This window comes from Pandoraea cepalis (assembly GCF_902459665.1).
GTDB classification, from domain to species: domain Bacteria; phylum Pseudomonadota; class Gammaproteobacteria; order Burkholderiales; family Burkholderiaceae; genus Pandoraea; species Pandoraea cepalis.
Map to the genome: position 1 here is coordinate 56,043 of NZ_CABPSL010000008.1, position 113,486 is coordinate 169,528.

Here is a 113,486-nt window from a genome sequence, read left to right on the forward strand (position 1 = left end):
CTGTGTGAGATCCATCGCCTGATAGAACGTGGGGAAGTTCACCACGCCCAGCGTCTTGTGCACCGGCAGCGGCACGAGCTTGAGCGTGATCTGGCGGCTGTACGCCAGCGTGCCTTCCGAGCCGACCAGCAGATGCGACAGGTTGGCGACGCCGTCGTCCGTATAGGCGCGCGGGTTAAGGCAGTCGAACAGATCGAGGTTGTAGCCCGCGACACGCCGCAGCACGCGCGGCACACGCTCGCGCAATTCCTCACGCTCGCGCATGGCAATGGCGTGCACGCTCGCGAGAATCGCCTGCGTGCGGGCGTCGGTGGGCGGCGAATGGAGCGCACCGAAATGCAGTTGCGCGCCGTCGGCCAGCACCGCATCGATGCTCAGCACGTTGTGCACCATGTTGCCGTACTCGAGGGAGCGCGAGCCGCACGAGTTGTTGCCCGTCATGCCGCCGACGGTGCATTGCGCGGCCGTCGACACGTCCACCGGGAACCACAGGCCGTGCGGCTTGAGCCACGCGTTCAGGTGATCGAGCACGATGCCCGGCTCGACGGTGACCGTGCGCGCCACGGCGTCGAACGCCACCACGCGGCCCAGCCACTTGCTGTTGTCGATGACGAGCGCCTCGCCGATAGTCTGGCCGCACTGGCTCGTGCCCGCGCCGCGCGCAAGCACCGGCACGCGCAGGTCACGCGCGATATCGAGGGCGACGATCAGATCGTCCTGATCGCGCGGCACCACCACGCCGATCGGAAAAATTTGATAGATCGACGCGTCGGTCGCGTAGCGGCCACGGCTCGCGCGATCGAAGCACACATCGCCGCGCAGCTCGCGACGCAGACGGTCCTGCAAAGGCGTAAGCGCAACGCCGCCGCGCCGCATCGGCATGAGCGGCACCGGCTGGCCGACGAGATTCGCATGCGCATTCGCGCGAGAGTTCGATTGGGAATTCATGACGTTGCGGGTGTTGGACGGGACGGACCCAGGGCAAATCGGGGCGAGACGATCCTGCCGGGCAGGCGTGACGCCGGCCCGGCAGGGGTTATGCGCAAGTCAGACGGCCTGACGGGTGTTGCTCGCTGCGGCGGCGTCGCCATCGAGGGAGAATTTGCTCTCGGGCTGCATGCGGAAGGCCAGCACGACACCGAGGGCCATGAGCATCATGCTGCCGACGAACGGCAATTCCCAGTTGCCCGTGCGATCGATGAGATACCCCGAGATCACCGGCGAGAGAATCGCAGCCAGTGCCGACCCGGTGTTCATCATGCCGCTGGCCGTGCCCGAGTGTTCCGGCGCGATATCCATCGGAATCGACCACATCGGCCCGATCGTCATCTCGGCGAAGAAGAAGCCGAACGCCAGGCATGCCACCGACACATACAGTTGGTGCGTGAACAGCATCGGCACGAGCGAGAGCAACGTGAGCAGCATGCAGATCGACACCATCCAGCTACGTGCGCGCTTCAGGCTGCCGGTGCGCTCGTACAGTTTGTCGGTCACGATACCGCCCAACGTATCGCCGAGCACACCGGCGAAGAACACACTCGAGGCGAACAGCGCCGACTTCTTCAGATTGAGGTCGTAGCTGTGCAGGAAGTATTGGGGAATCCACGACAGGAAGAGCCAAAGCGTCCAGCCGTAGCAGAAGTACACGATGGTGACCGGCATCATGCGCTTGAAGAGCGGTCCCCACGGCAACGACGCGCGCTTGGCTTTCACCGGCGGCAACAGGGCGAGTTCTTCGGTCGTGATGCGCGGATGATCCTGCGGGCGCTCGGTAAACGTGAGCCCCCACACCGCGACCCAGACCAGGCTCACGATCCCGCACAGATAGAACGATTCACGCCAGCCATGCGTGGCCATGATGAACACGACGACGGCGGGCGCCACGGCGTTACCGATGCGCGAGGCCGCGTGCGTGATGCCCTGCGCAAAGCCGCGCTTCTCCTTGGCGACCCAGCGCGACATGGCCGACGTGGCGGCCGGGAACGTGGCGCCCTCGCCAAGGCCGAGCAGCAGGCGCGCGAGTAACAGCGTGACGAGACCACCCGCCATGCCGGTGAGGATCGTCGCGACCGCCCACAACGCACCGCACACGAGCAGCGTACGCTTCGCTCCGAAGCGATCGCTCACCCAGCCACCAATGATTTGAAAGACCAGGTAGGGGTAGGCAAATGCCGAGAAGACGAGACCGATTTCCGTCTTGTTGAGATTGAATTCCTTGCCGAAGCCGGCCGCGGCCGTGCTGACGTTGACGCGATCGAGATAGGTGATGAAATACATGACGCATAGCATCACCAGCACGACCCGGGTCGCTCTGAAAAGCTTCATTGCATGTCTCCTGAAACAGCCTGTGAAGCGCGCCGGCAACATGCCGGCGGCGCAAAAGGTGTTGCGGCGGCCGGGGCCCTTCTATGGTGTGGCCCCGTGCCGTCTGAAGGACAGATCAAGCGTTCACTGCAGGGGCGCCCCAGACGGTGGCGGCCCCCCCATCTCCCAGTCCCTGCGACGACGACGCCTCAGGCGGCCACCTTGAGCGACGGCGTGTCCCGCGCTTGCGCCAGGTAGTCCATTGCGGCAACCACGCCTGACCCGGCGAGTTTCACGCCGGACATCCGCAGCCCCATTTCGCACCCCGAAAGCGTTGCCATCAGCGTGAGGTCGTTGCAGTCGCCCAGATGCCCGATGCGGAACATCGTGCCGCGAATCTTGCCCAGCGCCTGCCCCAGCGACATGTCGAAACGTTCGTAGATGCGCTTGCGCACGTCGTCGGCGTCCACGCCTTGCGGCATGACCACGCCGGTGAGCACCGGGCTGTAGACCGACGGGTCCTGACACTGAATCTCCAGCCCCCACGCGCGCACCGCGCGGCGCGTGGCTTCGGCCAGGCGTTGGTGGCGCGCGAACACGTTGTCCAGCCCTTCCTCGAAGATCATGTCGAGCGCTTCGGACAGGCCATACAGCAGGTTCGTGTTCGGCGTGTACGGCCAGTAGCCGTTCTTGTTCGCTTCGATGATGTCTTGCCAGCCCCAGAACGCGCGCGGCAGTTTTGCGTGGCGACCGGCGTCGAGCGCCTTGGTCGAGACCGCGTTGAAGCTGATACCCGGCGGCAGCATCAGTCCCTTTTGCGAGCCCGAGACGGTGACGTCCACGCCCCATTCGTCATGACGGTAATCGGCCGAGCCCAGGCCCGAAATCGTGTCGACGAGCAACAGCGCGGGATGTCCGGCCGCGTCGATGGCACGGCGCACGGCCGCGATGTCAGACGTGACGCCCGTCGAGGTTTCGTTATGCACCACGCACACGGCCTTGAGCGCGTGCCCGGTGTCGGCGCGCAGACGCGCTTCGATCATGTCGGGCTGCACCCCGCGGCGCCAGCCGTCGGTCCCCGGCAGGCCGATGAACTCGGGCTTCAGGCCGAGACTCTCGGCCATCTTCTTCCACAACGTGGAGAAATGCCCCGTCTCGAACATCAGCACAGAATCCCCCGGCGAGAGCGTGTTCGACAGCGCCGCCTCCCACGCACCGGTGCCCGATGCCGGGTAGATCACCACCGGCTGCTCGGTCTTGAAAATCTTCTTGATGTCGGCGAGCACCTTGCGGCCGAGCGCGCCGAATTCCGGGCCGCGATGATCGATCGTCGGGTAACTCATGGCGCGCAGAATGCGATCGGGCACCGGGCTGGGGCCTGGAATTTGCAGGAAATGGCGGCCCGAGGGATGAAAATCAAGCTTCAGCATGAACGTCTTTCTCCTCTTGAAAATTCTCTTTTGAATTTTGCATGCAAAATACTTTAGCAGAGCACGCCACTTTCGCAAGAGGCAGGAAGCCGTTTTAATACAGTCGTTTACCCTAGAGACACGAGCGCGTCGCGCCATACGTTACAATCACGACCATAGAGATTTACGGATTTTGAATGCAAAGCATGGAAAACACGTCGACGATTGCCGCCCCAGACATTCCCCGAGTGGAGCGCCTGCGCTTGCACGACACGGTCGTCGAGCACCTGCGCAAGCTCATCATCGAGGGCGTGCTATCGCCGGGCGTGAAACTCAATGAACGGGAGTTGTGCGAGACGCTGGGCATCTCGCGCACGCCGCTGCGCGAGGCCTTCAAAGTGCTGGCCGCCGAGGGACTGATCGAGATTGCGCCGAATCGCGGGGCAAGTGTTGCCCGCATGACGGAGAAGGAAATCCGGGAGATGTTCGAGCTGATGAGCGCGCTCGAAGCGTTTTCAGGCGAGTTGGCCGCCGAACGGATGACGCCGGTCGAGCTGGCCGAAATCAAGGCGCTGCACTATGCGATGCTCGCGTGTCGCGCGCAGCAGGATTTGCCGGGCTATTACGCACGCAATCAGGCGATTCACGATCGCATCAATGAAGCCGCGCGCAACGGGGCGTTGCGCCAGACCTATGTCGCGATCAACCGCCGGTTGATGGCGCTGCGTTTTCGCTCGAACTTCCACGCGGACAAATGGGATCGCGCCATTGCCGAGCACGAGCAGATGATCGACGCGCTGGAAAAGCACGACGGCAAACGCCTCGGCGACATCCTGCGCAAGCATTTGCTCGCCAAACGCGACGCCGTATTGCAAATCCATGCCGAACCGGCGCAAGGCGCGCCGAGCAACTGAATTCGAGCGGCCGTCTGACACGCATTGACAGCGCTCAGACGCTGCCGATCACGATCACAGTCGGCGCTCGGCCGCTTCGCGTGCGCGACGTGCCAGCACGGCCGGTGACTCGAGCACCTCGCCAGCCAGACGCGCGACGAGCGCCGCGACATGACGACCGTATTGCTTGCCGGCGATCACGTCCACCGGGTCGAGCGCGTAGGCGGCATCGACATCCCCTCCGGGTGCCGTGACGGCCGGAAAACTGGCGAGCGGTTGCAGGGATGCGCTCGCGCGCGGCGCAATCTCGCCGTCGTCGGCATCGGCCCACAACATGCCCTGCTGCGCGGCGAGCGCCGCGAAGTAGTCCAGCGTGCCGCGTTTGTCGTCGCCGGGACGATAGCTGAACGAAAACCCGCCAGCCACTTTATTGCGCCAGCCGAGCAGGCGCCACATGCCGGTCGTCGCATCGGCAAACGCCTTGAACGGCGCGGCGATGCCGCCCTTGAAAGCCGGGGCGCCGAAAATAATGGCGTCCGCCGAAGCCAGACGCATGAGCATGGCCTCGTCGTGCCACTGCCCGTCGATGAATTGATGCGGCTCGATGCTCAGCAATTGCGCATGCGCACCGGCGTCGTTGACCCCTTGGGCGACGGAATGCGCAATCATGGCGGTCGCGCCGCCTTGCGAGTAATAGACGATTGCGATATTGGACATGGCGTAGTGCTTCCCGAATGGATGTCCGCCCCATGGCACCGCCCGGATCGCGCTTCCCCGCGCTTCCGCTGGCTTGTCTGGACATCGGTCAAGGCCAAATGATGCCAGTGAAAACCCTAGGGGAATAGCCGGCAGAATCGAACATGACTGTTCCGCCAACGATAACAATCGAACGGCGACGCCACGCTGTCGGCCAGTCATCACGCACCTGACAGGAAGATGGCACGCCGCTGACGGCAGGTCGGGCCGTGCTCCCTTCCAGATCGAGGCGATCCGGTAACCCTGCGCCCTGGACGGGCTCGCCACGCCACAAATCAACGAGATCCCTGCGCAAACTCGCGCCTTTTTTGCCGCCGAATTTGGGATAAGTCCGAAGGAAAAACGAGCCTCTTTGTCCGGTGACGTCGGAAGTTGGTCTCAAATTACTTCGAAATCAATCCAGGATCACTCCGGAATCGATCGCCAATGGGATTCCCAACCGATCCGACAGCAACGCGGCAGGACGCAGGACGGTTAGCACCGTACCGGCGCAATGTCTCAGCGTCGCGCCGACGCTCCAAGCCGTACCGACAACTGATCGGCCAGTTCGCGAATCTGGCGCCCGAGGCGCCGGCCCGTTGCCAAGTCGATGTCGTTCGTGACGAAACTGACCGCGAGCCCCGCGACGGCGCGCTCACCGCTCGCATCGAATACCGGTGCGCCGAAGCAGATCATGCCTTCGCGCATCTGCCCGTTGTCGATCGAGTAGCCATCGCGACGCGCCTGCGCCATCTCTTCGGCCAACGCCGCATACGTCGCCACACTGGCACGCGTGAGCGGCGCGGGCCAGGCACCGGCGAGCAGATCGGCGGCCTCATCCGCCGGCAGCGTTGAGAGCATGGCCTTGCCGGTCGCCGTGTAGGGCGCGGGCAACCGCATGCCGATGCGGAAGGTCACGCCGAGCGGCCGATTGCCGTTGTGACAGGCGAGATAGATCACGTCGGTGCCATCGAGCACAGACAGCGTGACGGTCTCCTGCTCGAAGGCGGACGACGCCTCCCAGACCGCGCGGAATTCTTCGGTGACGTGGGTCTGCGACAGGAACGCATTCGCCCATCCCATCACGTACGAGCCCATCGTCATGCCGCCATTGGCGTGGCGCTTCACGAGCCGCAACTTGACCAGCGTGTCGCACAGGCCGTGCAGTGTGCTCTTGGGCACGCCCGTCTCCCTCGCTAGATCGGCCAGCGCGATCGGCTCGGCCGCCGCCGCAATCACATCGAGGATGCGTACGGCGCGCACCACAGCGGGCGCGGTGGTCTTGAGCGGTTCGCCGTCGCGGGCATCGTTGGCGGGGATATCAAGTTTGCGCTTGGGCATGAATCGGAAATCGGCTTCAGAAGGGTCGAAATGGATCGGGGCGGGCTACGCCGCCCGTAGGGTACGGGCAAGTGATGGGAATGCCGCCTTCGGAAAACCCTGAGTTGCACGGAAAACGTTCGCTACGTAGAATGAGGTTCAATACATAGAATATCGTTCAATAGATGGAACGGCAAGCGGCAATTCGAGAGACTGCCGTGCGTCGTTTCCCCAACCGGAACTGCCGGCGAGCCCGGCCAACTGCCATGCAACTTAAAGACACCTCCCTCTTCAAGACACTCGCCTGGGTCGATGGCCAATGGATTGCGTCCGACAGCGGCAAGACGCTCGACGTACTGGACCCGGCCACCGGTGAAGTCCTGGCCAAGGTGCCGGAACTCGGCGCGGCGGAGACGACGCGGGCCGTCGCGGCCGCGGAAGCTGCGCAAAAGCCGTGGGCCGCGCGCACTGGCAAGGAACGTGCGGCGGTCTTGCGCCGCTGGTTCGATCTGATGGTCGCCAACACGGACGACCTGGCGTATCTGATGACGCGCGAGCAGGGCAAGCCGCTGGCGGAGGCGCGTGGCGAGATCGCCTATGCGGCGAGTTTCATCGAGTGGTTTGCGGAAGAAGCCAAGCGTGTGGATGGCGACGTGCTCGCCACGCCCGCCTCGGACAAGCGTCTGGTCACGCTCAAGCAACCGGTCGGCGTGTGCGCGGCGATCACGCCGTGGAATTTCCCGGCAGCGATGATTACGCGGAAGGTGGCCCCGGCGTTGGCCGCGGGCTGCGCGATTGTGGTGAAGCCGTCGGAACTGACGCCGCTCTCCGCTTTTGCCCTGGCCGAGCTCGCGCACCGCGCCGGCATTCCGGGCGGTGTGTTCCAAGTGGTAACGGGCGACGCACGCGCGGTGGGGGGTGTGTTGACGTCGCATCCGGGGGTGCGCAAGTTGTCGTTCACGGGGTCCACGGCGGTGGGCCGACTGCTGATGGCGCAGTGTGCGCCGACGGTCAAGCGCATGTCGCTGGAGCTGGGGGGCAATGCGCCGTTCATCGTGTTCGACGATGCCGACCTCGACGCCGCCGTTGACGGCGCGATCGCGGCGAAGTACCGCAATGGCGGGCAGACCTGTGTATGTGCAAATCGCTTCTATATTCAGGACGGCATTTACGACGCCTTCGCCGAAAAATTCGCCAAGCGCGTGGCGGGCATGAAGGTGGGCAACGGCCTGGAAGACGGCGTGGTGGTCGGCCCGCTGATCGAGGGCAAGGCGGTCGAGAAGGTCGTGGCGCTGGTGGACGACGCGAAGTCGCGCGGCGCTCGCGTGCTGGTGGGCGGCACCGCGCACGCGCTGGGCGGCACTTATTACACACCGACGGTGATTGCGGAGGCCACTTCGCAAATGCGCGTGGCGCGTGAGGAAATCTTCGGTCCGGTCGCGCCGTTGTTCCGTTTCACGCACGACGCGGACGCCGTCGCCTTTGCGAACGATACGGAGTTCGGGCTCGCGGCTTATTTATACACGCGCGACATCGCGCGGGCATGGCGCACTGCGGAGGCGCTCGAGTACGGCATGGTGGGTCTGAACACCGGCCTGATCTCGAATGAGGTGGCGCCGTTCGGCGGCATCAAGCAATCGGGGGTGGGTCGCGAGGGGTCGCGTTATGGCATCGAGGAATACCTCGAAATGAAGTACCTGTGCCTGCAATTGTGATGGCTGGGTAACAGATCAGGCTCAGGCTCGCATCGTTCGGTGGCGCGCGGCGCGGCGCCCGACGACGTCAACCGCATCGACCGGATAGATCGCGGCAGACTTGTCGCGCACGGGGTAGTGAAGGTCTCACGAGGATATCGGCCATGAACGCTTTTCGTTTCCAGACGGTTCCGACCGTCGTTGTGGAATTTGGCGCAGCGCGTCGTCTGGGGGCATTGCTGCGCGAGCAATATCCGACGGGCACGCGTTTGTGTGTGGTGACGGACGGCTTTCTACACAAGAGCGGCTTGCTGTCTCCGGCACTGACGGATCTCGCCAGGCATGGCTGGCAGGTGTCGGTGATCGACGATGTGATCGCCGACCCGCCGGAGCATGTGGTGCTGGAAGCGGCCCAACGCGCTCGCGCTGCCGACGCGGAGATCGTGCTGGGGTTGGGCGGCGGCTCGTCGATGGATGTGGCGAAGCTGCTTGCGGTGCTGCTGCCTGGCGCGCAATCGCTCAAGGAGATGTATGGCATCAAGAAGGTGACGGGCACGCGCCTGCCGCTGGTGCAGATGCCGACGACGGCCGGTACGGGCTCGGAAGTGACGGCCGTGTCGATCGTGACGACGGGCGAGACGACGAAGATGGGGGTTGTCTCGCCGCAGCTTTTTGCGGATCTGGCGATTCTGGACGCGGAACTCACGCTCGGTCTACCCCGCGCGGCCACGGCCGCCACAGGCATCGACGCGATGGTGCACGCGATCGAAGCTTATACGTCCGCCCATCTGAAGAATCCGATCTCGGACACGCTCGCCGTGAAAGCGCTGGCGTTACTCTCGCGCAATCTGCTGAGCGCCTGTCACGACGGCAACGATCGCGCCGCTCGCGAAGCCATGCTGGTTGGCGCGATGTTCGCCGGACAAGCGTTCGCCAATTCGCCGGTCGCCGCCGTTCACGCCCTGGCCTATCCGATCGGTGGCATCTTTCACGTTGCACATGGCCTCTCGAACGCGCTCGTGCTCACTCACGTCATGCGCTTCAATGCCCCCGCCGCCAGCCACCACTACGCGGAACTGGCCGAAGTGATTCTGCCCGCCAAGGCCTCAGGCAGCGACGAAGCCAAGACCGATGCCCTCATCCGACACATCGAATCGCTGATCGTCGACACCGCCATCCCCCGCACGCTGCGCGAAGTCGGCGTGAAACAAACCGACATCGCCCGTCTGGCCAGCGACGCGATGCTGCAAACCCGACTTCTCGTGAATAACCCGCGCGAAGTGACCCAGGCCGATGCATTTGCCATTTATAGCGCGGCGCTTTGATCGGGGGCCCGCTCGGTGTTGCATGACGCCGATTGTGGTCGCTGATGCGGCCCCCTGCTTCGTACCTCTGCTTCGTACCCCTTCAGTGCTTCAACGACGGACCGGGGCCCCTTTCCGCCTCTCAGACATAAACCCAACTCGCTGCAGAAAGGGGCCCCGATCCGTCTCTTCCCGTAACACCCCCTCCCCCCCCCCCATCCCTCACCTCGTCGGCATGCTCGCCAGCGCCGACACCACCGTTTCCGCCAACTCGGTTGCATCCACCGCACTCACATCCGAATCGGTCTGCAACGGCGTCGACTGACATCCCGGTGTGAGCCTGAGATACGGCGGCTCCGCCTTCGCAAACAACGTGACGCTCGGCGTCAACGTCGTGTGCGCCACATGCATCAACCCACCATCGGCACCCACGAATAACGCCGCGTTCGCAATCACCCGCTTCGCTTCGCGCAACGTCAACTGACCCACGAAAGATGTCAGCTTCAGATGGACAAATTTCGCCTCCATTAACGCGTTTGCCGCATCCACACCATTGCCCGACCCCAGCAACACTACGCCATCCGGCATCCCCGGCTGGTACGCAATGTCGTACGCCTGAAGGAATTCCCGCCAATGCGCATACGTCCGGCGCGGCTCGACACCCCCCATCGCCAACACCAGGAACGCCCCCGGCAATACTTGCCCCACGACCGACGCCGGCAACGCCGTTTCCTGCCGCAAGTAAGGCTTGGCGCGCGCGAACAAGTCGTCGGACGCCAACCCCAGCGAAAAAACGTCGTTGACCGCCGCAAGGCTGAACTGGGTCTGGTTGCGGTCCGGCCCGTGAAAGAATCGGAACAAACACGCAAACGGCAGCGACGGGAAATATTTCCGCTTCAGCCGCAACGTCGGATAGTTGAACTCCTGCAACACAATGACGTCGTAATCGCCCGGCTTCACACTCGCCGGATCGTCGTACACGTGACGGAAAATATCGTCGCCCTCGAACACCCCCTTCAAGCCCGGCGTAATCAACAAATCGACCGGCCCCTCGCGCCCACGCAACAACGCACGGCCCGACATATCCATCACCGCATCACCGACCGATGCCTTGCCCCCATAGATCCACAGCACGCGCGCACCCGGCGACACCCGACGCACCTCTCGGCTCGACTGCCCACTCAACGCAAGACGCAAGCGGCGATGCAGGTATTTTTTGGCAACGCTCAACGATGACGTGCGCTGCAGGAATACGTCGGGCTCGTGGTACACCCAGGCATAAGGAATACGGGTGCTCGGTTCGGTGAGAGCGCCCAGTCGGCGGGCAATGAAGCGCTGCAATGGCATGATGGGTTCGAAAGCGAGTCGGCACCGGTTCGCCCCCGCGTGAACCGAGTTCACATCGTGGCGTCAGGCGGCGGCGTCAGAAGGTGGGGAGTATGCCACGTCTGCCCCCCCCCGATTGACGGCAACGCAACACTCCCCCGCCCTGCACCACCGGGCGTCCCTTTGACTCGCTCACACCACCCGGAAATGGTGCGTTCCATCGCGATGCAGCTGGTCGACGAGCCCATACTCCCAATCGAGGTACGCCTGCATCGCCTCGGCAGCGTTGTCAGTGCCCTCGTACGGACGGCGATAGCGATCGTCGCGCGGGCTCGCCAGCCGCGTCGGTCCCGATTCGAGCGGCAGCCCAGCCTGGGTCCACGCCTGCGTGCCACCGTCGAGCACCACGATTTCGGCATCGGTCAGACGCCGCAAATCGGCCGCCGCAAAGCGCGCAAGCAAGCTGGAGCCACAAGTGAGCACGTACCGCTGCGCAGGGCCGATCTCCCGCAAGGCCCCGGCCAGGCGCGCGCGAATGACGAACCACGCCCCCGGAATGTGGCGTTTGACGTAGTTGACGCCCGAGGTGACGTCGAGCACCACGATCTGGCCAGGCGCTGACTCGTCAAGCCAGCGCGCGAGCACCGCCGGCGAGACGGTCTCGACATCGGCCGCGCTCGGCGTATGCAACGGCCATCCGCCCTGAGCACTGCGCGCCTCGTCGCCATGCGGCTCGACGACGTAGACGGTCCAGCCCATCTGGGCGAGCCACGAACCGGTCATGTCGGCACGCACGCCGTTGTCGTCCGCGAGCACGATCCACGCGCCACGCACCGGCGCATGATGATCGGTCTCCTGCACCAGTTGCCCTCCCGGCGCACTGGCGAAGTCGGGCAAGTGCCCGGCTGCGTAGTCTTCCGGCGTACGCACGTCGAAGCGATAGACGGTGCGCCCAGGCGCATTCAGTGCGGGCACGTCGCCCACCGCGATTCGGCGCACGCCCGCACGATCGGCGATGGCACGGGCCCCAGCGCGCGCGACGTTCAGGGTAGCGTCGCTCACCACGGCCGGGGGCCGGCGATCGGCCCCGCGCTCGAGTGTCTGACCGGCGAGCGTCCAGCCGATGGTGCCGTTGCGCAGCGCCGCCACCGGATTCGGCAGACCGGCGTTCACGAGCGATTGCGTGCCGATGATGCTGCGTGTGCGTCCGGCGCAATTGACGATCACACGCGTGGCCGGGTTCGGGGCGAGTTCGCGCACGCGCAGCACGAGTTCGGCACCGGGCACGCTGGTCGAGCCGGGAATGTTCATGGTCTGGTATTCGTCGAACCGGCGCGCGTCGACGACGACCACATCGGCGCGCGCATCGAGCAGTGCCTGAACTTCCTGCGCGGACAACGACGGGGTATGCCGCAACCCTTCGACCCACTCGCCAAAGGCTTTGCTCGGCACGTTGACGTCGCGAAAGACTTCTCCGCCAGCCGCGATCCAACCGTCGAGGCCGCCCGCGAGACAATTGACGTCGGTGTAGCCGAGCTTGCGCAGCACGCCGGCAGCGCGCGGCGCCAGATCCTCGCCGCCATGCTCGCCGTAGACGACGATGCGCGTGTCGCGGCGCGGTATGCGCGCCCAGACGTCGATCTCCACGCGCGAGAGCGGAAGGTTCGCCGCCCACAATGGGTGCGCCTGCGCGAATGGATCTTCTTCGCGAACGTCGAGCAACGCAATTTCCTCACGGGCGAGCAGCGCGGCACGCACGTCGGCATAGGTCAGTTCGGGGAAAGCGAGGTCTTCAGCAACGGCAGTCGGCGCAGCCGTCTGCGACGGCGCATCGGTCGAGAAAGAGGACACGGCGGTTCCTTGAATTCGTCAAGCGTCGATTCGATTTGCGTATCGGCGCGGTGGGCTCGCGCATTCGCGCAACCAGAAAGCTATTGTGGCAGAAGGCGCCCGAACGCGTGGCGAGGGCCGTCGGCACGTTGCGGCGCCTTTCTTTATGGATTCGGCGATTGCGCATTGGCGTATCCGGAGATGAAGCTTTTGCGCTCGCCCGCTTCGGTGAACACGCTGCGACGCACGGTGCCAATGTTCGCCCCGTACACGTGGATGCTCACCGAGACCCGGTCGGCGTAGGCATTGCTCACACGGTGAATGTCCCCCAACCGCGGCGAGAGCACCTCCACATCGCCCGGCGACAGACGCACCGGCGGCCCCGTCATGACCGGTACGCCCTGCGCGTCGAGCCGATAGGGCTGCGAATCCTCCGCCCCGCGCAACATGCCGATCAGGCCCCACACGGTGTGATCGTGAATTGGCGTGACCTGCCCCGGCCCCCAAACGAAACTCACGATGGAAAAGCGCTGCGCCGGATCGCAATGCAACAGGTATTGCTGATAGTGCTCGGGATGTGGCACCGCGAACGCGGCGGGCAACCAGTCGTCACATGCGACGAGTGGTGCCAGCAGACCCGCGCCGGCGTCGAGCAGCGTTGTCTCGTCCGGATGACGCGCCAGCAGTCGCGAAAGCCCCGCGACGAACGTGCGCAACGGATCGAGCGCTTCGCCATCCGGGCCGGGCAACTCGCCCGACGCCGCGATGCCATCCAATCGTTGATGCATACGAACTCCCCAAGTTGGGCGCGCTCCCCGGCCGACCCGGTGGAACGCATGTGGTAGCGTAACGCTTTGCCTCTCTTCGTGCCCGCGCGCCATCCGCGCCTGTCGCTTATGCTCGATTTCGATGCCGACGCGCTGATGCGCCTCGTCACCACGCCCATGCCGTTCGGCAAACACAAGGGCACGCTCATTGCCGACCTGCCCGGCAATTACCTGAGCTGGTTCGCCCGCGAGGGTTTTCCGCCGGGCGACATCGGTCGCCTGCTCGCCCTCATGCACGAGATCGATCACAACGCGCTGGGTGAATTGCTGCGCCCGCTACGGGCGCAGGCACGCGCCGCCCGCCCAAGGTAAGCCGAACGGCCCCGTCCTTTGCCCGCCGATCAACCCCTCGCGGTACCGGCAAGCATCGGCGGCAGCCGGCGACGCACCCACTGCGTTTGCTGCTCGTGCGCATGCGCCAGTTGCAACACCGCGAGATCGGCCTGCGCCGGTCCGATGATTTGCAGTCCCATCGGCAACCCGCGCGCATCGAATCCGACCGGCACGCTGATCGCCGGCAGTCCGGCCAGCGTCGGCCCGATCACCACTTCCATCCACCGATGATAGGTGTCCATCGGCTTGCCCGCGACGGACGACGGCCAGTGCATTTGTGCGTCGAACGGGAAGACCTGCGCCGAAGGCAGCAGCAGGAAGTCGTAACGCTCGAACAGCCGCGCGAGCGAGCGATACCACTCGCTGCGATCAACGGACGCGCGATATACATCGGCCGCGCGTAATGCATGCCCGCCCTCGACTTCCCACTGCGCCTCCGGCTTGAGCTTGTCGCGGCGCGCAGGGTCGGCATACAACTCGCCCAGCGAGCCGCTCACGAGCCAGTGACGCAACGTGAGCCACGTCTGCCACAATCGCTCCGGCGCGAAGTCGGGCGCACAAGATTGCACTTCGCACCCCATCGCCGTGAAGTCGCGCAACGATGCCTCGCACAGGGCCATCACACCGTCTTCCATCGGCAGATGGCCGCCATAGTCGCCCAGCCAGCCCAGCTTCAATCCCTTGACGTCGCGTTGCAACGCGCTCGCGAACGGCACCGCGCCATGCGCCTGCGCCAGGGAAAGCGGACTGCGCGCGTCGTAGCCCGCTTGCGTGGCGAGCAGTTGGGCGACGTCGGCGACAGAACGCCCCATCGGCCCCTCGGTGCTCAGTTGCTGGACGAACAACTCAGGCGCCGGACCATAGGGCACCCGGCCCTGCGACGGCCGGAAGCCATACACGTTGCCGAACGCAGCCGGATTGCGCAGCGACCCCATCATGTCGCTGCCATCCGCGACCGGCAGCATGCGTAGCGCAAGCGCGCTGCCCGCCCCGCCGCTGCTGCCACCTGCGCTGCGCGTCGCGTCGTAAGCGTTGCCCGTGACGCCAAAGACGGGGTTGTAGCTATGCGAGCCCAATCCGAACTCGGAGACGTTGGTCTTGCCGATGAAGATCGCGCCCGCCGCGCGGATGCGCGCAACGCCGATGCTGTCCTGCGTGTCGGGCGCCGCCGACGTCAGCGGCGAGCCTTTGCGCGTGGGAAATCCCGCGCACGCGGCGAAATCCTTCACGGCATGCGGCATGCCGTGCATCCACCCCAGGGACTGGCCATTGGCCAACTGCTGGTCGCGCTCGTCGGCCTGCGCAAGCAAGGCGTCGGCATCGTGCAAGGACACGATGGCGTTGACCGCCGGGTTGTAATGCGCAATGTGCGTGAGATACGCCTGCATGACCTCGCGACACGACACGCGGCGCGTGTGAATGGCGTCGGACAACGCCAGCGCGTCGAGCGCGACGATCTCGTTCAAGGGCGGGGCGTGGGGGGCCGAGGGGCCGGCTGCGCCGGCACGCGAATCGGCAGCCTGTATCGGCTGAGCGGGTTGAGCTGGCGCTGAGGCCATGTCGGTCTCCTTGGCGGTGGCGTCGTCCTGTGCAACGCCGTTGTCTGACGCGTCATTGTCGGTCAAACCCGCCAAGGATGCCGAGGGAAAATTATCTCCCCCGACGCAAGCAACACGTTAGTTCATATCTTCAATGAAGACCGGCACATCAATGTGCCAGCGGATCGAGACCGGTGGACTCGACTTCCTTCGCCATCGCGGGCGCGGCCAGATACGTCAGCAGTTTCTTCGCTTCGTCCGGATGGGGCGCATTCACCGGCACGCCGCCGGCGAAACGCGTGACCGATTGCAGCGACTCGGGAATCTTGCCCGCGAACGCAGCGCCCTTGACCGGCAGCAGCTCGCTGACCTGTTGCAGCCCCAGCGCATAGTCGCCGGCAGCGACCTTTTCGGCCACGGGCGTCTTCTGCACCATCACGCTCTTGCCCCGCATCTGGTCGACGATGCCCAGCTTCTTGAAGAGTTCTCGCTCGACATACACACCGCTGGCGCTGTCGGAGTACGCGACCGATTTCGCGGCGAGCAGCGCAGCCTTGAGCTTTTCGGGCGTGCTGACATCGGGCACGACGTCGCCCGATTTCACGACGACGCCGATGCGTGAATCGGCCAGGTCGACGCGGGAATCGGCGCGCACCTTGCCGGCCTTGATAAGACCGTCGAGGGCGTAGCCGACCATGATGACGGCATCGGCCGACTCGCCACGCGCCAGACGGTTGGGGATCGCCTCGGGCGCCTTGCCCATCGACGGCCCCCACGCGGTGTCCACATGATCGCCGCTCGACGCCTCGAACTTGGGCAGCAGCAACTTGTACGCGGCCGTGAAGCCGCCGGAGTTCATCACGTGCAGGTCTTCCGCGCTGGCCGACGTGGCACCGAGCAGCGTGGTCATGGCGATGCCAACGCCGAGCGCGGCAAGCAGATGTCGGGGCGCGCGCATGCGCGCCGGGAGGGCGATGGCTTTCATGGCAGTGTCTCTCTGAATTTTGCTTTTGGGGATGGATGCGCGTCGGCACCCGTTTTGGGGAAGCGTTGCCGGGCGCGCCCGCGAACGGGGCGCGCCTGCCGCGTGGCTTAGCCTGCGGCGAGTTCAGTACGGGGACTCCCCTGCCCGCCGGGGCGGCGGCGGTAGAGCGCCAGCGTCGCGCAAATCGCGCACAACGCGGCGATACTCATCCAGTAGCCCGGCGCGGCCTTGTCGCCCGTTGCGTGGATCAGATAAGTCGACAACGCAGGCGTGAAGCCGCCGAAAAGCGCCGTCGCGAGGCTATACGCAAGCGAGAAGCCGGCCACGCGCACGTCAGGTGGCATGACTTCGGTCAGCGCCGGAATCATCGCGCCGTTGTACATGCCGTACAGGAACGACAGCCATAGCAGCGAGATTAGCATGCGCGTGAAGCTCGGGGCCTGAACCAGGAACGTGAGCACCGGGTAGGCCGACACGAGCGTCAGTCCCGCGAAGAGCAGCAATACCGGGCGGCGGCCAATGCGGTCGGACAGCATGCCGCCGATCGGCAGCCAGATGAAGTTCGACACACCCACGCACAACGTGACGAGCAACGCATCGGCGCTCGACAGGTGCAGCACGCTCTTGCCGAAGGTCGGCGCGTAGACGGTAATCAGGTAGAACGCCGTCGTGGTGAGGGCCACGAGCAGCGTGCCGCCGATCACCACGCCGGCGTTGGCGGCCATCGAGCGGAACACTTCGCCCAAGGACGGATGACGCTTGCGCTGCTTGAATTCGTCGCTCTCCTGGAGCGAGCGGCGCAACGCGAAGATCATCGGCACGATCATGCAACCCACGAGGAACGGCACACGCCAGCCCCATGCCGCGATCTGCTGCGCGGTGAGCGTGAGCGAAAGCGTGAAGCCGAGCGCCGCCGACACAACAATGGCGACCTGTTGGCTCGCCGACTGCCAACTCGTGTAGAAGCCCTTGCGGCCCGGCGTGGCGATTTCCGCGAGATACACGGACACGCCGCCCAGCTCGGCACCGGCCGAGAAACCTTGCAGCAAACGTCCGATCAGCACGAGCACCGGCGCCGCGAGACCAATGGTGGCGTACCCCGGCACGAAGGCGATGAGCACGGTGCCGCTCGCCATGATCGCCAGCGTCGTGACCAGTCCCTTGCGGCGGCCGACGTTATCGATGTACGCGCCCAGCACAATCGCGCCGAGCGGTCGCATCAGGAAGCCCGCGCCAAAGACGGCGAAGGTCATCATGAGCGAAGCGAACTCGCTGCCCGCCGGAAAGAAGACGTGCGAGATCTGAGTGGCGTAGAAGCCGAACAGAAAGAAATCGAACTGCTCGAGGAAATTGCCGGCCGTTACGCGCAGGATCGCGCCGGCTTTCGAGGGGCGACGCGAAACCGCGTCGTTGGGGCGCTGTGACATGCGCTGTCTCCGTGTTGCCGGCAGCCCGGGAGATCGGGCCGCCAATGTGTCGTCGGAATGCGCCTCTACCAGGGACGTTTGAATCGTCATGAGCGCTTTTTAGAAGTTGCCAATGGTGCGCCGGAAGTTCCCGGCTTGTGAATTGCAAGTTTTGGAAGTATTGATGCACATATGCGATCAATCGTAGGATGTTGATGCGTCTGCCAAGCGGTAACGGGCTACACTCCGCATCGCAACCAAGCCTCGGCGTGCTCTGGACGTCGGCGTGCCTCGAGGCGTCTACCCGACTTTCTGCTCCCAACGTCATGGCGATCAACTTCGATCTGAACGATTTGCAGGCATTTCGCGCGGTGGCGCAACTGGCGAGCTTTCGCCGCGCGGCCGAGTCGATCCATCTCTCGCAGCCCGCGCTCTCGCGCCGTATCGACAAGCTCGAGGACGCGCTCGGGGTCAAGCTCTTCGAGCGCAGCACGCGGCGCGTGGCGCTGACAACCGTCGGACGCGCTTTCGCCCGCGACGCGGAGCGGATTCTGGACGATCTGGACAACGCCCTGCTGGGTATTCGCGATGTGGCCTCGTCGAGCCTCGGACACGTGACCATTGCCTGTGTGCCGTCGGCCGCGTATTACTTCATGCCGCAGGTGATCTCACGCTACCACCAGGCGTTTCCCCGCATCCGCATCTCGGTGCTCGACGCAAGTGCCAACGAGGTGCTCGCGTCGGTGGCGAATGGCGACGCCGATTTCGGGTTGAATTTCATCGGCAGCCAGGAGCCGAACATCGAGTTCAAGCTCCTGTTGCAGGAGCGCTATGTGGCGGCCTGCCGGCGCGACCATGCACTCGCGGGCAGAAAGCGGGTGACGTGGCGTGAGCTTTACGAATACGACTACATCAGTGTCGGCCGCGTCTCGGGCAACCGGCTGCTGCTCGATCAAGCGCTCACCTCGCTGCCCCAGCGCCCGCCAAGCATCTGCGAGACGCAGCACGTCACCACCATGCTCGGTCTGGTCGAAGCGGGGCTCGGCGTGGCGGCCGTGCCGACGATGGCAATGCCGGGTAGCGAACATCCGTTGCTCACGAGCGTGCCGCTGGTCGATCCGGTAGTGACGCGGCGCATGGGAATGATACGCAGCAAGGCGCGGCCGCTCTCGCCGGCGGCGGCACAGTTATATCGCTACGTGGCCGAGATGAAAGTGCCATCGCGGCGTCGCACGGGCGGCGATGCCTCATAAAAGCTAACCGCTTTCAACGCACGCACTGAAACATTTTGTTACTGTCCTTACGAGACATGAAACATTGGGGTGACGGCGGCACGGTCGCGTGTCTTTATACTGGGTCCGCATTCATCCGCATCTTATTCACGACCTATGATCAAACGAATTTTCCCGATGGTGGCGATCGCCGCCGTGGTTGCAACGACCTCGCTGGCCGCGTCGGCCAGTGATATGAACAATGCCGTTGGCGGTGCGCTGGGCGGCGTGGCGGGCGCGGCCGTGGGTGGCGCGCTCGGCGGCAGCACCGGTGCAGTGCTTGGCGGCGCAGTCGGCGGCGGGGCCGGCGGGGCGATCACGTCCAATCGTCGCGAGCGCACGGGCGCCATCGTTGGCGGCGCGCTCGGCGGTGGTGCCGGCACGGCCGCTGGCAATGCGATGGGCGGACGCTCGGGCGGCCTGATCGGTGCGGCCGTTGGCGGCGGCGCCGGCGCCGCGCTCGGCGGCAACATGTCGCGCTCCAGCTCGTACGACAACGATGGCTACGGCTACCGTGGCAAGCGCCACGGCCATCGCAAGCATCATCATTGATCGACCCGCGTCTGCCTGAACGACAACGCCCCGCGATTGCGGGGCGTTGTCGTTGGGAATGCCAGCTTGGCGCGGTCGCCGCGACGGCGCTATACCACGCGAACTTCCAGCCGCTTACCCAACGCGGCAAAGGCGTTCTCCACCGCGTCGAGGCGAGAGGCGTAGCCGAGCTTCAGTAGCCGATCCACCTGCACCTGATTGACGTGCATACAAAAGCCACCTTCGGAATTCGCTGTACGTCATACCTCACCCGCGATGGAACCGAAAATTACAACAGATCTGTCGTGTATGCCGCACAGACATCACAACAAATTTGTTGCAAACTCCTGCACCGCCATCTCACGGCCATCTGACCCATGCCTTGCATCATCGCCGCCCCCACGATCCGGCGGAAGCGGGTAGGCCGAATATCGGAAAGCCCCTACGCCAATGAAAAAGCCGCAGCACGATGGCTGCGGCTTCTCTCACTGGCACGACAGACGGCTCACCGCCTGCCGGGTTCCGCAAGGTACGATCCAATGCCCGTCGGATAGCTTCCCGGGATGAGCATCGACGTGTCGAGACGCTCGATGCTCGTGCGACCGGTCAACGCCATCGTCACGTCCATCTCCCTGGCAATGACCTCCAGCGCGCGACGCACGCCCGCCTCGCCCATCGCCCCCAGCCCGTACAGGAACGGTCGCCCGATCAACGTCCCCTTCGCGCCCAGCGCCATCGCCTTGATCACGTCCTGCCCGGAACGCACGCCGCCGTCGAGCCACACCTGCGTGTCGCGTCCCACCGCCGCGACAATGTCGGGCAGCGCACGGATCGTCGAGATCGCCCCGTCGAGCTGACGTCCGCCGTGGTTGCTCACCACGATCGCATCCGCCCCTGCGTCGCGCGCCGCGCGCGCATCGTCCGGATCGAGCACGCCCTTGAGCACGAGTTTGCCGCCCCAGCGCTTCTTGATCCAGGCCACGTCGTCCCAGGACAGGCGAGGGTCGAACTGCGCCGCCGACCACGCCGCGAGCGAACCGATGTCGTCCACCCCCTTCGCATGCCCCACGATGTTGCCGAACGTGCGACGGCGCGTGCCCAACATGCCCAGGCACCAGCGCGGCTTGGTCATCATGTTGGCAATGTTCGGCAGCGTGAGCTTCGGCGGCGCCGACAGGCCATTCTTGATGTCGCGATGGCGCTGGCCGCTGATCTGCAGATCCATCGTCACCATCAGCGCCGAGCACCCCGCCGCCTTGGCGCGATCAATCAGTCGCTCGATGAAGTCGCGATCGCGCATCACGTACAACTGGAACCAGAACGGCGCCTTGGTATGCGCGGCCACATCTTCGATCGAACAGATCGAAACAGTCGAGAGTGTGAACGGCACGCCGAACGCCTCGGCCGCGCGCGCCGCGAGAATCTCGCCGTCCGCATGCAGCATGCCGGTCATGCCGGTGGGCGCCAACGCCACCGGCATGGCGACCGGCTCGCCCAACATTGTCGCGCGCGTGCTGCGATGCTCGATGTTGACCGCGACACGCTGGCGAAACGCAATCCCGCCAAAGTCCGCCGCATTCGCCCGATACGTCGACTCGGTCCATGAGCCGGAATCGACATATTCGTAAAACATGCGCGGCACGCGCCGCTGCGCGAGCACCCGCAAGTCCTCAATGGTGGTAATCACTGCCATGCTGCGTCTCTTCTTCCGGGAAGTCCCGACCGTCTTTCGGGAACGGGTGAATATCGTCGATATTTTTATTTCTGCTTCACCAGATCGACGAGCGACTGGGTTTGCTTGATTGTCTTGAGCACGATGTTCGATTGGATCGCCATGACCGCCGGCGCACGGTACAACTCGTTCACGATGAAATCCGAGTAATGCGCGAGATTCCGGGCCCTGACGGTCAAGATGTAATTGGCCGAGCCAGTGACGATGCGTGCGGTCACCACCTCAGGCCAATTCTGGACGCAAGCGAGAAATTTCTCGTGCCATTGATCGACATCGGGGCGCAGCGAGATTTGGACCAGGGCTTCGAACTCGAGGCCGATATGCTGTGCGTCCACGATGCAGCGGTATCCGGAAATCACCCCGCGATCCTCGAGCAACTTCACCCGACGAAGGCAGGCCGATGGCGACAACCCGACGGCATCCGCCAACTCCTGGTTGGAGATGCGCCCGTTGAGTTCGAGATGGCGCAGGATACGCAGATCGGCAAGGTCAAGGTTCATTGGCAGAATCCATCAAGTTCCCCAGGATTCTGGCAGATCCTTCGAATCGCCGCCAGTTGTCCGCCACAAATGGCCAGCAAATCCCATTTTTTGCGTTGAACTCGTAACGCCCGGCCAAGCCCGGGCACGGTGTGCTATCCGGGCCGTGAACGCCGTTTTCCGAGATTGCCGCTGTCGTGCCGCTTTCGCGTCGCGACGTGCCTACCCACCCGACTTGCGTTGCTTGACGATGCGTTGCAGCAGGTACCGCGTCTGTTCGAGCACCGCCTCGCGCACCATCCGGTTGCGTTCGGGATTCGGCTCGCTCGCCCACCCCATCGAACTGTCGACAGAGCGGCGCATCACGCGAAACGCCATGCCCAGCGTACTGATGCACACGGCCCGAACCCGCATTGCCTCATCGTCGGGCGCCACGCCCGCGAGCCGCGTCACAATGTTCGCCCCTACCGCGGCGAGCCGGCTCGAAAAGCGCTCGTGGAACACCTTGAAACCCGCCTCGGGTCCAAGCCCTGCCTGCTCACGGGCCATGAACATGTGCCAACCCTCGATCTCCGGCACTTCCTCCATGAACCCCGCCTTGCGGTTCTGCAGCTCGCAGAATGCGTCGATAAGCTGCTTGTCGGTCGCCTCCGGTTCGGCCACCACGCGCTCGGCCGCCTCGATCGCTTCGCCCATCTGCCCCATGACAAGACCCACGATGTACTCGACGCACGCCGTGTACACCCCCTCCTTGTTGTCGAAGTAATACTGCAGCGCCGGTGCGTTCACGCCGGCCTCGTTCGCGATGTCCCGCGTGGAGGCCCCCGCAAAACCGAACTCGCCAAAGCACTTGATCGCCGCCAGGATGATGCGCGCGCGCGTTTCCTCACCACGTTGATACCCCGTGTCGACCGCATGCCGCGTTCGCACAGGCGTGCGTGGTGCGCGCCCGGCGCGTGAAGTTCCTGTCATGTCTGTCCTTGCTTGCCAAAACTTTCGTCAAAAATATAACACTTGACACAAATCGATCAACTGGAATAATTTTGCCAAACGGAATAATTTGAAGGCTCCCTCATGTCAACCGCAGCACCGGTCAAACCGACAACCTCGACACCGCCGATCGCACGCCACGCCGACACCCCGACCGCCAGGACCGTGGAAGCCGCCGAGACCACGCAGACGCCGGGCCGGCCCGAGGCGCCGGCCAACCGTCGTCGCAAAACGATTCTGCTGGGTGCGCTGGCAGTGGGCGTCGTCGCGGGTCTTGGCTGGGGCGCGCACTGGTGGTTCGTTGGGCGCTTCATCGAGTCGACCGACGATGCCTACCTGCAAGCCGACAGCATGACTGTCGCGCCCAAAGTGGGCGGCTACGTAACGGAAGTGTTAGTGCGCGACAACGAAACGGTGAGCGTTGGTCAGCCGCTCGTGCGGCTCGACGCGCGCCAATACCAGGCCGCCTTCGACGAGGCACAGGCAACCGTGCAGGCACGCGAAGCCGATGTCGCGCGCGCCGAGGCCGAACGCGCCCAGCACACCGCGACGATCGCGCAATCACGCGCCGAACTCGACGGTGCGCGTGCGGACGCGCGCTACACGGCGGGTCAGGTCAAACGCTATGCGCCGCTCGTGGCCACCGGCGCGGAAACCGACGAGCGTCTTGCCGAGCTGCGCAATGCCAGCACCCGCGCCGACGCCACACTCAAGAGCCATCAAGCCAGCGTTCAGGCGAGCGAGCGTCAGGCCGACACGCTCGACGCCGCGCTGGCGCAGGCCAAGGCGCAATTGACGGTCGCACAGGCCAGTGCGCGCAAGGCGGAACTCGATCTCGCCGACACAGTGGTCAAGAGCACGCTGGCCGGCCGCATCGGCGATCGCGCCGTGCGCGTGGGCCAGTTCGCTCAGCCGGGCACGCGGTTGCTGACCGTCGTGCCGGTGCAGAACGTGTATCTGACGGCGAACTTCAAGGAAACGCAGGTGGGTCATATGCGGCCCGGCCAGCCGGTGACGGTTCACGTCGACGCCCTGCCGAGTCAGCCGATTCACGGCGTGGTCGATTCGCTCTCGCCGGGCACGGGCGCACAGTTCGCCTTGCTGCCCGCGCAGAATGCGACCGGGAACTTCACGAAGATCGTGCAGCGCGTGCCGGTGCGCATCCGGCTCGACGTGCCGGCATCGCTGCGCACGGTGCTGCTGCCGGGCCTGTCGGTGACGGCGGACGTCGACACCCATCGCCGCGATACGGCCGCCCCCGCCAAGCGGGCGAGTCGGGCCGATCAAGCAGATCGGGCGGGCGACCCCGTGGTACAGCTCGCGCTCAGCGCGCCACTGAACGCCCTCGTCGGCCCCGTCACCAGCGCGCCGTCGAACGCCGACGCCGCACCGTCATCGGCAAACGTTGGGGCGCAACGTGGCTGAGCGTGGCGCGATGGACACATCGTCGATCACTTCGCCTTCGTCGTTTGCGTCGTCTCCGTCGCCCTTGCCCGTCGAGCCGACGCGCGACCAGGCGCGGAGTGCCGTAGCGGCCGGCAGCGGCGGGCATGGGGGACCTGGCGGACGCGGGGGACACCCAGGCGGTGTCGCCGCGAACGCCGCCACGCCGCGCAACGCGTCGGCGTCGGACTGGATCGCCGTGGCGGCCGGCGCACTGGGCGCCCTGCTGGCCACGCTCGATATCTCGATCACCAACTCCGCCCTGCCGCAGATACAGGGGCAGATCGGTGCGTCGGGCACCGAGGGCACCTGGATCTCGACCGGCTACCTGATGTCGGAAATCGTCATGATTCCGCTCGCCGCATGGCTCACGCGCGTGCTCGGTCTACGGCGCTTCCTGATGCTCAACGCCGTTTTCTTCACGCTCTTCTCGATGATGTGCGGCGCATCGAGCAGTCTGGCCGAGATGATTGTCGGCCGCATCGGGCAGGGCTTTGCCGGCGGCGCCATGATTCCGACGGCGCAGATGATCATCCGCACGCGCCTGCCCCGCCACCAGATGCCCGTGGGCATGGCAATGTTCGGCCTGATCGTACTGCTCGGCCCGCTGCTCGGCCCGGTGGTCGGCGGCTGGCTCACCGAGAATGCCAACTGGCGCTGGTGCTTCTTCCTGAACCTGCCGATCTCGGCGACTATCGTCACGTTGCTCATGCTCGGCCTGAAGCGCGAACCGACCCATCTGCAGGCGTTCTTCAAGGCAGACTGGCTGGGTATCGTGGGCTTGACCATCGGCCTGAGTACGCTGACCGTGGTGCTGGAGGAAGGACAGCGCGAACGCTGGTTCGACTCGCCGCTGATCGTCTGGCTCTCGATCGTGTCGGCCATCGGCATCGCCATGATGCTGGTGGCGCAGTTCACGGCGGAGAAACCGATCGTCAAGCTCTCGCTGCTGGGTAACAGGAATTACGCGAGCGTGATCTACATCGTGTTCACGGTGGGCGCGGGACTCTATGGCGTGTCGTATCTGCTGCCGCAGTTCCTCGCGACGATCGCGGGCTACAACGCGCAGCAGTCGGGCAACATCATGCTGCTCTCGGGGCTGCCTGCCTTTCTGATGATGCCGTTCCTGCCGCGCCTGATCAGCCGCGTGGACATTCGTCTGCTCGTGATTCTCGGGCTGCTGTGCTTCTTCGCCAGTTGCATGCTCGACATCGATCTGACCGCGCAAAGCGTGGGGCATGATTTCACGATGTCGCAATTGCTGCGCGGCGTGGGACAGATGCTCGCGATGATGCCGCTCAACCAGGCGTCGATGGCGGCCGTCGAGGCGCAGGACGCGGGAGACGCCGCCGGTCTGTACAACATGGCCCGCAACTTGGGCGGGTCCGTCGGACTCGCGTTGCTCGGTACGCTGATCGACCGGCGCACCGCCTATCACGACGCCATGCTGCGCGAGACGATCACTGCCAACAGTTCGCTGGGTCAGGCGCATCTTGCCGCCAACGCGGCGAGCTTCTTCGCGCAGACGGGGGATAGCGTGCATGCGCAATTGCAGGCCACCGCACAGCTGGCCGCCGAGATCGCGCAGCAGGCGAGCGTGATGACCTTTTCCGAAACTTTCTATGCATTGGGGATCGCGCTGCTGCTTTGCGTGCCGCTGGCCCTGCTGCTCAAGCAACCGACCGGCTTCAGTTCGGGCGGACATTGAACGATCATGACGCTGCATTTCCGAACGATGGCCCTCGCGGCCGCCCTTCTCGTCACCGGCTGCACGGTTGGCCCCGATTATCGTGGCGCGCCCGAGGTAGCGGCCAATGCCCTGCGCACGGGCGCCACGTATGCGCATGCCGGAGCCGGCATCGCGGCGCATACGCCGGGGGTCGCCCGATGGTGGGCGACGCTTGGCGATGCGCAACTCACGGCGCTGATCGACGACGCCATCGCCCATAGCCCGGATATCCGCGCGGCACAGGCGAAGGTGCGCCAGTCTCGCGCGAGCCTGCGCAATCATCAGGCCGACCTGCTGCCCAAGGCGGGCGTCGATCTCGCGACGCTGCGCACGCGCTCGCCCGATCTGAGCCTGCTTGGCGGCAATGGCGGCAATGGCGGCAGCGGCAGTGGTCGCGGCCCGCTCGACTTGTATGTCGCCGGGTTCGACGCGAGTTGGGAGATCGATCTGTTCGGCGGCACGCGACGCGCTGTCGAGGCCGCCAGCGCCGACGCCGATGCGGCGTCGGAGGATCTCGCGGACGCCCACGTACAACTCGCCGCCGAAGTCGCACAGGCCTACGTCGCCTTGCGCGATCAGCAGGCACGGCTGGCGCTGGTGCGCGACTCGGCACAACTCGAAGGCGAGATGCTCGATCTCACCCGCCAGCGTCGCGCGGGGGGCGTCGCGTCGGAACTCGACGTCGAACGACTCATCACGCAGGTGGAACAGACGCAATCGCGCGTGCTGCCGCTCGAAGCGGACGTCATCGAATCGCTCGATCAGTTGGCGCTGCTCACCGGCCGTGCGCCGGGTGCGTTGGACACCGAGCTGTCGGTCCCCAGGGCCTTGCCGAGCGTGCCGAAGACGGTCGCCATCGGCGATCCGTCCGCGTTGTTGCAGGCACGCCCGGACATCCGTGCGGCAGAACGTCGCCTGGCGTCGCAGAACGCCCAGATCGGTGTGCAAACGGCCAACTGGTTTCCGAAGCTCTCGATCATGGGCGAACTCGGATATTCGGCGCTGGATCCGGGCCATCTGGTGCGTAAAGACAACTTCAGCTGGATGACGCTACCGCGCCTGCAATGGAATGTGCTCGATTTTGGACGCGTGCAGGCGAGCGTCGACGGCGCGAAGGCCGGTCGCGATCAGGCGCAGGCGAAGTATGAAAGCGCCGTGCTCAGCGCGTTGCGCGACGCCGACGTGGCACTGGCACGTTACGGGCATCAGCGCGAAAACGTATACCGTCTGCGCAGTGTGGAGGCCTCGGCCACGCGGGCCGCAACGCTCACGCGTCAACGTTATCGCGCCGGCACCGCAAGCACGCTCGATTGGCTCGATGCCGAACGCACGCGCTTTTCCGCCGAGCAGGACCGGGTCGCAGGCGATGCGCAACTGCTCAAGTCGTTCGTGACGCTACAGAAGGCGCTGGGTCTGGGATGGCAGGTGGGATCGACGCCGGGTTCGACGACGGGGTAAGGGACACGCGATACGATGCATCGCCGAACAAGATGACAATCGCGCGGCGCGGTCATCTTGCCGGGCGGCGCAGGCAACACGGGCATCGCATGGCACCGTACCTTTCGGCGGCGCCAATGAAAAAACGCTCCAGAAGCTTTCGCGTCTGGAGCGTTTTTACCAACTGAGTTGGTGCGGCTGGCAGGATTCGAACCCACGACCCCTTGGTTCGTAGCCAAGTACTCTATCCAACTGAGCTACAGCCGCATTGACTACACGCGAGACCCGATCAGGCGATGCTGCTGCTGTCGGTTCGCCTTCTCATCGACGCGGGCCGAATGTGCATGACATGCGGCGCGTCACTGGGAAGGACTCTCCCGAAAAACAGAGGGTCTCCCCGTGAGGAGACCCTCGAAATAAGTGGCGCGGCTGGCAGGATTCGAACCCACGACCCCTTGGTTCGTAGCCAAGTACTCTATCCAACTGAGCTACAGCCGCGTCGTGAGAACAGAATTATGTAAGAAACCCGCCTACCACGCAAGTGATTTTTGCAATTCTTTTGTCATAACTCCGATTTCCCTACCGTATCGCGCATTCCATGCGGGATTAGCGCGGAATCATCCGCACTGGCAAGTCTTTGCGGCTAGAGCAATTACTCCACGCAAACCCGCGCCGAATCAGGGCTTTCCATGTGCGCCCATGCGCGACAGCACGGTATGCTACGGCTTTTTGCAGCGCGTCGAAGGGCGCGTTTGCCGCACGCGCGAGACCGGATCGGCAAGACAATCGGTTCGGCTCCCTCTCTCGCGCGGCCAAAAGAAAAATGCGACGAAACCACGCACCGCGCGCCTACGCTCTTCCCCCGGCGACGACGATGCGATAAAAACCATATTCAAGGAGGCGCTCATGGAAAAAGTCTGGCTCAAGAGCTATCCGCCCGGCGTGCCGGCCGAGATCGACGTCAACACGTATCGTTCGCTGAACGATCTGTTCCTGCAGAGCTGCCGGAAGTTTGCGAATCGTCCGTCGTTCACCAATCTCGGGGTGACGATGACATTCGCCGACCTCGAGCGCCAATCGCGCCACTTCGCCGCGTATCTGCAAAGCCTGCCCGGACTCGAGCGCGGCTCGCGCGTGGCAATCATGTCGCCGAACCTGTTGCAATACCCGGTCGCCGTCTTCGGCATCCTGCGTGCCGGGATGGTCGTCGTCAACGTCAATCCGCTCTACACCGCGGGCGAACTCGAGCATCAACTCCAGGATGCCGGCTGCGGCGCCATCGTCGTGATCGAGAACTTCGCCGCCACGCTGCAAAAGGCCTTGCCCAACACGCCGGTCAAGCACGTGATCACGACGGCCATCGGCGACCTCGTGCCCGCGCCGAAGCGCTGGATCGTGAACTACGTGGTGCGCCACGTGAAGAAGATGGTGCCCGAGTGGCACATCCCGCACGCGGTGCCGTTCCGCACCGCGCTGGCGAACGGCGCACGCGCCACGCATCAGGAAGTGCCGCTGGGTCACGACGACATCGCGTTCCTGCAATACACGGGCGGCACCACCGGCGTTGCCAAGGGCGCCATGCTCACGCATCGCAACATGATCGCCAACATGTTGCAGGCGCGCGCCTGGATCGGCGAGGGACTCGAGGAAGGCAAGGAAATCATCGTCACCGCCCTGCCGCTCTATCACATCTTCTGCCTGACGGCGAACTGCCTGGTGTTCCTCCAACTGGGCGCACTGAACCTGCTGATTACCAACCCGCGCGACATGCCCGGCTTCGTGAAGGAACTGGGGAAGTGGCGGTTCACGTTCATGACCGGCGTCAACACGCTGTTCAACGGACTGCTCAATACCCCGGGCTTCGACCAACTCGACTTCAGCGCACTCAAATGCGCACTCGGCGGCGGCGCCGCCGTGCAACGGGCGGTGGCCGAGCGCTGGCAGAAGGTCACGGGCCATGCGCTGATCGAAGCTTACGGTCTGACCGAGACATCGCCCGCCGTGTGCATCAACCCACTCGGCAGCGAGTTCAACGGCTCCATTGGCCTGCCGATCTCGTCGACGGAGGTGAGTATCCGCAACGATGCCAACGAAGCGCTCGGCTTCGGACAGGAAGGGGAAATCTGTGTGCGCGGCCCGCAAGTCATGAAGGGCTACTGGAACCGCCCTGACGAGACCGCCAAGACCGTCACGCCCGACGGCTGGCTGCGCACGGGCGACATCGGCACGATGGACGAACAAGGGTACGTGCGCATCACCGATCGCAAGAAGGACATGATCATCGTGTCGGGCTTCAATGTGTACCCGAACGAGGTGGAGAGCGTGTTGGCCATGTGCCCGGGCGTGCTCGAATCGGCCGTCGTCGGCGTGCCGAGCGAGCGTACCGGCGAAGCGGTGAAGGCCGTGATCGTCAAGAAGGCGCAGGACCTGACGGAGAAGGCCATCGTCGACTTCTGCCGCGAACACCTGACGAACTACAAGGTGCCGCACCTGATCGAGTTCCGCACGGAACTGCCCAAGACGCCGGTCGGCAAGGTGCTGCGCCGCGAACTGCGCTAACGATTCACGTCATCGGGTTGTCTCGTCGTCCGTAACGACATTCAGAAGCGTGGGCACCGCGTTGACAATGGCCGGGAACCATCCCGGCCATTGTCATTTCAGACGGCGAAACATCGTCGTCTCGATCGAGAGATCGGCCTCGATTGGTAACTTTTGGTTACAGACGTGACGAGCACACCTTGGTACAACAGGAGCACGTCAGCGAAGCTTTCAGGCGGCACGCGTCGTGATTCGCTTCAAAACGTAAGCGGCGGCCGCCATGCCGAAGGTGGCCGTGACACACACGCTCGAGCCGAAACCGGCGCAGTTCAGGCCCTGCGGGCCCGCAACGGCATTCGCCGCTTCAGCGGGGGCGCACGCCGCTTCCGGGTACTGCAACGGCTCATCCGAGTACACGGCGGGTACGTTGAACTTGGCTTTCGGCCCACGGACAAAACCATGTTGCTTGCGTAATTGCGCGCGCACTTTGGCCAACAGTGGATCCTGGATCGTGCGGGTGAGATCGTCGATACGGATGCGTGTCGGATCGATCTGACCGCCGGCCCCACCCACGGTGATCAGACGCTGCGCATGCGCCACGCACCACGCGATGAGTGCCGTCTTCACGCGGACGCTGTCGATGGCATCGACGACCCAGTCGAAGCCGCCGCCCAGCATGGCGTCGAGGTTGTCCAGGGCAACGAAGTCCTCGACCAGCGTGAGTTGGCAGGCGGGATTGATGGCCAGGATTCGCTCGGCCATCGCGGTCACCTTCGGCTTGCCGAAGTTGCCGTTGAGCGCATGCACCTGACGATTGGCATTGCTTTCGGCGACGTTATCGAGATCGATGAGCGTGAGCCGGCCCACGGCGCTGCGCGCCAGTGCCTCGGCCACCCACGAGCCAACGCCGCCAATGCCGATGACGGCCACGTGCGCGTCACGCAGGCGCGCGAGACCGTCGTTACCGTACAAACGCGCGACGCCGCCGAAACGGCGGCCGGCGTCAAAATCTTCCTCCGGTGGCGGAGTGGGCACCGGAGCAAACATATTCGACGGGGTACTGTTCATGATGCGATGGGTAACGTCCTTGAAATGGCTGGCGATCACGATGGTCGCCATCGTGCTGGCATTCGCGGCGTTCATCACGTGGTTTGACTGGAACTACGCCCGGCCCTTCATCAACCGGGAGGTGAGCACCGCGACCGGTCGTCCGTTCGACATCCGGGGCGACCTCTCGCTGCACTGGCTGGCCCCGAACGCCAATGCCCCCGGGCTGGGGCGCTGGCTGCCGCGGCCTCGCCTGATCGCGAATGATATCGTGTTAGGCAATGTTGCGTGGAGCCAGACGCCGAACATGATCACGCTGGGCCGGCTCACGTTCTCACTTGAATGGCTGCCGCTGCTCGACAAGCACGTGGTTCTGCCCGAAGTCGCCTTGTCCGCGCCGAAGGTGCTCATCGAGCAGCGGGCCGACGGGCAAAACAACTGGACCTTCACGAAGGGCGACGGCAAACCGTCGCCGTGGACACTGCGCATCGGCCGCCTGATTCTCGAAGACGGTGAGGTCCACGCCAATCTCGTGCCGCAGCAGCTCGATCTGAACGCGAACATCGCCACCATCGACGGCCAGGCACCGTACGGCATCGGCATTTCGCTCAAAGGCACCTTTCGCAAGGTCGCCGTCACCGGCCACGCCCGCGCAGGCGACGTGCTCTCACTCGAAGATACCGGCGATCCCTTCCCGCTCGATGCCGACGTGCGCATCGGACGCACGCAGATCGCAGCCATTGGCACGTTCACGAATCCGGCCACGCTCTCCGCGCTCGACATGCATCTGCGCCTGTCCGGGCCGACGATGGCCGACCTGTATCCGATTACCGGCGTGCTGCTGCCGCAAACCCCGGCCTACGAGACCAACGGTCATCTGTTGCATACGGCGGGCGTGTGGCGTTATGAACGCTTCCAGGGCAAGGTCGGGCAGAGCGATCTGTCCGGCACCCTGGTCTTTCGTCAGCGGCAGCCGCGCAATATCCTGCAGGGCGCGGTCGTGTCGAATCAATTGCGGCTGGTCGATCTCGGCCCGCTTGTCGGCGCACAGAACCCTTCGGGCGGCGGCGATCTCACGGGCAAGCCTAAGGCGCCGCCGTCCGACAAGGTGCTGCCGGTCGACCCGTTCAAGACCGATCGCTGGCGTGCCATCGACGCCGACGTGCAGTTCACCGGCCGCAAGATCATCAAGGACAAACGCCTGCCGATCGACAACCTCGTCACCCATCTCGTGCTCGACGACGGCGTACTCTCGCTCCGGCCACTGGAATTCGGCGTTGCGGGCGGACGCATCACCTCGACCCTCGTGCTCGACGGGCAGACCACGCCGATGAAGGTCGATTCGCAGGTCTCGCTCCGCCACCTGCAGATGAAGCAATTGCTGCCGGACGTCAATCTGATGAAGACGAGCGTCGGCGAGGTCAACGGCGACGCCGCGCTCACGGCGACCGGCAACTCGATTGCCGCGCTGGCCGGCTCGTCGAATGGCGAGATCAAGACACTGATCGACCGCGGCTCGATGAGCAAGCTGCTGCTGGAGTATCTGGGGCTCAACGTCGGTAATATCGTCGTCACCAAACTCTTCGGCGACAAGCAGATCGAGATGCGATGCGCGGCCGCCGACTTTGCCGTGCGCGACGGTGTCATGGACGCGCGTACGTTCGTCGTCGACACCGACGACACGAGCATTGGCGTTACCGGACAGGTCGATCTCAAGCGCGAGCACTTCAATCTGACCATCCGGCCCGAGCCGAAGCACTTCGGCCTCCTGTCCTTGCGCTCGCCGCTCTATGTGCGGGGCACATTCAAGCATCCGGACGTCGGCGTGAATGTCCCCACGCTGATCGCCCGCGCCGGGGGCGCGATCGCACTGGGCGTGCTCGCGCCGTACACGGCGCTCGTGCCACTGCTCGAACTCGGCCCGGGCAAGGACAGCCCTTGCGGCGAACTGCTCGCCAGCCTGAAGCGTCCCCCCAGCCGCCATCCGTCGGCGGTCAAGCCGGTGCCCGGCGCGAACGGCAATCCGGCCGGCGGCCAGCGCGAACCCCGCGCGTCGGCCACGGCCCCGACGTTCGGGCCGGGCCGCGAAACGCCCTGACCGCCCTGACCGCCCATGCCGATCACGTCGCCGTCACTCGGCCAAAGCAATGCCCATGCCGGGATTAGGGAATTGTCGCCGCCGAGCCACGCTACGTCGCGGATGGCGCCAACCGCACCGTCCATTAGTTCACTCCTTAAATATCAAGCACATGACGCGAATCGCCCGTCCCACGGTGCATTCGGCGAATTGATGCACAGGCAATGCGGCAAATCGTCTCTTGCGCACGTTCGCCGACTCTTCGCTATACTGTGTCGCAACCCCACCCGCAACAGACCGACACCGATCGTCGTGACCCAGACGCTTTCTCTCGCGGACCTGCGCAAAAATTACGCCCTCGGCTCACTTTCCGAGACCGATGTCGCGCCCAGCCCGTTCGATCAATTCCGACGCTGGTTCGAGCAAGCGCTCGCGGCCCAACTGCCCGAGCCCAATGCCATGACGCTCGCCACCGTCACGCCTGACGGCCGGCCTGACGCTCGCATCGTACTCATCAAGGGCGCGGACGAAAACGGATTCACGTTCTTCACGAATTACGAGTCGCGCAAAGGCCGCGAACTGGCGGCCACGCCTTACGGTTGCCTGCTGTTTCACTGGATCGAACTCGAGCGGCAGGTGCGCATCGAGGGCCGTGTCGAGAAGGTGAGCGAAGCGCAGAGCGACGCTTATTATCATTCGCGCCCGGTGGGCTCCCGTCTGGGGGCCTGGGCCTCGGTACAGAGCGCCGAAGTGGCGGATCGCAGCATCATCGAGCAACGCGAGGCGGAATTCCGGCGCCAGTTCGGCGACGCCCCGCCGCGACCGCCCCATTGGGGGGGCTACCGGCTCCTGCCGGAGACCTTCGAATTCTGGCAGGGCCGCGAGTCGCGCCTGCACGATCGCATCAAATATTTCCAGCTTGCCGACGGATCCTGGCGCGTCGCGCGCCTGTCCCCGTAATCATGATGTCGGCGACGCCGACGCGGTACGCCTGCCTGCCCGTTTGACGAGGAGACGTCACTGTGCCGTGCGCTACGGAATGAAGTTTTTTTGGTGACACTTGGAGCATATCCATGTTGTGGGAGAAAAAACTCGAAAACTGGGTCAGCGGCGTCAAGACATCCTCCAACCTGCCGATCCGCCTCGCGCTCTGGAATGGACAGCACTACGATTTCGGCGCGTTCGATAACCCCAGCGTAACGTTGCGCATCAATGGCCCCGCGGCCGTGACGCGTCTGTTGAGTCCCAGCCTGGACAATCTCGGCGAGGCCTATGTGAAGGGCGAGATCGACGTCGAGGGCAAGCTCGTCGACGTCATCGACATGAGTTACGCCCTCGCCGGCAGCAGCCTCGCCACGCTCGGCCCGCTGGAACGTGCGGTGCGCCACTACACGCACAGCAAGAAGTCCGACAAGCGCTCGATCGAGTTCCACTACGACGTGTCGAACGAGTTCTACCAGCTCTGGCTGGACAAGAACATGGTCTATTCGTGTGCCTACTTCGAGAACGGCGACGAAGACCTCGATACGGCGCAAGAAAAGAAGATCGATCACATTCTCACCAAGATCGCCTTGCAGCCCGGACAGACACTGCTCGATATCGGCTGCGGCTGGGGCGCCCTTGTGATTCGCGCTGCGCAGAAGTTCGGGGCGAAATGTGTCGGCATCACGCTGTCGCAGAATCAGTTCGATCTGGCCACCGAACGGGTCAGGAAACTCGGTTTGACGGATAGGATCGAAATTCGCATCCAGGATTACCGCGACGTGGAAGGTCAGTTCGATCGCATCACGAGCGTGGGGATGTTCGAGCACGTTGGACGCAAGAACCTGAAAGACTACTTCGCCAAGATGGCGTCGCTGCTCACGGACGACGGCGTCGCCATGAACCATGGCATCACCTCGACCGATCCGGATAGCGGCGAGACGGCGATGGGTGGCGGCGATTTCATCGACAAGTACGTGTTCCCCAACGGCGAGTTGCCGCATATCAGCCTCGCGCTCGAATCGATGCAGCGCGGTGGACTCGAAGCGAGTGATGTGGAAAGCCTGCGCCGTCACTATGCCCGCACCCTCGCGCTCTGGTCCGAGCGCTTTGAAGCGCACGCCCCGCGTCTGCGCGAACTGGCGGGCGAAGAGCGCTTCCGCGTCTGGCGTGTGTACCTGGCGGGTTGCGCATACGCGTTCGAGCATGATCACGTCTCGCTCTATCAGGTGGTCTGCCGCAAGGCGGGTCAATCCGCCACGCGTCTGCCCTGGTCGCGCCGTTACATGTACGAGAACCGATGAGCCAGTTCGATCTGTTTGGCACGGCGCCTGACGATCCCGCGACAGGCGGACGTGCCAGGCAGGTCGATGGCGACACCGCGGCACCGGCAAGCCACGCCCCTCGCGCCGGTCAAACACGCCGCGGCGGTGTCGGTGCGGCCGACCTTCCCGGCGACGTGCATCGGCTGGGCGAGCGGCTACCCGGCTCGATTCGCCTGGGCACCTCGTCGTGGTCGTTCCCGGGCTGGAAAGGCATTGTCTGGGACGACGACTACAGCGACACCAAGCTCTCGCGTCAGGGGCTCACCGCATACGCGAGCCATCCGGTGCTGCGTTGCGTGGGGATCGACCGGTCGTTCTACAAACCGATGTCGATTGTCGAGTATCAGAAGTACGCGCAGCAGGTGCCGGAGGACTTCCGCTTCCTGGTCAAGGCGCCCAGCGTCGTGACCGACGCCCTCGTGCGCGGAGAAAAAGGCGAAGGCCTGAGCGCGAACCCCTGCTTTCTCGACGCGCGAATTGCCGCCGAGCAGTTCGTGACCCCGTGCCTGACCGGGCTCGGGTCGAAGGCGGGCGTGCTGGTGTTTCAAGTGTCGCCCTTGCCGTCGGATCTGCTGCGCGACATCCCCGCCCTGATTCACCGTATCGAAGCGTTCTTCGCCGCGCTGCCGCCACTGCCGCAGGGGGACACTACACCCGAAGGCCTCGCCGCTCCCGGGCCGTGCTACGCACTGGAAATTCGCGACGGCGCGTTGCTCACGCCGCGTCTCATGCGCTCGCTCGGGCCGTTGGGGGTGCGCTATTGCCTCGGCCTGCACGCGCGGATGCCGCATGTGGAGCGGCAGGCCGCGGCACTGGCGATGCTCGACGAAGCGGGCGCCGGGCCACTCGTGGTGCGCTGGAATCTGAACAGTGGCCATCGCTACGAGCAAGCCAAGGCGAAATATGCGCCGTTCGACAAAATTGTCGATCCCGACCCGGTCACGCGCGACGTGCTGGCCGCGCTGGCCGCCCACTACGCCCTCGCTGGCCATCCCGTGTACGTGATCGTCAACAACAAGGCCGAAGGCTCTTCACCACTGTCGTGCTGCGCGTTGGCCGAACGTATCGTCGAGTTGTCTTCGACACCGTCGCTCGCCAGCGCGGAGTGACGATGGCCCGAGCCGGCATCTGCGCCGAACTCGGGCCATCGTGATTGCACTGCGAAGTGGCTGAACGTCCCGGGAAGGGCTTGAACGCTCCCGGACGCCCTTACGCCTTACGCCACGAGATGCGGAATCGGCACGTCTGGATTCACGTCGGCCTCGTAATCCACACCGTCGATCTCGAATCCAAACAAGCGCAGGAATTCGTGCTTGTAGCCGGCGAAGTCCGTGAGGTCATACAGGTTCTCGTCGGTCACCTTGTCCCACAGTGCAGCGACTTCAGCTTGCACGTCGGGCGAAAGCTCCTTCTGATCGGTGCGCACACGGCCTTCGTCGTCGAGCTTGGGCGTCGCGCCATACAGGCTGTCCTTGTACAGGCCGTAGATCTGCTCGATGCACCCTTCATGCGTGCCCTTGGCCTTCATCACCTTGAACAGCAGCGAGAGGTAGAGCGGCATCATCGGGATGGCCGAGCTGGCTTGCGTGACCAGCGCCTTGAGCACGGCCACGCGCGCGTCGCCGCCGCTGGCCGCGAGTTTGGCGCGAAGGCCCAGCACCTTCTCGTCGAGATCCTTTTTGGCCGCGCCAATGGACCCATTCCAGTAGATGTCGTGCGTGAGCTTCTCGCCGAGATACGTGAACGCCGTGGTCTTGGCGCCCGGGGCGAGCACGCCCGCGTCGGCGAGCGCGTCGATCCACATCTGCCAGTCTTCGCCGCCCATGACGGCCACCGTGTTGTCGATCTCTTCCTGCGTGGCCGGCTCGAACACCGACGCCTTGACGACTTCCTTGTCGGTATCGATACCGCGCAACGTCACCGACTTGCCCACCGGTTTGAGCACCGAGCTGAACACCTGCCCCGTTTCCGGATGCGTGCGGCGCGGCGACGCCAGGCTGTAGACGACCAGATCGACCTGACCGAGATCCTGCTTGATCGTCTCGATCGTCTTGGCCTTGATTTCCTTGGAGAAGGCGTCGCCGTTGATGCTCTTCGCGTACAGCCCCTTCTCGGTGGCGAACTTGTCGAAGGCTGCCGTGTTGTACCAACCCGGCGTTCCCGGCTTGGTCTCGCTACCGGCGCGCTCGAAGAACACGCCCAGCGTTGCGGCGTCGCTGCCGAAGGCGGCGGTAATGCGCGCGGCCAGGCCGTAGCCGGTCGACGCACCGATCACGAGCACCTTCTTCGGGCCGTTCGCAATCGCACCCTGCGCCTTCACATACGCGATCTGTTGCTTGACGTTGGCCTCGCAGCCGACAGGATGGGTGGTGACGCAGATGAAGCCGCGCACGCGTGGCTTGATGATCATGGAAACCTCGTTCACAAAAATCGGAGATGCCGGCTCACCCGGCAAACACCGCGCATTGTAAACGAGGTCGGGACCGAGCCGGCATTTTGACGGGGGGTTCTCGCACCCCATGCTTTGGCTTTCAGACACCCGGCGAAGTCCGTTCGGACAACGCCGAACGGTTCTCGGCTTATTCGGGTGCGGCCACGGCCGAGCGATCGTGTCGCTTGGGAAACTGAATCTGCCGGATACGGCGCACCAGCAATGCGGCGGCAATCGCCGCGATGCCCGTGAGCAGCACCCCCGCGTGGACGGCGTTCACGAGCGTCTGGCGAGCGGTTTCGACCAGCGGCATGCCGTCGATTCCCATGGCCCGCAGATCGGTCAACAGGTCGGCACGCAGGACCGGATCGATCAGGATGCGCGGGTCGAGCGCGCGCCCGACGGCATGGGCCGCCGGCGTACCGTCGTAACCCGACACCACACCGGCCACCCCGTTGGCATACCAGTGATTGACCAGCGTGCCCACAATCGTCGTGCCGAGCATGCCGCCGACCATGCGCGTCGACTGCAACAGCGCGGTGGTGATGCCGAAACGTTCGCGCCCGGCGATTTCCTGCCCGAACACGTTCATGTTGTTCAGGATGAAGCCGATGCCAATGCCCGCACAGCCCATCATCAGGGCGATCATGCCGTGCGACGTCACGCGATGGGACAGCCCCACCCCGGCCGAGGCCACGGCCAGCAGACAGAACCCGAGGATCAGCATGTTGGTCGGACGCGACAGGCGCACCACGATCGGCGTATTGATGAAGCTGCCCAGCGCGATGCACGCGGCGAGCGGTGTCGCGATCAAGCCGGCCGCCTGCGGGCTGAGACCGAAGCCGCCCTGCAACAGCAATGGCGCGAAGAAGATCAGCGAGTACATCACGAAGCCGATCAGCACCGACAATGTGAAGAGCACCACGAGCTGCGGGTGACGGAACATGTCGAGCGGCACGATGGGATGGGTGGCGCGCCGTTCCGTGCGCAGCAATACCCAGAAGCCGATCGCAACCCCGGCAATCAACAGCCCATTCCCGAGCGATACGCCATGGGCCGGTAAGTTCTCGATGAACACCTGAAAGCCGCCGAGTACGACGGCGATCCACAGTGCGCCACGCCAGTCGACGCGCACGTCGCCTTGATGTGCCGACGGAAACTTGGGCAGGTATCGCCAGACGAAATACAGCGCCGCCAGACCGACCGGCAGGTTCACGAAAAATGTCGAGCGCCAGCCGAAATGCTCGGAGAGCAGGCCCCCCAGCGATGGCCCCGCCGCCGTGCCGATGCCATAGGCCGTGGTGATCACGACCTGCCAGCGCACGCGCGAGCGAGCGTCCGGGAACAGGTCGGGCACGGAGGCGAAAGCGGTACCGACCATCATGCCGCCACCGATCCCCTGCAATCCGCGCGCGAAAACGAGGAACGGCATGTTGGGGGCCAGACCGCAAAGCACCGAGGCGACGGTAAAGGTCAGCACCGAGGCGATCACGAACCGGCGACGACCGAAGTAATCGCCAAGTCTTCCGAACACCGGCACGGTCACGACGGAGGCCAGCAGGTAAATGCTCGCGATCCAGGCGTAATACTCAAAGCCCTTGAGTTCGGCGACGATGGACGGCAATGCAGTACTGACGACGGTCTGGTCGAGAGCGACCAGCATGTTGACGAGCGCAATGCCAATCATGGCCATCAACGCATCGCGAAAAGGCAGGGGGCGCACGGCGGGCTACCTGAAGACTACATGGAGGGGAGCCGCCATTTTACGTGAAAATTAATGAACATATGAACGGTTAGGCGCGGCGCGGGTTTCCGGGCCCTATCGCCCGCGATGCCCCGGCGGGCGGAGATCCGCCCGTGCGAAACCCACGACGGCGGCCATCGCTGAAGAAAAATTCAACGGCAGACCGAGGCACATTCACCACCACGACGGTCGCCTCGGTGCGCGTCGTCTCACCGGTGCCGCCAAAACCAGGCGTTATCCGATACCCCTTTCGGACGCTCCTTTAGCCCGTCAGCCCGCGCAACAGGCATGATCGATTCGTTGGCGGGACATCGATCGAATCCGATCACCAGCCTTGGATGGCGTCGGGCCCCGGCAAGCATGTCAGCGCCCATAGGACGTCGCTGCGTCGCCGAACGCCGTACGTTTCGACAGCGCGACGCAAATCCTGCAAGGTCCAGGCGATTTGCGAAAACCGTACCAGAACAACGGCCGCACCATCGCTCGACACGTCAGGAAGCGTCGTCGTCACTTCTCAGGAGATACGACCATGAAAAACCGACCTGTGCGCGAGGACTATCGACGCTGGCTGGAAGCGCAGACCGCCACAACGTCAGACAGCGAGCCGCGCCCGGCTCGAATCGCCCCGGCGTTGCCGTCGGTACTGCCATTTGCCGGCTACGTGGTCTGGTTTCACACGAGTCTTACGTTTCTCGACATCCGTTTCGATCACCACCGCTTCGAAATCGTGACGCAACAGGTGCCGAGCGCGGTCGAAGCGTTCTTCTTCGACAGCATCGACGCTGCCTATGGACACGCGGTGCATGTCGGAGAGCCATGTCTGATCCTGTTTGCGGCAGCCCGTGGTGCGTCCGTAAGTGTCGTGGGTTGACGCAGTCCGTCCGGCGACGATTGCCGTCACGCGCCCATCGACTTTTCTCAGCGCCCCCCCCTTTCCCCGCATGACCGACTTCAGGGAGCATGAACCATGCCGTTCCTCGCCTTGGCAATTCCTTACGCGCAATCCAACCCGGTTTCGTATGAGATTGACGCTCGCACGCATCGCCACGAAATCGCCATCGATATCGAAAAGATCGAGAATCAGACGCACGCGTGGAAACCCACGTCGCAAGCTGCGAAGCGATCCAACGCGCCTCTTCAGCGTGCCACCTTCGCGTGCCGCACCATTCCAGCCAACGACTACTTCGATAATGTGCTCGCGGAACTCGTCACTCCGCTTAGAGAGTGCGGGGCACCGCGATACGCCGACAATGCCGAACTTCGCAAGACGCTCGGCGACTTGCTGACGCTTCACCCTGACGGCGCCAGACTCTCGGTCGACGCGCGAATCAGAGCGTTGGGGCTGCCGTCGCTGCTGCGAGACGATCCGGCTTATTTACCCGGCACGCTAAGCGCATTGACCTACGACATTGGGGCCCACAGTATCGATATCGGCCGGTTCACGTTCCCGGAACTTGACGTCGCGCAAGAGGCGGCATTTCTGTTCGCCGGCGAGAGTGAACTGGCGTTTCTCCATGAAGGCAATCCTCACGCCTCGCTTATCCGGAAAGATCACTCGGCGATTCTCGCCTTTCATTACCGCGCAGCGGGGATGCGCGGACACACCACGTTGCCGCCCAATGGATACGCACTGGCGATCCAGGATGACACGACCCTCTGCGATTTCACTTCGCAGTTGGCGCGATGCCAACAACAAACCGATCTGAGCCGCTCACCTCGCTCAGTCGAGAACCGCCACACCCGTCACAATCCGCTCGACCTGATGCAAAACGGCATGTGCGTGATTCTTTGACGTCAGGGCGGCCCTACCTCGCCGCCGCCCTGAGTCTCCACACGTCAGTCGATAGGTGACGAACGGGGCGGCGGTCGAGGGTTGGCGTGGTTATGCGGCCGACTTAAGGCGTCGCGCAAACTTCTCGCGGAATTTCTTGAGCTTCGGCGCCACGACATACGCGCAGTAGCCCTGATCGGGATGCTGGCGGAAGTAATTCTGGTGATACGCTTCGGCGGGCCAGAACGTCTGCGCGGGCACCACTTGCGTGACAATCGGATGCGCATAGGTCATCTCGGCCATCAACTCGGCGATGAGATGTTCTGCCGCCGTTTTCTGCGCCTCGTCCTGATAGAAGATGGCGGAGCGATACTGCGTGCCGATGTCGTTGCCCTGGCGATTGACGGTCGTCGGATCGTGGATCTGGAAGAACACGATCAGCAGTTCCTCAAACGTGACGACGCCGGGGTCGTAGGTCAGCCGCACCACTTCCGCGTGACCGGTCTCGCCCTCGCAGACTTGCTCGTAGGTCGGGTTGTCGACATGACCGCCCTCGTAGCCCGAGACTACGGACTTGACGCCATCGAGCTGCTGGTAGCAGGCCTCGAGGCACCAGAAACAACCACCGGCCAGCGTGGCAACTTCCATATGGGTATTGCTCAGGGAGTTCGTCTGCTCTGTCATCATGACCTCGCTTGTCGACTGTGATTTTGCCGCGGCGCACCAAACCAATAGGGCGGGCGATCCATGGTTCGATCGCCCGCCCTATTGTCGCGCAGAAGTCCGGTGAACGGCGCAAATAACCCTATGCGGCCCGCATGTCGCGCCCGCGCATGACTAACGGCCTAGCCCTGAAATTGCGTGATGAGCGGATGCAGCAGACGCGCACCGACGCGGGCCGTGAGACCGTCGCGGTCGTACGTCGGGTTGTACTCGGCGATATCCGCCACGCGCAGCTTGCCCGAACGACGCACCACACCGATCAGCGCCTCGACCACTTCGAGCGCCACGCCATGAGCCGCCGGCGCCGACACCCCCGGCGCCTTCTCGCCCGGCAAAACGTCCATGTCGATGGTCAGGTACACGTGGCTCACCTCGGCGAGCATTGCATCGAGTCGTTCGCACATTTCCGGCAGACGATGCGCCAACATGGCCTCATCGAGCCAATAGTCGACCTGCAACGCCGCCGCCCGCTCGAACAGTGCGTCGGTATTGCTGTAACGGCTCACGCCAAGACACGCGTAGCGGAAAGGCGCCTGACGGCCCGCGAGCCACTGCGAGATTTGCCAGAAGGGGGTCCCCGAACTGGCGCTCGGCTGGGCACGCAAATCGAAGTGGGCGTCGAAGTTGAGGACCAGGATCGGCTCGTCGCGCAGGCGGTCGCCGAAATGCTCGGCCACGCCAAGGAATGTGCCGTAGGCGATCTCGTGTCCGCCGCCCAGTACCACCGGACGGGCGCCCGCCGCCAGCACCTCGGCCACGCGATGGCCGAGCGCGGCCTGCGCCGCTTCGAGCCGGCCGTCGGCACACACAATATTGCCGCCGTCGAACACCGCGGGCGAGCCCTGCACAGGCAAGCTCGCCAGCGCGCGACGCAGCATGTCCGGGCCGGCGACGGCGCCCAAACGTCCGTGATTCCGGCGTACGCCTTCGTCACTGCAAAACCCCAGCACAACGGCGCCACCCGCGACCTGCGACGCGTCGTAGTCGCGCAGCACCTGATGCAGACGCAGGGTGTGGCCGGCTTCACCGGTATCCACGCGGCCTTGCCAGACCGTTCGATCGATTGTCATACGTTTTGCCTGCCTTGCCTTACCGTGCAATAACCGCTTGCAGAAACTCCCGCGTACGCGCTTCGCGCGGCGCGGTGAAGATCTGCTCGGGCGACCCGGCTTCGATGATCCGGCCCTGGTCCATCACCACCACGACATCCGCCACTTCGCGTGCGAACCCCATCTCATGCGTGACGACGAGCATCGTCATGCCGTCGTTCGCCAGCGTCTTCATCACTTGCAGGACTTCACCCACCAGTTCCGGATCGAGCGCCGACGTCGGCTCGTCGAACAACATGACCTGCGGCTGCATGGCCAGCGCGCGGGCAATCGCCACACGCTGCTTCTGGCCGCCCGAGAGCGTGCCGGGGAAGACGTCCGCCTTTGCAGCCAGCCCCACCTTGGCGAGCAGTTCGCGGGCCAGTGTCTCGGCCTCGGCGGCCTTCATGCCGCGCAGCTTGCGCGGCGCGAGCGTCACATTCTCGAGCACCGTCAAGTGCGGGAACAGATTGAACGACTGAAACACCATGCCCACTTCGGTGCGCAGTTGATTGAGGGCGTTCTCGCCCATCATCTTGCCGTGATCGACGAGCTTGTGGCCGACAATCTCGATCGTGCCCTGCTCGGCCGTCTCCAGCCCGTTGCAGCAGCGCAGGAACGTACTCTTGCCCGAGCCGCTCGGGCCGATGACGACGACCACCTGGCGCGCATCGACTTCGAAATCGATGCCCTTGAGTACCTGAAGGCTACCGTAAGCCTTGCCCAGTCCTTCGATCTTCAGGATCGGCGCGCCGAATTCCTTCTTCGCTTCGTTCATTGCACGGCACCTCCGGCACGCAGGGACTTCTCGGCGCGCTGCAGCAGCAGCGTGGTGGTGCCGGTCAGAATCAGATAGACAAACGCAATCGCCAGATACACTTCGAGCGAGCGGTACGACACGCTGATGATCTTCTGGCCTTCGTGCATCACGTCGTGAATCGTGAGCAGCGACACCAGCGCAGAGTTCTTGATCAGCGCGATGAATTCATTGCCCAGCGGCGGGATCATGCGCACGATCGCCTGCGGCAGAATCACCGAACGCATGGCCATGCCGTAAGGCATGCCGAGCGAGCGGGCGGCTTCCATCTGACCACGTTCGATCGACTGGATGGCACCGCGCACAATTTCCGAGACGTAGGCGCCGCTATAGATGCCCAGGCCCAGTACACCGCACAGGAATGCCGGCAGCAGAATGTTGAACTGCGGCAGGCCGAAGAACAAAATGAAGAGTTGCACCAGCAGCGGCGTACCGCGAATGAATGTGACGTAGGCGGTACAAATGCCGTAGCGAATGCGATGCGCCGGATTCAGGCGGCCCATGCCGATCAGCAAACCCAACACGCAGCCCAGCGCCAGCGCGCAGGCCGTTACCTCGACGGTCACGAGCGCGCCCCGCGCGAGGTCTTGCCAGTTGGCCCACACCGGCGAAAAATCGAGTTCCATGCGTACTCCGTCAGTAGCTCTACGGCTTTATTGCGTCGGCGGGCGCCGTCTCCCCATTCGGGGCAACGGTCGACCCGCCCGGTATTACGTTGGCATTACGTTGGTGAAAAATTTACTTCGCAGCACCGAAGTACTTGGTGACCAGCGCGGCGTAGGTGCCGTCGGCACGCACCTTCTCAAGCGCCTTGTTCATCTCGTTGGTCAGCTCGGTGTCGCCCTTGCGCACGGCAAAACCATAGCGCTCGACCGTCAGCGTCTTGTCGAGCACCTTCACGACCGGGTTCGCCTTGGCGTACAACAGCGCCGCAGGCTTACCGGTCACGGCGGCGTCGGCGCGGCCAATCTTCACGAGTTCGAACATCTGGTCGTTCTTCTCGACTTCCACGCGCTCGACCTTCGGGTAGCTTTCCTTCAGGAACTGCACCGACTTCGTGCCCACCTGGACCGACACCTTCTTGCCGTTCAGGTCGGCCGGTTCCTTGATGGCCGTGTTGTCAGCCTTGACCAGAATCGCCAGACCGCCGGTGTAGTACGGATGCGTGAAATTCACGACCTTCAGGCGCTCGTCGGTGATATAGATCGCCGATGCAGCCACGTCGGCACGCTTTGACAGCACGGCCGGGATCAGGCCCTTGAAATCGATGTCGATCCACTCGATCTTCTTGCCCATGACCTTGCCGAGGGCTTCGATCATCTCGACGTCGAACCCGGTACGCTTGCCGTTTTCCACGTATTCGAACGGCGGGAAGGTCGCATCGGTGGCGACACGCAGCACGTCGTCGGCCGCGAAAACCTTGCTCGAGCAGGTGATGGCCAGCGCCATCGTGAACAGGATGTGACGCAATTTCATCTGGGACTCCTTCGTGTAGTCTCGGTCGGATAACCGGTTAAAAGTATTGCAATCGATTCGAAATACGCTCGGCTGCCGCCAACGTGAGGCGAATCAGCTCGTCGTGGCGCTGAGCCACACGCACGGCCGGCGCCATCAAGGTGATGGTGCCTTCCAGACGCTCCTTGGCGGCGAACACCGGGGCCGACACGCCCCAGACGCCGAAGTCGACTTCGCTTTCGGACACCGCATACCGCTGCTTGCGGATCTCCTCGACCTGCGCAACCAGACGCTCCTGCGCCACCGGCTGGCCCGCCAGTTGTCGGCTGATCAAGCTCTCGCGGGTGGCTTGCGGCAGGAACGAGAGCAGCGCCTTGGCGGAAGCGCCATGCACCAGCGGGTGGGCACGCCCCTTCGCAAAGGAGCAACGCAGCGATTGCTCGCTCTCGTGCATGTCAAGGCAAACGACCTGGCCATTCGCGGCGACCAGCAGACCCACGGTCTCGCCGGTGCGCTGCACGAGGGCTTCGATTTCTTCGCGTGCCTGAGTGACAAGATGCGAGTTGTGGTCGAAACCCCACGCCAATTGCACGCCGACCGGGCCCGGTTCGTAGAGCGCCTCATGGGCGTGCTCCTGCACCAGGCCCCACTTCTTGAGCGGCACGAGGTGGCGGTAAACGGTAGAGAGCGGCAAGCTCGTTTGCGCGGCGATCTCGCGTGCCGCGATCGGTCGTCCATGACGTGCGACCGTCACAAGCACTTGCAACACGCGCTCTGAGACCGATTGCGCTTCGGTGGTGTCCATCGTCTTAAAAAGCCAAAGAAAGCAAAGAAATCAGCGGGCTACCCCGTTGATGACGACATGGGCGCTATCTTGCGACGCAATTCCCAAAGTAAAAAATTGAATTCCCACCCGATGGTAACAAACCAAAGGATTACGCATAGGGATTTTCCCTTACGCATTACGCGGGCGACGCATAAAAAAACGCCGAACCCCTTATGAAATAAGGGATTCGGCGTTTTTCAGCGAACACCGGGTGATCTTTTTTATTATCGACCGAGCATCGACGTTTGCGATTCAGAGGCCGCCGATAACCAGCCAATGAGAATCGGCTTCTGCACTTTCCCAAGGGCGCTCTTCGGCAGCGCGTCGACGATGACCACCCGTCGCGGTAATTTGAAGCGAGCGATGCGTGCGCCGAGGAAATCGAGCACGGATTGTTGCGTCGCGCTCGCCGATGACGCGGACACGACGACGGCAACGGGCACCTCGCCCCATCGCTCATCCGGCACCCCGACGACAGCGGCCTCCAACACGCCCGGACAGTCGACCAGCGCGTTTTCAATTTCTGCCGGATAGATGTTCTCGCCGCCCGAGATGATCATGTCCTTGCTGCGACCCACGACTTCGAAACAGCCGTCGTCGCGCAACCGTGCCAGATCGCCGGAGTGAAACCAGCCGCCTTCAAATGAAGCGTGGTCCGGCGCGCGCCAGTACTCGCGCATCACATTCGGCGCGCGCACGAGAATCTCGCCAACCTCTCCGGCGAGAACCGGCTGGCCCGCGGCATCGGTCAGGCGGACTTCCACGCCGGGGCACGCCCGGCCAACCGTGCCGGGATGGGCCTTCGCCTCGCCGAAGCGCAACGCGATCGACACCGGCCCGGTCTCGGTCGCGCCATAGACTTGCCCGAGCGGAATGCCGCGCGCATGGAAGGCGTCGATGGCCGACATCGGCACAACGCTGGACCCGGCCATCACGCCGCGCAACGAGGACAGATCGGTCGTCTGCCATAGCGGGTGGCATTGCACCGCGCGCATTGTCGCGGGCACCATCAACGACAGCGTCGGCCGATGTTTCGCCACGTCGGTGAGCCAGGCGGCCGGATCGAAGCGCGGATGCAACGTAACGCTCGCCCCGCGCAACAGCGCCGGTAACGTCTGGATGCACAAACCGCCGACGTGGAACATCGGCAAGGTCGAGAGGACGTGGTCGTCGGCACGCATCTCGTGCGCCCACCAACTGGCCTCGGCGTTGGCCAGCAGCCCGGCCTGTGTGTGCAAGGCCCCCTTGGGCTCGCCGGTTGTGCCCGACGTATAGGCGAGCAACACGGGGGCATCGGCGGCAACGTCCGGGTAATCGACCGGCTTGATCGACGGCACCGCGATCAGCCCTTCGATCGACGCAATAGCCGGTGGCGGCAGGGCGGTGTCGCCAGTGACTTCAAGCGCATCGCGAATCTGACGGGCCATGTCGCGATGCGTCGCGTCTGACCAGAGCACGCGCACCCCGGCATGGCGCACGATGGCCGCCAGTTCGGGAACGGCGAGACGGAAATTCAGCGGCAGGAAGATGGCGCCGGCACGTGCGCACGCGAACAACAGCGCCAGTTGCAGCTCGTCGTTCAGCCCCAGGCATGCGACGCGCTCGCCCGGGGCGATCCGCCACGTGCCGCGCAGATGGCCGCCCACACGTTCGATGCGGCGCCAAAGTGCGGCGAAGTCGGTCTGCTGCGCTTCGTCGCCAACGCCGCAGCGCAGCGCCAGCCGCTGCGGCGTGGCACGTGCGTGACGGGCAAGCGCTTCTACAAAGGGCGTCAACTGATTCTCCGTGACAAGAGAGACGGTGAGGCGTGAGTGCGTAGCTTACTCGTCGCGCTCGCCCGGTTCGTAAAGCGCCTCGCGGCCGATGCGATCGAGGCACAGCTCCGCGGTCCAGGGCAACATCAGCGCACCGCAACGCGAATCACGATACAGGCGTTCGAGCGGCAGCGTCTTGAGCATCGACTGTCCGCCGCACGTACGAATGGCCAGACGGCACAGCTCGTTGGCATTCTCCATGATCGTGTACTGCGCCGCATAGGCGCGCAGACGCGCCTCCTTGCCCGGGTCGGCCCGGCCGTCCTGCAACGCGCGCAGGAAAAGCGCGCGCGTCTGCTCGAGCATGATGTGCATCTGCGCGACGGCAATCTGCTTGGTCGGATACATACGACGCTTGACTGGCGCCCCCATGCCCTCGGCTTCCCCTCGCAAATAGCGCACCGTGAAATCGTACGCGGCCTGAGCGATGCCCATGTACGTCGGGGCCAGCGTCATGAACATGTGCGGCCAACGACTGGCGGCCTGATAGTAGACGCCGCGCGGCATCAATTGCAGTTCGTCGGGAACGAACACATCCTTGAAAAGCAGCGTGCGCGAGACGGTGCCGCGCATGCCGAGCGGATCCCAGTCGCCGGTCACGGTGACGCCCGGGGCGTCGCCGGGCACCGCGATATAGAACGTGTCCTTCATCGACAACTCGGGCTTGTCTTCGGTGCACAGCACGCCGTAGTAGTTCGCCGCCCCCGAGAGCGACGCGAAGATCTTGCGTCCGTTGATCTTCCACCCGCCGTCGACTTTCGTCGCCGTGGTGCCGAACGGCGCCTTGCCCGCCGCGGCCGCGCTGCCCTCGGAGAACGGTTGCGCATAGATCGCCCCGTCCTGGATCACGCGCGCGAAGTGATGCTCGCGATAGCGCGCGTGCTCGGCGCGTTGCTCGGGCGTCATGTCGAGATCGTCGGCGAGAATGCCGGTCCACATCATCGAACATGTGTGCATGTTGAACGTAAGCGCCGTCGCACCGCAATGGCGGCCCAGTTCGGCGGAGACCATCATGTACGTGGCGAAATCGGCGCCCAGGCCGCCGTCCGATTCGGGAATGCACAACTTCAGCAAACCAGCGGCGCGCATGTCGTCGTAGTTCTCGAACGGGAACGACGCTTCGCGATCCCAGCGGGCGGCGCGCGGCGCGAGCGACTCGCGTCCCACCTGCTCGGCCAGCGCCAGCAGGCGCCGTTGCTTGTCCGTGAGCGGATGATGCTCGCCGACGATCGAAGGGGGCTGATAGGCCACGGTGGTCTCCTAGAGTGATTCGAGGAAGGCGCGCACCTCGGCATTGAATTCCGCCGGATGCGTCAGATTCATGAGATGCCCTGCGCCGGGCAGGCAAACGTAGCGCGCCGCCGGGATGGCGTCGGCCATGCGCGCCATGACTTTCGCCGGCGCGTTGGTGTCGTGCTCACCGGCGATCAGCAGCACCGGCACGGCAAGACGCGCGAGTGCGGCGCGCTGTTCGAAACCGACCAGCGCCTGGAGCGCCGCGCGGTAGGCCACGGGCGTGAGCGCGCCCATCGCATCGACGGCCAGTGTGTGCGCACTCGCGCGCGCGGTCGCGGATGGGTCGCCAAGCATGCCCGGCACGATGGCTTCAGCCATTTCGCGCAAGGTCTTGCCTGCGTCGAGCGGGGCGGTACGCTGCCGCACGAACTCGCGCTGAAAGTCGCCGTCGGGCTTGCCGAACGCGGGCGACGTGCCGCACAGGATCAGCGCGGCGATATCGCGCGTGAATGGCGCGCCGCGCGCCATCAGCTCCTGCGCGACCATGCCGCCCATGCTGTGGCCGACGAGCACGAAACGCGAGGGCCCCAACGCGTCGAGCAGCGTTCGCAAGCGGTCGGCCAGCGCCGCCATTGTCGCCTCGGCGGGCATGGCGCTCTCGCCGTAACCGGGCATGTCCCAGGCGGCCACGCGATAACCGGCCGCCACGAACGTCTCGAATTGCGCGGGCCACACGTGACGATTGCCGCCGATGCCATGCAGCAGCACGAGCGTGAGCGGGCCGTCACCGGCGATGCGACAGGCGGGCACGAGGCGCGTCATGACGCGAACTCGCCTTGCAATTGCCCGTCGCGCACCACGACGTCGCCGTCGAGCGCGATCGTGCAACGCCGCAGCGGCAGGTCGAAATGCCCGAGCGTGTGACGTCCCGCCACTTCGTTGGCACCGGTCGAGTACAGGAAGTTGCCCGCAAAGGCGCGCTGCTCGGTGCCGTTGCAATCGCGTTTGTCGTAACAGGCGAGTGCGTCCCAGCGGGCACGAGGGTTCAGGCCGAAGCCGACGTGCGAGACGGCATAGGCGTCGCGATCGCCCCACGCCGCGAAGTAGTCGCGCATGAGGTCGACGTCCACACCTTCGCCATCGATGGCGACAACATAGTCGTCTTCGACGGTGAGCGCGATGCGATCGCGCAGATATTGCTTGAATGTGAGGTTGATGTCGCCGGGGGCCAGCACGAGCTGTCCGTTCACGCTGTGCGCGGCGGGAAATGCCAGCGCCAGACCGCCCGGCCAGTGGGCCACCTGCCCCGGCTTGGCGCACCAGCCCCAGACGCCGCCCACACGCGCATCGCGAAGCCCGATGCGCAGATCGGTACCGGCGGCGGAGGTGACGTGCATTTGGGCGGCCGCGCGCAAACGCTTGATCGCGGCGCGCACTTTCGGTTCGAGCGCCGGATCGGTCGCGCAACGTTCCAGAATTTCGGGATGTTCGTTTGAGACCATCAACACGCGCGCACCGCCGCCGAGGATGTCGGGCAGTTCAGGGGCATGCAACAGGCCTTCGACCGTGCAGTCGACGACCAGTGTGGCCGCCTTGAGCGCAGCGACGACGGGCGCCAACCCACCCAGTGCGTCGCTCGCGCCGGTCGAGCGCACCGGCACCGGCGCACTCACGCGCCGACTCGGCACGACCAGCCGAAATGGCGCGGCGCCAAGCGATTCGGCGGCAAGTTGCGCTAATTCCACGTTGACAGGCCGGGATTGCGTTTCGGCTACAATCGCCACCACATCACCGGGTCCGATACCGCAGCGCCGCAAGGTCTCGGCAAATACGTCGATCCACTTATGCTCGATTCGCTCGATCAGCATATCGTCTCCTGAGCGTCTGACCTTCTCGCCTGCCGGGGACATTCCCCTCTGGCACGCGGCTGGCCGTCATGCGTCTTGTCGATCTGTTGTTCGTGCCATAGTATATGAATATTCATACAAATCAACCCGATCAAATTTGCCGGACGGGAGTGCAGGGACAGTGAACGCCAAACGCGCCTCAGCGCCAGATTTCGACAACGCGGCCTTTCGTCATGCGCTTGGTCAATTCGCGACCGGGGTGACCGTGATTACCACGCGCGCCGACGACGGATCGCTTATCGGGATCACCGCCAGTTCGTTCAACTCAGTGTCGCTCACGCCGCCGCTCATTCTGTGGAGTCTTGCCACGCGCGCAGGCAGCATGCCGGTCTTTCGCGAGAACTCGCACTATGCCGTGAATGTGCTCGCGTCCGATCAACTCGACATCTGCAAGCGTTTCGCCACGATGAAGGGCGACCGTTTTGCGGGTGTGCCTTATACGCTCTCGGCGTCGGGCACGCCGGTTCTCGACGGTGCGCTGGCCTGGTTCGAATGTCATAACCGCAGCCGCTACGACGAAGGCGACCACGTCATCTTTGTTGGCGAAGTCGAGCGTTGCGGCGTGCATGCCGACGTTGGCGAGCGCATGCCGCTGATCTTCCACGCCGGTGGCTTCCACAAGCCGCAGTCGCTCGGCTGAGCCGCCTCATGTCTGCCGCCGGTGCACCGTTCGTCGACGACTACCTGGCCTATCTGCTCGCGCGCGCGAGCACGCTGGTGTCCGACGAATTTCACCGTGAAGTCGCGGCGGCCGGGCTCGGTGTGACGGAGTGGCGTGTTCTCGCCACGCTCTCAGACGGTCGCGCGCGCACCATCAATCAACTGGCCGACATCGTGCTCGCCAAGCAGCCGACGCTCACCAAGATCGTCGACCGGCTCGAAGCGACCGGCGACGTCGTGCGCGGCGAGAGCGCCACGGACCGCCGCCAGTCGATGGTCTCGCTCACCCAGGCAGGACGTGAGCGCGTAACCCCGCTGCTCGCCAGCGCACGACGTCACGAAGCCGGCGTGCTCGCCCGCTTCGGTACAAAACAATCTACCTTGCTCAAAGCGACCCTGCGCCGGTTGATCGACGAGATGACGCAGGGGACGTCGGGACCGTCTGGAACGTAAGGGACACAGCGGGCGCAACGCCCGTGTAGGCGCATTCCGATCACCGCGCGGCAGCGTCCGAAATCGCAGATCGCCTTGCGCGGCGAATCGTCGAATATTCGATCACCTCACAATATTGTCGAATATTCTTTCTTAAAATTAAGAAAATACGATTTTTTCGATCAATTTCACGCCTCGCCATCCCCGAATACGCAAGCACTTGCGAAGCGAATTCTTCTAAGATGCGCATATCGATTGACGATTTTGCGCACACCCATGACCGAACCCCGCCACCGCCCAGCCAACACGCCCGTCGAGCGCCGCGTGTGGGATATCAGCGCGCCACTCTCGAGCGACACGCCGGTCTGGCCCGGTGACACGCCGTTCTCGGAACAGTCGGTGTGGCAGATCGGACCGGGCTGCCCGGTCAACGTCGGGCGCATCACGCTGTCGCCGCATACGGGCGCCCACGCCGACGCGCCGCGTCATTACGACGACGACGGCGCCTTTATCGGGGAAGTGGCGCTTGAGACTTATCTTGGGCCGTGCCGGGTCATTCATTGCGTTGGCGCGTCGCCGGTCGTCACGCCGGATCGGGTGGCCCCCTACCTGACAGACGTGCCGCCACGCGTGCTATTGCGCACGTATGCACAGGCCCCCGTCGCTCGCTGGGACAGTGCGTTTTGCGCCGTCGCGCCCGAGACGATCGACCTGCTCGCGGCGCATGGGGTGAAGTTGGTCGGAATCGACACGCCGTCGCTCGATCCCCAGGAGAGCAAGACGATGGACGCCCACCACCGCATTCGGGCGCATCGTATGGCGATCCTCGAAGGACTGGTGCTCGATGCCATTGCACCGTCCGATTACGAACTCATCGCGTTGCCGCTCAAGTTCATGCGACTCGATGCGAGCCCGGTGCGTGCGGTGCTGCGCTCGCTTTGAGCGGCACGTACCGCGCCGAGCGCATGACACATGACACACGACTTCCATTTTCCGCATTGCTTTCACTGACAAAACGCAAACCATGACGTCTTCTCGCAACGAATGTCTGGCCCTTGACGCGGCCGATCCGCTCGCCGCGCTGCGCGCGCAATTCGATCTGCCGCCCGGCGTGATCTATCTCGACGGCAACTCACTGGGGGCGCGCCCGGTGGCCTCGGCCCAACGCGCCCAGGAGGTGATTACGGCCGAATGGGGCGTGGGTCTCATTCGCAGTTGGAACGAGGCCGATTGGTTCGCGCTGCCGCGCACGCTCGGCGACGCCCTGGCCCCCATCGTCGGTGCCGGCAAAGGCGAAGTGGTGGTGACGGACACCACGTCGAGCAACCTCTTCAAAGTGATGGCCGCCGCCCTTGATGCGCAGCGCACCCTCGCGCCGCAACGCAAGGTGGTTGTCTCCGAGCGCAGCAACTTCCCGACCGACCTGTACATCGTGCAAGGCCTCACGCGCCTTCTCGACGACGGTTACTCGCTGCGCCTGATCGATTCGCCGGAAGAACTCCCTGCCGCGCTGGGCGACGACGTCGCCGTGGTGTTGCTCACGCATGTGAACTATCGCACCGGCGCCATGTACGACATGGCCGCGCGTACGGCCGAGATTCACGCGGCCGGTGCGCTGTGCGTGTGGGATCTGTGCCACTCCGCCGGTGCGGTGCCGGTCGATCTGAACGGCGCCAACGCCGACTACGCCGTGGGTTGCACGTACAAATATCTGAATGGCGGTCCAGGGGCCCCCGCATTCGTCTGGGTTAACAAGCGTCTCCAAGATACCTTCTGGCAGCCGCTGTCGGGTTGGTGGGGCCATCGCACGCCGTTCGCGATGCAGCCGGAATACACGCCGGACAATGGCATCGGGCGCTACCTGTGCGGCACGCAGCCGATCGTCTCGCTTTCGCTGGTGCAGTGCGGTCTGGATATTTTCGCGCAGACCTCGATGGACGCCCTGCGTCGCAAATCGCTGGCGCTGACGGATCTGTTCATCGAACTGGTGGAAGCGCGTTGCGCCGAATTCCCGCTCACGCTGGTGACGCCGCGCGATCATGCGGCGCGCGGGTCGCAGGTAAGCTTCGAGCATCCGGAGGGGTTCGCCGTGATTCAGGCGCTGATCGCGCGCGGCGTGATCGGCGACTATCGCGAGCCGCGCATCATGCGCTTCGGCATGACACCGCTTTATACGAGCTTTGCCGATGTCTGGGATTCTGTCGAAATTTTGCGTGACGTGCTGACCACGGGTTCGTGGGACAAGCCCGAGTTTCGTCGCCGCGGCGCGGTGACCTGAGCGAGGAGTCATAAGCATGAGCAAGACCCCTTCCTGCGCGCCCGACCCGCAGAACATCCCGCCCCAGACGACGCCCGCATCGGGCGGGTGCCCGTTCGGCCATCAAGGCCCGGACGACGCAACGCCGGACGCATCGTCCGCACCGGCGGATGCGCCGACCGATGCCACGCAATGGCATGAGGCGAAGCTCGATTTTTCGAAGAGCATGAGCTACGGCGACTACCTGTCGCTCGATCCAATTCTGAACGCACAGCATCCGCGCTCGACCGACCACAACGAGATGCTGTTCATCATCCAGCATCAGACGAGCGAGTTGTGGATGAAGCTTGCCCTCTACGAGTTGCAGGCGGCCCGTACGGCGGTGCACAACGACGACCTGCCCCCCGCGTTCAAAATGCTCGCCCGCGTGTCGCGCATTCTCGAGCAACTCGTGCAGGCGTGGAGCGTTCTCGCGACGATGACACCGTCGGAGTATTCGTCGATGCGCCCGTCGCTGGGCAGCTCATCGGGCTTTCAGTCGTATCAGTACCGCATTCTGGAATTCATGCTGGGCAACAAGAATGCGGCGATGTTGAAGCCCCATTCGCATCGCCCCGATGTCTTCGCGCAGGTGCAGGCCGCGCTGGGCGCCCCTTCGTTCTACGACGAGGTGGTGCGCCTTCTGGCACGGCGCGGATTTGCCATTGCCCCTGAACGCCTGGAGCGCGACTGGACGACGCCGACGCCGCACGATGCCACCGTCGAGGCCGCATGGCTCGAGGTATATCGCAACCCATCGCAACACTGGGAACTGTACGAGATGGCCGAGGAACTGGTCGATCTCGAAGACGCGTTCCGGCAATGGCGCTTCCGCCACGTCACGACGGTCGAGCGCATCATCGGCTTCAAACAAGGCACCGGTGGTACCAATGGCGCCCCCTACTTGCGCAAGATGCTCGATGTCGTACTGTTCCCCGAGCTTTGGCATGTGCGAACGTTGCTGTGAGTTTTTTTTCAGTGCGCTGATGACACCCATCGCATAGATTCGCACGCAGCCCAGTCACATGCCCAGGGCTGCGGCGCTTGCCCGTCCCCTGACTCCGCTCCAATGCCGGTTAAGTCGCTACGTCAGGGGACGGACAATCACCGCCATCGTGCGCCCCTACGTTCCCCCCTACTCGTTCCTGCTTCTACCTGCTCGTTCCGACTCGTCTCTGTTCGTCTCTGCTGTGGTTACTGCGGTCGTCCTGGCTTTGTTGGCCGGATCATGTGGGTGGGTGTCGTCGCATCGAAGGCGGTTGCGAATCGGGTTGGGGGCCGCCCGCGGTGCGACTTAACCGACAATGGAGTGCCGCGGGCGGCCCCCAACCCGATGGACCACCGCCGTTTGCCGGTTTTTGCCGACTTACACCGACTTACACCTGCCCACTGAGGCGCGCGGCGAGTTGCTTCAATCGAGGTGCGATCTCCTCGCGGAAGACCGCATCCGGAATCGATGACGACGGGCCGCTGCAACTGATCGCGAGCCATCGGTTCTGTCTCACGTCGCGCAACGGGACCGCGACCGCGTTCACCCCTTCATGCCAATCGCGAAACGAATAGCAACACCCCTCGCGCCGGTACGTCTCGATGCCCTTGTCGACGCCCAACTGCAGCGCGTCCCAACCGACATTGCGCAGCGCCGTCGGATTCGCGTCATAGGCATCGTGCAGATCGGCCAGTAACGTCTCCCGCTCGACAGGCGTCATGGCCGCCAGGTAGACGCGCCCCATCGAACTCGTCAACATCGACAAGCGTGATCCTGCCGTCAGGCCCAGCGTGAGATGCGCCGAATCGCTGCGGATGGTCTCGAGATACATCATGTCGATACCCTCCCGGCAACCAAGCGAAATGGAACACCCCATTTCCTTGGCCAGCGCGCGCATGTGCGGACGTGCCAGCGTCAGCATGTCGGTGCCGTTCAGGAAGGCATATCCCAGCGCCAGCACGCCGGCGTCGAGCGCGTACTTGCCCAGATCGGCGTCGTAACGCAAATAGCCCAATTCAGTGAGCGTGTAGGCCAGCCGGCTGACGGTCGCCTTCGGCAGCCCGGTGCGTGCAGCGAAGTCGCGATTGCCCAACAGGACATCGTCAGGTCCAAAGGCACGCAACAGCTCAAGACCACGTGCCAGCGCCGTGACGAACTTGCGCTCGTCATGTGACGGCGGCACACCATGCGCCGGCGCACCGGCAAAGGCAGACAGGGACGTTTTGACCACAACCATCGCGCGCTCCGCAGCAAAAAGGGGCGACCCGCACAACAAGTGACCGTTGCCGAGCCAAAAATTTTAGTGTTAAACTAACTTCAGTTTTGGAACATTGTTCCGCATTGCGGAACTTTAGTCAAGTCGGAGCACGTCATGGGTTCGGGTGGCCGCAAGGTCCGCCGGCCGATCAGGCGGGGCCGACGAGAATTGTGTCAGCGCATTTTTCGAGAACATCGGAGGAGATAGGTCATGGCAGGCAATGCACAGTTTCAATGGGAAGATCCGCTGTTGCTCGATGCGCAGCTCACCAGCGAGGAGCGCATGATTCGCGACGCGGCAGCCGCCTACGCGAACGACAAGCTCGCACCGCGCGTGCTCGAGGCGTTTCGTCACGAGCGCACCGACGCGGCCATCTTCCGCGAGATGGGCGAGATCGGCCTGCTCGGCCCGACGATTCCTGAAGCCTACGGTGGCCCGGGCTTGAACTACGTGGCCTACGGTCTGATTGCGCGTGAAGTCGAACGCGTGGATTCGGGCTATCGCTCGATGATGTCGGTGCAGTCGTCGCTCGTCATGGTGCCGATCTTCGAATTCGGCAGCGAAGCGCAGAAGCAGAAGTACCTGCCGAAGCTGGTCAGCGGCGAATGGATCGGCTGCTTTGGCCTGACGGAACCCAACCACGGTTCCGACCCCGCCGGCATGACCACGCGCGCCAAGAAGGTCGCCGGTGGCTATGAGTTGAGCGGCAGCAAGATGTGGATCACCAACTCACCGATCGCTGACGTCTTCGTCGTCTGGGGCAAGCTCGCCGACGAGAGTGGCGAGGAGAAGATTCGCGGCTTTATTCTGGAAAAGGGCTGGAAGGGTCTCTCCGCCCCGGCGATTCACGGCAAGGTCGGTCTGCGGGCGTCGATCACCGGTGAGATCGTGATGGACCAGGTGTTCGTGCCCGAAGAGAATCTGATGCCGGGCGTCTCTGGCCTGAAGGGCCCGTTCACCTGCCTGAACTCGGCCCGCTACGGCATCGCCTGGGGTGCGCTGGGTGCCGCCGAATTCTGCTGGCACACGGCACGCCAGTATGTGCTCGACCGTCAGCAGTTCGGTCGCCCGCTCGCCGCCAATCAGTTGATCCAGAAGAAACTGGCCGACATGCAGACGGAAATTACGTTGGGTCTGCAAGGCTGCCTGCGCCTGGGGCGCATGAAGGACGAGGGCACCGCCGCCGTCGAGATCACGTCGATCATGAAGCGCAACTCGTGCGGCAAGGCCCTTGATGTTGCCCGTCTCGCGCGCGACATGCTCGGGGGCAACGGCATCTCCGATGAGTTCGGCATCGCCCGCCATCTGGTGAACCTCGAAGTAGTCAACACCTACGAAGGCACACACGACATTCACGCCCTGATCCTCGGGCGCGCACAGACCGGCATCCAGGCGTTCTTCTGATTGTCGTCGCATCGCATCCAATCGATCGATTCGATCGATTGGATGGGTTCGATACCCTACACCGCGCGTCGCTCGCGCGGCGTAGGGCACTTGTCTGGTACGCGTCGTTTCTCAGGCCGCAAGTCGCGGGCCGTCAATCCCCCGGGCGACGGCGCGTACCAAACAACAATGCCAGCGCTCTCGCGCTGGCATTTTCCGTTTCAGCGTCCGTCGAACAACGTCGACATTCGTCGACAGCATTCCGACATGCAAGCCGGATTACTTGTTCGGCTGCGGCGTGAGACGCAGGTAGGGACGCACGACCTTGTAGCCCTTCGGGAATTTCTCCTTCAGCACGGCTTCGTCCTTGATCGACGGGACGATCACGACGTCTTCGCCATCTTTCCAGTTACCCGGCGTCGCCACCGAGTAGTTATCGGTCAGTTGCAGCGAATCGATCACGCGCAGGATTTCGTCGAAGTTGCGCCCCGTGCTGGCCGGATACGTAATGGTCAGGCGCACCTTCTTTTTCGGATCGATCACGAACAGCGAGCGAACGGTCACGGTTTCGCTGGCGTTCGGATGGATCATGTCATAGAGCTGCGACACCTTGCGATTGCCGTCGGCCAGGATCGGGAAGTTGACCGTCGTGTGCTGCGTTTCGTTAATGTCGTTGATCCAGCCTTTGTGCGACTCGGCATCGTCCACCGACAATGCGATGGCCTTTACGTTGCGCTTTTCGAACTCACCCTTGAGTTTGGCGGTCAGACCGAGCTCGGTCGTGCACACCGGCGTGTAATCGGCCGGGTGCGAGAAGAGCACCCCCCAGCTGTCGCCGAGAAATTCGTGGAACTTGATTTTGCCAACCGACGAGTCTTGCTCGAAATCGGGGGCAATGTCACCCAAACGCAATGTCATTTACAGTCTCCTTGAGATCCGTCAACTCAGTGGGGTAAAGACTAAAGGATGCTAACCTTTGCCAGAACGAATAAAAAATTTGGTGCAAATAATTATTCGAAATATAAGGCGGTTGGGACGTTGTTTTCTGGCAACGACGCATTGAACGCGTTACGATGTGACTCATATCCCTCTCGCATTTTCCTCCCAAAATCGGGTAACGACCATGTCGCAAGTCCCTACCAACAAGGAGAAGTTCATGACCGATATCAAATCCGTATTGGCCGACGCCGAAGATCTGCTCAAGCAAGCCGCCAACACGACCGGTGAGCGTGCCTCCGAACTGAGCGACAAGGCCCTGGCGCTGCTCAAGCAGGCCAAGGAAAAAGCCTCCGACGTGCAGGTTGTCGTCGTGGAGAAGAGCAAGCAGGCGGCGCGCGTGACCGACGACTACGTTCACGACCATCCGTGGCAAGCCGTGGGCATTGCCGCCGGCATCGGCGTGGTGATCGGCCTCCTGCTCAACCGTAAGTAAGTTACGCCGACGCAAGTCACTTCCTCGCCTACTCTGCCCAAGGCGGAGCCCACCTGACCGGCGCGACGGGTCAGGGGGGCCGCCAAGCCCACCCCATGACCGACAATGATCGCACGACCCCGCCGCGGCCTTCGCTGCGGCGCCTCGCCGGTGCGTTGCTCGAGATCGTACAGTCGCGCATCGAACTGATCGGCATCGAGTTGACCGAGGAGAAGGAGCGCCTGATGGGCGTGGCTTTCCTCGGCCTGGCCGCGATGCTCTTCGGCGTGCTCGCTCTGGTGTCGCTCACCGCGCTGGTGATCGTGATTTTCTGGGACACCTACCGTCTTCAGGCCATGACCGGCATCTTTGCCGTGTATCTGGTGCTGGCGGGGTGGTGCGCCGTGCGTGCGCGCAACATTCTGCGCGATGCGCCGATGCCGTTCGAGGCCACGCTGGCCGAGTTCGAAAAGGATCGCGACGCGCTGCGTCCGGACTGAAGGAGATCTGCCCGTGCCGCTCGAACCGAACCGCCCTCGCCGCCCGCGACCGTCACGACGCTCGCGCCACGATCTCCTCGCCATTCGCAAGGAGCTGGTGCTCACGCGCATCGCCGTCGAGCGCGCTGAACTGATCCAGGCCGCGCATGTTACGCGCGAGCGTTTGCGCAATTTCCGTTGGGTGCGCTACCTGTTGCCGGGCGGCCTCGCGAAATTCGCCGGGCTTGGGGGCCTCGCGAACTCCGGGCTCAAACTCGGCGATCTGCTCGAGCGCTACCCCCTGGTCAGCTCGGTGGCCTCGCTTGCGCTCACCGGCTTGTCGCATACCCCCGTCGGACGCGTTGTTCGTCGCGGTCTCAAGTGGGGCGGCCTCGGCGTGCTCGCATGGCAAGGCATCAAGCTCTGGCAGGACTCGACGAAGCCGTCAGCGCCGCAAGCCGATGAACCCAACGCGGCACACGCCACTGCCGCGTCCGCCACGAACAGCACGCACGCCAACGAGAACGACGCCGGCATCCCCCCCGTCATGTAATGGGCACGCCCCCTTATGCCTCGGGACATGCCGGCAACACCACTTCTCGACGCCACGCCCGCATGACTGCATGACTGCATGACGGCGCGCGGTCATGGAATCATCGCGGCGCGGCGGCGCACCGACGTGACATGCGGGCGCGGCCATAGGCATTGATCGTGATGCAGATGCGACGCTCGTGCCCCTCGATCCGCACCGTCCCCGAGAGCCATTTGTCGCGCTCGGTTCGTATGAAACCGCTTTCCGCGAACGCCAGCCCTTCCGTGTAGTACAGCGCCCAGTCCGCTTCGATGTGTACTCCCGGTGGCAACGGCGCATGTCGCGCCAGCAATTGATCCCCCGCGTCGAAGCGATGATTCCGATTTTCGTCCACGAACGTCACCCAGCCGCCGCTCAGCGCCCCGCCATCGTGCGGCGCTATCGCCACGCGCCGGTGGCGCGCCAGGGCTTCCGCTCGCGCGGCCTGCATCGACGCCAGGAAGGCGCGCGCCGTGATATCCACCCCCACCCGGCGGCGAACGGCCTCGATGGAAGGCGCGACCGCCAGCAGCGCCACGGCAAGCACCGCCACCGCGACAACACACTCCAGCAGCGTGATGCCCGACATCGCCCGCGGATCATGATGCATCGCAAGACTCACGCTGAGCGCCGTGCGTGGACTTTCCCACGGCATCGTCGTGCCACGTCACCACCTCGCGCCAACTCAATGCGCGCGACGAATACGACGAACGCGAAGCATCCGATCCGCTGCCCCCACTGGGACGAACCGCCTGCTCGCGACGACGAACCTCATAGATCGCCTGCAGGTAGACACGCGTCCCGGGCAAGTCGCCACATCCCATCGCACTGACCCGATAGCGTCGCACCGACGCATCGCGCTTTGCCGCGTCGTCGGTCCAATAGGCGGACAACGCGATTCGCTCGATAAAGTAGCTTGCCTTATGCCGTTTGACGACCGCTCCACTGCCACCCCACTCGACTGTCCGCCATCGCGGCACGCGTTTTGGATACCAGACGTCGCCCCGATGGCTCGCCGCCAGCACCCCATTTGGCCCGGCGTCGAACGCCGACATGCTCGCGATCTCCGCGGCCTGTGCGCCGTCGGTAAGCCAGTCGCGCGCCTCGGCAAGTGCCTTGTCGGCTGCGGCAAACGCCCCGACACGATCGTTCGTGTACGCGACGAAACGGTTCGCCAATTGGCGATGCTGCATGCCGGAGGCGGCCAGTGCCATCAGGGCGGCCAACCACATCACAATGAAGACGCCAACCATTCGGCCTCCGCCCCCACGCCACCGTCGTTGCGACGATAGGCCACCGCATTGAACACATGTAAATGGACGTCGCCAGCGTTGCCCAGTCGCTTGAACTCACGACCGCCGGTCGCCGCGTCGAACACTTCGATCACGCTCACTGCCCGCGGCTTGCCACCGCGACGCGGCGCCCCGCGCATCACCAACGAAAACGCGACCGCCGCCACATTCTCCCATCCCCGCTCGCCGGCCGGCGGGCGCGCGGGTCGGTTCCGCATCCGCGTGCCCGGCGCGACCCAACGCAAGCCCCCGGCCCCTCGGTCACGCAACCCCAATCGGATGTACATGGCCTCCACCCCCATGACCAGCACTTCCGGGCGGCGCAGATCGGTCGCCGTCGCCTGACGCTCACCGTAGCGGCAGTAAAGCGAGGGAATCGCGTCTTCTCCCTTGTCCACATAGAAGATGCTGAGTTGACGTTCGTCCAGCCGTCCCGTGGCTTTCACACGGTACCCGCCGCAATTGTGCACAGCCCCATTGCCCAGCAAAAAGCCCGCCCCGTGAAATTGCACCTCCAGCAGCGCGCTGCCCTGCCATCCGAACCGCGAACAGTTGTCGGCCGTGAGCGCACACTCGGCGCCGACACGCAGCGACGGCCAGTCTCTCACCCCTTGCCCGGGCAATCGGATCGCGCCTTCCATCGGGTCCCAGTTTCGATATCCGGCCATACCAACGGCACGCGTGAGCTGCGTCAGCGCGAAGATGGCGCGCTCGTTGACGTCGTATCGCTCAGCCTGCACTCGCCACAAGCGAATGCCCGCGAGATAGATCGCCGTCGCCGCCATGACGACCAGCAAGCCCAGCGGCATGGCCAGTACCACCTCGAGCAACGTGAAGCCAGTCATGCGACGTTTGCGCCAGCCATCGCCCCAGTCGCCGCGCGGCGCGCTCATGGTTGACCGAGAGCGAGCCACGCATCGCCCGCCGCTGGGGGTCGCGACAGTGCCGCCCCCCGGGCTGGCAAGGCCATCATCGTCACGTTCGGCGTCGATGCGAGTTCGGCAGATGACATTCCCCCGGCGGCCTGCCATCGTGCAAAGCCCTGCGCACCGGCCGTCAGCGCCAGCACGGCAAACATGACGTCGAGCAGTGTCGCGCCCCGTGCCAACGCCCTGCGCCGCACACCGCACTGCGGCCGCCCCGTCAACGGCGCCTGCCTCGGTGGCACCGAGGCGGGCGGTGTCCAGGGCTGCACTCCCCGCCGCCGGCTTCGGCCCGCGTCGAGCAGCGGCATACCGTGACCTCGCCGTGAGCGCGTCCGGGCGCGATGGGTCAACGCATCGCGAAGCGTATGCCGGTCGGTCAAGCGCATGGGGTGTCGGCGATCCTGTCTCATGGTTCGATACCTCGTCTCGTTGATGACGCGTCCATCGTCGCGCACGGTCGACGAAACGCCAATCGGACACCGCCGCAAAACCCGCCCCGTCATGCGCCACCTCACTGCTCATACGCAACGCATGTCCGCCATCACGCAAACGCCCATAAAAAAACGGCGACCGAAGTCGCCGTCTGTTGGCGCGTCGTACCGAGGGGACTCGACGCCGCTTCATCGCGTCATTGCCGCCCCCGGCAACCTTATCCCTTCAGCTCATCGACAAGTGCGACGTATGCCTCCTGCGCCTCTTCTTTCGACTTGCCCTTGAGCATCTCCCAGGCGTCGAACTTGGCACGCCCGACGAAATCCGTGATGCCGGGACGCGCACCGGACACGTCGCCTTCCGTGCCTTGTTTGAAGAGCGCGTAGATCCGCAGCAACGTGAAATTGTCGGGGCGCTCGGGCAGCGCCTTGGATTGGGCTACGGCCTCGTCGAAGCGCGTTTGAAGTTCGCTCATGGTGTCTCTCCCTGGAAAAACTGTCAGCTTATAAGTGCCCCGCGCGTCGCGTCGGCAACGTCATGCAAACGCTCGCGTCGACGCTCGGGGTGTTGCGAATACAACGCGAACTAGGATATCGACGAAGCGGTATGCCAGGTAGGGGCGAGCGTAGAACCCAGCGTCTAAACCTCTCGGGAACTGAGCTTGTTTACCGCGAAACACGACGCCCGAACGTAAAACGCCCGGCGTATTGCCGGGCGTCTCGATCGTCAAACCTTGCACCGTCGCGAGACACTTGCGCCGATCACGCCGCGCGCCTGCCTCGCGACACGATCACGATGCGGGTGCCGCCGGTGCCGATGCCACCCCGGCGCTGGCCGGAGCGGTGTGCTCCTCCCAACCGCCCCCGAGCGCCTTGTACAGCGTAACGAGGTTGGTCCAGCGCGACAGACGCGTCGCGATCAGTGTCTGCTGCGCCGCATACAGCGAGCGTTGCGAGACGAGCGCGTTCAGGTAACTATCCACGCCATTGCGATACCGCAGGTCCGAGAGCTTGTAGCTCTCGTCGCTCGCCTTGACGAGTGACTCCTGCGCGGCGATCTGATCGTCGAGCGTGCCGCGTGCGGCCAGCCCGTCGGACACTTCGCGGAACGCCGTCTGAATCGCCTTCTCGTAGTTGGCGATCTCGATGCGCTTTTTCACCTTGGCCAGATCGAGATTGGCCAGATTCTGCCCGCCCGCGAAAATCGGCAGCGTGATGGTCGGTGCAAACGACCATGCGCCCTGCCCGCCCTTAAAGAGATTACCCAGCGACGCGCTCGCCGTCCCCGCGCTCGCCGTGAGCGAGATCGACGGGAAGAACGCGGCACGCGCCGCGCCGATGTTCGCGTTGGCGCCCTTGAGCGTGTGCTCGGCCGCCGTCACGTCAGGGCGACGCAGCAGCAAATCGGACGGCAGCCCCGCGGGGAGATCGGTGAGCAGGCCTTGCCCGTCGAGCGGACGCCCCGGCGGTAAGTCCGCCGGTAACGGCTGACCAATGAGCAGCGCGAGCGCATTCTCGTCCTGCGCGACCTGGCGCGTGTACTGCGCCAGATTCGCCCGTGCCGCATCGACCGGCGTTTGCGCCTGACGCAGATCGAGCCCCGAGGCGGTCCCCACGTCGAAGCTACGCTTGGTCAGCTGATACGACGACTCCTGGCTTTTGAGCGTGTCGGCCGTCAGTTTGAGCAGATCCTGATCGGCCAACCAGGTGAGGTAGGCCGTCGCCACTTCCGAGATCAGCGTGATGTGGGCCGTCTTGGCCGTGTCCTCGCTGGCCAGATACGTCTCCAATGCCTGATCCTTCAGGCTCTGGATACGACCGAACAGATCGAGTTCGTACGACGTAAAGCCTACGCCCACCTGGTAGCTGCGGCTGATGCTGGCCCGCCCGGAGGACGTCAGGTCCCCCGGCGTGCGCTGAACCGACCCCTGCCCCGCCACCCCCACCGAGGGCAGCAACGCGGAACGCTGGATCTGATACTGCGCACGTGCGGCTTCCACGTTGAGCATCGAGACGCGCAGATCGCGGTTGTTCTGCAGCGCGATCTCAATCAACTTCTGCAGGCGGGGATCGGTAAAGAAATCGCGCCAGCCCAGATCGGCCGCCGCCACGCTACTGCTGCCCGCGGTGCCGTTCTGGTTTGCCGCGCCCGGCGTCTTGTAGGCCGGGCCACTGGGGAACGTCGTGGCGACCGGCGCCTCGGGCCGCTCATAATGCGGCGCCAGGGTGCAGCCTGCCAGGGACGCTGCCGCCAAGGCAATCGACAATGCTTTGTGCTTCATAGCTCAGTTTCCTTCCTTGGCGGGGCCTTCGGTGGCGTCCGGATTCGGCTTGCGCGCTTCCGGATGCTCCACGGTGTCCAGGTCTTCATGCGCGAAGCGCTTGCGCACCAGCACGAAGAAGACGGGCACGTAGTAGATCGCAAGGAACGTCGCCGCCAGCATACCGCCGATCACGCCCGTCCCGATCGCGTGCTGCGAAGCCGAGCCCGCGCCGTTGGAGATCGCCAGCGGCAACACGCCGAGCACGAACGCCATTGACGTCATCAGAATCGGTCGCAGACGCAGACGCACCGCCTCCATCGTCGCTTCCATCAGGGTGCGGCCCTGCTCCTGGAGGTCCTTGGCGAATTCCACGATCAGAATCGCGTTCTTCGCCGACAGCCCCACCGTGGTCAGCAGTCCCACCTGGAAGTATACGTCGTTGGACAAGCCACGCAGGGTCGCGGCGAGCAACGCCCCCAACACCCCCAAGGGCACCACCAGAATCACCGAGAACGGAATCGACCAGCTCTCGTACAACGCCGCCAGACACAGGAACACGATCAGGATGGAGATGGCGTAGAGCGCCGGCGCCTGCGAGCCGGAGATGCGCTCTTCGAACGACAGCCCCGTCCACTCCAGACCGATACCCGTCGGGAGTTGCTTCGCAATTTCCTCGATCGCCTTCATGGCGTCGCCCGACGACTTGCCCGGTGCCGGCATGCCCTGAATTTCCACGGCAGGCACCCCGTTGTAGCGCTCCAGACGCGGCGAGCCGTAAATCCACTGCCCCGTGGCGAAGGCCGAGAACGGCACCATGGCCCCGCTCGAATTGCGGACGTAAAGTTTGTTGATGTCCTGCGGCAGCATGCGATCCTTCGCTTCCGCCATCACGTACACCTTCTTCACACGACCGCGATCGATAAAGTCGTTCACGTACGACGAGCCCCACGACGCCGAGAGCGTGTTGTACACGTCGGCAATCGACAATCCCAGCGCCGCGGCCTTTTCTTCGTCGACGTCCACCTTGTACTGCGGCGTATCGTCGAGCCCGTTCGGACGCATGTTCGCAAGGTTCGGGTTCTTCGCCGCCATGCCCAGCAACTGATTACGGGCGGCCATGAGCGCGTCGTGGCCGAGACCCGCGCGATCCTGCAACTCGAAGTCGATACCGCCTGCGTTACCGAGTTCCGGCACCGACGGCGGGTTGATCGCGAAGACCATCGCGTCCTTCATGCCGGCGAACGCCCGGTACGCCCGTGCGATGACCGACTGCACCTTGAGATCGGCCGACTGACGCTCATCCCACGGCTTCATCATCGTGAACGCGAGACCCACGTTCTGACCGCGGCCGTTGAAGCCGAAGCCCGTCACCGTGAAGATCGAACGCACGGCGTCCTTTTCATTCTCCAGATAGTGCTTCTCGACCTGCTTCATCACGTCGAGCGTACGCTCCTGCGTCGCGCCCGGCGGCAATTGCACGAGGTTGAAGAAGTAGCCCTGGTCTTCGTCAGGCAAGAACGCGGTCGGCATGCGCACGAACAGGAAGCCCACGACGGCCACGATCACCACGTAGACGATCAGGAACGGCGTGCTGCGCTTGAGAATGCGCTCCACCTGGCTCTGGTACTTTTTCGAGCTGTTGTCGAACGTGCGGTTGAACCAGCCGAAGAAGCCGCGCTTCTCATGCACTTCGCCCTTCTTGATGGGCTTGAGAATCGTGGCGCACATCGCCGGCGTGAGCACGATGGCCACGAGCACCGACAGCGCCATGGCCGCCACGATGGTCAGCGAGAACTGGCGATAGATGGCGCCGGTCGAGCCGCCGAAGAACGCCATCGGCACGAACACCGCGGAGAGCACGAGCGCCACCCCCACCAGCGCACCGACGATCTGGCCCATGGCCTTCTTCGTCGCTTCCTTCGGACTCAGCCCCTCTTCGGACATCACCCGCTCGACGTTTTCCACCACCACGATCGCATCGTCCACCAACAAACCGATGGCGAGCACCAGCCCGAACATCGACAGCGTGTTGATGGAGAAACCCGCCGCGCCCATGATGCCGAACGTACCGAGCAACACCACCGGCACGGCAATCGTCGGAATGATCGTCGCCCGCAGGTTCTGCAGGAACAGATACATCACGAGGAACACGAGCACGATACCTTCGATGAGGGTCTTGATCACTTCCTCGATCGAGATCTTCACGAACGGCGTGGTGTCGTACGGGAAGTCGGCCTTCATGCCCGTCGGGAAGTACTGTGCGAGGTCCGCCACCTTCTGCTTGACCGCCGTGGCCGTTTGCAGCGCGTTGGCGCCCGTGGCCAGCGTGACCGCGAGACCCGCCGCCGGCTTGCCGTTATAGCGCGCGACCACCTGGTACGATTCACCGCCCAGCTCGACGCGGGCGACATCGCCCAGACGCACTTGCGAGCCGTCCTTGTTGACCTTGAGCAGGATCTTGCGGAACTGCTCCGGCGTCTGCAAGCGGCTCTGCGCCATCACCGTGGCGTTGAGCTGCTGGCCCTTCACCGCCGGCGCGCCGCCCAGCTCGCCCGCCGAGACCTGCACGTTCTGCGCCTGGATGGCGCTCGAGACGTCGAGGATCGTCAGGTTGTAGCCGTTGAGCTTCTGCGGATCGACCCACACACGCATGGCGTACTGCGCACCGAAGAGCTGGACCTGACCGACGCCGTTCACACGGCTGATCGGATCCTGCACGTTGGCGGCCAGATAGTTCGCGAGGTCGATGTCGGTCAGTTTGCCGTCATCGGAATACGCGCCGATCACCAGCAGGAAGTTCTTGGTCGCCTTGGCGACCTTGATGCCCTGCTGCTGAACCTGCTGCGGAAGCAGCGGCGTGGCGAGCTGCAGCTTGTTCTGCACCTGCACCTGCGCGATGTCCGGATTCGTGCCTTGCGCGAAGGTCAGCGTGATCTGAGCGGTACCCGAGCCGTCGGAGGTCGACGACATGTACTCGAGGTTGTCGATACCGTTCATCTGCTGCTCGATCACCTGCGTGACCGTATCCTGCACGGTCTGTGCGGAAGCGCCCGGATAAACGGCAGTGATCTGAACGGACGGCGGGGCGATCGGCGGGTACTGCGAAACCGGCAGCTTCAGGATCGAAAGCGCACCGGCCAGCATAATGACGATCGCGATCACCCAAGCAAAGATCGGGCGATCGATAAAAAACTTTGCCATGAAAGAGGCTCCGCGTTATTGAGCTTTGGCGCCCGAGGCGGGGGCGGCCGCTGCCGGTGCACTGGCACCTGCAGGCGCCTCAGCCCCCGGCAACTGCGCCGGAACCGCCTTCGCCGGTGCGCCCGGGCGCACCTTTTGAAGACCCGACACGATCACCTGATCGCCGGCGGCCAGACCCGCACTCACCAGCCACATGTTGCCGATCGCGCGATCGGTGACAAGCTGACGCAACTCGACCTTGCCTTCCTTGTTCACGATCAGTGCCGTCGGCTGGCCCTTCTGATCACGCGTGACCCCCTGCTGCGGCACGAGCAGACCGCCCTCCTTCACGCCTTCCTGCAGCTTCGCGTGCACGAACATGCCGGGCAACAACTCGCGGTTCGGGTTCGGGAAGATGGCACGCACGGTCACCGAGCCGGTCGTCTGATCGACGGTAATGTCGGAGAACTGCAGCTTGCCTTCGAGCGGGTACGTCGTGCCGTCTTCCAGGGTCAGTTCCACCTTGGCGGCGTTCTTGCCCGCGCTTTGCAACTTGCCCTCGGCCAGCGCACGACGCAGGCGCAACCCTTGCGCCGCCGATTGCGTCACGTCCACATACATCGGATCGATCTGCTGAACGGTCGTCATCAGCGTGGCAGCCCCTGCCTGCACGTAGGCGCCTTCCGTGACCTGCGACAACCCTGTGCGGCCCGAAATCGGCGCCGGCACGTCGGTGTAGCCGAGGTTGATCTTCGCCGTGTCGACGGCCGCCTTGCCGGCCTGCACTTCGGCGTCGGCTTGCAGCGATGCGGCAACGGCGTTGTCGTAGTCCTGCTTGGACACCGCCTCGACGGCCACGAGTTGCTTGTAGCGATCGGCCAGCAGTTTCGTCGACGCCTGATTCGCCACGGCCTTCGCCAGCGTTGCCTTGGCGTTTTCATACGCGGCCTGATACGTGGCCGGATCGATCTTGTACAGACGCTGGCCCGCCTTGACGTCACCGCCTTCGGTGAAATCGCGCTTGAGCACGATGCCGTCGACGCGCGCGCGAACATCGGCCACGCGGAAGGGCGAGGTGCGTCCGGGCAGGTCGGTCGTCAGCGTTACGTTCTGGGATTGCAGCGTCACGACGCCGACTTCCGGCACCATGGCCTGCGGCGGCGGCGGCTTCTTGCCGCATGCTGCCAAGGCCAACACCGCGAGTGCGACGGCAGTGACCATCCCCAGTGAACTTCTCTTGACGTGCATATACGCCCCCGATAAATGGAATGCGGTCAAACAAAATGACAAGTACGTTGCGTACGATTGCGGCGGCAAAGGCCCGTCCGCAATCCCGTCGCGCAGAGGCGGGTCGGAAGTGCCTGAGGCCCGGAATGCGGGCCCCCGGAGACAGGCCCGGAAGGCGGCCAAGAAGACGTCCCCGGCGCGGCGAACCGCGCGCGCTGGCACTCATGTGAGATCGTCGAACAGGCTCCGGGGCCCCGGCAGGTGAGCAGACGAATCCTGCCCTAAACCGCGCGGCCCGCCCCGGTCAATTCGCTCCCTGGGATCAGTGAGGTGTTTCCCTTAGACGAAGGAGCTTAAATGTTCCCTGTGCAATAGAGCAAGCGGCTGCTATTATAGATACATTCATGAATGTATGTAAATCATATTGCGTCGCATCAATGTGCGGCGCTCGTTACGTTTCATTCCACTGCATTTCGCAAATTTCCGCCGCCCCTGTGACACGACGATGGCCCGCAGAACCAAAGAGGAAGCGATCGAGACCCGCAATCTGTTGCTAGACACCGCCGAGACGGTGTTTGCGCAGAAAGGGGTATCGCGTACGTCGCTCGCCGACATCGCCGAGGCCGCCGGCCTGACCCGCGGCGCCATTTATTGGCACTTCAAGAACAAGATCGATCTGTTCAACGCCATGACGGATCGCATCCGTCTGCCGATGGAACGCATGATCGACGAGGAATGCACGGAGCCCCAGGACGGTGACCCGATGGCGCGTATGCACGAGATCTGCAAGCTCGTGCTCAGGGAGACGGCGCGTAATGAGCGCCGCCGTCGCGTGCTCGACATTCTGTTTCACAAGTGCGAATACACCAACGAGATGCTGTCGGTGCTCGAACGTCAGCGCGAAGCGTGCGCCGACGGCAAGCAGCGCATCATGCGAGATATGGAACGCGCGATCGAGCGCGGTCAACTCCCCCAGGCGCTCGACACGCGCCGCGCAGCGATCATGTTGCACGCGCTCGTGGTCGGCATGATGTCGGACTGGCTCTTCCTGCCCGACTACGACCTCGGCGTGGAGTGCGATGCCGTGGTCGACGGCTTCTTCGACATGCTGCGCACGAGCCCCGCGATGTTGCGCGCCGGCAGCGAGCCGCCGCCGAGCGCCGCCTGACGAACGTCTACGCACCTCTAGGCGCGCTTACACGCCCTTACGCAGCCTTACGCCCCCCCCATACGTGCCTTTGCGCGCCTGTGTGTGCCTTTTGCCCGCCCCAAAGGTCTCTCGCGCGCCCTACGAGTGTCATCTGAGCACCGTGATACGGCGTATACCTGTACAGCGTCGCAGCGTTATATATAATCCTACATAACGCGTTGCGCACCTTGCGCGACCAGTGGTCCGGCCTCGCTGCCGGACTGCATTCATGAGCCGGCTCACGGCGACATTCGCCGAATACCGAGTCAGCCGAGCCAACCTAAGCTGGAGACCACGTTCGTGAAAGCTGTCGTTACTGTCGTAATCGCTCGCCGCAAGTCCCACGCTCCGTACAAAGCCGCCACGATGTTGCACCGCGCACTGGGCGTCGCCATCGTTGGCGCAAGCCTGTTGTTTGCCGGCCACGCGGCGGCTCAGCAAGTGTATGCTGCCGCCAGTATGAAAAACGCGCTCGACGATGTCTCGGCTGCCTACACAAAGGAAACCGGCAAGACACCGGTGCTCGTCTACGGCGCCAGCTCGACGTTGGCTCGTCAAATCGAGAAAGGCGCCCCTGCCGATGTATTCATTTCGGCCGACCAGGACTGGATGGACTACGCGCAGAAGCACGATCTGATCGACACGAGCACGCGTCACAACTTGCTCGGCAACGCGCTCGTGCTGATCGCTCCGGCCGCGACCACGGGCAACGTCGATCTGACGCCGGGCGCCACCGACCTCGACACCAGGCTCGGCAGCGGCAAGCTCGCGATGGGCGACCCCGCGCACGTACCGGCGGGTCTCTATGGCAAGGCTGCACTCGAGAAGCTCGGTCTCTGGCCGAAGGTGCAAGGCAAGGTCGCGGCCGCCGATAACGTGCGTAACGCGCTGTTGCTGGTCGCACGTGGCGAAGCGCCCTACGGCATCGTCTACAAGACCGACGCCAACGCCGAGAAGCGCGTGCGCATCGCCGGCACGTTCCCGGCCGACAGCCATGCCCCGATCGTCTACCCGGTGGCGGTGACGAAGCAGGCCAACCGCGCCGACGCGGATCCGTTCTACCGATTCCTGCAAACGCCGGCCGCCCAGGCCACGTTCCAGCGCTTCGGCTTCACCCGCCCGTGAATTCGCCCGCCCATCCTTCATGAATCTCACCCCGCAAGAATGGGGCATCGTTGAACTGAGCCTGCGCGTCGGCCTGTGGGGCACGCTGTGCAGCCTGCCCCTCGCCTACGCGGCTGCCTGGCTGCTCGCACGCCGGCAGTTCCCCGGCAAAGCGCTGCTCGATGCCCTGCTGCATTTGCCGCTCGTGCTGCCGCCGGTGGTCGTCGGCTTCGCGCTGCTCGTGCTGTTCGGCACACAGGGCGCCATCGGCAAGCTGCTGCACGAATGGTTTCATTTCACCTTCGCGTTTCGCTGGACAGGCGCGGCGCTGGCCGCGGGCGTGATGGGATTCCCGCTGCTCGTGCGCGCCATCCGACAAGCGCTCGACGCGGCCGACACAAAACTCGAACAGGCAGCACAGACGCTTGGCGCAGGCCCTTGGCTCACCTTTCTGACGGTGACCTTGCCGCTCACCGCGACCGGCGCATTGCACGGCTTCGTGCTCGCGTTTGCGCGCGCACTGGGCGAGTTCGGCGCAACGATCACGTTCGTCTCGAACATTCCCGGACAAACGCAGACGCTGCCGCTGGCGATCTACACGGCCACGCAGGTGCCCGACGGCGACGCCATGGTCTGGCGCCTGTGCGCTATCTCGGTCGTGCTGGCGGTCGCCACACTGATCGGCTCCGAGGTGCTGATCCGCTTCGGCCACCGCAAGGCGCTCGGTCATGACGGTTGAAGTGCGACTCCAGCATCGCTTCGGCGATTTCTCACTCGATGCCGAGTTCGCCGCGGGCATGGGCGTGACGGCGCTGTTCGGGCCATCGGGCAGCGGCAAGAGCACGGTCGTCAATGCCGTGTCCGGCCTGCTCAAGCCCGATGCCGGTCGCATCGTCGTCGGCAACGACGTCTTGTTCGACAGCACCGCGGACGTCGCGCTGCCGACATGGCGCCGGCGCATCGGCTACGTGTTTCAGGACGCGCGCCTGTTGCCGCATCTGACCGTGCGTCAGAATCTGCTGTTCGGCCGCTGGATGCGACGCCGCGATGTCGCCGCCGCCGGTACCGGTGCGATTGCGCTTGCGCACGTGGTCGACGTGCTGAATCTGGGGCACTTGCTGGACCGTCGCCCAGGCGCGCTCTCCGGTGGCGAGAAGCAGCGTGTGGGGATTGGCCGTGCGCTGCTGTCGTGCCCCCGCCTGCTGCTCATGGATGAGCCACTCGCCTCGCTCGACCACGCGCGGCGTCTCGAAGTTCTCGACTACCTCAATCGCATCCGTCACGAGTTGGCGCTGCCGGTGCTCTACGTCACCCATTCGCTCGACGAAGTGATGCGACTGGCCGATCAGGTCGTGTTGTTCAAGGACGGCCGCACGATCTCTCAAGGGGCGCCGGCCGACGTGCTCAATCTGCATCGCGACGCGCTCGACAGCACCGCGGAGTCCCCGGGTACCGTGCTGGAGACACGCATCGTCGCGCATGATGCCCGCTACGGCCTGACCGAGCTGGCCGTGAACGGCAGCGACACGGTTCGGCTGCGTGTTCCGCGCGCCAGCGGCGAGGCGGGCGACGCCTGCCGGATTCTCGTGCGCGAGCGCGACGTCGCCATCGCCACGTCGCCGCCGCTCGACATCAGCGTGCTGAACGTGCTGGCCGCACGCGTGGCGACGCTGCGCGACCTGGGCGATTCGGTGGAAGTCGGCGCCACACTGCTCGGCGACAAGGCCGGGACCGTGCTGCGCGCCCGCATCACACGCTTCTCTGCCGACCAATTGCATCTGGCGCCGGGCCGCGAGGTGTACCTGCTCATCAAATCAGTCGCCCTGACGCGCTGATGCGCCCAAGCTTGGCAATGACGCGGCGCAATCGTCGCGCCAAAACGACGCAAGGCGTCGCCACGTACATTCGGGGCGACGCCTTGTCGGCTTGTCGTGCTACGCCAGTTGGCTTACTGGGTCTTGCCCATCGCGTCGCCTTTTTCCTTCTTCCCCATGGCATCGGATTTGCTCATCGCACCGCCCTTCGACATGGCGTCGTGCTTGCCCATCGCGTCGCCCTTGGACATCTTCCCGCTCTTGTCCATGTCCTTGCTCATGGCGTCGCCTTTGCTCATCGCGCCGCCCTTGGACATCGCATCGCCTTTGCTCATCGCGTCCTGCGCGAACGCGGCGCCGGTGCCGAGTGCCAATCCCATCGTCATGACCGCCAGATATCGCATTTTCATTGCCGTAGTCCTCAAAGAGTGAGTGAGCCTTGCCGGAGCGTCACGCAAGTGCTCCGTCAATCATGCAGTCGAGCGGTTGCGTCAACTGCCACCGAACCAGTTGTAGCCCTGGTCCTCCCAATACCCGCCCGGATACGTGTTGGTCACGAAAATCGCGCGGATATGCTTGGGATTCTTGTAGCCGAGCTTCGTGGGAATCCGCAGCTTCATCGGAAATCCGTATTCCCTGGGTAGCGTCTGGCCGTCATAGGTCAGCGCGAGCAGCGTCTGCGGATGCAGCGCCGTCGGCATATCGATGCTCGTGTAGTAGTCGTCGGCGCATTTGAAGCCGACGTAGCGTGCCGTGGTGTCCGCGCCGATACGATGCAGAAAGTCGGCGAACGTCACCCCGCCCCAGCGGCCAATGGCGCTCCAGCCTTCCACGCACACGTGACGCGTGATTTGTTCGGCCGCGCGCGGGGCGGAGAAACGGCGCAAGGCGTCAAGCGGCCAAGGGGCCTTGTCCGCGATGAGGCCGGACAACTCCAGTTGGTAATCGCTTTCCTCGACGACGGGCGCCTCGTCCATCGAATAGAACGCGTTGAACGGGAACGGTCGCGTGATGCGCGACGCCGGGAACGTAGGCGCCAGCACATTCTGACGAAACAAGGCGGCCTGCACACGATCGTTCCATCGCGAGATCGTGTCGAGCGCCGACGAGACACCCGCGTTGTCGTCCAGCGAACAGCCCGAGAGCAGCGCCACGCCACCGAGCGACAGCGTACGCGTCAGAAACGCGCGGCGCGAGGGCTCGGCCACGCGGCGCGTCATCAGCGCACGCGCCTCATGGAGAATCGCTTCGCCGTCGCGCACGACCGGTGCGTCGGCAGGCAGGTGGCTGGGCTTTCGATCGAGGGTCATGGCAGCTCCGTGTCTTGTCGTCGGCGCACTCAGCGTCCGGTAATCATCGTGCGCAACGTGCGCGGCACCAGCGCGACCATCACGACATGAATCGCGACGAATGCCACCAGGCCCGCCATCGCGAGAAAATGCACCCAGCGCGCCCCCTGGAATCCGCCGAACAGCGCGCAGAGCCAGCCAAGCTGGACGGGCTTCCAGATCGCGAGTCCCGACGCCACGAGCAGCACGAGGTCGAGCACCGCGAACAGATACGCGATGCGCTGAACCTGGTTGTATTGATGGGGGTCGTCGTGGGCGAGTCGCCCACGCAGTGCGGCGAACGCGTCGCGCACCACACCGCGCAACGTCAACGGAAAGAAGCGGCGCGACAGGCGTCCGCTCGACGCATTGAAGAGCAGATAGACGAGCCCGTTGCCCGCCAGCAGCCACATCGCAGCAAAATGCCACCGCAGCGCACCGCCCAGCCAGCCGCCCAGCGTGAGTTCGTTGGGAAAGCGAAAGCCGAAGATCGGCGACGCGTTGTAGATCCGCCAGCCGCTCGTGACCATCGCGAGGACGGCCAACGCATTCAGCCAATGGGTGACGCGCAGCCAACCCGGCTGGACCGGACCGGTTCGCACGGGGGGCTGTGCGGCCGGCGGCACGGACTTCGTCAAGGGTGACATGGAGACCTCCATCGCTGGGTTTGCGTCGATGGAGCCAGTGTCACGTCAAGACGGTGACGAAGTCCTCACGGAGAAATAACGTTTTCGTGATACTCGGCGAGTCCGGGCCTCAAGGGCGATGCGACGGTACCGATTCGGTCTCCGGGTCATCCGCCGTGCCGCTTCTGAGATACGCGTCGAACGTCGGCACGTGGGCGTCGAGCAGCAGACGGATCTCATTGATGAGCGTGTCGTAATGCGCCGCGAGGTTCTGCGCGAACGGCGTGAGCTGCGCGCCGCCTCCGGCCACACCGCCAATATGCCGGGCGACGAGAGGCTCCCGGAATTCGTGATTCATCGCTTCGACGAGCAGCCACGCACGCCGGTACGACATGCCCATGCGGCGCGCGGCGGCGGAAATCGACCCCGTCGCTTCGATGGCCCGCAGCAACGCCAGGCGCCCGGGCCCGAACACTGGCGTATCGCCATCACGCACGCGCACGCGCACGTCGTAGCCCGCCTCGCCGGCCGGCGCCGGCACTTTCCCCACGGCTTCCAGAGCCTCCAGCGCCGCAACCGTCGCCCGCCGCCTGCGCGCGGGCGAGTCCCCGGCGGGCGCGACTTCCCCCTTGCCTCGACGACGCTCAACTGGCATGGCCGCCCCACAGGAAGACGACGATCAGAATGAGCGCCGCCACGGCCCACGGCCACCAGCGTGCCAGCCTACCGCGCGTGGCCGGCATATCGCGCAACGCGGCATCGGTGGCGAGTGCGGCGGCCACTTCGCCGTCGGCGGCAGTCGGGGGATACGTTGCGGCATGCGGGGCAATGGCCGCCGTCAGCCGCGCGAGGCATTCGTCAACGAGCTTGCGGGCGGCCACCTGCGCCTGGGGCGTGTCCAGATGCGCGGACTCGGCGCCCAGGTGCGTCGTGAGGTCATACGTCAGTAATGTGTGCATCGGTCCTTGCGCTTGCAACGTGATGGTCGCCTTGCCTCGTGTGTGTCCGGCAGCCGAGCCCAGGGCGTCGACATTCAATGTGTAGGATGTCGGCGCCGTGACGTCCGTCACCGTGATCCTGCCCGACCAACGACCGCCCAACGGACCCGAGGCGACGCTCACGACGATCGTCCACGTCGTGTCGTCGAGCCGCTCGATCGACTCGCAGCCTGGGATGCACCCTTGCAGGATGCCCGGGTCGTTCAGCGCGATCCACGCGAGGTCTCGCGCCACCGGCAATTGCCGTCTGTCATGTAGCTCCATTGCCCCCTCCCCAAACGTGATGCGGTCGCTCGTCGGTCACGCGACGTCATCTCGACCTGCGAACTATTGTGACACGAGTTCCCCGCGCCAGATCACCGCCGCGACCGCTCGCCCGCAGTCCGCAGCGCACTGCAGAAGGCTTCGCAAGGTCACGGAAAGGGACGGCAAAGCGCAATATCCCGTGGGATACAGCGCAAGCCAAGGCGCGCTATACTCGGCGCATCACATCGAGCGGTGACATGACGGCGGCCCATGCCTTGGCCGATGCGCTACCGCTCGCGTATTGACCAAGGAACCGTGGGATGGACAGTGTCGATCTGGAAGTGCTGAAGTCCGCCGTACAGTGGACCCGAGCGGGCTTTTTCGTCACGCTGGGCACGGTGGTTCGCACGTGGGGCTCCGCCCCGCGTCCGGTGGGCTCGATGCTCGCGATTCGGGAGGATGGCCATTTGGTCGGCTCCGTGTCGGGCGGTTGCGTCGAGGACGACCTGATCGCCCGGCTGCGCGATGGCGACTGGCCGCAGGATCGCCCGCAACTCACCAGCTACGGCGTGACGGCCGAGGAAGCGCATCGCTTCGGACTGCCCTGCGGCGGCACCTTGCAACTGGTGCTGGAGCCGGTGCGCGACGCCTCGCGCATTCCGGAACTGCTCGACGCCATCTCGCGATTCCGCCTCGTCGTGCGCGAACTCGACATGACCTCCGGTGCGGTGCGCATCGCCCCCGGGCACCATACCCCGCCGCTCGAATTCGACGGCGTGCGCCTCATCACCTCGCACGGCCCGCGCCATCGGCTCGTGGTGATCGGTGCCGGGCAGCTCTCGAAGTACGTTGCGAGCATGGCGTGCGCACTCGACTATCACGTGATCGTTTGCGACCCGCGCAGCGAATACGCAGACGAATGGCACGTGGCCGGCACCGAACTTTCTCGCGAGATGCCGGACGACCTGATCGTGCAGCGTCAACTCGACTCGCACAGCGCTGTTCTTACGCTCACGCACGACCCGAAGCTCGACGACATGGCGTTGCTCGAAGCACTCAAGTCGCCGGCGTTCTACATCGGCGCCATCGGCTCGCGGGTGAACAACGCGCGACGCCGCGAACGGCTGTCGCTGTTCGATCTGAGTTCGGCCGAAATCGAACGGTTGCACGGGCCGGTCGGCATGCATCTGGGTGCGCGCACCCCGGCAGAGATCGCCGTGGCCATTCTCGCCGAGATGACGGCGATCAAAAACGGCATCGCCGTCAAACAAACGTTCGCCGTGCGCGCGACCGACGAGCCCATCGTCGACAACGCCTCGGTGTGCCGCGGCATGGTTTGACCGTCGACGCGTGCCCCGCGCTGACCGCCCGCCACCACTTCCCATTGAACAAAAAAACGCCGCCTTTCGGCGGCGCAACTCGCTCACTCGTTGCTACGGAGTACTACCTGGGTTACCTCGTCTTCCGTGACGCTTTACCCGACACGACCGATCGGCACATCAGTCATGCGGCCACAGAAACGTTACCGCTGCATGCCCCTTCGCGGGCACCTTCACATTCTTCGTCATCGGCTTGCCGTCGTACGTCGCCTTCACGGTGTAACTGCCTTGCGGCAGCTTCACCAGCATGAACGGCCCTTTCGCGCGTGCATCGAGTATCGTCTTGCTACCGTGCATGATCTGCACCTGGGCGTCGGCAATGTACTCGTTCGCGCCATCGCCGCGAGCCGCCATCTCGATGGACAGCGGCCAGTGAGACGCTTCGCGCTTGAAGGCCCCCGATTGATCGCTGTCGATACCGCCCGAGACGTAGGTCACGTCGCCCTGCTGCATCGACGGCGGCAGCATGCCGCCCTGCGCATGCGCCACCGATATGCCAAGCCCTCCGACCAATGCCGCGGCCGTCGCGGCTGCCATCGACCAGCGTTGCCATTGTTGCCCCATGTTCGACCTCCCGTTCATGACATCACGATGCAGGATCGCACCGGTGGCGCGGCAGCCGTGAAGCCATCGCTGCCGAGCACCGGCACACAAGGTAGTGCGTGGCATCCCGCGAGTGTCTCGCCCGGCGCTTAGCCGAGATCAACCGGGATGAAAATCTGTTGCCCGTCGCGCTGGACGAGCAACGCGACATTATTGCCCGCTTTCTTGAGCTTATCGCTCAGTTGCGACGCACTCGTCACCGGCGTGCCGTTGAGCGACAGGATGATGTCGCCCGCCTGCACGCCCGCCTGCTCGGCCGGTCCGCCGACACGGGCCACCAGCAAACCGTGCGTCACCTGTGCCGCGCGCTTCTCGTCCGGCGAGAGGTCGCGTACCGCGAGCCCCAGCCGGCCATGCGTGGCCGAGTCGTCCGTGCTCGCGACGTCCTTCTTCTCGTTCAGCGCCGCCACCGTCACGCTTACGTCCTGCTTCGCACCATTGCGCCAGACGGTCAGCGTCGCCTTCTCGCCTGGACGCATATCGGCGATCTTCTCCGGCAACTGCACCGAGTCCTCGATGGTCGTGCCGTTGACCGCCAGAATCACGTCGCCCGGCTTCAGGTCCGACTTCGCGGCCGGACCATTCTTGTCGATGGACGACACCAGCGCCCCCTCGGGCTTGGGCAAGCCGAACGACTTCGCCAGCGACTGGTTCACTTCCTGAATCGTTACGCCGATGCGGCCACGGCTCACCTTGCCAAACTGCTGGAGCTGCGCCTTGACCTTCATCGCCATGTCGATCGGAATCGCGAACGACAGGCCCTGGAAGCCGCCGGTACGCGAATAGATCATCGAGTTGATGCCGATGACTTCGCCGTTCAGGTTGAACAGCGGTCCGCCCGAGTTACCCGGGTTGACCGGCACGTCCGTCTGAATGAACGGCGTGTAGTTCTCGTCAGGCAACGCACGCGCCTTTGCCGACACGATGCCCGCCGTCACGGTGTTGTCGAAGCCGTACGGCGACCCGATGGCCACCACCCACTCACCGGCTTTCGATTTCGACGGATCGCCGATTTTCACCGTCGGCAGATTCGTGGCGGCAATCTTGAGCAAAGCCACGTCGCTCGCCTTGTCGCTGCCCACGACCTTCGCCTTGAATTCACGCTTGTCGGTGAGCTTCACCGTGACCTGACTCGCATCGTCCACGACGTGCGCGTTGGTCAGGATGTAGCCGTCCGCGCTCACGATGAAGCCCGAACCGAGACTGCGCGTCGGTGCGCTGCCACCATCGCCACTGCCGTCGCCGCCGTCGTTGCCCGGCGCGCCGTAAAAGTGACGGAAGAACTGGAACAGCGGATCGTTCTGATCCATGCCGGGCGGCATCGGCATCGCCGTGGCACCGCCCCCCGCCGAAGGTTTCCCATCGTGCGTCACACTAATGTTGACTACGGCCGGTCCGTATTGTTCCGCCAGTTGCGAGAAGTCCGGCACGAGCATGCGTGGCGCGGTATTCGGGGTGTTCGGTGCATTGGCGGCTGGCGTCGCCGGATTGGCCGCATTGGCGTCGGCGACCATCGCCGAGGCGAGCGGCGCCTGCCAGTGCTGACGTCCGGCAACATAGCCGCCCGTCAACGCGACGAGCACAGCGCTGGCAACCAGCGTACGAGTGAGCTTCGAGGTCCGCATGAGTCTCTCCTGACTGACACCACGTTTGACATGACTGTGATGGTAGAGAGACTCCCTTAAGGCAACCTTAAGACGATCTGAAAAGTGACCCATCGGCTGCCAACGGGCATTGCACTGAGTGCTATGCGTTACGGCAGCAAGCGTTTGGAGGGACAACTCGCGTGGTTCGCCTTGCGCATGATGCATTCCGCTGACTACGGTGGCGAAGTGGCGCGATCCCGCGCCGCGAGTCTTCGTCTACAGGAGAATCATGATGTCTACGATCGACACGCCGCTTGATCGCCGGTCCGTACATGGCCGCGCCGCTCGCTGGATGGGATGCGCCGGAGTTACGTTGTGCCTCGCCTTCGCGGCATCGGTGCACGCCGCGCCCGGCGGCCATGGCGATGGGATGGGAACACAAGGCCCGGCCGATTCCATGCCGAACGCGATGTCGCTGCCGAGCCAAAACAGTGCCTGCACACCGGACGCGCCAGCCGATCAGGCCATCGTCGGCAAGTCGCTCAGCGAAGCCAAATCGATGCTACAGGGTTGCCCGTGGCGCATCGGCACGCAGGATGGCAGAGCCATGCCGACGACGCGCGACTACCGCCCGGATCGCCGCACGCTCACGATCGACAATGACAAGGTCACAAGCGTGACACGGGGGTGAGGGCCAGAGACATCGCGTGCGACAGACGTATCAAAGCGCAGGCGGCGGCGCCGATGTCGCGCCGCCGAAGCTCACGCGAACGCGAAGCCCCTGGCCGTTGGAGGCATCGAACAGCTCGACGCGCGCGCCATGCGCCTGCGCGATGTTGCGCACAATCGCCAGCCCCAAACCGGTGCCCTGCGCACGCGGGGTATCGGCATCGTCTTGCGTCGCGTCGCTCGCCGGCGTCGAATGGCCGGGCGCAGCCCCCTCCACCGACGCCGCACCGCCGCGGAAGAACCGGTCGAACACGCGCTCGCGCTCGGTGGGCGCAATACCCGGCCCGGTGTCTTCGATTTCCACGACCGGTGCCGGCGTTGCCGCCACCAGCCGCACGTCGACATGACCGCCGCGCGGCGTGTATTTCAGCGCGTTGTCGACCAGATTGCCGAAGAGCGTGTGCAATGCGTTCGCATCGCCGTGCACGCGACTGACGGCCGCCAGTGCGTCGGGGGCGTCCAGCCCGAGATCGATCCCGCGCGCCACCGCCAGCGCCGCATGATGCGCCACCACCTCACTCAGCAACGGAGCCAGCGGCACCTCGACGAATGCCGCGGCCGCACGCGCGGCGTCCGGCTCCTGTCGCGCGAGCGTGAGCAATTGGGCCACCATGTGCGAAGCGCGTCGCACGCCGTCGCGCAGATCCCGCATCGCCTCGGCCCGCTCCGCGTCGGTGTGGGCACGGTCAAGCAGTTGAACTTGCAGTTGCAGCGCCGCGAGCGGCGTGCGCAATTCGTGCGCGGCGTCGGCCACGAAGGCCTTTTGCTGTGCGAGCGACGCGCCGAGTCTGCCGAGCAGACTATTGAGCGCGCGCACGAGCGGACGCACCTCGTCGGGCAAGCCGACCTCGGGCAAGGCATCCAACGCCCCCGGCGCACGCGTGTCGAGCGCCTTCGTCACGCGACGCAGCGGCTGCAAACCGCGCCCCACCACGATCCAGACGAGCAAGGCGAGCACCGGCATCGCAACCACCAGCGGCAACAGCGTGCGCACCGCCATCGAGACCGCGAGCGAATCGCGAATGACCATCGGCTGCGCGAGCTGCACGACGTTGTCGCCCACGAGCGCCGCGTAGACGCGCCAGTCGCCTTCGGGCGTCTGCACGGTCGTGAAACCGAGTTCCGCGCGCGGCGGCAACGGCGTGCTCGGGTGCGAGTAGTACAACTCCACGCCGTTGCGGCTCCAAATCTGGATGACGAGTCCGCCTGACTCGTTGTGTGCGCCAGGCACGCTCGAGAACGGCTCGGCCGGCAGCGACAGGGCCATTTGCTGCAACTGGAAATCGAACAGCGCGTTGGCCTCCGTGCGCGACTGGCGGAAGATGGCGATGCCCGCGAGCAGCAGCGCCACCGCGAGCGTGATCAGCAATCCGAAAAGGAGACGACGGCGAATCGAGCGCATCAGTTCGCCTCCGGTGCCGTCATGCCGGCCGCAGGCGGCGTCTCACCCGTTTGCGCAGGCATCATGTAACCGACGCCGCGCACCGTACGAATGGCGTCCGCGCCCAGCTTCTTGCGCAGCCCGTGGATGTGAACTTCCACCGCGTTGCTCGCCACTTCTTCTCCCCAGCCATAAATGCGCTCTTCCAGTTGCGCCTTCGACAGCACCGCGCCCGGCCGATTGAGCAACGCTTCGAGCACGGCATACTCGCGCGCGGAGAGCCCCACCGGCGCGCCGCCGCACGTGACCTGGCGCGTCGCGGGGTCGAGCACGATACCGCCATGACGCAGCAACGGCTCGCTGCGCCCCGCCTGACGTCGCACCAGCGCACGCAACCGCGCCGCCAGCTCGTCGAGATCGAACGGCTTGACAAGGTAGTCGTCGGCGCCGGCGTCGAGTCCTTTCACGCGGTCGGCCACCGCATCGCGCGCCGTGGCGATGAGCACCGGCAACGTCTGGCCGCGCGCGCGCAACGTGCGCAGCACGTCGATACCGTCGCGGCGAGGCAAGCCCAGGTCGAGCAGCAGCGCGTCGTACGACTCGAGCGAGAGCACGTCGAGCGCACGCTGACCGTCGCCGACATGATCGACGGTCCAGCCGTCCTGGCGCAGTCCTTTCATGACGGCCGTAGCAATCATCGCATCGTCTTCCACCAACAAAATTCGCATGGCTTGAGCACCGGTTGAGACCCTCTCCGGGCGTGTCACTGGCGGCCGACGCAACGTTGTTTGCGCTTGCTTGATGTTGCCTTGACGTGACACTCGCCGGAATTCGACCCATTGTAGCGACAGTTCGTTGCATGACCGCCTTACAATGGCACGCATGGGCCGCGCATGGCAGACGCACGTCGCGGCCCCGCAACCCGCTTATCGCTTCGCCGCCGCGTCCGCATCGCCTTGCCTGTGCCCGTCGTGCATTCAGGCCGTACGGTTTCGCTGCGCGCAACACTGGAGACCCTCGCCCGTCATGCGCGTTCCTCGCCTGCTTCGCAGCGCCTCTCGCTCCCCCGACCTTTCGGGCTCACTGCGCAGCCCCCTTCATTCGCCACCATCGGGCCGCCTCATGAGCAACGTCGCTCGCGCGTGTTGCGCGGCGCTGGCACTCGCGATGGTCGTGAGCAGCCCGGTCGAGGCGAAGCCGCTCAAGCACGCGAAGATGCCCAGGGTACCGGCGAGCGCCGCACACGCCACGCCGCTGCCGCCCGAATTGGCGCGCGCGCTCGCAGCCAGCAAGGTCCCCGCCGCCCATGTGAGCGTGATCGTCGCGAAGGTCGACAACCCGCTGCAAACGCGGGGCCGCATCGGGCCGCCGCTGCTTGCCGTCAATGCCAACGTGCCGCGCAACCCGGCCTCGACGATGAAGCTCGTCACGACGATTGCGGCGCTCGACACGCTCGGCCCCGACTATCGCTGGCGCACGCAGGCCTTCACCGACGGCACATCCGACGGCCGCACGCTCAACGGCAATCTGTATTTCAAGGGCTCGGGCGACCCGAAGCTCGTGCCCGAGGAGATGGAGAAGTTCGTCGCCGAGTTGCATCACGCCGGGGTGACGAACATCAACGGCGACATCGTGCTCGACCGCTCCGCCTACAGCGCGGACATTGGCGACACCGGCGCCATCGATGGCGGTGACGACCGGCCGTACAACGTCGCACCGGATCCCCTGCTGTACTCATTCAAGGCGGTCTCGTTCAGCTTCACCGGCAATCCGAACGGCACCGTCGAGGTCGGCGTGCTGCCGCCGCTGGCGAACCTGCAAGTGGCAAACAACCTGTCGTCGACCGGCTCCGGCCACTGCGGCGACTGGCTCGCCCGCATTCACCCCACGCTGAACGCGATGGCCGACGGCAGTTACGTCGCGCACTTCTCGGGCACGTATCCGGCCTCGTGCGAGGACAAGGGCTGGAACGTGGCCGCCCCCGATCGCGATCAATTTTTCCTGGGAGGCTTCCGCGCCCTGTGGCAAGCCTCGGGCGGACAGTTCAACGGCAATGTGCGTACGGGCGTCGTGCCGCCGGGCGCTCACCTGCTCGTCACGCATCGCGGCCAAACGCTGGCCGAAGTCGTGCACGACATGAACAAGTTCAGCAACAACGTGATGGCCCGGCAACTGTTCCTGACACTGGGTCTCGCCGCCGACAACAACCGCACGCCAGCCAGCCTGACGCGCTCGCGCGACGTATTGAACCGCTGGCTCGACAAGAACGATCTCGCCATGCCGGGGCTCGTGGTGGAGAACGGCTCGGGTCTGTCGCGCATCGAACGTATCAGCGCGACCGAGTTGGCCAGTCTGCTGCAACACGGCATCAACAGTCCGACCGCCCAGGTGCTCATCGAATCGATGCCGACGGTCGGCGTCGACGGCACCATGCGCAATCGGCTGATGAATCGCGACGTCGCCGGCAACGCGCACATCAAGACCGGCACGCTCGACGATGTGGGGGCCGTGGCCGGCTATGTCGGCTCGCGCTCCGGCAACATCTACGTGGTGGTCTCGCTCGTGAACGATCCGCGGGCGAGCCAGGCCCGCGGGTTCAACGACGCGCTCATTTCGTGGGTCTACGAGAACGCGCCTTGATGGGGAAGCGGCGCACCGTCTGAAAAGGCGACTCGCCTGAGCGCATTTGACGTTTCCCTCTAACCGCCGCGCTGTCGCGTGCCATTCGCGTCAGAATAGACGTTCCATCGGTGCCACCGTCGCCAAGACGCCGGGGCACCGGTTCCGATGACCCCATCGTGAGGAGACGCGAGGTCATGAACGTCGAGTTGATCCTGCTGGCGCTCGCGCCGGTGTTCGTGCTGTGCATCGGTATCGAAGCCTGGTACTGGCGGCGCCGCCGCCCCGGCATGTACAGCCTGAAGGACACGATCAGCAACGCCACGCTCGCGCTCATGCACCAGGGTGCGGACAAACTGGCCTGGCTGCTCATCGTGCCGTTTTACGCGTGGCTCTACGACCATCACCGCCTCTATACGATGCCGGGCGGATGGCTCGGCTTCGCGCTGCTCTTCATCGTGCAGGACTTTCTCTACTACGTGTTTCATCGCGCCAGTCACCGAATCCGCTGGCTGTGGGCGGCACACGTCGTGCACCACTCGTCGGAGCGGCTCAACCTGTCGACGGCCTTTCGGCAAAGCCTGATGTATCCGGTCGCGGGCATGTGGCTGTTCTGGACGCCGATGGCGCTTATCGGCTTCACACCGATACAGATCGTCGGCGTGGTCCTGCTCAACCTCGCGTTCCAGTTCTTCGTACACACCCAGGCGATTCCGAAACTGGGCTGGCTGGAATACGTGCTGAATACGCCGTCGATTCACCGTGCCCATCACGCGCGCAATCCGCGCTATATCGATCGCAACTATGCCGGGGTACTGGTCGTCTGGGATCGGATGTTCGGGTCTTACGTGGAAGAAAGCGAGACCGAGCCGTGCGAATTCGGCATCGTCGATCCGATCCGCACGCACAATCCGATCACGCTGACATTTCACGAATGGCAGGCGATGGCGCGCGACGCGCTCACGATGCCGGGTTGGCGCAACAAGGCAATGGCGCTGTTCGGGCCGCCCGAGTGGCGACGCGCGTGGCAGGCGGCACAAGTCGCGGCAGGACAGACGGTCACGCCATCGGCCGGCGGATTATCGGGAAATATGGGAAATGTTGGGGACGTTGGGGCGTCGCGCCACACGCCTTGATCGTTGACGAGGCGCGATCGCCTCGCCAGCCCGCCACTGCGCGTTATGCGCGCTCGAATGCCGCTGCTGCGCGGCCCAGGCGGTCACCGACCGCCGCCCATGCCGGGGTGTCCGGCAGACGCTCGAACAGGATATGCGTGACATTGGCGCGGTCGAGCCGGCGCAGCATCGCGTAAAGGTCGGTCGCGAGCGCGGCGGGCGTGGCCGGTAGCACAACCTTCACGATATCGGCCGACGCCGACGCGTCGGCGGGCAGCTTGGCAAGCGTTGATGCGAAGGCCGCCACCGCCACGCGCTCGCCCCCGGGACGCATCGCCAGCGCGGGCGCAAATTGATCGGCATCGCACAGGTACAACGGTGTGCGCGGTGCGTAATGCGCCTTGAGCGTGCCCGAGGCCCGCGGCGCATCGGTGTCCTGCCCCGGCAGACGCGGCATCTCGCCGAGCACCTCGGCAATCTCCTCGGGCGTGATATGTCCGGGGCGCAGCAACGCGGGGAAGCCGCGCGACAGATCCACGATCGTCGACTCGATCCCCACGGCGGCCTCGCCGCCGTCGAGCACGTGGATGGTCACGCCCGGCAGTCCGGCGAACTCATCGCGCACGTGCTGCGCCGCCGTCGGACTGACTTGTCCGAAACGATTGGCCGAAGGGGCAGCCACACCGCCTTGTCCCCCGCTTCCGCCCTTGATCCGGGCAAACTCGCGCAGCAGTGCCTGCGCCACGGGATGCGACGGGCAACGCAGCCCCACCGAATCCTGCCCGCCGGAGACGGCATCGGGGATATGCGGCGCGCGCTTGAGAATCAATGTGAGCGGGCCGGGCCAGAAGGCATCCATCAGCTTGCGGGCGGCCGGCGTGACATCGTCGCTCCAGTAGCCGGGGTCGCCCTCTGGGGCGACGTGCACGATGACCGGATGATTCGCCGGGCGGCCTTTCGCGGCATAGATGGCCGCGATGGCCGTCGGGTTCTCCGCGTCGCCGCCAAGACCGTAAACCGTTTCCGTCGGGAACGCGACCAGCTCACCGGCCGCCAGTTGTTCGGCGGCCTTCGTGATCGCGTCTGCGGGTGGCATGACGATGTGCGGCGCTTGAGGCGACGTCATCGCTCAGTCTTCCAGCGGGATGTCGAGGCTTGCCGCCGCCGTCACGCACGCTTTGCGCGCTTCGTCCAGCGACGCGCCGGCAAACGTGATGTGGCCCATCTTGCGACCGACACGGGCGTCTTCCTTGCCATACAGATGCAGGCGTGCCGAGGGCAGCGCCACCACGTCCGCCCACGCGGGCGGGCGCGGCCGATCCTTGGCCTCGCCTTCGAACCAGACGTCGCCAAGCACGTTGAGCATCACCGCGGGCGAGTGCTGACGCGTCTCGCCGAGCGGCAGCCCGGCCATCGCACGCACCTGTTGTTCGAACTGGCTGGCCGCACAGGCGTCGATCGTGTAATGGCCGCTGTTGTGCGGACGCGGCGCCATTTCGTTGGCGACGAGCGAGCCGTCCTTGAGAATGAAGAACTCGACGCACAGCACGCCGACGTAATCCATTTGCGCCGCGATCCTGGCGGCCGCGGCGCGTGCGGCATCGGCCAGCGCCGGCGCGGCGTCGGGCGCAGGCACCGTCGTGGTCGCGAGAATGCCGTCGATGTGCACGTTCTGGGCGAGCGGATAGGTCGCGACTGCGCCGTCCGCACCACGGGCGCTCAGCACCGACACCTCGAAGGCCAGCGCGAGACGCTTCTCCAGCACGCAGGGCACGCCGCCGAGCGCCATATAAGCGTCGCGGGCCTCGGCAACCGTACTCACGCGCACCTGGCCCTTGCCGTCATAGCCCAGACGCGCCGTCTTCAAAATGCCCGGCAGCACACGTTCGATGGCCGCGTCGCCGATGGCCGCGAGCGCCTCGTTCGATTCGATGACCAGATGCGGGGCCACGGGCACGCCGCAGCTTTCGATGAAGCGCTTTTCCGCCACCCGGTCCTGCGCGATCGCGACACAGCGCCCGGCGGGGCTCACGGTCGTGGACGCGGCGAGGAAGTCGAGCGACTGCGCCGGCACGTTTTCGAACTCGGTCGACACGGCCGGGCACAGCGACGCCAGTTCGGCGAGCGCCGTCTCATCGCGATAATCGGCCACGATCAGGCGATCGGCCACGGCACCGGCGGGACAGCGCGGGTCCGGGTCCAGCACGCAGACCTTGTAGCCCATCGACTGGGCGGCAAAACAGAACATGCGGCCGAGTTGGCCACCGCCCAGCATACCCAGCCATTGGCCGGGAAGAACGGGCGCAGCAGAGGCAGAATTCATCTTGGTTGAGGCGCTGACAGTCGCAGGGACGTGTTGTTCTTTTACAGCGCGGGCAGGGTCATGCCGCGCGCCACTTCGGTCTGCTTCGCACGGAACGCGTCGAGCTTGCCGGCGAGCGTCTTGTCGTCGGCCGCCAACATCGCAACCGCAAACAATGCCGCGTTGGCCGCGCCCGCCTCACCAATGGCAAACGTGGCGACGGGCACGCCCTTGGGCATCTGCACGATCGAGAGCAGCGAATCTTCGCCGCGCAGATACTTGCTCGGCACCGGCACACCCAGCACCGGCACGGACGTCTTGGCAGCGATCATGCCCGGAAGATGCGCGGCACCGCCCGCGCCCGCGATGATCGCGACGAGTCCGCGCTCGCGTGCGGCTTCGGCATAGCGGAACATGTCGTCCGGCATACGGTGCGCGGAGACGACCTGTGCCTCATAGGGCACACCGAACTCGGCCAGCACGGCGGCCGCGTTCTTCATCACTTCCCAGTCCGAGTTGGACCCCATTACCACGCCAACGCGCGGGGCCACGGCTTGTTTCTCGCTCATGTCGTCAACGTCCCGCTCAGGCCAGTTGCTGGCCGGTCAGGCGCTCGAGCGCCTCGCGGTACTTGGCGGCCGTTTTCTCGACCACTTCGTCGGGCAGCTTCGGGGCGGGCGGGGTCTTGCCCCACGTCTGCGTCTCGAGCCAGTCGCGCACGAATTGCTTGTCGAACGACGGCGGGTTGCTGCCCACAACGTAAGAATCGGCCGGCCAGAAGCGCGACGAATCGGCTGTCAGCGCTTCGTCCATCAGGTGCAGCTTGCCCTCGTCGTCCAGACCGAATTCGAACTTCGTGTCGGCGATGATGATGCCGCGCGTGGCCGCATAGGCCGCCGCTTCCTTGTACAGACGAATCGAGATCTCGCGAATCTGCTCGGCCAGTTCACGGCCGATACGACTCACCATCTCGTCGAAGCTGATGTTCTCGTCGTGCTCGCCCAGCTCGGCCTTGGCCGCCGGGGTGAAGATCGGCTCGGGCAGTTGCTGCGCATTTTGCAGACCGGCGGGCAGCGTTACGCCGCACACGGCGCCCGTTGCCTGATAGTCCTTCCAGCCACTGCCGGCCAGATAGCCGCGCACCACCGCTTCCACGAGGATCGGCTTGAGGCGCTTGACCACGACCGCACGGCCGGCGACCTGAGCGGCTTCGTCGCTTGAGACGACCGACTCCGGCGCCACGCCCGTCAGGTGATTCGGCACGACGTGCGCGAGCTTGTCGAACCAGAAGTTGGCCATCTGGTTGAGCACGCGGCCCTTGCCCGGAATCGGCTCGCCCATGATCACGTCGAACGCCGAGAGGCGGTCCGTCGTCACGATCAGCAGCTTGTCGTCGCCGACGGCGTAGTTGTCGCGCACTTTGCCGCGCGAGAGCAGCGGCAGGCTCTTGAGGGAGGATTCGTACAGGGCGTTCGGAGCGGGGGTAGTCACGGCGGGACCCAATATCAGGAAGGGCAAAGGCGTAATTATACGCGCGTCGGGCGGCGTTTCACGAAGATGTGGGTCCGGCGTGGCGCCGAGCCCCCTCACCCTCGCTTCAATGTCCCGCGCCGGCTCCCCCCGACGCGCGCCCCCCTTACCCCTGCGGGTGGCGGAACCGAAGTTCCAGCCGCGCTTTTTCCGCCTCATGGATCAGCAACGCGACCACCGGCACCCGCGAGATCGGGTTCGTCAAATAGCCGTCTTGACGCAGGCACGCCCGATACCAGCCGGCCACCGACGAGGCTTCGTAATACTTGTTGTCGCACGTCAGCCCGTAATCGTCGAACGACACCAGGCGCACGGCGTCCGGGCTGTCCGGGTCGATATCGTCTTGAGAGATCCGGTCGATGTGCCCGTCGACATAGCTAGGGCTCAGGAATCGCACACCGCTCAGGGCATGGATTTCGTCTCGCAGCCAGAGCAATGCCGTGCCGGCCGGCAAGCCGCCCGAGGCAAGCAGCGGGGCGACGCGGTCAAAGTTCGCTTCCAGAATATCGGCTGCACGGCGACGCCCGGCGTCGGTCTGCCAGTCGATGGCCGCACCGCGCGCGGCGGTCAGTTCCGGCAGTCGCTGCCGGAGCAGATGCACTTTGCGCTCCCAGCGCGGCTCCCCTCGCCCCGGGCTGCGCAGCATATCGAGCAATCGGGCAAATTCCGCCATGAGATCGAAGCTGCGCGAGGCGACGTTAATATGGTGGTCGCTCGCCTCCGAACGCTGCGCGATCACTTGTGCCGCCAGATCGTTACGCACGTGCGCGTCACCGCACCGGAGTTGCAACGCCGCGCTGGCCGCCACGGCGCTTGGACGCGCAATGCCACGCTCCGAGCACACGAGCGCGATCTTGCCCGGGTTCTCTCGCATGAACGTTGCCACGCCCCGACCGGCACGCCATAGCACCTCGCGGGGAATCTGTGCGTCGAATCGCTCCATGCCCGTGAACTCCATGAACTGCACATGCGACAGTCCGCCGTCGAGGCCGACGGGCGACGCTTGCGGCGCAGCAGACCCGCGTGCGCCTCGCGCGCCGTGCATCACGCTCAGGATGTATCCGTCAATCGGGCGCTCGTGGTAACCCGGGGCACTCGTCGTGTCGATCGGCGCGTCACGAAGCTGCATGGCGCCCGGCTCGACGCAGAAGATCGCGCCGATCTGCGGATGGGTCTTGAGCATGCGGGTGAGCACCGAGGCCTCTGCCGGCGTCGCGGTCGGACCCACGATGAATTGATGCCCGCCCAATTCGATCAGGCCGAAGCGCGTACATTTGCCGTCCACACGGATGAGCGTCGACGTATTCACGCCATAGGCCTCGACCCACGGGTCCGCCCCTTCCCCGCTCGCCCACTCGGGCGCCGGGTCATCCGCCCCCCAGAGCGCGATCGGCACGGGCGTGTCGACCGTTGGCGTCGGGCGAGCCTGCCAGTCGGCGGCCATCGATCGCATGGATGTCGTGCGCACCGACGGCCCGGGTACCGGATCAGGTGTGGCGGCATGGACCTCGCCGGTCACATCGGCGCCGCGTTGCGGCGCGCGCGAGGACGCTGCCCGATTCGCGGCGGAGGTCATCGTCCTCGCCATGGACGAACGCCGCGACGGCGGCCGAGACGCCTCCTCGGAACTGGATAGCCCCAGGCACCAGGCGACGGTCTTGGGAAGGCGATTCAATGGCATCGATATCTCCGGGTGGCCCATCATTGGCATGGGCGGATTGGCGGGGGGCACCGGAGACTGCCACGCGATGTCGCACCGGACTTCAGGAATCGGCGGATCGCTGTCGTTTTGCACCCTCGCAATGCGGGCGCCTTCCCCGCCTGCCTGCGCGCCGGATGTTGCCTAGAATGGAAGCGTTCACCTGAACCAAGGCGCTGCCATGACGATCACATCGACACCCGGACCTGTCTGGCCGACCCGTGCAGGGCAATGCGTCGCAACCCTCGCCGCCGTGCTGGCGCTGGCGAGCCTGCCCGTGCTGGCGCAAACGGCGGCGCCGCACGCGGCCGCGCCGCCGTCTGCCGGGGCCCATGCGCACGCGCCCGCCCATCGGGCCAGTGGGGCACGCGCGGCATCCGGAACGTCGAGCACGACGGCCACCGCCGACACCACCGAGCGGCCCACGCTACCCAGGCTGGTGGCGATCGCCACGCCGGAAAACGACGACGGCATTCCGCGTTTCGCCCTGTTTGCCGCGCGCGATATCGAACAGTTGGGTTTGCAGTTCCCGGCGCAAGACGGCGTCGCCCCCGCCGATATCGAGGTCGTCGTCACGATGAGCCTGCGCGACAGCGCCACCGCACGGATGCGTGATTTCTCGCGTCAGCATATGAACGAACCGATGACGCTGATCGTCGACGGCGTGGAAATGCTGACCGCCACGATCCGCTCGGAGTTGGGCGGCAAGTTTCAATTGCAGATGCCAAAAGAAAAAGCCCGGCTTCTGTTCCAGCGTGTGCTGGCCAAAGCCGGGCCTGCGACCTGAGCGTCGTGTGCCTTCGAGCGGATTGCCTCGTCGGCGCCACGCCGCCCCGGCCGGGCAGCAAGCCATGCGGGAGAACCCCGGCATGGCCGTGATGCAGGTGATTACTTCACGATCTGCGAGAGATCGCCGCTCTTGTACTTCTCGGCCATCTTCTCGAGCGCGACCGGCTTGATCTTGCCGGCCTGACCTTCGCAACCGAACGACAGATAGCGCGCCTTGCACACCAGCTTGGCGGCTTCGCGAGCCGGCTTGAGGTAGTCGCGCGGGTCGAACTTGCTCGGGTTTTCGAACAGATAGCGACGGATCGCGCCGGTCATCGCCAAACGGATGTCGGTATCGATGTTGATCTTGCGCACGCCGTGCTTGATGCCTTCGACGATCTCTTCGACCGGCACGCCGTACGTTTCCTTCATGTCGCCGCCGAATTCACGGATCTCGGCGAGCAGTTCCTGCGGCACCGACGACGAGCCGTGCATCACGAGGTGGGTATTCGGAATGCGGCGGTGGATTTCCTTGATGCGGTCGATGGCGAGAATGTCGCCCGTCGGCTTGCGACTGAACTTGTAGGCGCCGTGCGAGGTGCCGATGGCGATGGCCAACGCGTCGCATTGCGTCTGGTTCACGAAGTCGGCGGCCTGATCGGGGTCGGTCAGCAGTTGCTCGCGGGTCATCGTGCCGTCGGCGCCGTGGCCGTCTTCCTTGTCGCCCTTCATCGTTTCGAGCGAACCCAGCACGCCCAGCTCGGCTTCCACCGTCACGCCGATGTAGTGCGAGAACTCGACCACTTTCTTCGACACTTCGACGTTGTACTCGTAGCTGGCAACCGATTTGCCGTCGGCTTCGAGCGAGCCGTCCATCATCACGCTCGAGAAGCCGCTCTTGATCGCGGCCATACACACGGCCGGCGACTGGCCGTGATCCTGGTGCATCACCACCGGGATGTGCGGATACGCTTCCACGGCGGCCGAGATCAGGTGACGCAGGAACGCTTCGCCGGCGTACTTGCGAGCACCGGCGGAGGCCTGCATGATGACCGGCGCACCGACTTCGTCGGCGGCGGCCATGATGGCGGAAACCTGCTCCAGATTGTTGACGTTGAAGGCCGGCAGACCGTAGCCGTTTTCGGCGGCATGGTCGAGCAGCTGTCGCATAGAGACTAGGGGCATGATGTTCTCCTTGGAATCACAAAACTAAGCAAATCTTTCCTCGATCCAGAAGTGCCCCTCATGACGACGGCTCGCTGGCGGCGTGGCGTTTGCGCCTTGCCGCACTCGCGCGGCCCCTTCGTCATGCCTGGCCCACCTGGACGATTTTCAACGTATTGGTACCACCGGGTTGTCCCATCGGCTCGCCCACGGTCAACACGATCGTGTCGCCGCGCTTGACCACCCCGCGCGAGAGCAGCAGTTGCTCGGCCTGCTTGAGCGCGTGATCGCGGTCGAGCGTGGCGTCGGCACGCATCGCGTAGACGTTGCGGTACAGCGCCAGCTTGCGATGGCTGCCGAGCTGCGACGTCAGCGCAAAAATCGGCACATGGATCTTGTGGCGAGACAGCCACAACGCGGTCGCGCCCGATTCGGTCAGCGCCACGATGGCTTTCGCGCCAAGATGATACGCGGTAAACAACGCGCCGGCCGCAATCGTTTGGTCGATGCGCGTAAAAGTCTGATCGAGCCAGTCGCGATCGAGTTCCACCATCTCCGAGCGCTCGGCTTCGACGCAGATCGCCGCCATCGTCTCGATGGTTTCGACCGGATACTTGCCCGCGGCGCTCTCGGCCGAGAGCATCACGGCGTCGGTGCCATCGAGCACGGCGTTGGCGACGTCCGAGACTTCGGCGCGGGTCGGCACCGGGTTGTGGATCATCGACTCCATCATCTGCGTGGCCGTGATGGTGGTCTTGTTCATCTCGCGCGCAAGCTTGATCATGCGCTTCTGCAGCCCCGGCACCGCGGCGTTGCCCACTTCGATGGCCAGATCGCCCCGTGCAACCATGATGCAGTCCGACGCCGCCAGAATCTCTTCAAGCGCCGGAATGGCTTCTGCGCGCTCGATCTTGGCGATCATCAGCGGCTTGATGCCGTACGGCTCGCCGGCCACGTTGGCCAGACGGCGCGCCATTTCCATGTCGGTGGCGTTCTTCGGGAAGGAGACCGCGACATAATCGGCGCCCAGCGCCATCGCGGTCTTGATGTCTTCCATGTCCTTGGCCGTGAGCGCCGGTGCCGTCAGCCCACCGCCCTGGCGGTTGATACCCTTGTTGTTCGACAGATCGCCGCCGACCTTCACGGTCGTATGAATCTCGCTGCCGAGCACGCGATCGACGATCAGCACGATCAGGCCGTCGTTGAGCAGCAGCACGTCGCCCGTGCGCACGTCGCGCGGCAGTTCCTTGTAGTCGAGCCCGACGCGCTCTTCGTTACCGACTTCGCAGGCGGCGTCCAGGATGAACTTCGCGCCCGCCTCGAGCGTGGCCTTGCCGTTCTCGAACTTGCCGACGCGAATCTTCGGACCCTGGAGGTCGGCCATGATGGCCACTTCGCGGCCAGCCGCCTTGGCGGCCGCGCGCACCATCTCGGCGCGCTCGATGTGGTCCTGCGCCTTGCCGTGCGAGAAATTCAGGCGAACGACATCGACGCCGGCGGCGATCATGCGCGAGAGCACTTCCGGCGTGCTCGATGCCGGACCGATGGTGGCGACGATCTTGGTGGAGCGGTTCATTACATCCATCTCTTCATCCTCTTTGGGTAACAGCGCATTCGACATGTCTGGCGCTTAGCGATTTGTAGCGCATTTAGGCCGCCACAGGTTAACCAAAAAGTTCGTATTGTCCGTACGAAATCGTTTGATTCGATCTTAGATGTTCGCAATAAACCGATCGAAACCGCCCCAATCGTGCCCGCCTTCGACCGGGAAACCGGCCTGCGAGCCCCGCTCCACCTGGCGCCGCGCGATCAGTTGCCCTCGCTGGCGCGTTGTTGCAGCACGTCGACGGCCGGCAGTGTCTTGCCTTCGAGGAATTCGAGGAACGCGCCGCCACCGGTCGAGATATAGCTGACCTGGTCGGCAATACCGTACTTGGCGATGGCGGCGAGCGTATCGCCGCCCCCGGCGATCGAGAAGCCCTTGGCGGCGGCAATCGCGCGCGCCAGCGTCTCGGTGCCGTGACCGAACTGATCGAATTCGAACACGCCCACCGGGCCGTTCCACACGATCGTGCCCGCGCCCGCCAGTTGCTCGGCCAGCGTGGCAGCCGTTTGCGGACCGATGTCGAGAATCATGTCGTCGGCGGCCACGTCGCTGGCGGCCTTCACCGTCGCCTCAGCCGTCGCGCTGAATTCCTTGGCGCATACGACGTCCGTCGGAATCGGCACCGAGGCCCCACGCGCGGCCATCGCGTCGATGATCGAACGGGCCTGCCCGACCAGATCGGCTTCGGCGAGCGACTTGCCGATCGGCAGGCCGGCGGCCAGCATGAACGTGTTGGCAATGCCGCCGCCCACGATCAGGTGGTCGACCTTGTCGGCGAGCGACTGCAGAATGGTGAGCTTGGTCGAGACCTTGGAGCCGGCTACGATGGCCACGAGCGGGCGAGCCGGGGCGTTCAGCGCCTTGCCGAGCGCTTCGAGTTCGGCGGCGAGCAGCGGGCCGGCACAGGCGACGGGCGCATACTTGGCGATGCCGTGCGTCGTGGCTTCGGCGCGGTGGGCGGTGCCGAACGCGTCGTTCACGTACACGTCGCACAGCGCGGCCATCTTTCGCGCCAGTTCGTCGTTGTCCTTCTTCTCGCCCCTGTTGACGCGGCAGTTCTCCAGCAGCACGACCGTGCCCGGCGCCACCTCAAAACCGCCGTCGACCCAGTTGGCGATCAGCTTCACCTCGCGGCCCAGCAGTTCGGACAGGCGTTGCGCAACCGGTGCCAGTGAGTCGGCGGGCTTGAATTCGCCTTCCGTCGGACGGCCCAGATGCGACGTGACCATGACGGCCGCACCGGCGTCGAGCGCCATCTGGATGGCCGGCACCGAGGCGCGGATACGCGTGTCTTCCGTGATGCGGCCCGCATCGTCTTGCGGCACGTTCATATCGGCGCGGATGAAGACACGTTTGCCTGCCAGGCGACCCTGGGCGATCAAATCGGAAAGACGTACGACGGAAGCCATGAGAATCCGGAATAAATGGTGGGAAAAACATGCATTTTAACTGATCCGCCCGTCCAGATGCCCATTTTGGCCGACGAGGGTTCCGCCTACAGGAACAGACGGCAGAGCGTGTAGACGGCCATGCCGACGATAATCATCTCGATCATGTTGCGTCGCCAGACGAACCAGCCGGTGGCGGCCACGGCCGCGGCCAGCTTGGGATTGTGCAGATGCAGCGAGAACTGGTGATCGAGCAGCAGCACCTCGGGCACCACAATGACGGCGAGCGCCGCCGCCGGCGCATAGCGCAGCGCGCGTTGCAGGCGCTGCGGCAGCGTCACGCGGTCTCCCGCGAGCAGAAAAAACGTGCGCGTGACGATGGTGATGGCCGTCATCGCCACGAAGGAGAGCCAGATTTCGACCGTACTCATGGGCGACGCTCTCCCGAACGACTGGACTGCGCGCCGTCGCGCGCGGCCGCGGGGGGATTCGCCAACGCGAGCCGCTTCGCCTGACGCGCCGAAAGTTCGTCGCAAACCATGCCGGCAGCGAGCGCGCCGACCACCCCGAGCACGAGATTGAGCCGATACGGCAAGTCGAAGGCGAGCAGGCCGAGGACCGATGCCAGCGTGACCGCCAGCATCGTCGAGCGACTGGTGATCGTGTGAACCATCATCGGAATGAGGGCGAGCGTGCCCGCGAAGGCGAGGCCCCAGCTATCCGGCACGAGTGCGCCGAGCAGGATGCCGAGAATCGACGACACGTGCCAGACCGCCCAATTGCTGAGCGTAATGCCGTAGTAGGTCCCCTCCTTGCCCGGGACATAGCCGCTCGCGAACTTCCGGTTCATGAACATCACGAATCCGAGGTCGCCATTGACATAGCCGAGCACGATGCGCCGCGGCAGCGACAAATAAGAGAAATGCGGCTGGAGCGCGGCGCTGAAGATCACAAAGCGCAGATTGACGATGCCGACCGTGAGCAGAATCGTCCACAACGGCATGCCGGCGGCGAACAGCGGCAACGAGGCCAACTGGGCCGATCCGGCATAGAGCATCAGGCTCATGCCGATGGCCTGGGGCACCGTCAGTATCGATTTGCCCATGGCGACCCCGGTCACGAGTCCCCACGAGAAGATGGCCGGCAACAGCGGCGAAATAATGCGGAAACCGGCCCTGAACCCGTCACGTTCAGCGGCTGGCAGACGAAGCATTGGCATGGTCGGCTTGGGGGGCGAGCACCGAGCCGTTCGGCGCAGTGTCTGGCATTGCGGGGCAAAGCGGTCCCGACGGCGCCCGGCACGCCCATGATGACCGCTGGCGGTCACAGCGCCCGCCAGGGTTGCCGGAGTGTCTCCTGAATATCGTCATCGTTGGCGGCGAGCGTCCGGTCATTATAGCCAGGGTAAATATTTACTTACCACGTCGAAAGCGCATATCCGGGCGTTTTTGCGAGGGCAACGGACGAGGTGTCGCGTACGCGCCACGCGGGGCTTCGACGGTGACAAAAACTGGCATGCGTCGCGGCTGCAGGCGCTGCGAGCCGTCCGCAAAGGGCCGTGGCTGCTTTACAATAGCGACTTTTGGCAAGCGTGCGGGCGACGGCTTCGTCCTTTGCACCGGCCATGCAATCCCCAATCGTCCGAATACCCATCACGGTCCGAACCCCATGAGCGAAGTCAAACAAATGCCGGTCGTCGAAGTCGGCGCTGAAGATCTGCCGGTCCATTGCCCGAATCCGAAGATGGAAGCCTGGAGCGCCCATCCGCGCGTGTTCATCGATGTGACGCATGGTGAAGCGGCCTGTCCGTACTGCGGCACGCGTTATCGCGTGAAGGCCGGGGTCGTGCTCAAGGGTCACCACTGAGCCGGCTGCCGTTGCTCCAACCGGGCGCAGCCGCCTGCGGTTGCGCTGTACCGCCCGGTTGACTGTCCGTATCTTCGCAACGCTTAACGTTTAGAGTCTCCGCCACGATGCATAAAGCCTTGGTGATCGCCCCCAACTGGATTGGGGACGCGCTGATGGCGCAGCCGTTGTTCACCCTGCTCAAGCGCCTGCATCCGCGTCTGACCATCGACGCGATCGCGCCCAGCTGGGTCGCCCCGGTGCTGGAACGCATGCCGGAGATTTCGCGCGTCGTCGCCACCGACCTCGCGCACGGCAAGTTGCAGCCGCTGGAGCGCTACCGGCTCGCGAGCGTGCTCGCCGACGAGGGGTACGACGCCGCCTATGTGCTGCCGAACTCGCTGAAGTCGTCGCTGATTCCGTGGCTGGCGCGCATTCCGTTGCGCATTGGCTACAAGGGCGAGCACCGCTACGGTCTGCTCAACGTGCGCCACGCCAATCCGCGCAAAGACGAGCGGCCGCCCATGGTGCGGCACTACGCTGCGCTCGCGTTCGCGCCCGGGGCCAAGTTGCCCGATGCGCTGCCCACGCCGCGCATCGACGCCGACCTGAACGAGTCGGCGCGTGTCTTCGCGCGCTTCGGCCTCGATCTGCGCGTACCGCTCGTGGTGTTCTGCCCGGGTGCAGAGTTCGGTCCGGCCAAGCGCTGGCCGCCGGGCCATTTCGCGCAATTGGCTCAGTTGGTTCGCCGCTCGTTCCCGTATGCGCAAATTATTGCGCTCGGCTCGGGCAAGGACGGTGCGCTCGCGCAGCAAATCGCCGCCGATGCGCCGTTCGTGCGCAACCTGTGTGGACAGACGTCGCTGGCCGAGGCGTGCGCGCTGCTGGCCCGCGCCAATGCGGTGGTGAGCAACGACTCGGGCCTGATGCATGTGACGGCCGCATTGCGCCGCCCGCAGATTGCCCTGTTCGGTTCGTCCGATCCGCGCCACACACCGCCGCTGTCCGACCAGGCGCATATCCTGTGGCTACAATTGGAGTGCAGCCCGTGTTTTGCCCGCGAATGCCCGTTGGGCCACACCCGCTGCCTCAATGAGCTGATGCCCGAGCACGTATTCGCGAATTTGCGCAACATCCTGCTCACGCAGCGCTGATGTGGTCCATGACGGCGGCGCGCTTAGCTCGATTCCGGTAACACTCAACGGTAAATCCACATGCCACGTTTTGTCCGTCTGTTCGATGCCGCCAGTGAAACCATCACGGCCTTTTACGATGCGCTGCGCCGTGGGCAGACGGATCGCGCCATGTCGCTGTGGGCGAACGAGGATTTCGTCAGCTATATTCGCGCCGACGGCACCCGATGGGACGGTCTGGAACAGATCCGCAACGGTCTGGTCGCCCAGTTCACGCAAAGCGTGGTGCTCATCGACTCGCTGGATACGACCGAGTACGACACCGTTGGCACGGTCGTGCACACGGCGACCGAAGCAATGCGCGTCGGCAAGGAAGACGCCGGCCAGACGACCGCCCAGCTCATCCACACGACATACGTGCTGGTGCACGAGCAGGGCGACTGGCGCTTCGCCCATATCCACTCCAGCCCGTTGCCGCCGCATGCTGTCGAGCAGTTCAGCCTGATGATGCACGCGCGTCCGGACGGGCTGCACTGATCTGTACGGTACGACCATGACGGCGCGCCCCGCGACGTTTCTTCCCCTGGATTACCGGGCACCCCGGTGGCTGCCCGACGGGCACAGCCAGACGATCTACCCGGCGCTGCTGGGTCGACGCCCGTGCGTCGAATTCCGTCGCGAAACGTGGGACACGCCCGACGGCGACTTCGTCGATGTCGACTGGCTGGTTGCCCCGCCCGCGGCGCAGAAAGCCCCGCCCGCGCCCGAAGGGCTGGTGGAGACACCGCTCGTCGTGCTCTTCCATGGACTGGAGGGCGGGTCCGGCAGCCACTACGCCCGCACCCTGATGCGCGAAGTCGAAGCGCAGGGGTGGCGCGGCGTGATTCCCCACTTCCGCAGTTGCAGCGGCCGCATGAACCGCGCGCCGCGCTTTTATCACTCCGGCGACAGTACCGAGGTCGACTGGATGTTGCGGCGCTTGCGTGCGAACGCGTCCGGCCCGATCTTTGCGGCGGGCGTGTCGCTGGGCGGCAATGTATTGCTGCGCTGGCTCGGCGAGCGCGAGGGGCATGCGGCGCAAGTGGTGAGTGCCGCGTGCGCGATTTCGGCGCCGCTCGATTTACGCGCGGGCGGACTGGCGCTCTCGCACGGTTTCAATATGGTGTACACGCGCAATTTTCTCGGCACGCTCAAAAAGAAGGCGCTCGCGAAGCTCGACCAATACCCCGGGCTGTACGACCGCGATCGGATGATGGCCGCGCGCGATCTCGGCGAATTCGATCATGTGGTGACGGCCCCCTTGCATGGTTACCACAGCGCCTTCGACTATTACACGCGCGCGTCGAGCAAGCCGATTCTGCCGGCCATCGAAGTGCCGACGCTGGTCATCAATGCCCGCAACGACCCGTTCCAGCCGGCCAATGTGTTGCCGGGCGAAGACGACGTCGGTCGCCACGTGCGACTCCTGCAGCCGGCGCACGGCGGACACGTCGGCTTCATGAGTGGGCCGTTTCCGGGCGGCATGACATGGATGCCGCACACGGTCATCGATTACTTCCGTCAATTTTTGCCGACTCCGGCCTGAAGGTGCCTTATGGATGAAATCGTTCGACAGGCGATGGCCAAGTGGCCCAACGTGCCGCATTGTTACGGCTGGCTCGCGCTCGACCGTCGCGGTCAGTGGCGCATGCGCGACGACGCGGCGCAGGCGGCGGGCACGGCTGGCGATCCGATTCGTCATGCGGCGCTCGTCGCGTTCATCGCGCGCAATTACGCCAGCGACGACGCCGGGCGGTGGTACTTCCAGAATGGGCCGCAACGTGTGTACGTGGCGCTTGCGTACGCCCCGTTTGTGGTTCGGCTGACGTGGGATGCCGTGGCGAACGACGGTCGCGGCGCACCGGTGTTGACGGACCAACTGGGCCATGCTTTCGTGCCGCAGGCGTGTCTGCTCGACGAGGACGGCAACGTCGCGTTCGTGGGCGCGGTGTCTGGCGGCGAGGGGAATGGGAGGTCGACGCCGAACGCGCCGCTCGCGTTGCTGCACGATCACGACATCGATCTGCTCACGCAGGTGTCCGATCTGGCGCAGGCCTTCGAGATTGCGCAAACGTCGGACGATACTGCCGACGCCAAGGGCGCGGTGCGGCTGCATTGGCGCAACGGCGACTCACTCCCGTTCGCGACGACCCATGCGGGCACCCTGCCGCAGACTTATGGGTTCGAGCGGGATCCGCAGGCGCCCGAGTCGTTGAGTCGTTGAGTCGTTGAGTCGTTGTGCCGCTGAGCCATTGAGCCATTGAGCCATTGAGCCACTTAGCCACTGACGCGGAGAGAAGCGCGCGAACCGCCGCTTATCCCCTTATCCGGCCAGTTTGCCGAAGTCCTTCTCGTCTTCCTTGTCGTCCTTGTAGCGGCGCTGGAACTCGTGAAGTCGCGCGTCGATGACCGACATCTCGTAAAAGCTGGCGTCGCCGGCCTCGCGCGCGAGCTTCAACTGGCTGACGGCCGCCATCCATTGCCCTTGCAGCGCATATTGTTCCGCCAATGCTGCGTGCTGACGCGTCCGCTTGCCGGCCGCGGCCCATGCCCCTGCCAGCGCCCGCCACCAGATGGGCTCGCTTCGATAGCGCTCGACCTGCCCTTGTAGGAACTTCGTTGCGTCGGGAATCCGCTGGCTGGCGACCAAGGCGTCGGCATAAGCCATATCGGCGGCCTGCGAGAGTGGGAATGCAGCACGCGCCTGCGCGGCGACGCGCAAGGCTTCGTCCGGCTGGCCCGACAAGCGCGCGATATCCGACGCCAGCACAGCCAGACTCGGCGTGCCCGGCCCCGTGCCACCGAAGGCCGCGCGCGACTTCTCCAGCGCCTCGCGCGCCGGCGCCCAGCGACGCTGCTTGAACTCGGCCAGCGCCACCGCGTACCATGCCGCCGCCACATTCGATGTGGTCTGCGCGCGGATCGCTGTGCGTTGCGCGTCGGCGATCGCCGCGTAATCGCTCGCGGACTTCTGCTGCAAGACGAGCGAGCGCGCCCGCACAAACGCATATTCGGGCGACTGCACGGGCTGACGATAAGCGGCAGTGCGCGAGCGATTGAGCATGTCGGCGATGCGATCCGTCGTCAGCGGGTGAGTCCGGACATATTCCGGCACGCCGGCTTCGTTGATCGAATCCGCGCGTTGCAAACGCTCGAAGAAGGTCGGCATCGCGTACGTGTCGAAGCCTGCCGCCTGGAGCAACTGAAAGCCGACGCGATCGGCCTCACGTTCCGCATCGCGCGAAAAACGCAGTTGCCGATCGACGGCAAGGCCTTGCCCGCCCATCGCGATTCCCATGCCGAGATCCGGGCTCCGTGCCCCGATGCCGGCGAGCAGACCGAGCAACATGCCGCCGAGGGCGATCCACGAGTTCTGCGACTGTTGGCCGAGCATGCGCGCGATGTGATGTTGCAGAACGTGCCCCGTCTCGTGTCCGATCACAGAAGCGAGTTCCGACTCGGTGCGCGTCGCGACGATCAATCCCGTGTTGATGCCGATGAAGCCCCCCGGCAGCGAGAAGGCGTTGATGTCCGAATCACGCACCACGAAGAATTCGAAACTCTGACTGGCGTCGAGTCCCACTGTGTGCGCGGCCGCCACGAGCTTGCCACCCAGGGCATTGACGTAATCGGACAGCAGCAGATCCGACAGATAATCGGGATCGGCGCGAATCTCTCGCATCACGCGCTCGCCGAGCTTGCGCTCCATCGCCGGCGACAAGTCCGCGGCAGAACTCTGGCCGAGGGACGGGAGCGACTGCGCGGCCGCCTGGGTGGGGATGACGGCGGCGGCGAACGTCATTGCCGTCATTACGGGCAGCATGGCCAACGCCATGAAACGCCGCCACCGGGCGACGTGGCGCTCGGGGTGAGGCGGCTGGGACGACGGCTTCGGCATGGAGGTCATGCGCATCATGCGCCAGATGGGCGCCCTGGACCGGGCAATGAGAACGCGCGACACATGGGAATCAGGCGAGAGATGCCGATGGCGGCGCGAAACGAACATAACGAGCGGAACGAACGCGTCATGGAAATGGGCGCCGCTTGGCGCTGATCATTCAGGGCTGCTGCTATGATAGCAGCCAGACGCAGACGTTCCGCGGCATCGCCAAAACGTCGTCAATATAGGCATAACTCATCCGAAACGGCGCTATCCTTTCGCTCGCAAAAGGCGCTCGCGAACCGTCTCCCGACACTATCGCAACCTCTTCTCAGCATCGACTCATGGCAGAACTCACCCATTTCGACACCGCCGGACAGGCCCACATGGTTGATGTCGGCAGCAAGGACAGCACGCATCGTATTGCCGTGGCGCGTGGCACCATTCAGATGAAGCCGGAAACGCTGGCGCTGATTCGCACCGGCACGGCCAAGAAAGGTGACGTACTGGGTATTGCTCGTATTGCGGCCATCCAAGGCGCCAAGCGCACCGCCGATCTGATTCCGCTGTGTCATCCGCTCGCGCTTACGCGTGTGACGGTCGAGTTTCTGGTGGACGACGGCGCGAATGCCGTCCACTGCCGCGCGCAGGTCGAAACCGTCGGTCGCACGGGGGTGGAGATGGAAGCGCTCACCGCGGTTCAAGTCGGCTTGCTGACGATCTATGACATGTGCAAGGCCGTCGATCGCGGCATGACGATCAGCGACGTGCGCGTGCTGGAGAAGCACGGCGGGAAGTCGGGCGATTGGGTGGCGCAGGACTAAGCCAGCGGCGGAGTCCTAGACACCCGACACCAAAGATGGCGGGCTCGCTATGCGAACCGCCCCATCCAGTCAACACACGCCGCGTCACGCGGCGGCGACCTTGCCCGCGCCCTGACGTTGGGGCCAGAAGTACCACACTGCTCCCAGCGCTTGCAGTGCGATCAGGCCCGTCCAAGCGGAGAAATGCGCCTGCGCGCTGTGCGCCGCGTAAGTGCCGAGCACGGCCCCGACGCCCACCTGACACAAGAAGATCAACAGAAAGATGACGAGCGTGAGCGACGTATTGACGCGCCCGATCAACGTGCCGTGGAAATGCTCCGCCAACACCGCATACGACAGGATGCCCGTGCCACCGAAGATGCCATAGGCGGCCCAAAGCCAGACCGGCGGAATCGGCGCACGCATCAACAACAGCGACTGCACCACGACGAACAGCACCATCCCGGCGCCGGAAAATGCGAACACGCTCACGCCACGGCGTTCGAGCGAGCGCGCGGCCGCACCGAACACCACGCTCCCGGCCATCATCGCAAGCCCCACGACCGACACCAGCGAGGCAGCCTGCGAGGCCGACAGCCCTTCAACGTCGCGCATGAACGGCGCCATCCATAGCGATTGCATTGCGTAGAACACGCCCTGCGTGACCCCCGAGAGCGAAGTCACTTTCCAGAACATTCCGCTTCCCAGCACCTGACGCACGCCCTTGAGCGCCTCGGACAACCCGCCTTGCGCGTGCGACCCCGGCTTCTCGGGCGCGCCGAACCAAAGCGCGACCGACATGAAAACGGTTAACGCCGCCAGTCCGAACGACACGATGCGCCAGTCGGTCAGCCCGAGCAGCCAGTTGAGCGGTGTTCCCACCACGACGCCGCCCATGCCGCCCACGGCCATCACCAGGCCGTTGAGCAGCGGCAGACGTGCTACCGGAAACCATTGCGCCAATGCCTTGAAGGCGCTGCCCAGACACACCGACACGCCGACGCCGATCAGCAAGCGTCCCGCCATCAGCGCGCCGACGCCTTGGGCCAGTCCGAACAGCGCGGCGCCCGCAGCCGCGAGCAGCAGCACCAGCGACGCCACCCGGCGCGGGCCGAACTTGTCGAGCAGCACGCCCGCGGGCAATTGCGCCCCGGCAAACCCGAGGAAATAGAGGCTCGTCAACAACCCGAGGTCGGCCGACGAGAGGCCGAGATCGCGCGTCATATACGGCGCAAACCCAATATTCACGCCGCGGTACACGTAGGAAACGAAGTATCCGCAGGCGAACAGGACGAAGATGCGAAGTGCCTTCGACATGAAGCCATACCTTAGTCATTTGCTCGGGTATCGATTGTCGGCGGAACGCCGCCGTGAAGCCAACGAAACCTTTGCGCCCGTATTGTGAGTAGAATTTGACGTCATGATTCCCCACCTCCCTCCCCTCCAATCGCTGCGTGCACTTGAAGCTGCTGCCCGCCACCGTAGCTTTACGCGGGCGGCCGACGAATTGAATTTGACGCACAGCGCCGTAAGTCATCACATGCGCTCGCTCGAACAGCAACTCGGCACGGCGCTGTTTCGTCGCGTGGGGGCCCGCATGATCCCGACCAGTGTCGGGGCGCGTCTGGCCGAGCGAGTACGCGTTGGGATGTCGGAACTCATTGAGGCGATGACGGAAGCCCGGGCGGGCACGGCGTCGGGCGCGTCGCCCGCCGTCGTTCGTCTGGAAATCAGCGTCATGACCGATCTGGCGGCCCAATGGCTGATTCCTCGGCTGGGCCGCTTTAGCGAGCAGCAGCCCCATATCGATCTGGTGGTGCGAATTCACGCGGATATTGCCGCGCCCGATCCGTATTCGGTCGACGTCGGCATTTGGCATCAACGGGTCGAAGCGACCGGGTTCGTCACGCGCAAGCTGCTCGACGACTATGTGATCGCCGTGTGCCACCCCGATCTGATCGCGCGTGTGCCCGGGTTCACGGTGGCCGATACGCACAAACTGCCGATGCTGCGCTTCGCCTATCGATCATGGCGCGATTGGCAGGTCGCCGCCGGACTGACGCCACATGAGCCGACGCGCGGGCCGATTTTCGACGACTCCGGGTTGCTCCTGCGTGCCGCCATGGCCGGACAAGGTGTCGCCACCACACGCAGCTTGCTCGTGCGCGATGCGCTCGCGTCCGGCGAGCTGGTGCAGATTGGCGATATCCGCATTGCGCCGAGCCTTGAATATCACGTGAGCTGGCGGGAAAACCATCCGCGCGAGCGCGCGATTCACGCCTTCTGGCAGTGGATGCAGGATGAGATTGCGGCCACAACTCCGCTTGCCGTACCCAGTCTGCGACGCGGCGACGGTAACGGCAACAGCGACGTGCCGATCGCCCAGGCATAAAAAAACGGCAACGAATTCCGAAGAATTCGTTGCCGTTTCCGGTGCGGACTTGCGCCACCGAATCGAAGATTCCGTGACGAAGTCCGGCGACCGGGGCAGGTGGGGTGCCTTGCGGCGCCCCGTCATGCCGTCTCTTGCGAGACTTACATGCCCATGCCCATGCCGCCCATACCGCCCATGTCACCCATGCCGCCAGCCATCGGAGCATCTTCCTTCGGCAGTTCGGCAACGGCGCAATCGGTCGTGAGCAGCAGGCCCGACACCGAAGCGGCGTTTTGCAGTGCGGTGCGGGTGACCTTCGTCGGATCCACAACGCCCATTTCCACCAGGTCGCCGTACTCGCCGCTCGAAGCGTTGTAGCCGTAGTTGCCCTTGCCGGCAATCACGTTGGCCACAACGACGCTGGCTTCTTCGCCGCCGTTGGCGACGATCTGGCGCAGCGGTTCTTCCATGGCGCGCAGAACGATCTTGATACCGGCGTCCTGGTCAGGGTTGGCACCCTTGATGTCGGCCACGGCCACGCGAGCACGCAGCAGCGCAACACCACCGCCCGGGACGATGCCTTCTTCCACGGCAGCGCGGGTAGCGTGCAGCGCGTCTTCGACGCGTGCCTTCTTTTCCTTCATTTCGACTTCGGTCGCAGCGCCGACCTTGATCACGGCAACACCGCCGGCCAGCTTGGCCACGCGCTCTTGCAGCTTTTCACGGTCGTAGTCGCTCGTGGCTTCTTCGATCTGGGCACGGATTTGCTTGACGCGGGCTTCGATGTTCACGCCTTCGCCGGCACCATCGATGATGATGGTGTTTTCCTTGCCGATTTCGATGCGCTTGGCTTGGCCCAGTTCGTTGAGCGTGGCCTTTTCCAGCGTCAGGCCGATTTCTTCGGCGATGACTTGGCCGCCCGTCAGGATGGCGATGTCTTCCAGCATGGCCTTGCGGCGGTCGCCGAAGCCCGGAGCCTTGACGGCGCAGGTCTTCAGGATGCCACGGATGTTGTTGACCACCAGCGTTGCCAGGGCTTCGCCCTCGACGTCTTCGGCGATGATCAGCAGCGGACGGCCAGCCTTGGCGACTTGCTCGAGCACCGGCAGCAGGTCACGGATGTTCGACACCTTCTTGTCGAACAGCAGGACGAACGGGTTTTCCAGGATCGCGACTTGCTTTTCCGGGGTGTTGATGAAGTACGGCGAGAGGTAGCCGCGGTCGAATTGCATACCTTCGACGACGTCCAGCTCGTCTTGCAGCGACTTGCCGTCTTCGACGGTGATCACGCCTTCCTTGCCGACCTTGTCCATCGCCTTGGCGATGTAGTCACCGATCGAGGTATCGCTGTTGGCCGAGATCGAGCCGACTTGAGCGATTTCCTTGTTCGTCGTGCAGGGCTTGCTGATCTTGCGCAGTTCTTCGATGGCGGCGGCAACGGCCTTGTCGATACCGCGCTTCAGGTCCATCGGGTTCATGCCCGAGGCAACGTACTTCATGCCTTCGCGCACGATCGACTGGGCCAGCACCGTGGCGGTGGTGGTACCGTCACCGGCGTTGTCGCTGGTCTTGGAAGCCACTTCCTTGACCATTTGCGCGCCCATGTTCTGGAGCTTGTCCTTGAGTTCGATTTCCTTGGCGACCGACACACCGTCCTTGGTCACGGTCGGGCCGCCGAAGCTGCGCTCGAGCACGACGTTGCGGCCCTTCGGGCCCAGGGTCACCTTGACGGCGTTGGCGAGAATGTTGACGCCCTCGACCATCTTGGCACGAGCGGCATCGCCGAAAACGACTTCTTTAGCTGCCATTGCATTAACTCCTTGAATACTTTACGTAGATGTCTGGGGGGAGACAGTCTTAGGCGGCCACGACGGCCATGATGTCTTCTTCGCGCATGACCAGCAGTTCCTGGCCATCGACCTTCACGCTTTGGCCGGCGTACTTGCCGAACAGAACACGGTCGCCCACCTTCACATCGAGTGCGATCGACTTACCTTGATCGTCTTTCTTGCCCGGGCCGACGGCCAGGATCTCGCCCTGATCCGGCTTTTCAGCGGCGGCTTCAGGGATCACGATGCCCGATGCGGTCTTCGTTTCGTTGTCCAGGCGCTTGACAATCACGCGGTCATGCAAGGGACGAAGGTTCATTACAAGCTCCTCTTTCTCTCTGTGAGATCGACAAAACCTAAATATGCAAACATTTGCATATCTGGTGAATTCATGGCGTTAGCACTCTGCGCCAACGAGTGCTAATTATAGGGACGGGGTTTGACGATTTCAAGACGCGGGGTTTTCCCGGTGTCGTTCGCAACGCAACTTGAGAGTTTCGCACTTCAACTTGAGAGCCGCGTCGGCGCCATACAGGGCAAGGCTGGAGGGCGTGAGAAGCGTCCGCATTGGAGCGGAGCCTATTGGGAAAAAAAAGTTGGTTCTTCATCGATTTTCGGGGAAGGCCGCGCGGATCTTGAGGAAGTGACCTCCCCCCGAAAAACCGTAGCAGCCAAAACGGGAGATTTCTGGCAATCCAGGCCTATCGAGTGGGCATCCGGCGGGCGGGCGCCGTGCGGCAGTTGCGTCAGGCCACGTGTTGCGATCAACCCCACCCACGCGATGATCGTGCCGACCATCAACGCATCCGGGAAATTGCCGAAGCCCGGATACGCTACGGCATGGAGCGCATTAGCGACGATGAGCCATCTGAAGGCGCTACATGGCACGCCCAGGCGCATACAAGTTGATAACGGACTAAGTGCAGGTGCTTGGAGCGGCTAGCAAAACCGGTCAACGAGTCGAGCGCAGATAACGGCGCAAGCCAGCGAAAGCAAAGCGAGATGGGTATAAAAAGAACGTTCGAAGCGCGAAGCGCACACGCAACTTGCCGAAGGCAGCAAGCCAGGCATGCGTGCGCTCGACGCCCCGTCGGTGCTTGCCGAGCCGGTCGTTCTTCTCAATGCCTCGGCGAGCAATCCGAGTAACGATCCTCCGCTTGCACAAATGCTGGCGACAACGCACGAAACCATATCCCTTGTCGGCGTGCCGCTTATCAGGACGGCATCGGGGACGGCCACTGCGCCCGGCAACACTCCGAATAGCGTCGACGAGGGCTTCGAACACCATCGAGTCGTGCCGATTCGCGCCAGTGACCGTCAGCGCCAACGGCACACCTCGCCGATCTACGACAGGATGCCGTTTAGCACTGCGCGATCATCTACGCGCGGACGCCCGCCTTTCCCTGAATGTTCTGCAATCGGCAGCAGCGGCTGCAAAGCCTTCCTCAGTTCATTACTGATTTTCTTTCGTGCCATGTCATCTCCAACGCCTATCACGCGTATTCAGATGACACGGTTTTGTTAGCGGCGCTTAGCCGTTTGCGTGTCCCGCCGCGAGTTCCCGAGCTTGCCGCGGCCTCAGGATTCGTTCAACGAGCCGAGCGGCGCCTTGACGGCTCAATAGCCTCGGCAACTTGGCAAGGAGCCGATTTTTCGCCCCCACAACGCGGTGGCGTTTGTTGCGATCCAGGGCCCAGAATGCCTCCTGAATGACCCTCGCAACTGGCATCGGCGTCCCGACGGCGGCCTCCTGAGCGCCAACGACGTCAAAGAAGCCGGTTTGCGTCGCACCTGGACACAATGCGACCGCCCGGACGCCACGATGCCGGTTCTCAGCCCAAACGGCTTCGGAAAATGAAAGCAGAAACGCCTTCGTAGCGCCATAGACGGCCATGTATGGATCGGGCTGAAGCGCCGCCGTCGACGCAACGTTGACGACGACGCCGTCGGATTTCGCTAGCATTCCTGGCAATACGAGGTGCGTCAGCGCGACTGCGGCCATGCAGTTCACCAGTACTTCATCGCGTTGGCGCGACAGCGGGATTGCTTCGAAGCGCCCATACGCCGCAAAACCTGCGTTGTTGATCATTACATCGACGCTCTTCCCTGAGGCGATGAGGTGGGCGGCGATTGCGTCTACAGCGCCAGATGTGCTCAAGTCGGTGGTCAGAAAATCTGCGTCGCACGCATGATCACGTCGTAATTCCTCAGTGAGGTCGCGCAGTGTGTCGTGTGAGCGTGCCACCAGCAGGAGTTTGGCTCCCTGTCTGGCGAGGGCGAATGCAAACGCCCGTCCGATACCGGACGACGCGCCGGTGATGAGGACGGTCTTTCCGCGAAAATCAAAGCGGGTGGTCATAGCGTGAACTGTCGGTCACGACCGGTTGAATCCACAGCCAAAAGCCGCGTAGCAAGCCTGCCGGCATGCCAACCGCGGGTTCGCGTAAGCCATCTGCCAAACGCGCAGGTGGCCACGGCAAACGCCGCCCCTGAGAATGCGCCCACACACCACTACCGAGCCGCCAGTTGAAGTGCCAGTTCTCGATAGATGTCGCACGCGCCGGTGAGTTGATCGAGGGCGATCGATTCATCTATCGTGTGCGCGTCCTCCTCGTTGCCGGGCCCCAGCCCAATCGTCGGAATGCCGCGGCGGCCCGCAGACTCCGATCCATTGGTACAGAAACGCCATGTACCGAGGCTGGCGACACGCTCTGCCGCCCGGACGGCATGTCCCGCCGCCGACACCAGCGCGTGATCGTCCGCCATCTGCCACGCGGGCAGCCATCGGAATGGCCGCGCGCAGCAACCGGTGAATGTCCTCACCTTGTCGCCTGTCACCGCGAGCGTGAAGCGCTCCAGTCCCGCCGCATGCAGTCGCGATTCGATGGCAGCGAGCACGTCCTGAGATGTTTCGCCCGGCAACGTGCGCCGGTCGAAACGGATCGTCGCCGCCGTCGGGATCATCGAGATCGACGGGTACGGTGTCGACACGATGTCCGTCGGCACCAGCAACGCCTCTCCCAGCGACGAATGCGTCGGCAATGGCAGATCCTGCAAGGCGATCAGGGCCTGCGCGGCCGCGTACAACGGATTCACGCCGCACTCGGGCGACGCCGCGTGCGCAGGCGTGCCCTCGAACGTCAGCAGAATCTCCATGCGCCCCTTCTGCCCCGACTTGATCTGCAACTTCGACGGCTCGCAGATGATCACGGCCGCTGGCGAACACCGATCGAGGACCGGTGCCAGCGCAAAGCCTTCGATCACTTCCTCCATCACGCTGGCCGACACCGCGACACGCTGCGTGAGGCGCGCCGTTGCCGCAGCCTGCGCGACCCCGCACATGGCCGCCGCAATACCGCCCTTCATGTCGGTACTGCCGCGCCCGTAGAGCCGGCCATCGCGAATCTCGCCCCCGAAAGGCTCGACACTCCACTGGCCAACCACCGGCACGACATCCATGTGGCCGTCGAACAGTACGGCAACATCGGTGCCCGCCGGGCCGATGAGGCCCAGCACCGAGCCGTTCTCGTCGCGACGGATCTCGTCGAAACCGAGATCTCGCATGCGCTGCTCGACCAGCGCCGCCATGCCTCCCTCGTTGCCCGAGAGGCTCGGCGTGCGCACCATTTCCTGCGTCAGGGCAATGACGTCGATGGTCATGTCGTTCTGGCTCCCCATGCTTAGCGATTGACGAGCCGCGCCGGCACGCGCAGCACCAGGAAGGCACCGATGAACGCAAAGCTCGCGAGGAAGTACATGCCCCAGTCGGTCGATCCGGTGGTGTCCTTGATCCAGCCGATCGCATACGGGCTGACGAACGCGGCCAGACCGGCAAAGGCGTTGATGCCGGCGATGCCCGCAGCGGCACTGCGCCCTTCGAGGAAGGCCGTCGGCAAACTCCAGAAGAGCGGCGAGCAGACCATGCAGCCGGCGGCAGCCACCGAGAGCATCGCGACGGCGACCGGCGGGTTATGACCGAACAACGTCGACAGGATCAGACCCGTGCCCCCAACGACGAACGGAATCACCATGTGCCAGCGGCGCTCGCGCGTCTTGTCGGAGTGACGGCACACCAGCACCATCGACACCACCGCACAGGCGTTGGGCACGGCGGTCAGCAAGCCGATTTCCAGCAGCGACGTCACACCGGTCGACTTGATTACCGAGGGAATCCAGAACGCAAGGCCCGAAAGGCTCGACACCGTGCAATAGCAAATCAGCGCCATGTGCAGCACGCGTCGGTCCTGCAGCAGCTTCCACAGCGAAACGTGCTCGACCTTCTCGCGCGCTTGCTCAGCAACATTGTGGGCAAGAC

At 64.4% G+C, this 113,486-nt stretch carries 103 protein-coding genes, 2 tRNA genes and 1 pseudogene (2 of these 106 cut by a window edge); 41 read left to right on the forward strand and 65 right to left on the reverse strand.

Annotation, left to right across the window (positions count from 1 at the left end):
• From PCE31106_RS12225 to PCE31106_RS12235, 3 genes are all read right to left on the reverse strand, one after another.
• Window positions 1-948 carry the start of an FAD-binding and (Fe-S)-binding domain-containing protein gene (locus tag PCE31106_RS12225; RefSeq protein ID WP_150563430.1) on the reverse strand. 2,115 nt of this gene lie to the left of the window's left edge, so 948 of the gene's 3,063 nt are visible here — the first part of the coding sequence; the start codon lies at window positions 946-948; the stop codon falls past the left edge of the window.
• A 99-nt stretch (window positions 949-1,047) separates the two neighbouring features.
• On the reverse strand, window positions 1,048-2,325 hold the full coding sequence (locus PCE31106_RS12230) for an MFS transporter (RefSeq protein WP_017235234.1): 1,278 nt from the start codon (window positions 2,323-2,325) through the stop codon (window positions 1,048-1,050).
• A gap of 188 nt (window positions 2,326-2,513) precedes the next feature.
• Window positions 2,514-3,734 (reverse strand): pyridoxal-phosphate-dependent aminotransferase family protein, encoded by a 1,221-nt coding sequence (locus PCE31106_RS12235; RefSeq protein WP_150563431.1) that lies wholly within the window; start codon window positions 3,732-3,734, stop codon window positions 2,514-2,516.
• Window positions 3,735-3,910: 176 nt separating this feature from the next.
• Between PCE31106_RS12235 and PCE31106_RS12240 the strand changes: the two genes are divergently transcribed.
• A complete protein-coding gene (locus PCE31106_RS12240; RefSeq protein WP_017235232.1) occupies window positions 3,911-4,627 on the forward strand; it encodes a GntR family transcriptional regulator in 717 nt (238 codons plus the stop codon).
• A 54-nt stretch (window positions 4,628-4,681) separates the two neighbouring features.
• Here PCE31106_RS12240 and PCE31106_RS12245 read toward each other — a convergent pair whose 3' ends face one another.
• Together PCE31106_RS12245 and PCE31106_RS12250 are read right to left on the reverse strand one after the other, a co-directional pair.
• Entirely contained in the window at window positions 4,682-5,323 is a 642-nt protein-coding gene (locus PCE31106_RS12245) for a flavodoxin family protein (RefSeq protein WP_174975140.1), read from the reverse strand.
• A gap of 537 nt (window positions 5,324-5,860) precedes the next feature.
• Window positions 5,861-6,682 carry an IclR family transcriptional regulator gene (locus PCE31106_RS12250; protein ID WP_017235230.1) on the reverse strand — a complete coding sequence of 274 codons (822 nt, stop codon included), beginning with the start codon at window positions 6,680-6,682 and terminating at the stop codon, window positions 5,861-5,863.
• 245 nt (window positions 6,683-6,927) lie between these two features.
• On the opposite strand from PCE31106_RS12250, the gene PCE31106_RS12255 reads away from it, so the two are divergent.
• Window positions 6,928-8,376: an NAD-dependent succinate-semialdehyde dehydrogenase gene (locus tag PCE31106_RS12255; protein WP_017235229.1), complete on the forward strand. Its 1,449-nt coding sequence runs from the start codon at window positions 6,928-6,930 to the stop codon at window positions 8,374-8,376.
• A gap of 143 nt (window positions 8,377-8,519) precedes the next feature.
• Window positions 8,520-9,680, forward strand: a complete 1,161-nt coding sequence (locus PCE31106_RS12260; protein ID WP_150563433.1) for an iron-containing alcohol dehydrogenase — start codon at window positions 8,520-8,522, stop codon at window positions 9,678-9,680.
• Between the two features lie 201 nt (window positions 9,681-9,881).
• Here PCE31106_RS12260 and PCE31106_RS12265 read toward each other — a convergent pair whose 3' ends face one another.
• The 3 genes from PCE31106_RS12265 to PCE31106_RS12275 form a co-directional block, all read right to left on the reverse strand.
• Window positions 9,882-11,006, reverse strand: coding sequence for a glycosyltransferase family 9 protein (locus PCE31106_RS12265; protein ID WP_150563434.1), 1,125 nt, complete (start codon window positions 11,004-11,006; stop codon window positions 9,882-9,884).
• Window positions 11,007-11,177: 171 nt separating this feature from the next.
• Window positions 11,178-12,758, reverse strand: coding sequence for a rhodanese-related sulfurtransferase (locus tag PCE31106_RS12270; protein WP_254441019.1), 1,581 nt, complete (start codon window positions 12,756-12,758; stop codon window positions 11,178-11,180).
• Window positions 12,759-12,979: 221 nt separating this feature from the next.
• Window positions 12,980-13,603 carry a cysteine dioxygenase family protein gene (locus PCE31106_RS12275; RefSeq protein ID WP_150563436.1) on the reverse strand — a complete coding sequence of 208 codons (624 nt, stop codon included), beginning with the start codon at window positions 13,601-13,603 and terminating at the stop codon, window positions 12,980-12,982.
• 108 nt (window positions 13,604-13,711) lie between these two features.
• Between PCE31106_RS12275 and PCE31106_RS12280 the strand changes: the two genes are divergently transcribed.
• Complete coding sequence (locus PCE31106_RS12280) at window positions 13,712-13,954, forward strand: DUF3820 family protein (RefSeq protein WP_150553051.1); 243 nt, start codon at window positions 13,712-13,714, stop codon at window positions 13,952-13,954.
• A gap of 29 nt (window positions 13,955-13,983) precedes the next feature.
• On the opposite strand, the gene PCE31106_RS12285 is transcribed toward PCE31106_RS12280, so the two are convergent.
• The 3 genes from PCE31106_RS12285 to PCE31106_RS12295 all read right to left on the reverse strand — a co-directional run bounded on the left by PCE31106_RS12285 (window position 13,984) and on the right by PCE31106_RS12295 (window position 17,925).
• Entirely contained in the window at window positions 13,984-15,534 is a 1,551-nt protein-coding gene (locus tag PCE31106_RS12285) for an amidase (protein ID WP_254441002.1), read from the reverse strand.
• Between the two features lie 148 nt (window positions 15,535-15,682).
• Entirely contained in the window at window positions 15,683-16,471 is a 789-nt protein-coding gene (locus PCE31106_RS12290) for a substrate-binding domain-containing protein (RefSeq protein ID WP_437343811.1), read from the reverse strand.
• Window positions 16,472-16,605: 134 nt separating this feature from the next.
• A complete protein-coding gene (locus PCE31106_RS12295) occupies window positions 16,606-17,925 on the reverse strand; it encodes an MFS transporter (RefSeq protein WP_150563438.1) in 1,320 nt (439 codons plus the stop codon).
• Between the two features lie 305 nt (window positions 17,926-18,230).
• On the opposite strand from PCE31106_RS12295, the gene PCE31106_RS12300 reads away from it, so the two are divergent.
• A complete protein-coding gene (locus PCE31106_RS12300; RefSeq protein WP_150563439.1) occupies window positions 18,231-19,157 on the forward strand; it encodes a LysR family transcriptional regulator in 927 nt (308 codons plus the stop codon).
• Window positions 19,158-19,292: 135 nt separating this feature from the next.
• The gene (locus PCE31106_RS12305; RefSeq protein WP_150563440.1) at window positions 19,293-19,727 is read left to right on the forward strand and encodes a hypothetical protein; all 435 of its coding nucleotides are present in this window, start codon (window positions 19,293-19,295) and stop codon (window positions 19,725-19,727) included.
• 484 nt (window positions 19,728-20,211) lie between these two features.
• On the opposite strand, the gene PCE31106_RS12315 is transcribed toward PCE31106_RS12305, so the two are convergent.
• The 3 genes from PCE31106_RS12315 to PCE31106_RS12325 all read right to left on the reverse strand — a co-directional run bounded on the left by PCE31106_RS12315 (window position 20,212) and on the right by PCE31106_RS12325 (window position 22,889).
• A complete protein-coding gene (locus PCE31106_RS12315) occupies window positions 20,212-21,399 on the reverse strand; it encodes an alpha-hydroxy acid oxidase (RefSeq protein WP_150563441.1) in 1,188 nt (395 codons plus the stop codon).
• Between the two features lie 65 nt (window positions 21,400-21,464).
• Entirely contained in the window at window positions 21,465-21,938 is a 474-nt protein-coding gene (locus PCE31106_RS12320; protein WP_017235024.1) for an Lrp/AsnC family transcriptional regulator, read from the reverse strand.
• Window positions 21,939-22,139: 201 nt separating this feature from the next.
• The gene (locus tag PCE31106_RS12325; RefSeq protein ID WP_150563442.1) at window positions 22,140-22,889 is read right to left on the reverse strand and encodes a CerR family C-terminal domain-containing protein; all 750 of its coding nucleotides are present in this window, start codon (window positions 22,887-22,889) and stop codon (window positions 22,140-22,142) included.
• 102 nt (window positions 22,890-22,991) lie between these two features.
• Here PCE31106_RS12325 and PCE31106_RS12330 point away from each other — a divergent pair, with 102 nt between their 5' ends.
• The 3 genes from PCE31106_RS12330 to PCE31106_RS12340 are packed head-to-tail and all read left to right on the forward strand — an operon-like array spanning window position 22,992 to window position 27,537.
• Window positions 22,992-24,332: an HlyD family secretion protein gene (locus PCE31106_RS12330; RefSeq protein WP_150563443.1), complete on the forward strand. Its 1,341-nt coding sequence runs from the start codon at window positions 22,992-22,994 to the stop codon at window positions 24,330-24,332.
• 10 nt (window positions 24,333-24,342) lie between these two features.
• Window positions 24,343-26,058: a DHA2 family efflux MFS transporter permease subunit gene (locus tag PCE31106_RS12335; protein ID WP_150563444.1), complete on the forward strand. Its 1,716-nt coding sequence runs from the start codon at window positions 24,343-24,345 to the stop codon at window positions 26,056-26,058.
• A 6-nt stretch (window positions 26,059-26,064) separates the two neighbouring features.
• A complete protein-coding gene (locus PCE31106_RS12340) occupies window positions 26,065-27,537 on the forward strand; it encodes an efflux transporter outer membrane subunit (protein WP_150563445.1) in 1,473 nt (490 codons plus the stop codon).
• Window positions 27,538-27,706: 169 nt separating this feature from the next.
• Here the strand turns inward: PCE31106_RS12340 and PCE31106_RS12345 are convergent.
• Window positions 27,707-27,783: transfer RNA gene (locus PCE31106_RS12345), tRNA-Arg, on the reverse strand.
• 154 nt (window positions 27,784-27,937) lie between these two features.
• Window positions 27,938-28,014 (reverse strand) — tRNA-Arg (locus tag PCE31106_RS12350).
• A 408-nt stretch (window positions 28,015-28,422) separates the two neighbouring features.
• On the opposite strand from PCE31106_RS12350, the gene PCE31106_RS12355 reads away from it, so the two are divergent.
• The gene (locus PCE31106_RS12355) at window positions 28,423-30,075 is read left to right on the forward strand and encodes an AMP-binding protein (protein ID WP_130026636.1); all 1,653 of its coding nucleotides are present in this window, start codon (window positions 28,423-28,425) and stop codon (window positions 30,073-30,075) included.
• Between the two features lie 210 nt (window positions 30,076-30,285).
• Here PCE31106_RS12355 and tcdA read toward each other — a convergent pair whose 3' ends face one another.
• On the reverse strand, window positions 30,286-31,122 hold the full coding sequence (tcdA, locus tag PCE31106_RS12360) for a tRNA cyclic N6-threonylcarbamoyladenosine(37) synthase TcdA (protein ID WP_150563447.1): 837 nt from the start codon (window positions 31,120-31,122) through the stop codon (window positions 30,286-30,288).
• On the opposite strand from tcdA, the gene PCE31106_RS12365 reads away from it, so the two are divergent.
• The 4 genes from PCE31106_RS12365 (at window position 31,121) to PCE31106_RS12380 (ending at window position 36,593) form a co-directional block, all read left to right on the forward strand.
• Window positions 31,121-33,199 carry an AsmA family protein gene (locus tag PCE31106_RS12365; RefSeq protein WP_254441004.1) on the forward strand — a complete coding sequence of 693 codons (2,079 nt, stop codon included), beginning with the start codon at window positions 31,121-31,123 and terminating at the stop codon, window positions 33,197-33,199. The two genes, tcdA and PCE31106_RS12365, sit on opposite strands and share 2 nt — an antisense overlap.
• Before the next feature lie 291 nt (window positions 33,200-33,490).
• Window positions 33,491-34,138, forward strand: a complete 648-nt coding sequence (gene pdxH / locus PCE31106_RS12370) for a pyridoxamine 5'-phosphate oxidase (protein WP_150563448.1) — start codon at window positions 33,491-33,493, stop codon at window positions 34,136-34,138.
• A gap of 113 nt (window positions 34,139-34,251) precedes the next feature.
• The gene (locus PCE31106_RS12375) at window positions 34,252-35,463 is read left to right on the forward strand and encodes a class I SAM-dependent methyltransferase (protein WP_150563449.1); all 1,212 of its coding nucleotides are present in this window, start codon (window positions 34,252-34,254) and stop codon (window positions 35,461-35,463) included.
• Entirely contained in the window at window positions 35,460-36,593 is a 1,134-nt protein-coding gene (locus PCE31106_RS12380; protein WP_150563450.1) for a DUF72 domain-containing protein, read from the forward strand. Before PCE31106_RS12375 ends, PCE31106_RS12380 begins: the two co-directional genes overlap by 4 nt.
• Before the next feature lie 107 nt (window positions 36,594-36,700).
• Here the strand turns inward: PCE31106_RS12380 and fabV are convergent, their stop codons facing one another.
• Both fabV and PCE31106_RS12390 read right to left on the reverse strand, forming a co-directional pair.
• Window positions 36,701-37,894: an enoyl-ACP reductase FabV gene (gene fabV / locus PCE31106_RS12385; protein ID WP_017235013.1), complete on the reverse strand. Its 1,194-nt coding sequence runs from the start codon at window positions 37,892-37,894 to the stop codon at window positions 36,701-36,703.
• 169 nt (window positions 37,895-38,063) lie between these two features.
• On the reverse strand, window positions 38,064-39,602 hold the full coding sequence (locus tag PCE31106_RS12390) for an MFS transporter (RefSeq protein ID WP_026132158.1): 1,539 nt from the start codon (window positions 39,600-39,602) through the stop codon (window positions 38,064-38,066).
• Window positions 39,603-40,188: 586 nt separating this feature from the next.
• Here PCE31106_RS12390 and PCE31106_RS12395 point away from each other — a divergent pair.
• Both PCE31106_RS12395 and PCE31106_RS12400 read left to right on the forward strand, forming a co-directional pair.
• A complete protein-coding gene (locus tag PCE31106_RS12395; protein ID WP_150563451.1) occupies window positions 40,189-40,530 on the forward strand; it encodes a hypothetical protein in 342 nt (113 codons plus the stop codon).
• A gap of 96 nt (window positions 40,531-40,626) precedes the next feature.
• Complete coding sequence (locus PCE31106_RS12400; RefSeq protein WP_150563452.1) at window positions 40,627-41,451, forward strand: hypothetical protein; 825 nt, start codon at window positions 40,627-40,629, stop codon at window positions 41,449-41,451.
• A 90-nt stretch (window positions 41,452-41,541) separates the two neighbouring features.
• Here the strand turns inward: PCE31106_RS12400 and msrA are convergent, their stop codons facing one another.
• The 10 genes from msrA to PCE31106_RS12450 all read right to left on the reverse strand — a co-directional run bounded on the left by msrA (window position 41,542) and on the right by PCE31106_RS12450 (window position 51,257).
• Window positions 41,542-42,117: a peptide-methionine (S)-S-oxide reductase MsrA gene (gene msrA / locus PCE31106_RS12405; protein ID WP_246181909.1), complete on the reverse strand. Its 576-nt coding sequence runs from the start codon at window positions 42,115-42,117 to the stop codon at window positions 41,542-41,544.
• Window positions 42,118-42,275: 158 nt separating this feature from the next.
• Window positions 42,276-43,223: a formimidoylglutamase gene (hutG, locus tag PCE31106_RS12410; RefSeq protein WP_150563453.1), complete on the reverse strand. Its 948-nt coding sequence runs from the start codon at window positions 43,221-43,223 to the stop codon at window positions 42,276-42,278.
• Between the two features lie 19 nt (window positions 43,224-43,242).
• Entirely contained in the window at window positions 43,243-44,019 is a 777-nt protein-coding gene (locus PCE31106_RS12415; protein ID WP_017235008.1) for an amino acid ABC transporter ATP-binding protein, read from the reverse strand.
• Window positions 44,016-44,684, reverse strand: a complete 669-nt coding sequence (locus PCE31106_RS12420) for an amino acid ABC transporter permease (protein WP_150563454.1) — start codon at window positions 44,682-44,684, stop codon at window positions 44,016-44,018. The genes PCE31106_RS12415 and PCE31106_RS12420 overlap by 4 nt, the downstream gene beginning before the upstream one ends.
• Before the next feature lie 112 nt (window positions 44,685-44,796).
• Window positions 44,797-45,534 (reverse strand): transporter substrate-binding domain-containing protein, encoded by a 738-nt coding sequence (locus tag PCE31106_RS12425; RefSeq protein ID WP_017235006.1) that lies wholly within the window; start codon window positions 45,532-45,534, stop codon window positions 44,797-44,799.
• 37 nt (window positions 45,535-45,571) lie between these two features.
• Window positions 45,572-46,318, reverse strand: coding sequence for an IclR family transcriptional regulator (locus PCE31106_RS12430; protein WP_017235005.1), 747 nt, complete (start codon window positions 46,316-46,318; stop codon window positions 45,572-45,574).
• Between the two features lie 245 nt (window positions 46,319-46,563).
• Complete coding sequence (locus tag PCE31106_RS12435) at window positions 46,564-48,114, reverse strand: class I adenylate-forming enzyme family protein (RefSeq protein ID WP_150563455.1); 1,551 nt, start codon at window positions 48,112-48,114, stop codon at window positions 46,564-46,566.
• Between the two features lie 45 nt (window positions 48,115-48,159).
• Window positions 48,160-49,404, reverse strand: coding sequence for an acyl-CoA dehydrogenase family protein (locus tag PCE31106_RS12440; RefSeq protein ID WP_017235003.1), 1,245 nt, complete (start codon window positions 49,402-49,404; stop codon window positions 48,160-48,162).
• Window positions 49,405-49,413: 9 nt separating this feature from the next.
• Entirely contained in the window at window positions 49,414-50,211 is a 798-nt protein-coding gene (locus PCE31106_RS12445) for an alpha/beta fold hydrolase (protein ID WP_150563456.1), read from the reverse strand.
• Window positions 50,208-51,257 (reverse strand): 2,5-dihydroxypyridine 5,6-dioxygenase NicX family protein, encoded by a 1,050-nt coding sequence (locus PCE31106_RS12450; protein WP_017231672.1) that lies wholly within the window; start codon window positions 51,255-51,257, stop codon window positions 50,208-50,210. Before PCE31106_RS12450 ends, PCE31106_RS12445 begins: the two co-directional genes overlap by 4 nt.
• A gap of 160 nt (window positions 51,258-51,417) precedes the next feature.
• Here PCE31106_RS12450 and PCE31106_RS12455 point away from each other — a divergent pair, with 160 nt between their 5' ends.
• The 5 genes from PCE31106_RS12455 to kynA all read left to right on the forward strand — a co-directional run bounded on the left by PCE31106_RS12455 (window position 51,418) and on the right by kynA (window position 55,651).
• Complete coding sequence (locus PCE31106_RS12455; RefSeq protein WP_130026652.1) at window positions 51,418-51,936, forward strand: flavin reductase family protein; 519 nt, start codon at window positions 51,418-51,420, stop codon at window positions 51,934-51,936.
• 8 nt (window positions 51,937-51,944) lie between these two features.
• Window positions 51,945-52,409 carry a MarR family winged helix-turn-helix transcriptional regulator gene (locus tag PCE31106_RS12460; protein WP_150563457.1) on the forward strand — a complete coding sequence of 155 codons (465 nt, stop codon included), beginning with the start codon at window positions 51,945-51,947 and terminating at the stop codon, window positions 52,407-52,409.
• Between the two features lie 255 nt (window positions 52,410-52,664).
• On the forward strand, window positions 52,665-53,330 hold the full coding sequence (kynB, locus tag PCE31106_RS12465) for an arylformamidase (protein ID WP_017231669.1): 666 nt from the start codon (window positions 52,665-52,667) through the stop codon (window positions 53,328-53,330).
• 82 nt (window positions 53,331-53,412) lie between these two features.
• Window positions 53,413-54,666, forward strand: a complete 1,254-nt coding sequence (gene kynU / locus PCE31106_RS12470) for a kynureninase (protein ID WP_150563458.1) — start codon at window positions 53,413-53,415, stop codon at window positions 54,664-54,666.
• 16 nt (window positions 54,667-54,682) lie between these two features.
• Window positions 54,683-55,651, forward strand: a complete 969-nt coding sequence (kynA, locus tag PCE31106_RS12475; RefSeq protein ID WP_150563459.1) for a tryptophan 2,3-dioxygenase — start codon at window positions 54,683-54,685, stop codon at window positions 55,649-55,651.
• 409 nt (window positions 55,652-56,060) lie between these two features.
• Here kynA and PCE31106_RS12480 read toward each other — a convergent pair whose 3' ends face one another.
• Window positions 56,061-56,909 carry an IclR family transcriptional regulator gene (locus tag PCE31106_RS12480; protein WP_254441006.1) on the reverse strand — a complete coding sequence of 283 codons (849 nt, stop codon included), beginning with the start codon at window positions 56,907-56,909 and terminating at the stop codon, window positions 56,061-56,063.
• 231 nt (window positions 56,910-57,140) lie between these two features.
• Here PCE31106_RS12480 and PCE31106_RS12485 point away from each other — a divergent pair, with 231 nt between their 5' ends.
• The gene (locus tag PCE31106_RS12485; RefSeq protein WP_017231665.1) at window positions 57,141-58,334 is read left to right on the forward strand and encodes an acyl-CoA dehydrogenase; all 1,194 of its coding nucleotides are present in this window, start codon (window positions 57,141-57,143) and stop codon (window positions 58,332-58,334) included.
• Window positions 58,335-58,592: 258 nt separating this feature from the next.
• Here PCE31106_RS12485 and PCE31106_RS12490 read toward each other — a convergent pair whose 3' ends face one another.
• Window positions 58,593-59,231: a peroxiredoxin gene (locus PCE31106_RS12490; protein ID WP_150563460.1), complete on the reverse strand. Its 639-nt coding sequence runs from the start codon at window positions 59,229-59,231 to the stop codon at window positions 58,593-58,595.
• A gap of 205 nt (window positions 59,232-59,436) precedes the next feature.
• Here PCE31106_RS12490 and PCE31106_RS12495 point away from each other — a divergent pair, with 205 nt between their 5' ends.
• The 3 genes from PCE31106_RS12495 (at window position 59,437) to PCE31106_RS12505 (ending at window position 60,756) form a co-directional block, all read left to right on the forward strand.
• The gene (locus tag PCE31106_RS12495) at window positions 59,437-59,745 is read left to right on the forward strand and encodes an ElaB/YgaM/YqjD family protein (protein WP_026131540.1); all 309 of its coding nucleotides are present in this window, start codon (window positions 59,437-59,439) and stop codon (window positions 59,743-59,745) included.
• A gap of 95 nt (window positions 59,746-59,840) precedes the next feature.
• Complete coding sequence (locus PCE31106_RS12500) at window positions 59,841-60,224, forward strand: phage holin family protein (RefSeq protein WP_017231662.1); 384 nt, start codon at window positions 59,841-59,843, stop codon at window positions 60,222-60,224.
• Window positions 60,225-60,237: 13 nt separating this feature from the next.
• Window positions 60,238-60,756 carry a DUF3318 domain-containing protein gene (locus PCE31106_RS12505; RefSeq protein WP_174975144.1) on the forward strand — a complete coding sequence of 173 codons (519 nt, stop codon included), beginning with the start codon at window positions 60,238-60,240 and terminating at the stop codon, window positions 60,754-60,756.
• Window positions 60,757-60,856: 100 nt separating this feature from the next.
• Here the strand turns inward: PCE31106_RS12505 and PCE31106_RS12510 are convergent, their stop codons facing one another.
• From PCE31106_RS12510 to PCE31106_RS12540, 7 genes are all read right to left on the reverse strand, one after another.
• Window positions 60,857-61,384, reverse strand: a complete 528-nt coding sequence (locus tag PCE31106_RS12510; protein ID WP_174975146.1) for a GspH/FimT family protein — start codon at window positions 61,382-61,384, stop codon at window positions 60,857-60,859.
• Window positions 61,374-62,027 carry a pilus assembly protein gene (locus PCE31106_RS12515; protein ID WP_150563463.1) on the reverse strand — a complete coding sequence of 218 codons (654 nt, stop codon included), beginning with the start codon at window positions 62,025-62,027 and terminating at the stop codon, window positions 61,374-61,376. The genes PCE31106_RS12510 and PCE31106_RS12515 overlap by 11 nt, the downstream gene beginning before the upstream one ends.
• Window positions 62,006-62,959, reverse strand: a complete 954-nt coding sequence (locus tag PCE31106_RS24005; protein ID WP_174975148.1) for a PilW family protein — start codon at window positions 62,957-62,959, stop codon at window positions 62,006-62,008. Before PCE31106_RS24005 ends, PCE31106_RS12515 begins: the two co-directional genes overlap by 22 nt.
• A gap of 682 nt (window positions 62,960-63,641) precedes the next feature.
• Entirely contained in the window at window positions 63,642-63,899 is a 258-nt protein-coding gene (locus PCE31106_RS12525; RefSeq protein WP_150563465.1) for an acyl-CoA-binding protein, read from the reverse strand.
• Window positions 63,900-64,214: 315 nt separating this feature from the next.
• Window positions 64,215-65,705: an AdeC/AdeK/OprM family multidrug efflux complex outer membrane factor gene (gene adeC / locus PCE31106_RS12530; RefSeq protein ID WP_150563466.1), complete on the reverse strand. Its 1,491-nt coding sequence runs from the start codon at window positions 65,703-65,705 to the stop codon at window positions 64,215-64,217.
• Window positions 65,706-65,708: 3 nt separating this feature from the next.
• On the reverse strand, window positions 65,709-68,888 hold the full coding sequence (locus tag PCE31106_RS12535; RefSeq protein ID WP_150563467.1) for an efflux RND transporter permease subunit: 3,180 nt from the start codon (window positions 68,886-68,888) through the stop codon (window positions 65,709-65,711).
• A gap of 15 nt (window positions 68,889-68,903) precedes the next feature.
• Window positions 68,904-70,115, reverse strand: coding sequence for an efflux RND transporter periplasmic adaptor subunit (locus tag PCE31106_RS12540; protein ID WP_026131539.1), 1,212 nt, complete (start codon window positions 70,113-70,115; stop codon window positions 68,904-68,906).
• Between the two features lie 484 nt (window positions 70,116-70,599).
• Here PCE31106_RS12540 and PCE31106_RS12545 point away from each other — a divergent pair, with 484 nt between their 5' ends.
• The 4 genes from PCE31106_RS12545 (at window position 70,600) to modC (ending at window position 74,222) form a co-directional block, all read left to right on the forward strand.
• The gene (locus PCE31106_RS12545; protein WP_026131538.1) at window positions 70,600-71,262 is read left to right on the forward strand and encodes a TetR family transcriptional regulator; all 663 of its coding nucleotides are present in this window, start codon (window positions 70,600-70,602) and stop codon (window positions 71,260-71,262) included.
• Window positions 71,263-71,583: 321 nt separating this feature from the next.
• Window positions 71,584-72,408 carry a molybdate ABC transporter substrate-binding protein gene (modA, locus tag PCE31106_RS12550; protein ID WP_254441007.1) on the forward strand — a complete coding sequence of 275 codons (825 nt, stop codon included), beginning with the start codon at window positions 71,584-71,586 and terminating at the stop codon, window positions 72,406-72,408.
• 19 nt (window positions 72,409-72,427) lie between these two features.
• Complete coding sequence (gene modB / locus PCE31106_RS12555) at window positions 72,428-73,126, forward strand: molybdate ABC transporter permease subunit (RefSeq protein ID WP_017231650.1); 699 nt, start codon at window positions 72,428-72,430, stop codon at window positions 73,124-73,126.
• Window positions 73,116-74,222 (forward strand): molybdenum ABC transporter ATP-binding protein, encoded by a 1,107-nt coding sequence (gene modC, locus PCE31106_RS12560; protein ID WP_150563468.1) that lies wholly within the window; start codon window positions 73,116-73,118, stop codon window positions 74,220-74,222. Before modB ends, modC begins: the two co-directional genes overlap by 11 nt.
• 113 nt (window positions 74,223-74,335) lie before the next feature.
• Here modC and PCE31106_RS12565 read toward each other — a convergent pair whose 3' ends face one another.
• The 5 genes from PCE31106_RS12565 to PCE31106_RS12585 form a co-directional block, all read right to left on the reverse strand.
• Window positions 74,336-74,611, reverse strand: coding sequence for a pentapeptide MXKDX repeat protein (locus PCE31106_RS12565; protein ID WP_150563469.1), 276 nt, complete (start codon window positions 74,609-74,611; stop codon window positions 74,336-74,338).
• 81 nt (window positions 74,612-74,692) lie between these two features.
• On the reverse strand, window positions 74,693-75,421 hold the full coding sequence (locus tag PCE31106_RS12570; protein WP_437343812.1) for a molybdopterin-dependent oxidoreductase: 729 nt from the start codon (window positions 75,419-75,421) through the stop codon (window positions 74,693-74,695).
• 119 nt (window positions 75,422-75,540) lie between these two features.
• Entirely contained in the window at window positions 75,541-76,176 is a 636-nt protein-coding gene (locus PCE31106_RS12575; protein ID WP_150563470.1) for a cytochrome b/b6 domain-containing protein, read from the reverse strand.
• A gap of 109 nt (window positions 76,177-76,285) precedes the next feature.
• On the reverse strand, window positions 76,286-76,810 hold the full coding sequence (locus PCE31106_RS24540) for a winged helix-turn-helix domain-containing protein (RefSeq protein ID WP_150563471.1): 525 nt from the start codon (window positions 76,808-76,810) through the stop codon (window positions 76,286-76,288).
• Window positions 76,800-77,417, reverse strand: coding sequence for an SRPBCC family protein (locus PCE31106_RS12585; RefSeq protein WP_150563472.1), 618 nt, complete (start codon window positions 77,415-77,417; stop codon window positions 76,800-76,802). The genes PCE31106_RS24540 and PCE31106_RS12585 overlap by 11 nt, the downstream gene beginning before the upstream one ends.
• A gap of 302 nt (window positions 77,418-77,719) precedes the next feature.
• Here PCE31106_RS12585 and PCE31106_RS12590 point away from each other — a divergent pair, with 302 nt between their 5' ends.
• Window positions 77,720-78,739, forward strand: coding sequence for an XdhC family protein (locus PCE31106_RS12590; protein ID WP_150563473.1), 1,020 nt, complete (start codon window positions 77,720-77,722; stop codon window positions 78,737-78,739).
• Between the two features lie 159 nt (window positions 78,740-78,898).
• Here the strand turns inward: PCE31106_RS12590 and PCE31106_RS12595 are convergent, their stop codons facing one another.
• Entirely contained in the window at window positions 78,899-79,342 is a 444-nt protein-coding gene (locus PCE31106_RS12595) for a carboxypeptidase regulatory-like domain-containing protein (RefSeq protein WP_254441009.1), read from the reverse strand.
• Window positions 79,343-79,470: 128 nt separating this feature from the next.
• A complete protein-coding gene (locus tag PCE31106_RS12600) occupies window positions 79,471-81,006 on the reverse strand; it encodes a DegQ family serine endoprotease (protein WP_017231838.1) in 1,536 nt (511 codons plus the stop codon).
• A gap of 250 nt (window positions 81,007-81,256) precedes the next feature.
• Here PCE31106_RS12600 and PCE31106_RS12605 point away from each other — a divergent pair, with 250 nt between their 5' ends.
• Window positions 81,257-81,658: a hypothetical protein gene (locus PCE31106_RS12605; RefSeq protein ID WP_150563474.1), complete on the forward strand. Its 402-nt coding sequence runs from the start codon at window positions 81,257-81,259 to the stop codon at window positions 81,656-81,658.
• A gap of 30 nt (window positions 81,659-81,688) precedes the next feature.
• On the opposite strand, the gene PCE31106_RS12610 is transcribed toward PCE31106_RS12605, so the two are convergent.
• Together PCE31106_RS12610 and PCE31106_RS12615 are read right to left on the reverse strand one after the other, a co-directional pair.
• Complete coding sequence (locus tag PCE31106_RS12610; protein WP_150563475.1) at window positions 81,689-83,098, reverse strand: ATP-binding protein; 1,410 nt, start codon at window positions 83,096-83,098, stop codon at window positions 81,689-81,691.
• Window positions 83,098-83,805 carry a response regulator gene (locus PCE31106_RS12615; RefSeq protein WP_017231841.1) on the reverse strand — a complete coding sequence of 236 codons (708 nt, stop codon included), beginning with the start codon at window positions 83,803-83,805 and terminating at the stop codon, window positions 83,098-83,100. The genes PCE31106_RS12610 and PCE31106_RS12615 overlap by 1 nt, the downstream gene beginning before the upstream one ends.
• Window positions 83,806-84,199: 394 nt before the next feature.
• Here PCE31106_RS12615 and dacB point away from each other — a divergent pair, with 394 nt between their 5' ends.
• Both dacB and PCE31106_RS12625 read left to right on the forward strand, forming a co-directional pair.
• Window positions 84,200-85,717: a D-alanyl-D-alanine carboxypeptidase/D-alanyl-D-alanine endopeptidase gene (gene dacB, locus PCE31106_RS12620; protein WP_150563476.1), complete on the forward strand. Its 1,518-nt coding sequence runs from the start codon at window positions 84,200-84,202 to the stop codon at window positions 85,715-85,717.
• Window positions 85,718-85,893: 176 nt separating this feature from the next.
• A complete protein-coding gene (locus tag PCE31106_RS12625) occupies window positions 85,894-86,832 on the forward strand; it encodes a sterol desaturase family protein (protein ID WP_150563477.1) in 939 nt (312 codons plus the stop codon).
• Window positions 86,833-86,875: 43 nt separating this feature from the next.
• Here the strand turns inward: PCE31106_RS12625 and PCE31106_RS12630 are convergent, their stop codons facing one another.
• The 5 genes from PCE31106_RS12630 to PCE31106_RS12650 all read right to left on the reverse strand — a co-directional run bounded on the left by PCE31106_RS12630 (window position 86,876) and on the right by PCE31106_RS12650 (window position 92,219).
• Complete coding sequence (locus tag PCE31106_RS12630; RefSeq protein ID WP_150563478.1) at window positions 86,876-87,937, reverse strand: L-threonylcarbamoyladenylate synthase; 1,062 nt, start codon at window positions 87,935-87,937, stop codon at window positions 86,876-86,878.
• Between the two features lie 3 nt (window positions 87,938-87,940).
• The gene (locus tag PCE31106_RS12635) at window positions 87,941-89,134 is read right to left on the reverse strand and encodes a 5-(carboxyamino)imidazole ribonucleotide synthase (RefSeq protein WP_150563479.1); all 1,194 of its coding nucleotides are present in this window, start codon (window positions 89,132-89,134) and stop codon (window positions 87,941-87,943) included.
• Between the two features lie 41 nt (window positions 89,135-89,175).
• Complete coding sequence (purE, locus tag PCE31106_RS12640; protein ID WP_150563480.1) at window positions 89,176-89,682, reverse strand: 5-(carboxyamino)imidazole ribonucleotide mutase; 507 nt, start codon at window positions 89,680-89,682, stop codon at window positions 89,176-89,178.
• 16 nt (window positions 89,683-89,698) lie between these two features.
• Window positions 89,699-90,604, reverse strand: coding sequence for a phosphoribosylaminoimidazolesuccinocarboxamide synthase (locus PCE31106_RS12645; RefSeq protein ID WP_017231847.1), 906 nt, complete (start codon window positions 90,602-90,604; stop codon window positions 89,699-89,701).
• Window positions 90,605-90,749: 145 nt separating this feature from the next.
• Complete coding sequence (locus PCE31106_RS12650; protein ID WP_150563481.1) at window positions 90,750-92,219, reverse strand: hypothetical protein; 1,470 nt, start codon at window positions 92,217-92,219, stop codon at window positions 90,750-90,752.
• 304 nt (window positions 92,220-92,523) lie between these two features.
• Between PCE31106_RS12650 and PCE31106_RS12655 the strand changes: the two genes are divergently transcribed.
• Entirely contained in the window at window positions 92,524-93,129 is a 606-nt protein-coding gene (locus PCE31106_RS12655) for a hypothetical protein (RefSeq protein ID WP_150563482.1), read from the forward strand.
• A 101-nt stretch (window positions 93,130-93,230) separates the two neighbouring features.
• Here the strand turns inward: PCE31106_RS12655 and fba are convergent, their stop codons facing one another.
• From fba to PCE31106_RS12680, 5 genes are all read right to left on the reverse strand, one after another.
• Window positions 93,231-94,295 carry a class II fructose-bisphosphate aldolase gene (gene fba / locus PCE31106_RS12660; protein ID WP_026131529.1) on the reverse strand — a complete coding sequence of 355 codons (1,065 nt, stop codon included), beginning with the start codon at window positions 94,293-94,295 and terminating at the stop codon, window positions 93,231-93,233.
• 121 nt (window positions 94,296-94,416) lie between these two features.
• Window positions 94,417-95,850, reverse strand: a complete 1,434-nt coding sequence (gene pyk, locus PCE31106_RS12665; RefSeq protein WP_150563483.1) for a pyruvate kinase — start codon at window positions 95,848-95,850, stop codon at window positions 94,417-94,419.
• A 233-nt stretch (window positions 95,851-96,083) separates the two neighbouring features.
• Entirely contained in the window at window positions 96,084-97,289 is a 1,206-nt protein-coding gene (locus PCE31106_RS12670) for a phosphoglycerate kinase (protein WP_150563484.1), read from the reverse strand.
• 86 nt (window positions 97,290-97,375) lie between these two features.
• Window positions 97,376-97,699 (reverse strand): AzlD domain-containing protein, encoded by a 324-nt coding sequence (locus PCE31106_RS12675; RefSeq protein ID WP_150563485.1) that lies wholly within the window; start codon window positions 97,697-97,699, stop codon window positions 97,376-97,378.
• Window positions 97,696-98,481: an AzlC family ABC transporter permease gene (locus PCE31106_RS12680; RefSeq protein WP_150563513.1), complete on the reverse strand. Its 786-nt coding sequence runs from the start codon at window positions 98,479-98,481 to the stop codon at window positions 97,696-97,698. Before PCE31106_RS12680 ends, PCE31106_RS12675 begins: the two co-directional genes overlap by 4 nt.
• A 455-nt stretch (window positions 98,482-98,936) precedes the next feature.
• Between PCE31106_RS12680 and PCE31106_RS12685 the strand changes: the two genes are divergently transcribed.
• The 5 genes from PCE31106_RS12685 to PCE31106_RS12705 all read left to right on the forward strand — a co-directional run bounded on the left by PCE31106_RS12685 (window position 98,937) and on the right by PCE31106_RS12705 (window position 102,509).
• Window positions 98,937-99,134: a zinc-finger domain-containing protein gene (locus PCE31106_RS12685; protein ID WP_010808463.1), complete on the forward strand. Its 198-nt coding sequence runs from the start codon at window positions 98,937-98,939 to the stop codon at window positions 99,132-99,134.
• A 107-nt stretch (window positions 99,135-99,241) separates the two neighbouring features.
• Window positions 99,242-100,267, forward strand: coding sequence for a lipopolysaccharide heptosyltransferase II (gene waaF / locus PCE31106_RS12690; protein WP_017231602.1), 1,026 nt, complete (start codon window positions 99,242-99,244; stop codon window positions 100,265-100,267).
• 60 nt (window positions 100,268-100,327) lie between these two features.
• Complete coding sequence (locus PCE31106_RS12695; protein WP_017231603.1) at window positions 100,328-100,783, forward strand: nuclear transport factor 2 family protein; 456 nt, start codon at window positions 100,328-100,330, stop codon at window positions 100,781-100,783.
• A gap of 16 nt (window positions 100,784-100,799) precedes the next feature.
• Window positions 100,800-101,831, forward strand: coding sequence for a YheT family hydrolase (locus PCE31106_RS12700; RefSeq protein WP_017231604.1), 1,032 nt, complete (start codon window positions 100,800-100,802; stop codon window positions 101,829-101,831).
• Between the two features lie 9 nt (window positions 101,832-101,840).
• Entirely contained in the window at window positions 101,841-102,509 is a 669-nt protein-coding gene (locus PCE31106_RS12705; RefSeq protein WP_150563486.1) for a DUF2946 family protein, read from the forward strand.
• Window positions 102,510-102,608: 99 nt separating this feature from the next.
• On the opposite strand, the gene PCE31106_RS12710 is transcribed toward PCE31106_RS12705, so the two are convergent.
• Window positions 102,609-104,192 (reverse strand): M48 family metalloprotease, encoded by a 1,584-nt coding sequence (locus tag PCE31106_RS12710; protein ID WP_254441011.1) that lies wholly within the window; start codon window positions 104,190-104,192, stop codon window positions 102,609-102,611.
• A 317-nt stretch (window positions 104,193-104,509) separates the two neighbouring features.
• Between PCE31106_RS12710 and moaC the strand changes: the two genes are divergently transcribed.
• Complete coding sequence (gene moaC, locus PCE31106_RS12715) at window positions 104,510-104,989, forward strand: cyclic pyranopterin monophosphate synthase MoaC (protein ID WP_150563487.1); 480 nt, start codon at window positions 104,510-104,512, stop codon at window positions 104,987-104,989.
• An 84-nt stretch (window positions 104,990-105,073) separates the two neighbouring features.
• On the opposite strand, the gene PCE31106_RS12720 is transcribed toward moaC, so the two are convergent.
• Window positions 105,074-106,285: an MFS transporter gene (locus tag PCE31106_RS12720; RefSeq protein ID WP_150563488.1), complete on the reverse strand. Its 1,212-nt coding sequence runs from the start codon at window positions 106,283-106,285 to the stop codon at window positions 105,074-105,076.
• Between the two features lie 103 nt (window positions 106,286-106,388).
• Here PCE31106_RS12720 and PCE31106_RS12725 point away from each other — a divergent pair, with 103 nt between their 5' ends.
• Window positions 106,389-107,360: a LysR substrate-binding domain-containing protein gene (locus PCE31106_RS12725; RefSeq protein ID WP_150563489.1), complete on the forward strand. Its 972-nt coding sequence runs from the start codon at window positions 106,389-106,391 to the stop codon at window positions 107,358-107,360.
• A 143-nt stretch (window positions 107,361-107,503) separates the two neighbouring features.
• Here the strand turns inward: PCE31106_RS12725 and groL are convergent, their stop codons facing one another.
• The 6 genes and pseudogenes from groL to PCE31106_RS12755 all read right to left on the reverse strand — a co-directional run.
• Window positions 107,504-109,150: a chaperonin GroEL gene (gene groL, locus PCE31106_RS12730; protein WP_017231612.1), complete on the reverse strand. Its 1,647-nt coding sequence runs from the start codon at window positions 109,148-109,150 to the stop codon at window positions 107,504-107,506.
• Window positions 109,151-109,199: 49 nt separating this feature from the next.
• The gene (gene groES / locus PCE31106_RS12735; protein ID WP_017231613.1) at window positions 109,200-109,490 is read right to left on the reverse strand and encodes a co-chaperone GroES; all 291 of its coding nucleotides are present in this window, start codon (window positions 109,488-109,490) and stop codon (window positions 109,200-109,202) included.
• Window positions 109,491-110,110: 620 nt separating this feature from the next.
• Window positions 110,111-110,647: pseudogene (locus PCE31106_RS12740) on the reverse strand (transposase).
• A 55-nt stretch (window positions 110,648-110,702) separates the two neighbouring features.
• Window positions 110,703-111,530, reverse strand: a complete 828-nt coding sequence (locus PCE31106_RS12745; protein ID WP_150563490.1) for an SDR family NAD(P)-dependent oxidoreductase — start codon at window positions 111,528-111,530, stop codon at window positions 110,703-110,705.
• 152 nt (window positions 111,531-111,682) lie between these two features.
• On the reverse strand, window positions 111,683-112,831 hold the full coding sequence (locus tag PCE31106_RS12750) for a YgeY family selenium metabolism-linked hydrolase (protein WP_254441013.1): 1,149 nt from the start codon (window positions 112,829-112,831) through the stop codon (window positions 111,683-111,685).
• Between the two features lie 20 nt (window positions 112,832-112,851).
• Window positions 112,852-113,486: the final stretch of an MFS transporter gene (locus PCE31106_RS12755; RefSeq protein ID WP_254441015.1), read on the reverse strand. It continues 664 nt past the right edge of the window; 635 of the gene's 1,299 nt are visible here — the last part of the coding sequence; its start codon lies off the right edge, out of view; its stop codon occupies window positions 112,852-112,854.

Excerpts from the sequence above, each read along its gene's own strand:
- PCE31106_RS12230 (WP_017235234.1), bottom strand. The coding sequence starts at position 2,325 with ATGAAGCTTTTCAGAGCGACCCGGGTCGTGCTGGTGATGCTATGCGTC.
- PCE31106_RS12235 (WP_150563431.1), bottom strand. The coding sequence starts at position 3,734 with ATGCTGAAGCTTGATTTTCATCCCTCGGGCCGCCATTTCCTGCAAATT.
- PCE31106_RS12240 (WP_017235232.1), top strand. The coding sequence starts at position 3,911 with ATGCAAAGCATGGAAAACACGTCGACGATTGCCGCCCCAGACATTCCC.
- PCE31106_RS12245 (WP_174975140.1), bottom strand. The coding sequence starts at position 5,323 with ATGTCCAATATCGCAATCGTCTATTACTCGCAAGGCGGCGCGACCGCC.
- PCE31106_RS12250 (WP_017235230.1), bottom strand. The coding sequence starts at position 6,682 with ATGCCCAAGCGCAAACTTGATATCCCCGCCAACGATGCCCGCGACGGC.
- PCE31106_RS12255 (WP_017235229.1), top strand. The coding sequence starts at position 6,928 with ATGCAACTTAAAGACACCTCCCTCTTCAAGACACTCGCCTGGGTCGAT.
- PCE31106_RS12260 (WP_150563433.1), top strand. The coding sequence starts at position 8,520 with ATGAACGCTTTTCGTTTCCAGACGGTTCCGACCGTCGTTGTGGAATTT.
- PCE31106_RS12265 (WP_150563434.1), bottom strand. The coding sequence starts at position 11,006 with ATGCCATTGCAGCGCTTCATTGCCCGCCGACTGGGCGCTCTCACCGAA.
- PCE31106_RS12275 (WP_150563436.1), bottom strand. The coding sequence starts at position 13,603 with ATGCATCAACGATTGGATGGCATCGCGGCGTCGGGCGAGTTGCCCGGC.
- PCE31106_RS12280 (WP_150553051.1), top strand. The coding sequence starts at position 13,712 with ATGCTCGATTTCGATGCCGACGCGCTGATGCGCCTCGTCACCACGCCC.
- PCE31106_RS12285 (WP_254441002.1), bottom strand. The coding sequence starts at position 15,534 with ATGGCCTCAGCGCCAGCTCAACCCGCTCAGCCGATACAGGCTGCCGAT.
- PCE31106_RS12290 (WP_437343811.1), bottom strand. The coding sequence starts at position 16,471 with ATGCGCGCGCCCCGACATCTGCTTGCCGCGCTCGGCGTTGGCATCGCC.
- PCE31106_RS12295 (WP_150563438.1), bottom strand. The coding sequence starts at position 17,925 with ATGTCACAGCGCCCCAACGACGCGGTTTCGCGTCGCCCCTCGAAAGCC.
- PCE31106_RS12300 (WP_150563439.1), top strand. The coding sequence starts at position 18,231 with ATGGCGATCAACTTCGATCTGAACGATTTGCAGGCATTTCGCGCGGTG.
- PCE31106_RS12305 (WP_150563440.1), top strand. The coding sequence starts at position 19,293 with ATGATCAAACGAATTTTCCCGATGGTGGCGATCGCCGCCGTGGTTGCA.
- PCE31106_RS12315 (WP_150563441.1), bottom strand. The coding sequence starts at position 21,399 with ATGGCAGTGATTACCACCATTGAGGACTTGCGGGTGCTCGCGCAGCGG.
- PCE31106_RS12320 (WP_017235024.1), bottom strand. The coding sequence starts at position 21,938 with ATGAACCTTGACCTTGCCGATCTGCGTATCCTGCGCCATCTCGAACTC.
- PCE31106_RS12325 (WP_150563442.1), bottom strand. The coding sequence starts at position 22,889 with ATGACAGGAACTTCACGCGCCGGGCGCGCACCACGCACGCCTGTGCGA.
- PCE31106_RS12330 (WP_150563443.1), top strand. The coding sequence starts at position 22,992 with ATGTCAACCGCAGCACCGGTCAAACCGACAACCTCGACACCGCCGATC.
- PCE31106_RS12335 (WP_150563444.1), top strand. The coding sequence starts at position 24,343 with ATGGACACATCGTCGATCACTTCGCCTTCGTCGTTTGCGTCGTCTCCG.
- PCE31106_RS12340 (WP_150563445.1), top strand. The coding sequence starts at position 26,065 with ATGACGCTGCATTTCCGAACGATGGCCCTCGCGGCCGCCCTTCTCGTC.
- PCE31106_RS12355 (WP_130026636.1), top strand. The coding sequence starts at position 28,423 with ATGGAAAAAGTCTGGCTCAAGAGCTATCCGCCCGGCGTGCCGGCCGAG.
- PCE31106_RS12365 (WP_254441004.1), top strand. The coding sequence starts at position 31,121 with ATGATGCGATGGGTAACGTCCTTGAAATGGCTGGCGATCACGATGGTC.
- tcdA (WP_150563447.1), bottom strand. The coding sequence starts at position 31,122 with ATGAACAGTACCCCGTCGAATATGTTTGCTCCGGTGCCCACTCCGCCA.
- PCE31106_RS12375 (WP_150563449.1), top strand. The coding sequence starts at position 34,252 with ATGTTGTGGGAGAAAAAACTCGAAAACTGGGTCAGCGGCGTCAAGACA.
- PCE31106_RS12380 (WP_150563450.1), top strand. The coding sequence starts at position 35,460 with ATGAGCCAGTTCGATCTGTTTGGCACGGCGCCTGACGATCCCGCGACA.
- fabV (WP_017235013.1), bottom strand. The coding sequence starts at position 37,894 with ATGATCATCAAGCCACGCGTGCGCGGCTTCATCTGCGTCACCACCCAT.
- PCE31106_RS12390 (WP_026132158.1), bottom strand. The coding sequence starts at position 39,602 with ATGATTGGCATTGCGCTCGTCAACATGCTGGTCGCTCTCGACCAGACC.
- PCE31106_RS12395 (WP_150563451.1), top strand. The coding sequence starts at position 40,189 with ATGAAAAACCGACCTGTGCGCGAGGACTATCGACGCTGGCTGGAAGCG.
- PCE31106_RS12400 (WP_150563452.1), top strand. The coding sequence starts at position 40,627 with ATGCCGTTCCTCGCCTTGGCAATTCCTTACGCGCAATCCAACCCGGTT.
- msrA (WP_246181909.1), bottom strand. The coding sequence starts at position 42,117 with ATGATGACAGAGCAGACGAACTCCCTGAGCAATACCCATATGGAAGTT.
- hutG (WP_150563453.1), bottom strand. The coding sequence starts at position 43,223 with ATGACAATCGATCGAACGGTCTGGCAAGGCCGCGTGGATACCGGTGAA.
- PCE31106_RS12415 (WP_017235008.1), bottom strand. The coding sequence starts at position 44,019 with ATGAACGAAGCGAAGAAGGAATTCGGCGCGCCGATCCTGAAGATCGAA.
- PCE31106_RS12420 (WP_150563454.1), bottom strand. The coding sequence starts at position 44,684 with ATGGAACTCGATTTTTCGCCGGTGTGGGCCAACTGGCAAGACCTCGCG.
- PCE31106_RS12425 (WP_017235006.1), bottom strand. The coding sequence starts at position 45,534 with ATGAAATTGCGTCACATCCTGTTCACGATGGCGCTGGCCATCACCTGC.
- PCE31106_RS12430 (WP_017235005.1), bottom strand. The coding sequence starts at position 46,318 with ATGGACACCACCGAAGCGCAATCGGTCTCAGAGCGCGTGTTGCAAGTG.
- PCE31106_RS12445 (WP_150563456.1), bottom strand. The coding sequence starts at position 50,211 with ATGACGCGCCTCGTGCCCGCCTGTCGCATCGCCGGTGACGGCCCGCTC.
- PCE31106_RS12450 (WP_017231672.1), bottom strand. The coding sequence starts at position 51,257 with ATGCTGATCGAGCGAATCGAGCATAAGTGGATCGACGTATTTGCCGAG.
- PCE31106_RS12460 (WP_150563457.1), top strand. The coding sequence starts at position 51,945 with ATGTCTGCCGCCGGTGCACCGTTCGTCGACGACTACCTGGCCTATCTG.
- kynB (WP_017231669.1), top strand. The coding sequence starts at position 52,665 with ATGACCGAACCCCGCCACCGCCCAGCCAACACGCCCGTCGAGCGCCGC.
- kynU (WP_150563458.1), top strand. The coding sequence starts at position 53,413 with ATGACGTCTTCTCGCAACGAATGTCTGGCCCTTGACGCGGCCGATCCG.
- kynA (WP_150563459.1), top strand. The coding sequence starts at position 54,683 with ATGAGCAAGACCCCTTCCTGCGCGCCCGACCCGCAGAACATCCCGCCC.
- PCE31106_RS12480 (WP_254441006.1), bottom strand. The coding sequence starts at position 56,909 with ATGGTTGTGGTCAAAACGTCCCTGTCTGCCTTTGCCGGTGCGCCGGCG.
- PCE31106_RS12485 (WP_017231665.1), top strand. The coding sequence starts at position 57,141 with ATGGCAGGCAATGCACAGTTTCAATGGGAAGATCCGCTGTTGCTCGAT.
- PCE31106_RS12490 (WP_150563460.1), bottom strand. The coding sequence starts at position 59,231 with ATGACATTGCGTTTGGGTGACATTGCCCCCGATTTCGAGCAAGACTCG.
- PCE31106_RS12495 (WP_026131540.1), top strand. The coding sequence starts at position 59,437 with ATGTCGCAAGTCCCTACCAACAAGGAGAAGTTCATGACCGATATCAAA.
- PCE31106_RS12500 (WP_017231662.1), top strand. The coding sequence starts at position 59,841 with ATGACCGACAATGATCGCACGACCCCGCCGCGGCCTTCGCTGCGGCGC.
- PCE31106_RS12510 (WP_174975146.1), bottom strand. The coding sequence starts at position 61,384 with ATGCATCATGATCCGCGGGCGATGTCGGGCATCACGCTGCTGGAGTGT.
- PCE31106_RS12515 (WP_150563463.1), bottom strand. The coding sequence starts at position 62,027 with ATGGTTGGCGTCTTCATTGTGATGTGGTTGGCCGCCCTGATGGCACTG.
- PCE31106_RS24005 (WP_174975148.1), bottom strand. The coding sequence starts at position 62,959 with ATGAGCGCGCCGCGCGGCGACTGGGGCGATGGCTGGCGCAAACGTCGC.
- PCE31106_RS12525 (WP_150563465.1), bottom strand. The coding sequence starts at position 63,899 with ATGAGCGAACTTCAAACGCGCTTCGACGAGGCCGTAGCCCAATCCAAG.
- adeC (WP_150563466.1), bottom strand. The coding sequence starts at position 65,705 with ATGAAGCACAAAGCATTGTCGATTGCCTTGGCGGCAGCGTCCCTGGCA.
- PCE31106_RS12535 (WP_150563467.1), bottom strand. The coding sequence starts at position 68,888 with ATGGCAAAGTTTTTTATCGATCGCCCGATCTTTGCTTGGGTGATCGCG.
- PCE31106_RS12540 (WP_026131539.1), bottom strand. The coding sequence starts at position 70,115 with ATGCACGTCAAGAGAAGTTCACTGGGGATGGTCACTGCCGTCGCACTC.
- PCE31106_RS12545 (WP_026131538.1), top strand. The coding sequence starts at position 70,600 with ATGGCCCGCAGAACCAAAGAGGAAGCGATCGAGACCCGCAATCTGTTG.
- modB (WP_017231650.1), top strand. The coding sequence starts at position 72,428 with ATGAATCTCACCCCGCAAGAATGGGGCATCGTTGAACTGAGCCTGCGC.
- modC (WP_150563468.1), top strand. The coding sequence starts at position 73,116 with ATGACGGTTGAAGTGCGACTCCAGCATCGCTTCGGCGATTTCTCACTC.
- PCE31106_RS12565 (WP_150563469.1), bottom strand. The coding sequence starts at position 74,611 with ATGAAAATGCGATATCTGGCGGTCATGACGATGGGATTGGCACTCGGC.
- PCE31106_RS12570 (WP_437343812.1), bottom strand. The coding sequence starts at position 75,421 with ATGACGCGCCGCGTGGCCGAGCCCTCGCGCCGCGCGTTTCTGACGCGT.
- PCE31106_RS12575 (WP_150563470.1), bottom strand. The coding sequence starts at position 76,176 with ATGTCACCCTTGACGAAGTCCGTGCCGCCGGCCGCACAGCCCCCCGTG.
- PCE31106_RS24540 (WP_150563471.1), bottom strand. The coding sequence starts at position 76,810 with ATGCCAGTTGAGCGTCGTCGAGGCAAGGGGGAAGTCGCGCCCGCCGGG.
- PCE31106_RS12585 (WP_150563472.1), bottom strand. The coding sequence starts at position 77,417 with ATGGAGCTACATGACAGACGGCAATTGCCGGTGGCGCGAGACCTCGCG.
- PCE31106_RS12590 (WP_150563473.1), top strand. The coding sequence starts at position 77,720 with ATGGACAGTGTCGATCTGGAAGTGCTGAAGTCCGCCGTACAGTGGACC.
- PCE31106_RS12595 (WP_254441009.1), bottom strand. The coding sequence starts at position 79,342 with ATGGGGCAACAATGGCAACGCTGGTCGATGGCAGCCGCGACGGCCGCG.
- PCE31106_RS12600 (WP_017231838.1), bottom strand. The coding sequence starts at position 81,006 with ATGCGGACCTCGAAGCTCACTCGTACGCTGGTTGCCAGCGCTGTGCTC.
- PCE31106_RS12605 (WP_150563474.1), top strand. The coding sequence starts at position 81,257 with ATGATGTCTACGATCGACACGCCGCTTGATCGCCGGTCCGTACATGGC.
- PCE31106_RS12610 (WP_150563475.1), bottom strand. The coding sequence starts at position 83,098 with ATGCGCTCGATTCGCCGTCGTCTCCTTTTCGGATTGCTGATCACGCTC.
- PCE31106_RS12615 (WP_017231841.1), bottom strand. The coding sequence starts at position 83,805 with ATGCGAATTTTGTTGGTGGAAGACGATGCGATGATTGCTACGGCCGTC.
- dacB (WP_150563476.1), top strand. The coding sequence starts at position 84,200 with ATGAGCAACGTCGCTCGCGCGTGTTGCGCGGCGCTGGCACTCGCGATG.
- PCE31106_RS12625 (WP_150563477.1), top strand. The coding sequence starts at position 85,894 with ATGAACGTCGAGTTGATCCTGCTGGCGCTCGCGCCGGTGTTCGTGCTG.
- PCE31106_RS12630 (WP_150563478.1), bottom strand. The coding sequence starts at position 87,937 with ATGACGTCGCCTCAAGCGCCGCACATCGTCATGCCACCCGCAGACGCG.
- PCE31106_RS12635 (WP_150563479.1), bottom strand. The coding sequence starts at position 89,134 with ATGAATTCTGCCTCTGCTGCGCCCGTTCTTCCCGGCCAATGGCTGGGT.
- purE (WP_150563480.1), bottom strand. The coding sequence starts at position 89,682 with ATGAGCGAGAAACAAGCCGTGGCCCCGCGCGTTGGCGTGGTAATGGGG.
- PCE31106_RS12650 (WP_150563481.1), bottom strand. The coding sequence starts at position 92,219 with ATGACCTCCGCCGCGAATCGGGCAGCGTCCTCGCGCGCGCCGCAACGC.
- PCE31106_RS12655 (WP_150563482.1), top strand. The coding sequence starts at position 92,524 with ATGACGATCACATCGACACCCGGACCTGTCTGGCCGACCCGTGCAGGG.
- fba (WP_026131529.1), bottom strand. The coding sequence starts at position 94,295 with ATGCCCCTAGTCTCTATGCGACAGCTGCTCGACCATGCCGCCGAAAAC.
- pyk (WP_150563483.1), bottom strand. The coding sequence starts at position 95,850 with ATGAACCGCTCCACCAAGATCGTCGCCACCATCGGTCCGGCATCGAGC.
- PCE31106_RS12670 (WP_150563484.1), bottom strand. The coding sequence starts at position 97,289 with ATGGCTTCCGTCGTACGTCTTTCCGATTTGATCGCCCAGGGTCGCCTG.
- PCE31106_RS12675 (WP_150563485.1), bottom strand. The coding sequence starts at position 97,699 with ATGAGTACGGTCGAAATCTGGCTCTCCTTCGTGGCGATGACGGCCATC.
- PCE31106_RS12680 (WP_150563513.1), bottom strand. The coding sequence starts at position 98,481 with ATGCTTCGTCTGCCAGCCGCTGAACGTGACGGGTTCAGGGCCGGTTTC.
- PCE31106_RS12685 (WP_010808463.1), top strand. The coding sequence starts at position 98,937 with ATGAGCGAAGTCAAACAAATGCCGGTCGTCGAAGTCGGCGCTGAAGAT.
- waaF (WP_017231602.1), top strand. The coding sequence starts at position 99,242 with ATGCATAAAGCCTTGGTGATCGCCCCCAACTGGATTGGGGACGCGCTG.
- PCE31106_RS12695 (WP_017231603.1), top strand. The coding sequence starts at position 100,328 with ATGCCACGTTTTGTCCGTCTGTTCGATGCCGCCAGTGAAACCATCACG.
- PCE31106_RS12700 (WP_017231604.1), top strand. The coding sequence starts at position 100,800 with ATGACGGCGCGCCCCGCGACGTTTCTTCCCCTGGATTACCGGGCACCC.
- PCE31106_RS12705 (WP_150563486.1), top strand. The coding sequence starts at position 101,841 with ATGGATGAAATCGTTCGACAGGCGATGGCCAAGTGGCCCAACGTGCCG.
- PCE31106_RS12710 (WP_254441011.1), bottom strand. The coding sequence starts at position 104,192 with ATGACCTCCATGCCGAAGCCGTCGTCCCAGCCGCCTCACCCCGAGCGC.
- moaC (WP_150563487.1), top strand. The coding sequence starts at position 104,510 with ATGGCAGAACTCACCCATTTCGACACCGCCGGACAGGCCCACATGGTT.
- PCE31106_RS12720 (WP_150563488.1), bottom strand. The coding sequence starts at position 106,285 with ATGTCGAAGGCACTTCGCATCTTCGTCCTGTTCGCCTGCGGATACTTC.
- PCE31106_RS12725 (WP_150563489.1), top strand. The coding sequence starts at position 106,389 with ATGATTCCCCACCTCCCTCCCCTCCAATCGCTGCGTGCACTTGAAGCT.
- groL (WP_017231612.1), bottom strand. The coding sequence starts at position 109,150 with ATGGCAGCTAAAGAAGTCGTTTTCGGCGATGCCGCTCGTGCCAAGATG.
- groES (WP_017231613.1), bottom strand. The coding sequence starts at position 109,490 with ATGAACCTTCGTCCCTTGCATGACCGCGTGATTGTCAAGCGCCTGGAC.
- PCE31106_RS12745 (WP_150563490.1), bottom strand. The coding sequence starts at position 111,530 with ATGACCACCCGCTTTGATTTTCGCGGAAAGACCGTCCTCATCACCGGC.
- PCE31106_RS12750 (WP_254441013.1), bottom strand. The coding sequence starts at position 112,831 with ATGACCATCGACGTCATTGCCCTGACGCAGGAAATGGTGCGCACGCCG.